84 protein-coding genes, 1 tRNA gene and 9 pseudogenes (1 of these 94 running past the window's edge) are annotated in these 115,343 nt (G+C 58.3%); 46 read left to right on the top strand and 48 right to left on the bottom strand.

The features are described from left to right. Window positions 1–146: the 3' end of an ABC transporter permease gene (locus tag C441_RS16035; protein WP_007276036.1), read on the top strand. The gene continues 910 nt to the left of window position 1, outside the view; 146 of the gene's 1,056 nt are visible here — the last part of the coding sequence; the start codon falls outside the window, past its left edge; its stop codon occupies window positions 144–146. Between the two features lie 116 nt (window positions 147–262). Further along, on the top strand, window positions 263–1,381 hold the full coding sequence (locus C441_RS16030) for a TrmB family transcriptional regulator (RefSeq protein WP_007276035.1): 1,119 nt from the start codon (window positions 263–265) through the stop codon (window positions 1,379–1,381). 444 nt (window positions 1,382–1,825) lie between these two features. Here C441_RS16030 and C441_RS16025 read toward each other — a convergent pair whose 3' ends face one another. Then, the gene (locus tag C441_RS16025; RefSeq protein ID WP_239640847.1) at window positions 1,826–2,104 is read right to left on the bottom strand and encodes an SHOCT domain-containing protein; all 279 of its coding nucleotides are present in this window, start codon (window positions 2,102–2,104) and stop codon (window positions 1,826–1,828) included. Between the two features lie 1,884 nt (window positions 2,105–3,988). Between C441_RS16025 and C441_RS19240 the strand changes: the two genes are divergently transcribed. Continuing rightward, window positions 3,989–5,239, top strand: a complete 1,251-nt coding sequence (locus C441_RS19240) for a phage NrS-1 polymerase family protein (protein WP_007276033.1) — start codon at window positions 3,989–3,991, stop codon at window positions 5,237–5,239. Window positions 5,240–5,276: 37 nt separating this feature from the next. Here the strand turns inward: C441_RS19240 and C441_RS19615 are convergent, their stop codons facing one another. Then, a complete protein-coding gene (locus tag C441_RS19615; RefSeq protein ID WP_239640846.1) occupies window positions 5,277–8,897 on the bottom strand; it encodes a type IV secretory system conjugative DNA transfer family protein in 3,621 nt (1,206 codons plus the stop codon). A gap of 214 nt (window positions 8,898–9,111) precedes the next feature. Further along, on the bottom strand, window positions 9,112–10,443 hold the full coding sequence (locus tag C441_RS16005) for an IS200/IS605 family transposon protein TnpB (RefSeq protein WP_007276029.1): 1,332 nt from the start codon (window positions 10,441–10,443) through the stop codon (window positions 9,112–9,114). A gap of 53 nt (window positions 10,444–10,496) precedes the next feature. Here C441_RS16005 and C441_RS20540 point away from each other — a divergent pair, with 53 nt between their 5' ends. The 3 genes from C441_RS20540 (at window position 10,497) to C441_RS15995 (ending at window position 14,092) form a co-directional block, all read left to right on the top strand. Next, window positions 10,497–10,631 (top strand): hypothetical protein, encoded by a 135-nt coding sequence (locus C441_RS20540; protein ID WP_007276028.1) that lies wholly within the window; start codon window positions 10,497–10,499, stop codon window positions 10,629–10,631. 472 nt (window positions 10,632–11,103) lie between these two features. Next, on the top strand, window positions 11,104–12,477 hold the full coding sequence (locus C441_RS16000) for an ATP-binding protein (RefSeq protein WP_049920647.1): 1,374 nt from the start codon (window positions 11,104–11,106) through the stop codon (window positions 12,475–12,477). A gap of 223 nt (window positions 12,478–12,700) precedes the next feature. Next, window positions 12,701–14,092, top strand: a complete 1,392-nt coding sequence (locus C441_RS15995) for an ATP-binding protein (RefSeq protein ID WP_007276026.1) — start codon at window positions 12,701–12,703, stop codon at window positions 14,090–14,092. A 53-nt stretch (window positions 14,093–14,145) separates the two neighbouring features. On the opposite strand, the pseudogene C441_RS19610 reads toward C441_RS15995, so the two are convergent. After that, window positions 14,146–15,217: pseudogene (locus tag C441_RS19610) on the bottom strand (RNA-guided endonuclease InsQ/TnpB family protein); the annotation flags it as partial. Window positions 15,218–15,485: 268 nt separating this feature from the next. Next, window positions 15,486–16,268, bottom strand: coding sequence for an FkbM family methyltransferase (locus C441_RS15990; RefSeq protein WP_049920646.1), 783 nt, complete (start codon window positions 16,266–16,268; stop codon window positions 15,486–15,488). 477 nt (window positions 16,269–16,745) lie between these two features. On the opposite strand from C441_RS15990, the gene C441_RS20710 reads away from it, so the two are divergent. Next, complete coding sequence (locus tag C441_RS20710) at window positions 16,746–17,156, top strand: hypothetical protein (RefSeq protein WP_394295374.1); 411 nt, start codon at window positions 16,746–16,748, stop codon at window positions 17,154–17,156. Next, entirely contained in the window at window positions 17,153–17,482 is a 330-nt protein-coding gene (locus C441_RS20705; protein WP_394295373.1) for a hypothetical protein, read from the top strand. The genes C441_RS20710 and C441_RS20705 overlap by 4 nt, the downstream gene beginning before the upstream one ends. A 193-nt stretch (window positions 17,483–17,675) precedes the next feature. Here the strand turns inward: C441_RS20705 and C441_RS15980 are convergent. Next, a tRNA-Met gene (locus C441_RS15980) sits at window positions 17,676–17,750 on the bottom strand. Between the two features lie 43 nt (window positions 17,751–17,793). On the opposite strand from C441_RS15980, the pseudogene C441_RS20350 reads away from it, so the two are divergent. The 3 genes and pseudogenes from C441_RS20350 to C441_RS15975 form a co-directional block, all read left to right on the top strand. Continuing rightward, window positions 17,794–17,952 (top strand): annotated as a pseudogene (locus C441_RS20350) (IS200/IS605 family transposon protein TnpB); the annotation flags it as partial. A 100-nt stretch (window positions 17,953–18,052) separates the two neighbouring features. Continuing rightward, entirely contained in the window at window positions 18,053–18,247 is a 195-nt protein-coding gene (locus tag C441_RS19215; protein WP_083874942.1) for a DUF7557 family protein, read from the top strand. Next, window positions 18,240–18,539, top strand: a complete 300-nt coding sequence (locus tag C441_RS15975; protein ID WP_007276023.1) for a hypothetical protein — start codon at window positions 18,240–18,242, stop codon at window positions 18,537–18,539. Before C441_RS19215 ends, C441_RS15975 begins: the two co-directional genes overlap by 8 nt. A gap of 44 nt (window positions 18,540–18,583) precedes the next feature. Here C441_RS15975 and C441_RS15970 read toward each other — a convergent pair whose 3' ends face one another. Continuing rightward, window positions 18,584–18,985, bottom strand: coding sequence for an HVO_A0114 family putative DNA-binding protein (locus C441_RS15970; RefSeq protein WP_007276022.1), 402 nt, complete (start codon window positions 18,983–18,985; stop codon window positions 18,584–18,586). A gap of 634 nt (window positions 18,986–19,619) precedes the next feature. Here C441_RS15970 and C441_RS19210 point away from each other — a divergent pair. Beyond that, entirely contained in the window at window positions 19,620–20,804 is a 1,185-nt protein-coding gene (locus C441_RS19210) for a glycosyltransferase (protein ID WP_083874941.1), read from the top strand. Between the two features lie 187 nt (window positions 20,805–20,991). On the opposite strand, the gene C441_RS15965 is transcribed toward C441_RS19210, so the two are convergent. The 8 genes from C441_RS15965 to C441_RS15930 all read right to left on the bottom strand — a co-directional run bounded on the left by C441_RS15965 (window position 20,992) and on the right by C441_RS15930 (window position 31,230). Next, window positions 20,992–23,091 carry a VirB4 family type IV secretion system protein gene (locus tag C441_RS15965; protein ID WP_007276021.1) on the bottom strand — a complete coding sequence of 700 codons (2,100 nt, stop codon included), beginning with the start codon at window positions 23,089–23,091 and terminating at the stop codon, window positions 20,992–20,994. Further along, a complete protein-coding gene (locus C441_RS15960; RefSeq protein WP_007276020.1) occupies window positions 23,084–24,208 on the bottom strand; it encodes a hypothetical protein in 1,125 nt (374 codons plus the stop codon). Before C441_RS15960 ends, C441_RS15965 begins: the two co-directional genes overlap by 8 nt. 6 nt (window positions 24,209–24,214) lie before the next feature. Continuing rightward, complete coding sequence (locus tag C441_RS15955; RefSeq protein WP_049920645.1) at window positions 24,215–25,279, bottom strand: hypothetical protein; 1,065 nt, start codon at window positions 25,277–25,279, stop codon at window positions 24,215–24,217. Window positions 25,280–25,282: 3 nt separating this feature from the next. After that, window positions 25,283–26,122: a hypothetical protein gene (locus C441_RS15950; RefSeq protein WP_049920644.1), complete on the bottom strand. Its 840-nt coding sequence runs from the start codon at window positions 26,120–26,122 to the stop codon at window positions 25,283–25,285. Further along, window positions 26,119–27,864 (bottom strand): hypothetical protein, encoded by a 1,746-nt coding sequence (locus C441_RS19205; protein WP_083874940.1) that lies wholly within the window; start codon window positions 27,862–27,864, stop codon window positions 26,119–26,121. Before C441_RS19205 ends, C441_RS15950 begins: the two co-directional genes overlap by 4 nt. 26 nt (window positions 27,865–27,890) lie before the next feature. Then, entirely contained in the window at window positions 27,891–28,223 is a 333-nt protein-coding gene (locus tag C441_RS15940; RefSeq protein WP_007276016.1) for a hypothetical protein, read from the bottom strand. Window positions 28,224–28,725: 502 nt separating this feature from the next. Then, window positions 28,726–30,129 carry an ATP-binding protein gene (locus C441_RS15935; protein WP_007276015.1) on the bottom strand — a complete coding sequence of 468 codons (1,404 nt, stop codon included), beginning with the start codon at window positions 30,127–30,129 and terminating at the stop codon, window positions 28,726–28,728. Between the two features lie 786 nt (window positions 30,130–30,915). Beyond that, window positions 30,916–31,230: a hypothetical protein gene (locus C441_RS15930; protein ID WP_049920643.1), complete on the bottom strand. Its 315-nt coding sequence runs from the start codon at window positions 31,228–31,230 to the stop codon at window positions 30,916–30,918. Window positions 31,231–31,323: 93 nt separating this feature from the next. On the opposite strand from C441_RS15930, the gene C441_RS15925 reads away from it, so the two are divergent. Next, window positions 31,324–31,665 (top strand): hypothetical protein, encoded by a 342-nt coding sequence (locus tag C441_RS15925; protein WP_004062843.1) that lies wholly within the window; start codon window positions 31,324–31,326, stop codon window positions 31,663–31,665. Window positions 31,666–32,398: 733 nt separating this feature from the next. Further along, entirely contained in the window at window positions 32,399–33,757 is a 1,359-nt protein-coding gene (locus C441_RS15920; RefSeq protein ID WP_007276014.1) for a Cdc6/Cdc18 family protein, read from the top strand. A gap of 56 nt (window positions 33,758–33,813) precedes the next feature. Here the strand turns inward: C441_RS15920 and C441_RS15915 are convergent, their stop codons facing one another. The 4 genes and pseudogenes from C441_RS15915 to C441_RS15900 form a co-directional block, all read right to left on the bottom strand. Continuing rightward, window positions 33,814–34,968: a Fic family protein gene (locus tag C441_RS15915; protein WP_049920642.1), complete on the bottom strand. Its 1,155-nt coding sequence runs from the start codon at window positions 34,966–34,968 to the stop codon at window positions 33,814–33,816. A 287-nt stretch (window positions 34,969–35,255) separates the two neighbouring features. Continuing rightward, window positions 35,256–35,663: pseudogene (locus tag C441_RS20635) on the bottom strand (BCCT family transporter); the annotation flags it as partial. A 131-nt stretch (window positions 35,664–35,794) separates the two neighbouring features. Beyond that, window positions 35,795–37,063 (bottom strand): RNA-guided endonuclease InsQ/TnpB family protein, encoded by a 1,269-nt coding sequence (locus C441_RS15905; RefSeq protein WP_007276009.1) that lies wholly within the window; start codon window positions 37,061–37,063, stop codon window positions 35,795–35,797. Between the two features lie 897 nt (window positions 37,064–37,960). Continuing rightward, entirely contained in the window at window positions 37,961–38,605 is a 645-nt protein-coding gene (locus C441_RS15900) for a hypothetical protein (protein WP_007276008.1), read from the bottom strand. A 291-nt stretch (window positions 38,606–38,896) separates the two neighbouring features. On the opposite strand from C441_RS15900, the gene C441_RS15895 reads away from it, so the two are divergent. The 4 genes and pseudogenes from C441_RS15895 to C441_RS19180 all read left to right on the top strand — a co-directional run. Further along, complete coding sequence (locus C441_RS15895) at window positions 38,897–39,124, top strand: hypothetical protein (RefSeq protein WP_007276007.1); 228 nt, start codon at window positions 38,897–38,899, stop codon at window positions 39,122–39,124. Between the two features lie 440 nt (window positions 39,125–39,564). Then, window positions 39,565–39,873, top strand: a complete 309-nt coding sequence (locus C441_RS15890; RefSeq protein ID WP_007276006.1) for a hypothetical protein — start codon at window positions 39,565–39,567, stop codon at window positions 39,871–39,873. A gap of 964 nt (window positions 39,874–40,837) precedes the next feature. Further along, window positions 40,838–41,755, top strand: a complete 918-nt coding sequence (locus C441_RS15885; RefSeq protein WP_007276005.1) for an NAD-dependent epimerase/dehydratase family protein — start codon at window positions 40,838–40,840, stop codon at window positions 41,753–41,755. 564 nt (window positions 41,756–42,319) lie between these two features. Beyond that, a pseudogene (locus C441_RS19180) lies at window positions 42,320–42,996 on the top strand (IS5 family transposase); the annotation flags it as partial. Window positions 42,997–43,401: 405 nt separating this feature from the next. Here C441_RS19180 and C441_RS15870 read toward each other — a convergent pair. Then, on the bottom strand, window positions 43,402–44,421 hold the full coding sequence (locus C441_RS15870; RefSeq protein WP_049920639.1) for an NAD-dependent epimerase/dehydratase family protein: 1,020 nt from the start codon (window positions 44,419–44,421) through the stop codon (window positions 43,402–43,404). 77 nt (window positions 44,422–44,498) lie between these two features. Further along, a complete protein-coding gene (locus C441_RS19175) occupies window positions 44,499–45,647 on the bottom strand; it encodes a glycosyltransferase family 4 protein (protein WP_083874938.1) in 1,149 nt (382 codons plus the stop codon). Between the two features lie 96 nt (window positions 45,648–45,743). On the opposite strand from C441_RS19175, the gene C441_RS19170 reads away from it, so the two are divergent. The 7 genes and pseudogenes from C441_RS19170 to C441_RS20340 all read left to right on the top strand — a co-directional run. Further along, on the top strand, window positions 45,744–47,144 hold the full coding sequence (locus C441_RS19170) for a sulfatase-like hydrolase/transferase (RefSeq protein WP_007276000.1): 1,401 nt from the start codon (window positions 45,744–45,746) through the stop codon (window positions 47,142–47,144). Continuing rightward, a complete protein-coding gene (locus tag C441_RS19165) occupies window positions 47,141–48,574 on the top strand; it encodes a flippase (RefSeq protein ID WP_007275999.1) in 1,434 nt (477 codons plus the stop codon). Before C441_RS19170 ends, C441_RS19165 begins: the two co-directional genes overlap by 4 nt. 243 nt (window positions 48,575–48,817) lie before the next feature. Further along, a pseudogene (locus C441_RS20345) lies at window positions 48,818–48,949 on the top strand (IS5/IS1182 family transposase); the annotation flags it as partial. Between the two features lie 583 nt (window positions 48,950–49,532). Next, window positions 49,533–50,699, top strand: a complete 1,167-nt coding sequence (locus C441_RS19160) for a glycosyltransferase family 4 protein (protein ID WP_239640844.1) — start codon at window positions 49,533–49,535, stop codon at window positions 50,697–50,699. Window positions 50,700–50,797: 98 nt separating this feature from the next. Beyond that, a complete protein-coding gene (locus C441_RS19155) occupies window positions 50,798–52,165 on the top strand; it encodes a sulfatase-like hydrolase/transferase (protein ID WP_083874936.1) in 1,368 nt (455 codons plus the stop codon). A gap of 361 nt (window positions 52,166–52,526) precedes the next feature. Next, window positions 52,527–54,080: a hypothetical protein gene (locus C441_RS19590; RefSeq protein WP_152420740.1), complete on the top strand. Its 1,554-nt coding sequence runs from the start codon at window positions 52,527–52,529 to the stop codon at window positions 54,078–54,080. 71 nt (window positions 54,081–54,151) lie between these two features. Further along, a pseudogene (locus C441_RS20340) lies at window positions 54,152–54,483 on the top strand (hypothetical protein); the annotation flags it as partial. A gap of 847 nt (window positions 54,484–55,330) precedes the next feature. Here the strand turns inward: C441_RS20340 and agl6 are convergent. From agl6 to C441_RS15845, 4 genes and pseudogenes are all read right to left on the bottom strand, one after another. Then, the gene (gene agl6 / locus C441_RS15855) at window positions 55,331–56,575 is read right to left on the bottom strand and encodes a low-salt glycan biosynthesis hexosyltransferase Agl6 (protein ID WP_007275996.1); all 1,245 of its coding nucleotides are present in this window, start codon (window positions 56,573–56,575) and stop codon (window positions 55,331–55,333) included. A 311-nt stretch (window positions 56,576–56,886) separates the two neighbouring features. Then, window positions 56,887–57,351 (bottom strand): annotated as a pseudogene (locus C441_RS15850) (type IV pilin); the annotation flags it as partial. 807 nt (window positions 57,352–58,158) lie between these two features. After that, complete coding sequence (locus tag C441_RS20050) at window positions 58,159–58,320, bottom strand: hypothetical protein (RefSeq protein ID WP_007275994.1); 162 nt, start codon at window positions 58,318–58,320, stop codon at window positions 58,159–58,161. 277 nt (window positions 58,321–58,597) lie between these two features. After that, window positions 58,598–59,014, bottom strand: a complete 417-nt coding sequence (locus tag C441_RS15845) for a hypothetical protein (protein WP_007275993.1) — start codon at window positions 59,012–59,014, stop codon at window positions 58,598–58,600. Between the two features lie 205 nt (window positions 59,015–59,219). Here C441_RS15845 and C441_RS15840 point away from each other — a divergent pair, with 205 nt between their 5' ends. After that, on the top strand, window positions 59,220–59,504 hold the full coding sequence (locus C441_RS15840) for a hypothetical protein (protein WP_049920637.1): 285 nt from the start codon (window positions 59,220–59,222) through the stop codon (window positions 59,502–59,504). Window positions 59,505–59,901: 397 nt separating this feature from the next. Continuing rightward, the gene (locus C441_RS15835) at window positions 59,902–60,873 is read left to right on the top strand and encodes a hypothetical protein (RefSeq protein ID WP_007275991.1); all 972 of its coding nucleotides are present in this window, start codon (window positions 59,902–59,904) and stop codon (window positions 60,871–60,873) included. A 100-nt stretch (window positions 60,874–60,973) separates the two neighbouring features. Here C441_RS15835 and C441_RS15830 read toward each other — a convergent pair whose 3' ends face one another. The 4 genes from C441_RS15830 to C441_RS15815 all read right to left on the bottom strand — a co-directional run bounded on the left by C441_RS15830 (window position 60,974) and on the right by C441_RS15815 (window position 67,042). Continuing rightward, complete coding sequence (locus C441_RS15830) at window positions 60,974–61,594, bottom strand: TetR/AcrR family transcriptional regulator (RefSeq protein WP_007275990.1); 621 nt, start codon at window positions 61,592–61,594, stop codon at window positions 60,974–60,976. Window positions 61,595–61,660: 66 nt separating this feature from the next. Further along, complete coding sequence (locus C441_RS15825; RefSeq protein WP_007275989.1) at window positions 61,661–62,761, bottom strand: tubulin/FtsZ family protein; 1,101 nt, start codon at window positions 62,759–62,761, stop codon at window positions 61,661–61,663. Window positions 62,762–62,941: 180 nt separating this feature from the next. Next, a complete protein-coding gene (locus C441_RS15820; RefSeq protein ID WP_007275988.1) occupies window positions 62,942–65,470 on the bottom strand; it encodes an efflux RND transporter permease subunit in 2,529 nt (842 codons plus the stop codon). A 3-nt stretch (window positions 65,471–65,473) separates the two neighbouring features. After that, window positions 65,474–67,042: a COG1361 S-layer family protein gene (locus C441_RS15815; protein ID WP_007275987.1), complete on the bottom strand. Its 1,569-nt coding sequence runs from the start codon at window positions 67,040–67,042 to the stop codon at window positions 65,474–65,476. A 426-nt stretch (window positions 67,043–67,468) separates the two neighbouring features. On the opposite strand from C441_RS15815, the gene C441_RS15810 reads away from it, so the two are divergent. Both C441_RS15810 and csg read left to right on the top strand, forming a co-directional pair. Continuing rightward, window positions 67,469–68,998, top strand: coding sequence for a DUF7827 domain-containing protein (locus tag C441_RS15810; protein ID WP_049920636.1), 1,530 nt, complete (start codon window positions 67,469–67,471; stop codon window positions 68,996–68,998). Window positions 68,999–69,449: 451 nt separating this feature from the next. Then, a complete protein-coding gene (gene csg, locus C441_RS15805) occupies window positions 69,450–71,912 on the top strand; it encodes an HVO_2072 family ArtA-dependent S-layer glycoprotein (protein ID WP_083874934.1) in 2,463 nt (820 codons plus the stop codon). A gap of 277 nt (window positions 71,913–72,189) precedes the next feature. Here the strand turns inward: csg and C441_RS15800 are convergent, their stop codons facing one another. Beyond that, window positions 72,190–72,945 (bottom strand): TrmB family transcriptional regulator, encoded by a 756-nt coding sequence (locus C441_RS15800; protein ID WP_007275984.1) that lies wholly within the window; start codon window positions 72,943–72,945, stop codon window positions 72,190–72,192. A gap of 509 nt (window positions 72,946–73,454) precedes the next feature. Between C441_RS15800 and C441_RS15795 the strand changes: the two genes are divergently transcribed. Then, a complete protein-coding gene (locus C441_RS15795) occupies window positions 73,455–75,032 on the top strand; it encodes a hypothetical protein (RefSeq protein WP_049920665.1) in 1,578 nt (525 codons plus the stop codon). 147 nt (window positions 75,033–75,179) lie between these two features. Here C441_RS15795 and C441_RS15790 read toward each other — a convergent pair whose 3' ends face one another. Both C441_RS15790 and C441_RS15785 read right to left on the bottom strand, forming a co-directional pair. Beyond that, complete coding sequence (locus C441_RS15790; RefSeq protein ID WP_049920635.1) at window positions 75,180–77,438, bottom strand: efflux RND transporter permease subunit; 2,259 nt, start codon at window positions 77,436–77,438, stop codon at window positions 75,180–75,182. A 28-nt stretch (window positions 77,439–77,466) separates the two neighbouring features. After that, window positions 77,467–79,023, bottom strand: a complete 1,557-nt coding sequence (locus tag C441_RS15785) for a COG1361 S-layer family protein (RefSeq protein WP_007275981.1) — start codon at window positions 79,021–79,023, stop codon at window positions 77,467–77,469. A gap of 394 nt (window positions 79,024–79,417) precedes the next feature. Between C441_RS15785 and C441_RS15780 the strand changes: the two genes are divergently transcribed. The 4 genes from C441_RS15780 to C441_RS15765 all read left to right on the top strand — a co-directional run bounded on the left by C441_RS15780 (window position 79,418) and on the right by C441_RS15765 (window position 85,808). Then, entirely contained in the window at window positions 79,418–82,489 is a 3,072-nt protein-coding gene (locus C441_RS15780) for a right-handed parallel beta-helix repeat-containing protein (protein WP_007275980.1), read from the top strand. A gap of 307 nt (window positions 82,490–82,796) precedes the next feature. Continuing rightward, window positions 82,797–83,990: a hypothetical protein gene (locus tag C441_RS15775; RefSeq protein WP_049920634.1), complete on the top strand. Its 1,194-nt coding sequence runs from the start codon at window positions 82,797–82,799 to the stop codon at window positions 83,988–83,990. A gap of 1 nt (window position 83,991) precedes the next feature. Next, on the top strand, window positions 83,992–84,669 hold the full coding sequence (locus C441_RS15770; RefSeq protein WP_007275978.1) for an ABC transporter ATP-binding protein: 678 nt from the start codon (window positions 83,992–83,994) through the stop codon (window positions 84,667–84,669). Next, window positions 84,666–85,808, top strand: coding sequence for an ABC transporter permease (locus C441_RS15765; RefSeq protein ID WP_007275977.1), 1,143 nt, complete (start codon window positions 84,666–84,668; stop codon window positions 85,806–85,808). The genes C441_RS15770 and C441_RS15765 overlap by 4 nt, the downstream gene beginning before the upstream one ends. A 100-nt stretch (window positions 85,809–85,908) precedes the next feature. On the opposite strand, the gene C441_RS15760 is transcribed toward C441_RS15765, so the two are convergent. After that, a complete protein-coding gene (locus tag C441_RS15760) occupies window positions 85,909–86,709 on the bottom strand; it encodes a UbiA family prenyltransferase (RefSeq protein WP_007275976.1) in 801 nt (266 codons plus the stop codon). 312 nt (window positions 86,710–87,021) lie between these two features. Here C441_RS15760 and C441_RS19150 point away from each other — a divergent pair, with 312 nt between their 5' ends. The 3 genes and pseudogenes from C441_RS19150 (at window position 87,022) to C441_RS15745 (ending at window position 91,742) form a co-directional block, all read left to right on the top strand. Beyond that, window positions 87,022–87,930, top strand: a complete 909-nt coding sequence (locus C441_RS19150) for a cation diffusion facilitator family transporter (protein ID WP_007275975.1) — start codon at window positions 87,022–87,024, stop codon at window positions 87,928–87,930. Window positions 87,931–88,011: 81 nt separating this feature from the next. Beyond that, window positions 88,012–89,684, top strand: a pseudogene (locus C441_RS20335) (transposase). 423 nt (window positions 89,685–90,107) lie between these two features. Further along, window positions 90,108–91,742, top strand: coding sequence for a histidine kinase N-terminal 7TM domain-containing protein (locus tag C441_RS15745; protein WP_083874933.1), 1,635 nt, complete (start codon window positions 90,108–90,110; stop codon window positions 91,740–91,742). A 221-nt stretch (window positions 91,743–91,963) separates the two neighbouring features. Here the strand turns inward: C441_RS15745 and C441_RS15740 are convergent, their stop codons facing one another. Further along, window positions 91,964–93,205: an ABC transporter substrate-binding protein gene (locus C441_RS15740; protein WP_007275973.1), complete on the bottom strand. Its 1,242-nt coding sequence runs from the start codon at window positions 93,203–93,205 to the stop codon at window positions 91,964–91,966. A gap of 121 nt (window positions 93,206–93,326) precedes the next feature. Beyond that, complete coding sequence (locus tag C441_RS15735; RefSeq protein ID WP_007275972.1) at window positions 93,327–94,340, bottom strand: NADP-dependent oxidoreductase; 1,014 nt, start codon at window positions 94,338–94,340, stop codon at window positions 93,327–93,329. 166 nt (window positions 94,341–94,506) lie between these two features. Here C441_RS15735 and C441_RS15730 point away from each other — a divergent pair, with 166 nt between their 5' ends. From C441_RS15730 to C441_RS15720, 4 genes are all read left to right on the top strand, one after another. After that, on the top strand, window positions 94,507–95,151 hold the full coding sequence (locus C441_RS15730) for an SDR family oxidoreductase (RefSeq protein WP_007275971.1): 645 nt from the start codon (window positions 94,507–94,509) through the stop codon (window positions 95,149–95,151). 86 nt (window positions 95,152–95,237) lie between these two features. Then, window positions 95,238–96,446 carry an MFS transporter gene (locus tag C441_RS15725; RefSeq protein WP_007275970.1) on the top strand — a complete coding sequence of 403 codons (1,209 nt, stop codon included), beginning with the start codon at window positions 95,238–95,240 and terminating at the stop codon, window positions 96,444–96,446. A 106-nt stretch (window positions 96,447–96,552) separates the two neighbouring features. Further along, on the top strand, window positions 96,553–96,702 hold the full coding sequence (locus C441_RS20045; protein WP_007275969.1) for a DUF7535 family protein: 150 nt from the start codon (window positions 96,553–96,555) through the stop codon (window positions 96,700–96,702). 168 nt (window positions 96,703–96,870) lie between these two features. Next, window positions 96,871–97,068 (top strand): hypothetical protein, encoded by a 198-nt coding sequence (locus C441_RS15720; protein WP_007275968.1) that lies wholly within the window; start codon window positions 96,871–96,873, stop codon window positions 97,066–97,068. Window positions 97,069–97,499: 431 nt separating this feature from the next. Here C441_RS15720 and C441_RS15715 read toward each other — a convergent pair whose 3' ends face one another. Continuing rightward, window positions 97,500–97,781, bottom strand: a complete 282-nt coding sequence (locus C441_RS15715) for an HPr family phosphocarrier protein (protein ID WP_083874932.1) — start codon at window positions 97,779–97,781, stop codon at window positions 97,500–97,502. Window positions 97,782–97,909: 128 nt separating this feature from the next. On the opposite strand from C441_RS15715, the gene ptsP reads away from it, so the two are divergent. Beyond that, window positions 97,910–99,592 (top strand): phosphoenolpyruvate--protein phosphotransferase, encoded by a 1,683-nt coding sequence (gene ptsP, locus C441_RS15710; RefSeq protein WP_007275966.1) that lies wholly within the window; start codon window positions 97,910–97,912, stop codon window positions 99,590–99,592. A 13-nt stretch (window positions 99,593–99,605) separates the two neighbouring features. Here the strand turns inward: ptsP and C441_RS15705 are convergent, their stop codons facing one another. The 6 genes from C441_RS15705 to C441_RS15680 all read right to left on the bottom strand — a co-directional run bounded on the left by C441_RS15705 (window position 99,606) and on the right by C441_RS15680 (window position 104,145). After that, window positions 99,606–100,067 carry a PTS sugar transporter subunit IIA gene (locus tag C441_RS15705; protein WP_004967190.1) on the bottom strand — a complete coding sequence of 154 codons (462 nt, stop codon included), beginning with the start codon at window positions 100,065–100,067 and terminating at the stop codon, window positions 99,606–99,608. Window positions 100,068–100,206: 139 nt separating this feature from the next. Continuing rightward, window positions 100,207–101,649 (bottom strand): PTS galactitol transporter subunit IIC, encoded by a 1,443-nt coding sequence (locus C441_RS15700; protein WP_007275965.1) that lies wholly within the window; start codon window positions 101,647–101,649, stop codon window positions 100,207–100,209. A gap of 172 nt (window positions 101,650–101,821) precedes the next feature. After that, window positions 101,822–102,118 carry a PTS sugar transporter subunit IIB gene (locus C441_RS15695; RefSeq protein ID WP_007275964.1) on the bottom strand — a complete coding sequence of 99 codons (297 nt, stop codon included), beginning with the start codon at window positions 102,116–102,118 and terminating at the stop codon, window positions 101,822–101,824. Between the two features lie 116 nt (window positions 102,119–102,234). Next, window positions 102,235–102,912 carry a triose-phosphate isomerase gene (locus tag C441_RS15690; protein ID WP_004967186.1) on the bottom strand — a complete coding sequence of 226 codons (678 nt, stop codon included), beginning with the start codon at window positions 102,910–102,912 and terminating at the stop codon, window positions 102,235–102,237. Between the two features lie 28 nt (window positions 102,913–102,940). After that, window positions 102,941–103,717 (bottom strand): class I fructose-bisphosphate aldolase, encoded by a 777-nt coding sequence (locus tag C441_RS15685; RefSeq protein ID WP_007275963.1) that lies wholly within the window; start codon window positions 103,715–103,717, stop codon window positions 102,941–102,943. Window positions 103,718–103,719: 2 nt separating this feature from the next. Continuing rightward, entirely contained in the window at window positions 103,720–104,145 is a 426-nt protein-coding gene (locus C441_RS15680) for a secondary thiamine-phosphate synthase enzyme YjbQ (RefSeq protein ID WP_007275962.1), read from the bottom strand. A 212-nt stretch (window positions 104,146–104,357) separates the two neighbouring features. Here C441_RS15680 and C441_RS15675 point away from each other — a divergent pair, with 212 nt between their 5' ends. Both C441_RS15675 and C441_RS15670 read left to right on the top strand, forming a co-directional pair. After that, window positions 104,358–105,119, top strand: a complete 762-nt coding sequence (locus tag C441_RS15675) for an IclR family transcriptional regulator (protein WP_007275961.1) — start codon at window positions 104,358–104,360, stop codon at window positions 105,117–105,119. A 346-nt stretch (window positions 105,120–105,465) separates the two neighbouring features. Further along, window positions 105,466–106,926: an FGGY family carbohydrate kinase gene (locus tag C441_RS15670; RefSeq protein WP_007275960.1), complete on the top strand. Its 1,461-nt coding sequence runs from the start codon at window positions 105,466–105,468 to the stop codon at window positions 106,924–106,926. Window positions 106,927–107,383: 457 nt separating this feature from the next. On the opposite strand, the gene C441_RS15665 is transcribed toward C441_RS15670, so the two are convergent. The 6 genes from C441_RS15665 to C441_RS15640 all read right to left on the bottom strand — a co-directional run bounded on the left by C441_RS15665 (window position 107,384) and on the right by C441_RS15640 (window position 113,561). After that, window positions 107,384–107,596 carry a hypothetical protein gene (locus tag C441_RS15665; RefSeq protein WP_007275959.1) on the bottom strand — a complete coding sequence of 71 codons (213 nt, stop codon included), beginning with the start codon at window positions 107,594–107,596 and terminating at the stop codon, window positions 107,384–107,386. Then, window positions 107,593–108,699, bottom strand: a complete 1,107-nt coding sequence (locus C441_RS15660; RefSeq protein ID WP_004967168.1) for an ABC transporter ATP-binding protein — start codon at window positions 108,697–108,699, stop codon at window positions 107,593–107,595. Before C441_RS15660 ends, C441_RS15665 begins: the two co-directional genes overlap by 4 nt. Further along, the gene (locus tag C441_RS15655) at window positions 108,696–109,772 is read right to left on the bottom strand and encodes an ABC transporter ATP-binding protein (RefSeq protein WP_007275958.1); all 1,077 of its coding nucleotides are present in this window, start codon (window positions 109,770–109,772) and stop codon (window positions 108,696–108,698) included. Before C441_RS15655 ends, C441_RS15660 begins: the two co-directional genes overlap by 4 nt. Beyond that, window positions 109,769–110,773, bottom strand: a complete 1,005-nt coding sequence (locus tag C441_RS15650; protein WP_007275957.1) for an ABC transporter permease — start codon at window positions 110,771–110,773, stop codon at window positions 109,769–109,771. The genes C441_RS15655 and C441_RS15650 overlap by 4 nt, the downstream gene beginning before the upstream one ends. Before the next feature lies 1 nt (window position 110,774). Beyond that, entirely contained in the window at window positions 110,775–111,734 is a 960-nt protein-coding gene (locus C441_RS15645) for an ABC transporter permease (protein WP_007275956.1), read from the bottom strand. Window positions 111,735–111,809: 75 nt separating this feature from the next. Beyond that, a complete protein-coding gene (locus tag C441_RS15640) occupies window positions 111,810–113,561 on the bottom strand; it encodes an ABC transporter substrate-binding protein (protein ID WP_007275955.1) in 1,752 nt (583 codons plus the stop codon). A gap of 185 nt (window positions 113,562–113,746) precedes the next feature. Here C441_RS15640 and C441_RS15635 point away from each other — a divergent pair, with 185 nt between their 5' ends. Together C441_RS15635 and C441_RS15630 are read left to right on the top strand one after the other, a co-directional pair. After that, window positions 113,747–115,009 carry an amidohydrolase gene (locus tag C441_RS15635; protein WP_007275954.1) on the top strand — a complete coding sequence of 421 codons (1,263 nt, stop codon included), beginning with the start codon at window positions 113,747–113,749 and terminating at the stop codon, window positions 115,007–115,009. Between the two features lie 129 nt (window positions 115,010–115,138). Further along, window positions 115,139–115,343, top strand: a pseudogene (locus tag C441_RS15630) (Zn-dependent hydrolase); the annotation flags it as partial.

Here is a 115,343-nt window from a genome sequence, read left to right as displayed (position 1 = left end):
AGATTCAACTGCAGACCATCGGCATCTCGCTTCCGGGGAGCATCACCGGGCTGTTCCCCTACGTCGCCGTCCTCGTCGTCCTCGTCGGCGTCGGCTACACGCGCGTGCCGTCGGCGGTCGGCGAGTCCTACGACACCGAAGAGTAGCCCCCCTCGCGGGGCCGTTCGAACCGCCCCCGTCGAACCATCGCCGCCGGCCGCGTCGCTCGTAGTCCTGTCACCAACGAACAGTTCAATTATCGCTCGTCCCGAAAGGCGGGGTAGTGACCATCGATGAACCAAGCGTTCGCGAACGGCTGAAGGCGTTCGGCTTCTCCGACAAGGAGGTCGACACGTACGTCGCGCTCTTGGAACAGGGCGAGGCGAAAGCGAGCGACCTCGCCCAGCGCGCCGGCGTGTCCAAGCGCTACGTCTACAACGTCCTCGGGGAGTTCGAGGACCGCGGACTCGTCGAGGTCAACGACCACGAGACGCCGACGACGATTCGCGCCGTCGACCCGGCGGTCGTCGTCAGACAGCTCTCGAACCAGTTGTCCTCACTCGAAACGCAACTCGAAGCCATTCACAACCCCGACCCCGGCGAGGACCGTCGCTACGAGGTCATCAAATCCAAGTCCACCGTCAAAAAGCGCATCGCATCGCTGGTACAGCAGGCCGAAAACGAGGTCAACGTGTCGGTGCCGGCGTCGTTGCTTCCGGACCTCGCGTCCGAGCTGGCGGCCGCCGTCGACCGCGGGGTGCTCACGCTCGTCCTCGCCAACGGCCACGGGGACGACGCCGTCTCCGAGTCGGCGTTGCAGGGACTCGGCAGTGTCGTCCGCTACTGGGCCGACGGCGGTCCGATGCTCGTCTGCGTCGACCGGACTCACGGGCTGTTTTCCCCGCCGGAGTTCGTCATGGGTCGGGGGTCGAACCACCAGGCGATCAGCTTCACCGAAGACCGCCTGTCGCCCGCGCTCGTGGGGTCGTTCCTCGGCAACTACTGGCCGCTCGCCGAGGAGATTTACCTCCACGAACCCGACGAGCTTCCGGCGACGTACGACCGCTTCCGACACGCCATCTTCGCGGCGACCCGGTATCAGAAACGCGGCTACACGCTCGTCGCGGAGCTCGAACTCAGACCGGCGGACTCGAACGAGGCGTTCGAAACGCGCACCGGGACGATTACCGACATCACACAGGGGCTCGTGAAACCGACGACGAACTCGATTCCCATCGAGAACTCGTTCACCGTCGACGACGGCACCGAACGGCTGACCGTCGGCGGCCCCGGCGCGATCGTCGAACCGTACGAGGCCAGACGCGTGACGCTCGACGTCGTCGAATCCGCCGGACGGTCGGTCTCGGAGCTCCTCGACCGCTCGGACGCGTTCGATCGGTGACGGCGTCGTCCGCCGTTTTGTGGGTCTCTCCGCCGAGCGGACTCGGCCGTCGCGGTCGTGTCTGAAACTAACTGGGTGCTGATGAAAACACCGCCCAAGACAGATACGACTACGAACATATTGGAAATGAATAATTGATGAGAGAGTTGTACTTCTTCGGATTAGTAGTGGAAACCGTTCTGTTACGGGACTACAAAGTCTACTCTGAAGTGCTGGATTACTTTCTGTTTCTGTGAGTGATTCTGTTTCTGAGCAGAAGGTATTGTCCTCTTAAGCGACTACGGATGTGATATCTGAACCAGTTGTTTTTCTCATATCGACACTGCGAAAACAGATAGAAGAGTAGACACAATCTCAGAATGTCGGATCTCTGATATCAGTTTTTCGACTTCACAAAGTATCTGATTTTGATACGTTCGACGGGTTCTCTGCGTGAACCCCCGTCTATCCCCACTCCAGATTCAACGTGGCCGCTCGGTTCGTAAACTCCTCGTCGTCGATTTCGCCGCGCGCGTACTGCGTTCGGAGGTCCTGCATGGCGCTGTCGGCTTTTTTCGGAGGATTCGTCTCGGTACTCCCCGCTCGTGCGCGACTGACGTACGCGAGACCCACCCCTGCGAGTACGACCAGGAGGAGGAGACCGACCGCGAGCCACCACAGTCCCATGCCGCCGGTGGCCGTCGCGCCCCCCGCGGCGACCCCGTGGCCGCCGTGGGGACCCATCGGACCGTGTCCACCCCACTGGAGTACGACGGTCGCCGTTTCGATCATCTTTCTCACCTCTACGTAGTGGTACGCCCACGGGCCGTATCAACTCACTTCGTGATTGTCGCTCGCTGGGAACGCCTCGGCTCGGTTTTCCGAATCCGTGTCGAACGGGCCTCTCGAAGGCACCGGACTGGTTCGGCTCCGCCGTTTCGCCGGGACGCGGCCGCGCGCGATGCGGAACGTCCGCCGACCGTTCGGCGTCGACATTGCCGCTGTCGGGTGGTCGCACTCTGTGGGCGTTGACGCAGTGGGTCGTCTCCAGTGGCGTGGCCACGAGGGCGGAGCTACGCGATACCGGTGGTGACGACCCGCGCCCGGCGTCTCGACCGCTGGTCAGCAACTCTCTCGGCCGTCTGTGCGGGTCTGATCGTGTTCGCCACGTCCCTCGGTGTCGGAGCGTTGCTCGGTGACGCTTCTTTCGTCGAAGCAACGACGACGGGGTCACCCCCGGTTTCTGACTCTACTTCGTCGGCCCTCGTGACCGAGCGGTCAGTTATCGTTGTGGACGCCGCTCGACCGCGCCCGGCCTGGTGTGGCAACTGAATGGCTGTGATACCTCGTCAGTTATCACTACGCTCGGCGAGTGGGGCAGTATGCGCGCGGACGAAGACGGGACACCGGTATCGACTCGGCGTCGATGTGGCGTCGGTTGCAGTTGGGACCGGCGGGTTCGTCGTTGCACTCGTCCTCGTGACGGACTATCCCGCGTTCGGGACTGGAATCAGCGTTGACGGCGTTGTCGGCGGTCGACCGGCCGCACCCAGCCCACGGCGACGAGCATACGTCCTCTCTACTTGCGGTCGGTCTCCTTCCTCGCGGAGTCGCTTTGCCGGTCGGAACGGATGGCGCAAGTTGCGCGGTGAGTCAGTTTCGTTTGAAGAGGGTGTCGAGCGGGTCTGCCAGCCGTGTCTGTGAGTCAACAACTCGATGAGGCTGAGAAAGTACATCTAGTGAGCAAGTGAACTACCCCACCCAACTTGCTCATGGTTGGGCTGTTTGATCCTCGAGGAACGAAACTCACGCTTGAATATAATTAAACGGCAGTGCCGAAATAAGATTTCTCGTAAGACGGTTCAGTAGTCACCAGCAGCAAGATCCCTTTTCAGTGCCATGGTCTCGTGAGAGTGTGGCCGTGCTACCTGCGGCTTTGTGACTCACTACACCTCTGCTTCGATTGGAGTACACCCCACCGTCTGTCCCGCAACAATAGACCTCACATTGGCAACTGCTGACCCCTCTCGGCTTCGTCACGTACTCTAGTTAGCTCACCGGCGTCAGAACCTCCTCTTCGAGTCGAGACGAACACAAGAAAAGCCGGTCGAAGCAGTCGAAAGACGGGGGTTCGGTGCGTTCGGCTCTCGGCTTGAGACGCGACGATGACCAGCGATGAGCAGGCATCAACTCCGGTCAATCGACGCCAATCGAGGATTAGAAAATCGGTGATACACCACCTGTTCGGTGTGGTGTGCTGGTGAATAGACGTCTCGCGTATACTCGAATACCAGAGGATGAGAAGCGACCTTCGACAAGGGGGGTGATCCGATTCTCACTGTGATGCTCATGTTTGAGCGGCTCAGACGCCGAAATCGAAGAATCGATGCGTACGATTCTCACATCGAGGTAGTAGCCTCCCACTGCGTGTCTACACCCAATCAAGTCACAGCTGACTACATCCCTTACGGAAAATCGTCGTGGATGTACACCCCTGTAATATGGGGCTGTAGTGGGTGTCTTGACGAATTTCTATTTCTACACAGGTGTAGGAACGCAGGCGAATCGACCCAGCGGTGTAGCAGCACGAAATAGCTATCTACGTGTCCCCGAGACCATTGCATACCGATGACGCCGCCCCTTCCTGCACGCGACACACTTCCCGACGAACTCCTCAAACGAGAGCAATGGGTCGGATGGCGAAAACAGACACGTGGTGGAGCTGAAACGAAGGTTCCAGTATCGGTGAACGGCGGCTACGCTTCTGCAACCGATGCGGCGACGTGGACGACGTTCAACAAAGCGCTCGCGTATGCAACAGACGACGCGGCAGACGGTGTTGGCTTCGTGTTCAGCGACGACGACTCGTATGTCGGTGTTGACCTCGACAAATGCCGCAGTCGCGAAACGGGCGAGACAGACGAATGGGCCACAGAGATCATCAACCAGCTCACGTCGTATACAGAGGTCAGTCCGTCAGGAACGGGCTATCACATCATCGTCCGTAGATCGCTCCCCCCTGGTGGCAATCGAACCGGAAACCTCGAACTCTACGAAGACGCGCGATTCTTCACGGTGACTGGCGACCACGTTGACGAGACGCCCACGACAGTTGCCGACCGAACGGACGAACTCACCGCAATCCACAGTGCGTACTTCGAGACACAACACACCCAGCGCGGCACACAACCACTGAACACAGACAGCGCGACTCAGAAATCGAGTGCTGCCGACACGCCAGGAAACGCCCTCACCGACGAAGATGTGGTCGAACGGGCATCGAACGCAGCAAACGGCCCGAAATTCAGTCGACTGTGGAAAGGAGACACCAGCGCGTACGACAGCCACTCAGAAGCAGACATGGCACTGTGTTCGATCCTGGCGTTTTGGACAGGTGGCGACGCAGCACAGATCGACCGACTCTTCTGTGACTCAGGATTGTATCGCAAGAAATGGGATGACGTTCATTTCGCCGATGGGTCGACGTACGGAGAAAAGACCATTGAGCGGTCGGTCTCAGGTACGTCGGATTTCTATAAGCCTTCACAGAGATCGACTGCAGCACCTCGTTCAACATCGCGCACAGACACCACCCAAGATGGAACTGGACGTGCGGACCACCAGACGCCACACGACCCACCATCGGCCACGCCAACCGACGGTGCAAAGACAGCCGCAGCTCGCGACGCCGACCACATTGAACGGCTCAAAGACCTGCGGAGTCATCTCGAAGTGACTCTCGAAGAGAACGAACGATTACAGGCGGAGTTGGAAGCCGAGCGTGAACGGCGACGTGAACTGGAAGCGGCGGTCGATACGAGAGACGAGACAGAAGAGAGTGGTCGTGGGTGGTCGCTGTTTGGGTGGCTCAGACGATAGCTCTGTTTCGTTGGTGTTCTCGTTTGTGAGATCGACCCTACTGCAACTCCTGTAGCGTGCGCATCTCGGTGAATCCGGGTTGGTGAATCTTGAACGACGATGGCGGCGAATTCGAACTGTAGGTCTTTTCGACGCGTGGGTGGCCCTCGTTTGGCTCGTTAAGTGCACGAAGGACCTCATGTGCATCACTTCGATTCTTCACCACCCACACCGCTGCTTCGGGATCGCACGCAGCCATCTTATCGTAGTCGTCTGGAACAGCAGTCAAAATATCGTGATTCGCTCGCTCAGCTTCGAGTGTGACGGCGATGTCGCCATCCTCATCGAGACAGACCGCATCGAGACGCGAGCCTTCGTGTTCGTAGTATGCGACAGCTTCGACAGCTGCTGAGTCATTGTCGTCAACGAACTGTGCTTCGAGATACCGCCGGCCAAGTTCGACCATGACGACGTGGAGACTCGACTCACTCAGGTCACCTCGACCGTGGCCGTGGGCAATACCTTCGCGATGGCGAACTGCAATCGCACGCCGACCTTTTGGTGTAACTGTGTAGAGCTTGTGTGGATATGTGCAATCGACCGAAAGAGACCCGCCATCGATGAGTTCTTGGACTTCCTGATATCTGATGCCGGTGTATTCTTGCAGACGAACCATGCTGTCATACAAGAGGTCGTACTCGAACTCGGGGTCGAATCGACGCTGATGTGCAGAGTAGACCGCTTGGAGGAACCGCAGTTGTGCGTCGGTAAAGGCACTACTGCCGCGTTCGACTGCCGAAAGTTTGAGTGGGAGCTGTGAGATTGGGATGTCATCACGGTCAACGTCGTCGAGGCTGTGACAACACTCGACGGCGTTTTTGATGCCTGTGAGTGTTGGGTCGTATCGAGTTGAACACTCCTCACAGACGACGACGTGAACTTCAGGGTCATACACAACCATCGGTGGGAGACGCGACGTATAGGGCAGCGCAGAGTTGATACGGGCATCGGGCGTTGGTGCGTTCCGATCTGGGTATGGTTCCGTTGGAGCGTCTGCGGCGGGCGATGGGGGTGTTTGTGCGGACGTAGTCGTCGTATGGTGTGGTGACGCTGCGGACTCATCAAGTGGTGCTGCTTCGCGGTGGCCCAGTGACGTGTGTGTTCGCTCTGTGTGGGTGGTTCGACTGCCAATTCCCGAGACATCGATCCCAGACGCGTGGGAAGATCGAGCAGTACACAACTCGAGTGCTGTTGTGTATGCTGTCTCACGAGCGGGTGAAAACGGGGCCTCGCTTTCTGGATGGCCAGCAGGGAGCGGTGGGCTCTGGAGGACGAACGGCTGTGGTTCTGGGTCTCCAAATCCCGCAGGGAGCGTTGCGAGCCACTGTCCACGACGAAGCGCACGGAGTCGGGTTTGCACCTCCGTTGCGGGACGCTCGGCTGTTGCAAATCGCCGACTGAACTGTGGGTCGACTGCGACGTTCCCTGTAATAATCGTCGAGACGTTATTGAGAACTTCGCGATAGGCCTCTGGATTGGCTTCTCTGAGTTGTGCCGGAAACTGCATCGCCAGGGTAACCGAGAGGCCGAATGAACGAGACTGGGCAAGGAGAGCTGACAAGAGCGATGACGTCGATAACTGCGCGGCTTCTTCGAGATACAGATTCACGAGTGGGTGGTCTGTCTCGTCGTCACCTTGTTGGGTCCGCCGGCGAAGGGCAGTCCACAATGCCGAGAGAATGACGAGCGTGATGACCCGTTGTGAGGCCGGCCTGAGCCCGCCCGTCTCGATAATGATGACTGCATCTTCGTCGATGAGTCTCCGAAGATCGAAGCTCGGATCGTCGCTCTCGTCGGCTGGGATATGATTGAAGACCTGTGCAAGCCGAGCATCGAGTGGGATTTTCTCGACACGGTTTGCAACCCCTTGCATGAGCTCGTCGAACGAGCGCTTCGAGTTGGCGGCGACACCGGCGAGCATGGCCTGGAGATCTTCATCCACCACCGGTGGTGGGTCGCGCGTTTCGTGCAATCTGGCGACTGCTGTCTGGAACTCACGATGGCTAAAGGCATTCGACCCATGAATCGGATCGAACATCGCTTTGAGAACATAGCGAATGATGTCGGGTGACCGAACCGCCTGTTCGAATCGGCCGCGACCCATGATGCCGATCAGGATATCGATGTAGTGGTCGACGACGTCTTCGACAGCAGTCGTCCGGTCGATACCTGCATCGAGTTGGTCGCGAATATCGAAAAACGACAGCGCGGGGAGCGTCTCTGTGCAATCGAAGTAGTAGACATCATCGAGTGAGCCGTATTTCGCATAGTGTGCTCGGAGATAGTCGTCGGCCATTCCGTCGCCTTTGGGGTCGATGAGGATATCGGCGCCATCTGTTGCTGCGTGATTCTCGAGAAGCGCCGCAACCAGACTCGATGATTTGCCAGATCCGGTCCGGCCGAACATACCAACATGGAGGGGTTGGAGTGCTGGCGGCAGTGAGATGGAGACGGCTTCGGCATCACCGTCGGCCGTCTGTGCATGGCCGAGGGTGAATCCCGCTGTTCGATATCGCTCGAGTCGATCACGTGGCGGGCGTGGCAGACCATGTTCGTCAGTCGGTGTGGGCGCAAGGGCACGGTGGGCTGTTGTCGGGAGGGTGGCTGCATCTACGAGACACACCAACGGGAGTTCTCGCCCATCCATGACGAGTCCACGACTGGCATTTTCGGTCCACGGAAGTCTCGCAGTAAACTTCGAGTGTTCTGGGTCGATCGTGACGCGATTGCGTAGTGAGTCGTAGATTGAGTTCGCGTCTTCGCCGTGGTGTGTCCGACCTTCAATTCGGTAGTGGTCACCATTGAGATGCGAAAATGCCGTGGTGACTGGGGTGAAGTCGGGTAATTGTGCACGTTGGTCGGTCGTCACCGCGACTGCCCGAGCAGTGACTGTAAAGCTGTGTTGTGCGTCTTTTTCTTCGAGTGCAGCCACGCGTGAGCGAACCTCTGGGTCAGAGACGTTGGTCTCGGGGTCTGTCGAGACAAGCCAGTCTTCGACGAATCGCTGGAAGACCGTATCTCGGCCGCGTTTGAGTCGTTGTTTTCTGTCGAGGGCGTGGTGTCGCCAGTCTGGATACGGTGTGATGAGTATCTGGACCGCCATCGGAACCGATGAGCTGGCGAGCGCACTCACCACCGTTGCGAGTGGTAGCTGACTGTGTTCGTCGGTGAACTCGTCGTATGCGGTGAGTGTAGTTTGCCAGTCTTCGCGTCGGTCTGTGACGCCTACGAACTCGACTGCTCGGTATCGTGGTGGTGAATACGATTTGAGGTCCCCATCGTCTGGATCGGCGTCAGCGTCAGCGGGCGAGAGACAACGTAGTGGGTCTGTCGTTGTAGTCGAAATATCGAACGAGTTCGGAACGAGTTCTCGACACCACGCTTCGATCGCTGGGGCGAGTGCGGTGTCGACGCTCAGGACGTACTCGATCGTGTCTGCGTTCGATCCATCAGTGACGAGTAACCATTCGAGAGTGGCTGGCTTGTGATTCGTTTCTAACAGGTAGTACAGTCGGGTAAACTGTGCTGTAACCGTCGAAGGGGTGAACGTATTCGCAGTTGGCGAGAGGCGGATGAAGGCTCGGTCGGTTGTAGACGAAATAACGAGTTTCAATCCCACACAGTGGACATAATATCTTCTATACCTGTGGTTTCAGAAATAAAACTAGATGGCATTACATTATTGTTTGATAATTGGGGTCGGGATTGACTTCTAACTGACACAGAGCACAGAGTCGATTCGTGACGTTCGCCTTGACGTCCGATGGTTCGAGGACAGCGCATGACATCCTCCCCGGCGCGAACGCCGGGTTTCCTCTCGCTGGGGGTATCGCTTACCGACCCACGGAGGCAACTTGCGGGTTCGTGCGCTCCTCGTTGGAACAAGAGCGTGGTGACTCTGACCAGTCGTGGTCGTTCCACTTGAGGCGCACGGGCCGTGCCATCGGCCGTGCTACGTCGGTCTGCCGTTGACGAGACACAGCGTGTCTCGTTCGCCAATCAGAACGTTCTGAGTTCTGATGACGTCTCAGGAACGTTTCGGACGCTGTGAGGTCTGCGTGGCCCTCGAAACCGCACGGGCACGTCAGCGTGTCGCGGTGGCGTGTTGTCCGATCTGTTGAACCGCAGTTCGGACACTCTTGAGAGGTCCATGCTTCCGAACGAACCTCCACCAAGATACCATACTCCTCGGCGGTACCGGCGAGTCGGTCGATGAACTGCCGGAACGCCCAAAAGTTGTGCGTCTTCGCGTTCGCTTCGACCGACCAATGCGTGTCGAGTACGTCTGTGAGTGCCCCAACGTACACCGTGGAGACGCCTTCGTCGTGCAACCGTTCTATGAGGTCACGTGCGAGTGCGTCTTGGGCGTGGTCGCGTCGGCGCGTCCGACGGCGGTACAACGAGCGTATCCGGTGACTGCTGTACCTGCCGTCGTCCAAGAGCGATTGGAGACGAGCGATTTCTCGCGTCGTCTCGCGGAACCGCTCGAACAGGTCGCACCCCTCGTACAGCAGTTGCGTGCCGGTCGTGGTCGTGCAGGCGACGAGGTTGTTCGAACCAATATCCAGAGCGGCGGTTTCGTCCGCCAGTGGGTGTGCCAGCCGAGAATTGTCTACGGTGACTGGCTGAAAGGCCCTGAACGTCTGTGCAGTCTCGTCCCAGAACAACTCCAACCGGCCTTGCTTGTCGTACTCTTTCCAGTTTGGTTCGCCCCGGACTTCGAGCCGAAGCCTCTCGCGGTATCCAAGACCGTACTCCTCTTTCAGGTCTTGGCCGACGAGGATTTCGAGCCGGGAGTATTCGCCCCACTCGACAGAGTACGACGTGTTCCGAATGTACGTTCGGAGTTCGCGGCCGTCCTCGGCGTTGCCCCAGTATCCGGGCTTGCCGTTTGCTTCGCCCTTCTTTTGGAGCGCGAAGAACGACCGCCACGCTTCGCGGTTCTTCCGTTCGATTTGCTGAACGGTCGAAGCCCCGAGCGTGCCGCCGTAGCGCCCGCGATACTCGCTGATGTCCCATACGTCCGCGTCGGAGTCGGCGTAGTGTTCGCGGCGCTCGTAGTTGATCTCGTTCCAGAGAGCGGCAGAAGCGTCCAATAGGCGTCGAAGCAACACCTCGTCCGCGTCGGACAGAGGAACCACCTCGAAGGTGTTGGTCCGCTTCATCAACTACTGGTTCGTGCACCACATTGATAAACCAATGGTTAATCAATGGTGACATGGCAACGACGGTCCAAATCGAGATAGAGGATGACGAACAGTACGAGCGGTTACGGGCGATTAAGCGGCACAACGGGCTGACGTGGAAGGGGATGTTGCTCCACGCGGCGGAGAACTTGGATACCCCGGACTGAGCATTGTCGGCGGTTGTGTCCTTGTTGTCGGATTCACGCCCGCCGTGAACGGCGGGACTCTCTCCTTGATTCAGGTAGACAAGGCTCCCAACTTAGTTCTCGTCGTTTTTTGATCGGAATGCGGGTGTCGTGCCACGTTATGAGTGCTGTCTTTGGACCCAGATATCGATGGCACCGTCAGTTGAATGATCCACGAAAGCCCCCGGACGCTCGACGGCCACGACTCGCTGCGCGCCTCGTTCCTGCGGTGCTTGCGTCGTCAGGGCATGCCGTCCGGCCCTTTCAATCCCGCCCGTCGTCTGTTGTGGAGCTGACGGCGTCTACCGGTAGTCTGGTGTAGTACGAACGACACGCCTCGCTCGCCTTCTGCGCCCCGCGAGCGCTTTTCGGATACCGCCCAGTCCGGGATGAAATCACGGTATTCAAACTCCACCACAAATCTTATGCACAAGATAATATAATCTACTGCATAATGATCAATCGAGAGCAGGAATTGGAATGGCTGACCTCACACCTCAGGCGAAATGACCGGCAGTTTCTCGTCATATATGGCCGCCGTCGAGTAGGAAAAACGACGCTCGTCACGACCGCACTCGATTCGCTAGCCCAGGATACCCACTACTACCTTTGTGACCAACGAGGTCCGGAACACAACGCAACGCAATTTGCACGTCAGTGTGCGGACCACTTTGACGATGTTCCACCCGATGTGGACACATTTCTAGACGCATTTCGGTATCTTAAGGGTCGAGTTGACGGCCCGTTTGTCGTCGCATTAGACGAATTCTCCTATCTCGTAGCGGAAGACGAAACCATCCCATCGGTGTTCCAGACCATCGTTGACGAGGTACTCGCTGACACAGACATCTCAATCGTTCTCCTAGGCTCGTCGATCTCGATGATGGAAGAAGGTGTGTTGAGTTACGAGAGTCCCCTCTATGGGCGCCGAACTGGACAGTGGCGACTTGAACCACTCACTATCGGTGACGTATCGAAATTCTTCCCTCAGTATGATGCTGACACAACAATCCAGACCTACAGTGTACTCGGTGGGGTTCCAGCCTATCTCGAGCAATTTGACGGAACTCAAGACCTCTTTTCGAACATCGAACAGCACATCCTCTCGAAGGGTGAGTTCCTCTACGAAGAGCCTGAATTTCTGCTCCGACAGGAACTCCGAGAACCGACCACCTACATGGCAATTCTTGAAGCGATTGCCAACGGTGCAACTCGTGTGACCGATATCGCGAATCGTATCGAGAAGAAGGCAAGCGGTATCTCACGGTATCTCCAAAACCTGACTCAGTTAGCGCTCGTCGAGCGCGAAACACCAGTCACAGATCCTGACGGACGCGGTGTCTACACGCTGACTGACCAATTCGTCCGGTTTTGGTTCCGCTACGTCTCGCCGAACCGAGGAACCCTCGAACAAGGCCGAACCGACCCCGTTCGAGAATCGATTGCTGAGACATTACCAACGCACACAAGCTTCGCATTTGAAGAAGTCTGTCGACAAGCTGCCCGAACGCCGTCATTCCCCGTTTCCAGTTCCCGAGTCGGCCGCTGGTGGTACAACGAGCAAGAAATTGACGTAGTTGGGTTGAACCCTCACACCAAGACGCTCTTCCTTGGGGAATGCAAGTGGACTACTAGTTCTGTTGGTCAGTCACTCCTAGACGACCTCGAAGGGACTGAACCGGACGTGCGTTGGCAAGGTTCTGATCGAGATATTGAGTACGGACTCTTTTCGCGGTCTGGCTTCACGGACGATCTTGTGGAAGATACAGCACAGCGCGATGATGTCCATCTATTCACCCCGTCTGATGTGTTGGCGCTGTTCGACTGACATCCTCCCGCGCCTGAAGGCGTCCCCAGGACGCAGAGCGTTCTGGTGTGCGAACGAGACGCAGAGCGTCTCGTCAACGCGGGTATCTCACGGCACCGCGCCGCTGAGTTGGGATGTCAAGGACCTCTTCAACGAGTCACCTCTGAATTAGTAAAATCACGATTAGTAAAATCACGATTAAGATAATCAGAACGACTATCACCTCCCAAGCCAAACACGGACTATGTCTCGGCCCTCCTTCGTCAACCGCGACGACAAACTCTCGTTTCTTCGATCCCGGTTCGATCGTGATACGGCGGAGTTGCTCGTTATCTATGGCCGCCGGCGGCTTGGAAAGAGTGCGCTCGTCCGTGAAGCAATTCGTGACCGAGACGATGCGGTGTACTGGCAGGCAACCGAGGAGACTCCGGACGTACAGCTCGCAAGCTTCGTCGAGACCGCTCGCGAGACGTGCCCGGTCGTTGACGATATCAAGCGTGACTGGGAGACGATTCTCAAGACGCTTGGGCGGCAGGACGCAGTCGTTGTTATCGACGAGTTTCCGTACTTGATCGAATCCGACGAGGCAGTTCCCTCGAAGATACAGCGGGTCTGGGACCTCCATCTCGAACAGACGGCGGCGTCGTTGGTACTCGTCGGGTCGTCGATCAGCGTGATGGAAGAGAAAGTACTCGGAGGCGGGAGCCCGCTGTACGGACGCCGGACCGGAGCTATCGACCTCCCACCACTTGCGTTGGCCGACGCACGACAGCTGTACCCCACGGACGACCCAGAGACAACGATTGAGACGTGGAGCGTCTTCGGTGGGACGCCGTACTATCTTCAGGCGCTCACCCCAACGGCATCGCTCGCGGAGAACATCCAGACACACGTCCTCTCCGAACACGGTATTCTCCACAACGAGCCAGAGTTCCTCCTCCGGACAGAGTTTGGGATTCGAGAGCCACAGACCTACTACACAGTCCTCCGCGCGATTGCGACAGGAAAGCGCGAGGCGAATGAGATTGCTAACTTCGTCGGTATCGATTCGAACGCACTCGGATCGTATCTCGCGAAGCTCCGTCGACTTCGGTTGGTCACGCGGAATATCCCGGTGACAGCAAATCCCAACGTGACCCGAAAGAGCCGGTATCGACTGAATGAACCGCTGTTTCGGTTCTGGTTCCGTTATGTGTACGGTCAAGAAGGGAAACTCGCCCAGCTCGGTGACAATGCTTTCGAGGAGTTGATCGCACCTTCGTTCTCCGGTTACATGGGCTCGATGTTCGAACTCGTCTGTCAGAATGCGCTCCCGTCGTTAGTTCCCAAGACCTACCACGGGATTGGCTATTGGTGGCACAAGCATCACGAACTGGACGTTGTCGGCCTTGCGAGTGACGGCACACTCGTCGCTGGGGAATGCAAGTACACGCAGCGAGAAATGAACGAAGGCGACCTTGCGGACCTAGAGCGGAGCGCTGCGCAGGTCGACTGGACACCACCTGAGGGTGGTACTCTGAGTTACCACTACTGTTGCTTCGCTCGTTCAGGATTCTCTGACGGCCTGCGAGCGGTTGCTGACGAGCGCTCGGATGTGTCTCTGTTCACGCCCAACGATATCGTGGAGAGCCATTGATATCCCCCCGCGCTACAGCGCAAGGATTCCCGACTGCGTTGGAATATTGTGGATTACGACGTTACCTGTTTTTGAGGTGCGAACGCACCAGTTCCCTTGTCAAACAACAACGTCGATAGCTGTGCCAACCAGCCGTTACTCCTATTCACCGACAAACCCGGTAAACTCGGAGTACTTTCTGCCGAATGTTCTCAGCACCGTTCACATCTGCGTTCGCCCCCGTACCGCACTCATCGCAGACGTATAACCCGCGCTCAACGCGGTTCGATTTCCGTTTGCGAGCACAGCACGAACACGACTTCGACGTCTCACGCTCAGACACCTGTTCAACCGTGATGCCCTTCATCTCTGCTTTGTACTCAAGCATCGAGGTGAAACAGTCGACGCCCATGAGCAAAGGTCAAGGTTGCCGTGTTTGCCCCAGTTCTTCGACTTGCTGTTCTCCTCTCCTCACGGATGCCTGAGAGGTCGCCCACCACGATGATTCTAACTCCTTCGTCCACGCACCGCTGGACGATGTGTTTCGAGAGGGTGTGGAAGTAATGGGTGCGACGAGCCGACTTCTTCTGGCTCAACCGTGTAGCCTGTTCAGAGCCGGAGTCGTCACAGCGAGCAATTTCATTGCTGAAGTAGTAGTCATCCTGCTTCAAGCAGTTCAACGGGTCAGTTCGCTGTGATCGTCTTCGTAGACGAGAGCGGTGAAGCTGTTGATACCGAGGTCAACACCCACGTTTTTCTCACTGGGTGCGTCAGAAACCTCGAGTTCGACTTTGCACACGAAGTGTATTCCCACTCGTCACCAGTCCAGACCGCCCGAACCTGTTGAACGTTCTCCACGGTGGAGAGGTCAACGTCAGGGCGAGTCTGGTACTCGCAGAGGATGAAGTCCGACCGGTGTTCTTTGAGATTTGAGCCTTTGAGAGTCGGACTCTCTCTCACTTGGTGTCCAGTTTGAGTCCTGCGGCTTTGAACGTGACCGTGCTTCATGGGCTGGTCGTCTCTTTGTTTGCGGTACCTCGGTGGGTTGGCTCTCGTGTCTCCGTTGCGTCGCTTGCCGTACCAGCCGTTGAACGCTTCAGCGAGTTCTTGCAGGACTCGCGGACTTGATTGCGAATGTGGGTCACCCACAAGTTCGGAGGATGATTTTGATTCGTGGCTTATTTACGGAATAGTGGCTCTGTTGAAACCCTCTTGCCGTCTTGCGATTTGTTGAGAGACTAGTTTTCACTGTGATCCACGGAAACTAGCCAGAAGGAGCACTCTCTCCAATGTCAACACTGAAGGATTTCAACAGAGCCGGAATAGTTGGAACTGAATCAGCTGATTGTTAACGCGTGCGCGTGCCAGTGGAGGCTCCCACGGTTATTCCACTATCGCCTAAGCTCTGATGCCATCATTGTGATTGTTTCTCGGCCCGGACAAACAACTCCTCGCCGCGTTCGTCCAGTATCTCAAAGGCCGTAAAGCCATAATCGGTGAGGAGAGCTTCAATATCGTCATATTTTATCCCCTTACCTTCGTGAACCTCGATATAGAGCCGCTGGCAGGCATCGCCGGAAAACGTCTCCTTACCGCCTTGAAGGACGGACAATTCCGCCCCCTCAACATCGATCTTCGCCACGGACGGCGCAGGAAGATCCAAATCGTCTAGTGCCATTCCTGCAAGCGCGACTCCTTCGTTGACTTCGCCAGGGGCTGCTGTCGGTGAACCGTTGCGAATATCCGCCATATTCATCCACAATAGATTGGTCGTATCGGAAAGGGCAGTGCCGATAAGCTGCCCATGTCCCGATCGGAGGTTCTGAGTCAACGCTATAATATTGGCGGGAACAGGCTCGAAGGCGTATGTCTTCCCCTGTACTGCCGCAGCGAAGACGCCGACGTTTGCTCCGATGTCGTAAAACACATCATCCTCTCCGGTGAACTGAACCACGTCCCGAATCAGTGGCTTTTCGGTCGCAAGGATGTGCAGTCCTGCCTCAGCAGCGGATCTGGTTGGGAAGCGATACGAGACTGATTGCTCACCTATTGATGTGCGTACCGTAGCAGGGAGACACGCGATGAGGCGATAGAGAAGTCCAAGCACGAGAAAATCGAACGGGAGCTCGTTGCCCTGTTTACGCCGATAGTTAAGCGATAGGGCCAAGGACACGAGGGGGTCGATAATACGTTGCATTGAAACATCTGGGACCTGCAATTGAGATAAATCCCCCAGTTCATTATTTTTGGTTATGAGTTGTAGAACGGGATTTGCCTCGTTGACCCATTAACCTCGATTTCAATATATCCGTCCTCTGACGCGCTTTCAGGGTCCGCAGTCATACTATCGGCTGTCGTTGAATTTCGCGGGTCCTTTATCACACCAATACTGAGTAAATCCAGATCCCCACCTCGAGCTGCCAGTCTCGTCCCCCCGTCAACACGGGCAAGATTATTCCCTTCGTCGAAGTAGATGGGACGCCCCGCGGTGCCAGCGTAGATGACGGGTGACCCGTGTTTACTGATTCGTCGTAGAACATCCCCGTTAGACTCCCTTCAGCGTCTCCAATTTCACTGTAGATACCACTCAGCCACGTGTCCAGAATATCGACGAGATGAATCAGGACACGGCCAAGACTATCTGTCTCGCGGTGGAAGGTGGCCGTATCTATTCATGCAACCGTATCCATCGACGCCTCAACTCGCAGATGCCCCCGAAGGGTTGCTGTCGAGCGGGCACCTGTGGATCCGTGAGTACGTCGCTGGACTTCGATTGCGGTTTCAGATGAAACCGTCGGGGCTTCTGGTCTTCGGAGACCGACAACGAGTCTTCGACGACGTGCCACCGCCGTATGAACATGCTGTTCGGCACGTCCGAGAGCAGTTCGACCGTGACGCGTTCTACGACGCTGTCGACGACCCGTCAGCGTACGTCTTTTTCGGTGTGGCTCCGTGTAACGTCGGTATCGACTATGACTGGGATCGAATTCCATCATTTCTTGGCTGTGCTGTCTGGAACGAAGCCAAAGAACAACTCCACCCCATCGACAAAGCCGAACGAGTGTTCGAGCGTCTGCGCCAGTGAACACCTTCCAGAAGGAGGTGAGCGTCCGAGACTTCCATCCTGATTGCTTCGAGATTCCCGAGTCTGCATGGTACGACGGACCCGCAGCGGGTGTCGTAATCGAGAACCGAGGTGGTGGACGCGCACTCATCCAAGAAACCCGAGTCAACGAAAGCGCCGGTCACGAGCCACTCAACGGTGAGCCAACAGGAGTCTCTCACAGCCTTGTAACCAAGCCACGAGTCAACCGGGCTATCAAAGCCATCGAAACGCACGGAAAGACAGCCACGACTACCGAAATTCACGAACGTGTATTCGAGATGATTGTTCGAGAGGAGTACACCTGACTTGAGCACGGCAACATCGATTGGAAGACGTTACGGTCTGCAGTCGGGTCGGTTGTCGCCGAGAGTTTCGGTGAGTTGGCCGATAATTGAACCGTCAGTCACCACCTTCCGACGCCGAAACTGGAGTTCGCCTTTTCAGCATTCCATTCGAGAGACGTACTCCACAATTTCGGAGTGGAGCTTTCAAGAGCAATAGCGGGAGGTAGATTTGAACTACCGATCTCCGGGTTATGAGCCCGGCGGAATCTCCTGGCTATCCCATCCCGCTGCGACATCATACCTGATTGCTAGGGGTAAGACTTGTGTTTGGATCGGTGTATGTCTGGGCGTTGACAGACGTGTTGGAAACACACTGGTCGGTCGAGACGAACGCGAAAACGCACAATTTCTGGGTGTTCCGAGCGTTCGTGAATCGACTGGTGTGTACCGCTGAGGAATACAGTATCTCGGTGCGCTTGGGGACTGACTCATCAAGCAAGAAGGTGCGACGCGGGGGATCCGGTCTCGGCTCATCGAGCCGCGGGGTGACAAAACGGTTAATACTATCAGGACGATACGTCCTTACAACGCATGTCCGCTGACAAACGAATCCCGGTGACCGAAGAGACTCGGGAGGAACTTCACGAACTGAAAAAGCCGGGACAGACCTACGACGATCTCCTCAAGGAACTTGCCCAAAGTCGTCGTCGTGAGGACCTCGAAAAGCGTTTCCAAAAGTTGGAGGACGCAGATAGTGATGATCTAACCTCGCTTGAGGATGTCTGAGGACGACTACGCTGTTCTTCTTGCTGATCAACCACGCGAGTTCTTGAGTGTCGCCGATGAGAAGACGACACGGATTTGCAAGGAGAAGCTGGGGTACCTGAGTGAGAACCCATATCCGGGACGCGGACGCGGGGATAAAGAGAAGTTGCCCGTCGACGGACGACGCGATAGGTTCCGAATGCACGTCTCGCGGACCTACACAGCGATTTACACCGTCTTGGAAGCGGAAAGAGAGGTTCGCATCCTCGAAATATTACCAATCGACGATGCCCACAAGCGATACGGTTTCTGACAATCTATTAAAGAACCCAATCCCGCGGTAGGAATCCTCGCGCCTCAGCGCGGGGTAGCACCGAGGTTGTTCGAGTTGTTGAACGAAAGGTCGATTTCGAGACCGTCGTAGGCGAGTACGGGTTTCTTCGGGAGTCCAGGGCCACCGCCTTCAAAGTCGATGACACCGAGATCGGTCAGTTCAGTCAGGTTTCGGTGGACCTGCTTGTAATCACGGTCAACCAACTCTGCGGCTTCGCGGATGCTGTCCGGTTCGGCCGCAGCGATCGCCTCTAACAGTTCGAGGTTCTTCGGGCTGAGCAGTCGACTGAGCTCTGCGAACGAGTCGAAGTTCAGCACTGGCTGCGCGTCTTCGAATTCTTCGCCTGCCTGTGCCGCCTTGAGCCGCTTTTTCGTGGTTTCGTCGAGGTCGTTCCCCTCACAAACTGTTACTTTGAGCTTCGTCATGTCGTGGTCACCTTTCCGTGATTTCTCACGTTTCCCAGTCCCAAGAGACGGATGACATATCCTCAGCCTCTTGTTTGAATCAGTTGGAGAGCGTCAGCATCTCGGGGAAGTCGATTCTCGATCGAGTTGTAAGCTCTTCTGACATCGCGTCGGCTGCCGTACTCAAATCACTTCCAAACGCATATTCTCTCCAAGCGTCGCGACATCTGGCGACGGATAGAAATGCTCGCCGTCGTTGTGACTGTTCGGATGTCGATCCCACCGACACGACACTCGAGAACAAGCGACAGGGTAAGCGACTGGCGGCACTAAATCCCGGCGTATGCACCGTGATTGAAGACTATACCGAGGTAAATTGGCACGACGTTACCGACAAGTACGGACGTGACTCTCTGTTATGACCGAGAACAGATGCCCGAGCAAGAACACCGTTCGAGATACCATCTACAAGTGGATGCGTTCATGTCAGTCTTTCGGTGAGTGTCCGCACGGGCGGGATATCAACGACTGCGAAGCGCTCTCCGTTCGTTGGGGTGCGGGTAAGTGTCCGTCGTCAATATCGCCCCACGTACTCGGTGATGTTTGAACACAGGACATCCAAAGTTATCTAACGAACTACCATCTCTTTAAGTATATGAGAGCGTGTATCGCTATTCCTTCCCTCTCGACACACGGTGGTGCTGAACGAGTAGTCTGTGAACAAATTCAGTATCTATCTTCTGAAGGTTGGGGAGTTACTCTCCTTGTCGCCGATTATGACCAAGCAATTTTAGACGATTATGGCGTGCCTCATAGCGTTAATATAGTTGTCACAAGTGGGGGATTGATAGACGATACACTCACAGTTAGAAAAATCCTTAATGAAGAAGATATTGACATCATTCTCACACATTCATTTACCAAACGAGTTTACTTAGCGACAAGGCCTTTTGGCGATGACACCCCCTATATCCCCCACGTTCACGGTACAGTTCTATGGTTTGTTGATGAACCAAATCGTCTTCCTCATGCAAATTCACGGAGCTATCAAGAACTAATCTCTTCCGTGCCAGGTCATGGGGAATTCTATGATGAACTCTCTCCCTCATCTCAGAATACATTACATTCATACGTAAATGAATGGCTGGAAAAGCGCGCACTTCAGTCCAGTTCGACAGTTATCACTGGCTCCCATCAAGTTCAAAGAGAGTTAGAAACCCTTTACACAGTTGATTCATTAATAGCGCGCCCTGGTGTATCCAAGGCTTGGATTTCACAATACGAGGAGACTGAACATCTTAGTCTCACGAATCATGACTATACAATACTAAGTGTTAGTCGACTTGATAAACGCAAAAGAGTTTCTTTATTAATCAAGGCCGTTGGTTCTCTTCGACAGGACGGATATGACGTGGGATTAGTTGTTGCGGGGACTGGCGAACGTCGTGAACATCTTGAGAATCTCTCTGAAAAATTGGGAATTCGGGACTCGGTTATATTCGCCGGGTTTGTTCCAGAGACTGAATTACCATCATATTATAAATCTGCGGATGTTTTTGCTTGTCCGGGCTGGATGTCTTATGGCATCACGCCGTTGGAGGCGTATGCAATGCGTACCCCGGTTGGAGTTTCATCTGACGCATTTGTTAACGAGGTTTTAACAGGGAAACCAGGCGTAGAGGTTGTTCAACCAAATATAGATGAATGGGTGGAAATGATACCCAAATTATTGAAAATAGATCCAACTTCAATTGACCCATCTATTGTGCCGACATGGGAACAGTATGGATTAGAATTACACAAGATAATTAACAGGCTTGTGGTGGACAAATCCCGATAAGGGACGTAGTATCTACGGCGACCAGCTATCGGAGATTACTGACATCCCGGCAGTCCCCAGATAGCACCACCCGTTCCCTTTCAATTTGAATAAATCTGGTTCAGAGGTTGACTGGCCCGACGTTCTCGCAGTCGGATCGGCGGAGACGATGTTTTCTCTCGGTGGGGTATCATGCCGTCCGTGCCAACTATGAACGCCTGTGCGCTCGACGAGTGCTCTCACCACCGGGTAACGACCCAGCAGACGACTCCGTTGGGTCGAAGTCGATGACTTGCTTTTCTTTGGGCATCGCCTCAACTCTGATGCCACGCCACTCACCGTCGACGCCAACGAGCGCTTCGGAGTACCCCGCATCCTCATTCCCCGGAATCGCATCTTGGACGAACCGCATCTGGGCGTAGTTCAGCCCGAACTCTTTGGCCCACGTTTCGTCCATGCCATCGAGATGATGGAATTGCTTGACTGCACACTGATCGAGGATCGCTTCGGACTCAGTATGTTGGAAGAACTCGTCGACAGTCTGTGTGACCAGTCGAATCGAGAGGTCGTGATGGCGGTGATGACGGAACACCGTCTCTAAGAACGCCAGACTTGCGGCGTCCTGCATGATGTACCGTGCTTCGTCGATGACGAACACGACTTCCTTGTCTGTTTCTTTGGCTCGTTCGTACACCAAAGAGATGAGCAGTTGCATCGTCAGTGCCGTACTACTGCTGACGCTGCCTTCTTGCTGCGCGAGGTCGAGGTAGATGACCTTCTCGTCGCGGATGTTGAACTCAGATTGTCGGCCTAAGTTTGCATATCGGCCACCGTCTTCGAACAGGCGAAGTTGTCCGAGAAGCCATGTCGCATCTGCTCGGAGTTTGTGCGCCTCGGCGTCCGCCCGAACGACAAACTCGCTGGGTGATGCAACCATCTCCTCAAAGATGTCCATCATATCGCGGATGGTCGGACTCTGATTGCCGTGCGTGTCGATCTCGTCGGTGATCCCCTGTCGTTCGTACGCCTGTTGGAGTCCGAGTTCGAGTGTGGTTCGGCGGTCGCCAAGCGAGATTCCACGTAGTGCGAAGTAGTTCGTGAGAAAGCTCATTGCGTCATCGAGTTTCTCGTTGAACGGACTCGCATCCTCACCCATCGCCCGCTGGACGTGCTCGGGAGTCTGGCGAATCTCTAAGGGATTCAATCCGAGTGTCCCACCAACAGTGATGCGCTTGGCATCCAAGGCTTCGGCGACGCCAGCCCAATTGTTGAGTGGTTCGAGGATGATGCCAATCCGGTCTGTGCTTTGTTCGATCGACCGGATGAAGTTCTGTTTCGAGCCAAACGACTTCCCAGAGCCGGTATCGCCGACGGTGAACATCGCATAGCCGTTATCGCGAGCGAATGGGTCGATCACCACCGGGCTGTGGGTATCTTTGTGAATCCCGAATTCGACGCCGCCTTCTTCGAGGATGGTCGCGTTGTGTGGTGACGCAAGGAGCGCGCCAACGGCCCCACCAAGCGCGATTGAGTTGCGACCAACGATGTTCTTTCCAATCGGTGCGGCAGATTGGAGTGCGAGGTCTTGTTTGCAAATCGCAGTCTTCGGTGTGAGACTGGCCGGCTCATCTCGAAGGGCGCTTTTGACGCGTTGGACGGCATCATGGAGTTTCTCGCGTGTGTCGGCACGCACAGTGACGAACACCGACTGGTCGAAGACACGAGTCCCACTCTCGACCGCATTGTACGTCGCCGCAGCTTGGTGTGCTCGCTGTTGGAGATACCCACTTCGAACGCTCTGTTCGAGGTCGGCATCAACTTGGAGATCATCAGCAATCTCTTGGAGTTCGCTTCGGGCACGCAGCTGGTTTTTTGGCCGAATGTGGGCTGTGAGATCGAACTCAACGTCTGTTAGCTGGAACAGATCACTGAGGTAGCCATCATTTGGGTAATCAGGGTAGTCCGTAATCATGAGTGTCGAGGTCCACTGTTCGCCCACACGAGCAGTTCGCGTCTCCCATTCGATGGCTGTGGGTGCAATCGTGGTTTTGTGTGACTCTGCGATATCATCGAGGAGTTGCCCCTCCGTGTGTCCTGTGTGAATCGTGTCTTCGTCGAGAACGTCCGAGAACTCGACTTCGGATACGTCGTCGGGAGATCGGTATCTCCACACACTGATGGCCCCGAGCGCAATACCGAGCGCTCCGATAGCGTACACGGCAGCACCTTCGGGTGACGTTGGTTGTTGTAACCACTCGAAAAGCTGGTGTCCGAGGTCGCTCACTGTTTGGAGGGTGAGGTTACGCATCAAATGAATCCTCTCGACGAGACCGTCCGATAATCGGGTGGTCACGGATCACTCGTTGTGGATTGTCGTAGTCGTGTTCATGGCCGTTCCAAAACTCCATTGTCAGTATGAACAACTCGGCTGTACTCACGCGACGAGCCGACCACCCCGACGCCTGTTGGATGAATCCAGAATCGATGTTCGTGATTCGGGTTGTTAATCGCTCAAACATCCGGGCACGCTCTTCGGGTTTCGAGAGGTCTTCTCGGCGCGTGACGAATGGCGTGAATAGGAAGCCAATCCCAGGGAGTTCAGTCAACTTCTCTGCAGGCGTTCGCTCATCGTGGAAGCGGTCATAGACTTCCAGTGGCGAGACCTCGACGCCGATGAAAAAGCGAATCTGTTGTGTCCCGCGGTTTCGCATCGCCCGTGGGCGTCTCTCGCGGTACTCTTCGAGGAGTTCACGGAAGACAGGGTTTTGGGTGACGTCTTCATCCGACAGACGCCGTTCGATGTTTTCTGTGAGTTGTTCGACTGGGAACGACCGCGTCGTCGCGTGGAACGTCAGCTTCGAATCGAGTTCCGTGTTTGCAAACGCAGTGCCTGCTGCTTGGAGGCTCGCCCAGTCATCGGACATGGCGAAGTCCATGTTCCCTGGGTTCACTTCGATGAATGCCTCCATTACCCCGTCAGAACGCTGGATTGCACCCACACCGGGCCACGCCCGCTCGATGTTGGTGAGCTCCTGTGTTCGTTCATCCGGTTTGAACGGTGTGTAGTTCGCAAGGCCACCCGCATTGCGGACGGACTCTGCGGTGGTGTCTGTATCTGTTTCGATGGGCGCACTAAACGTCTGCCGCGGTCGCATTGCGAATCGAGACACATCTGTGGCCCATGCCCACGCAGTGAGGTGGTCCGGGGTGACATAGACGACGGCGGCACCGAGTCCGATGCCCCCTGCGATGAGTGGGACTGCAAGTGAGTCGATTCCAGTGAGTCCGGCAATGAACAATCCGAGCAGTGGGAACACAATGAGGACGCCAACGTCCCCTTCTTCGATATTGAGCCCTGGGATGCGGCTTTCTTCTCCGAATTCGTCCATGAGACGGCGTTCTGCAGCGTCTGAGTCTGTCGACATGATGAATTAGCGATTGGTGTTGTGTGGGTCGTTTTCGGTCCGGCGATACGCAGCAGTGGTGGGTGTGGTGGTACTTTCAGCTCGGGTGGCAGCTTTCTGTGCGAGTACCTGCCCAGCAGCGGCTTTTGGCCCCCAACGGGCGGCGGTCGTTGCGACGCTCGACCCGCCGATGGCCGCGCCTGTGGCGACGCTTCCGGCGATGACTGCGCCTCTGCTTGCGGTTCCAATGGCTTTCGCAGTAAGTGGGGTGGCGTAGGCGAAGGTCTTCCACGTCAGATAGAGTGCGATGACGGGCAGTGAGACGGCAACGAGATACTGGAGAAAGGCAGTTGCAGGATTGAATGTCCCACTGGCGAATAGGAGGTCATAGCCTTTGAACACGACCGCTGCAGGGAGTGGGAGGACGACTAACGGAACGAATCGTTTTGCGAAGCCAGTCGCGATGTCAGAGAGGATGGGGATGTTTCCATATCCGAGTGCGATGGCGATGGGCATCCCATAGACGTAGACGTACAGCAAGATCTCGCGGATGAAAAAGAGGGCTTGAAGCGCCCACATTGAGATGCCGCCAATTGCGGCGAGGAGGAAAGCGAGTACTGGGTTCATCACCGTTGCGCTCAGGAACCCAATCATAACACCGCGAAGTGTGGTCAACCCTGGGAGCAGGGCAATTGTGAATCCATCAGTCAGATACAGTGCTAACACACTGACCCAGTACCACAGGATTATCATGAAAACACCAGTCAAAGCGGTTTTCTTGGTCTTGCTGGCCTCATATGCACTTCCGAAATTGAACATTCGAATTGCATGTCGACCCTGGACACTAACCACAAGGAGCAACAAGGCGAGGAGCATTACGTCACCACCAATTAGAGCGTCTCTAATCGACGTCCATGGTGCATTTGAGGGAGTACCAAACATGAATACACCATTAGTTTGAGGAGTGGGTGTTCCAAACATAGCCTCACTAAGGTCTTGATAGCCGCTTGAGAGGCCTTCGCTGAAAACATCAGTAACCCAGCCGATGACGTCTTTGAAACCCTCCAGAACGACGTCAATGAGATCCACCATCGATTACTCCTCCGCCATTTCGATTCGGCAATCATGCATTACGTCAGAGCCCGAATACTGTACGTTGAACTTGCTCTCAATATCTTTCGACGTGGTACGAACCTCAAGTGTGATTCTGAACTGACCATGGTTGTTGGTGACAGAACACCCCATGGCTTGCTCTCCAATCTCTGCCCCGAATGGGAATGAACTACTGAACAGATCGAGTTTGTCACTAGGTGGAATGACTACGGCATCGCGGTCATGAATGCCACTCCCACGAGGATTCTCTGAAGGATTTGGTACATCGCCCTCAAACCGAAGTTCGACGACAGCTTCTGGTCCGCTTCCAGAATTCGCTACAGTAACGAACGCTTCTCCGTTCTTTTTTGTATCAGTCTCACTCTCTCCGTAGATCTCATCCCACGGCTTGTCTGGGTTGTTCCTGAAGAGACCGACGTCAACGATTTCGAGTTGCGGTCGGATCTCCAAACTCGTCTCGGCGACGGTCTCGTCGCCGTGAACGGCGAGCACTCGATAGTCACCGGGATCGTACGCAGTCCCAATCTCGAATGAGACCCGCTGAACGCCGGTTGCGACCTCGCGCGTCCCGAATAGCTCACCATTCGGCTGGATGAGGTTGAGCTGTTCGACAGCACTCCCAGAGCCGAGTTTGATGACAAGCGTGGTTGCCTCCACAGCGACCTGACGCAAGATTCCTTGGTCGTCTGAATCGCTATTCGTGCTGGTCATCTCGTCACTGGAGCCACTACCGTTGAGACAGCCAGCAATGCCAGCGAGCGAGATTCCTGCTGTTGTTCGGAGAACGGTACGTCGATCGAACTGTGATTGATCGTGTGTCATGGATATCGTTCAGAATCATCGCGTGGCCCGAAAAATCGGAGAACCTGCTTGCCGGCATAGAACGTCACAACGAAGGGGATGAACTGCCAGCCGACCTCAATGAGTAACCCGACCCACCCATTGAGCGTTCCGAGTGGATGCCACCGTACCGTCGCCGTCTCTGAAACATAGGCTGGGTTTGCGACAAGCCACGACCCCGGATGATAGCGTACGGTATAGACTCCTGGTTGGTCGATGGTCACGACTGCGAGACCGGACTCATTCGTCCGAACACGCTGGTCAGCAATGGTGATGTAGCCCCCACCAGACTCACCGTTGAGCGAGACTTGGCGTTCGTCAGCCGTGAGGTCGATCGGTGCGCCAGTCTCGTTGTCTCGAAGTTCAATGTGGATGGTCGCCTGATCGTTCGTCTGCGTGACGACGTCGGCGGTGAGTCGACTCTCGCGAAGTTCGCGATCCGGACCACTGCTTACCGTTGACGTGATGGGCGTTGCGTTGCTGCCGCGGACGATACCGCTTACACGGAGTGCATCGCGGTCAAGCTCAGCTGTGCGGACTGCAAGTCCGTAGGTGGGCGTATACGCCCGGTCGACGACTTCGACAGCCACCGTGTCTGCGAGTGTCGAGTGTGGCGACGTTCGTTCTCTGCCCCACGAGTCGAGTATCGTCGGCCCATCACGAATGGGGTCAGCTCGTGGTCCGATGCGTGATGGGTAGGCATGAACATATACCGGGTGTGCTTCGGAATGGATCTCAGTCTCGTCTGTAGCCGTCGCCTGCGTGAGCCGATCCCATCGGTTGTCACGAGCCGTGTAGAACCGCCAGACACCGCGAACGCGTGCGTCGCCATCCTCGGTGAGTGTGTAGCCCTGCCACGGCCTCGACTGGAAGATTGCAATGCCGGTGTCACCGTCTGGATAGTCGGCGTCGTAGGCGTATGCATGAAGATTGTATACCTCGACATCGAGTGAATCAGCGACGGTGATCGTCTCAGTCCGATAGGCGACCTCTGTCTGGGTTCGGTTCCCAACAGAGACTGTCGTCGTCTTCTCCAGTCGGACGTCGATATCGGCTTCGAGCGTGAGCGTTGTACTCCATGTCTCGTCGAGGTGATACGCAAGGACTGGTGTATGAGTCCCTCTTGTGCGGACGATAACGTCACTATCCGACTTCAGGCGGACTTCCGAGATTTCGTCGTCGACGAGAGACCACGTTACAGACGACCGATTGGAGTGGTAGCCATCCGGAATCCGAACACGGTAATCCACAAATCCGCGAACGCTTCCGTTGGGTGCGACGTACAGCGGTGTCTCCCCTACCTCGAGGTGGCCTCGTGTCGATGGATGGACGGCGAAGAACGTCGCATGTGCATCGTCGATGAAGCGTCCCCCCTCGAGAGACGCATGGTCCGGATACACCGACGTCTGTGTACTGCCTGCGCGTAGGTCACCGAAGTCATTGCGCGTCCACGTCGCTGCGGTTGCCGGTGGGCGTGTGAACGTGATGTCTGTCCCATTCGCGAGTTGCTGGATGGGGCTTCGGCTTTCGCCGTAGCGGTGGCGATACACCGTTTCGTTCACGTACGCATCTGCGTCACGAGACCACAGTGTTGCCGTCTCGTTTTCGGTCAAGCCATTGGATTCTGTCTTCGGGTGTGGCGTTGCTGTGACGAGGCCGGTGAGACCGAGACCACTCGTGACGACGAGCCACACGATGACGACAGCCCACGCTTTCGTGCGCATGCGGGAAGGCAATGTGAGGCCCGTGCTCACCAGGGCGCGAGATCAACACACTGCGCAAGTGGGAGTCCCATCAACGACCCTGCAACGGTGTATAAGGGACCGAGTACGAGGAGGGTGATTGCGGATTTCAACGTCGCCCGCATATGCTCTTTCAGCTTGGCTTTCTGCTCGTGGTTCGTCGTGAACATCTGGAAGAGGGAATCACCTTGCCAGACAACGACGAGACCGATCAGCCCGAGACCTGTGGTTAATTGGAAAAAGCCCTCCAGCATCTGCGGCAGTTTGCTTGCACTGCAGATGACCCCATCTTGGGCTGCAACTGGCTGTGTGAGAACAACGAGTCCACCGAGGGCAATCATCACGGCGATACGGCCGGACGAAACGAATCGAGTTGAATCGTGAGCTGAAGTGACTACTGTATTGGGTGCGTTGTCTTTTTCGTTCGACATATGGGTTGCTTGTGAATTGCGTCTCGCTGGCCACAATTCCTATATCTTCAACATTCAGGCGATAATTAAGTTCTTTTGATTGTGAAATATGTGGGGTCGGTGCTAATATCTGTGAAATATCTAGATTTCAATGGTAGTTCATTATCTCATGACTGTCTTGTCTTCGAGGAGTTTACTGCAGATTTCAACTCAAGATCGCACCGCGAACGAACCTGCTGTTTGTGTCGTGCGTGGCCGAACGTGCGTTCACTGCTACTCAGTGTGGTCGGTCCCCTGCCAGTACTGTCTCTGCATTGCTCACTCGGTGTGAGGTGTGTCTTCTTTCGAGAACGAAAGGCGAACACACAACACACGCGACCACTACCACGTACCACCCCTCCTCAATCCCGTTCCCAGGGGCAGGCATGACTGTTCAACTCTCGAGAACAGCAACGATATCAGAGAGATCGAAGAGGCGGAGATCATCACGCTCGGCTGCGGCTTCCTCGACGGAGCGTTTGAACCCAGAGCGGCTGAACAAGGCGAATTCATACGTCGGCTTACCACCCCCCGTGGGTGTCCAATCGATGTGCTCCACGTCGTCTTCGAGATCCCCGAGCACGTCATAACCGAGGGGAGCGTTGGTGAATTTCGCTTCGCCAGCGATCAGCGTTGATTCGTCAGTTGGTGCGACGACATCTATCTCTTGGCCCTTGTACCACCACTGGCTTGGCACCCGTGTGAGCTGGTAGTCTGCATAGAGCGCCGGTACTGCCTGGTGACAGAGCGATTCGAACGTTTCACTGACGAAGTCGGGCAATCCCGGTTCGATGAGATCCGCGTAGGCGTTCTCGCCGTAGAGTTCGTACTGTCCCCCGCGGCCGTAGAGATACCGGAAATAAAACCGAAATACGGGGTCTCGAATCTTGTACCGAGTCCGCTTGCTGCGCGCCGGATCGGCGAGTGCCGGATGCTGTTTCTCGATGATCTGGAGGGTTTCTAGCCGGTCGAAGTAGTACGACGTATTGGTGCTCTCGATGCCGGCTCCCTGCGCAATCTCGTTTCGACTGCGGTTCCCGCTGGCCATCGACTCGAGAACCGAAAAATACGTGTTCACCTCGTTGAGCTCCATCTGGAGGACGGTCTCGGGCTCGTCGTGGAGTGGGCCATCCGGGTCGCACAGTAGCCGCGTGACGTTCTCTCCGAGGCTCTGTGATGGATCAAGTGGGCTGAGATATCGGGGTGTGCCACCGAAGACGCCATAGACGAACACCCGTTGTTCGGGATCGTACGTCGGCACGAACTCTTGGATGGATCGAAACGGCAGCTGCGTGAGTTCGAGGCGACCATTCGGTGTCTGGGATACCCGGCCGTAGAGCGGCGCACCCCCATCGAGGACGTGGGTGTGAATCATGCCGATTGCAGAGCCTGTGAGTACGAGTGTTGCCTGACTCTCACCGACAGCTGTATCCCACAGGTGTTGAATGACCGAGGGAAGTCCCTCGTTCGATTCGATGAGGTACGGGAATTCGTCGATGATGATGACTGCGTCTCTGTCGGTGAGGTACGTTACGAGCGGTTCCCATTCCTCTTTGACGGCCGTGATATCTGGATAGGTCGACGCTGCTGCCTCGACGAATCGCCTGAGCTGTGTCGTCGCTGTTCCTTGGACTGCCTGATAGTACACAGCATCGTCGCGGTCGGCAATCGATTGGCGGACGAGTTCGCTCTTGCCGATCTGGCGGCGGCCATAAATGATCGCGAGTTCTGCAGTACCACTCTCGTAGAGGGCCTGTAACCGATCGAGTTCCTCGATACGATTGACGAACTGGTCCATACCTCCATGTCGTGGTGGGAGCTACATATGTGCTCCGAAGTTAGGAATCAAACTATAATAGTTTGAGCTATAATAGTTCAAACTCTAACTCTACGAGTCAACCACGAAGGCAGAACCCCACGACGGGAGGGTTCTTCGCACACCGTGTTCGAATTGAATTCACTCCGTGAAACCCGGTCTGACGGTCGTCTGCATCGATATTGGGTAGGTTACGCTTCCAGTCGGATTTCATTTCGACGATGGTGTTGGGCTTTCCAGTCAGCCGTTCGGCTTTCACAGTCCACCGATACAACGAATACTCGAGTCAACAGTCGGTCGCGGACTCGGCGTCTCGGTTGTGGTCACGGGGATACCGTATGCAACCGTGGGAGGCCCACACCCCTCGCACCGAGTGACAGACTGGCGAATGGCGCGTTGTGACGCCCCAGTCCCAAAACGGCATCACACAACTCGGGCCAACGAGGACCGTATCGCTGGCCATGCAAGAACGACTGTGACTGCAGTCCCTGACGAGGGAGAAACGACCACCCTCCAATGTGTTCCGAGTGTTCTGGTTTGTTATATGGCCCCAAACACCAATTTGCAAGTGTTTTCGTCACGTCGTGGGAAGTCGAAGGCGTTCCACTACGAAGGTGCCACAGCGAGGGGGACCCACACCGTTATCGAAATGAAATCTCCACAATCCGAGACCGATTGTTGGCACCCTCACACACCGTGTTCGAACGGAGGCAGCTCAGGTTACCACTACGAATTCGACGCTCTCCCGTTCCATCTTCTACGGTCGGCTCACCCCCAGTCGTGATCTTTGATCCCTTCGTAGTGTTTCAGACGACTCTCAATCTCCCACGCTTCCCAGCGACATTCATGGTAAAGGACATCAGCAAGCTTGTCGAAATTACTTTTGTCGAGTTCGATACCACGATTTCCACGGTGAGTGATATAGGGCTCGCTCCGAAGATCGGCGTAGACCTCACGTGCGACTGGGTAGTCATTGCCGATAGCCGAGAGGCTGAGGAGGTCTTCTTCGGTAATCGGTGCCCCCCACTTGTGTTTCGCGATCATTGTTGCTAAGAGGGCGCATTTCACCGACGGCTTCTCCATGATCGAAGAATCAAGTCGACCGCATATAAATGATGTTAATGACCGTTAACACTAGCGGAAACGTTTATACACGCAGGATGGGTGAATCTCTGTATGAGCAGTATAGAGCACGCGGCTGACCGAGGAGACAAAAAGGAACTCCGGAAAGAGCACCCGAGTGGATGGCTCTATCTCACGCAACACGATGCCATCCCGATTCTCGTAGACGCGTTGCTTGATCTTCCGCCAAATCGTGAGTTCAACAAAACAGAGTTCGCAGACCACGCCGGCGTCACACGCCAGACTGTCGGCAATTACACGGACCTCTTGATTGAGGTTGAACTCATCGAAGAAGTTCCGGACACGTCCCCGCGACGGTACCGGGTCACAGACAGCACCGTTGTCCGAGAACTCTTTGAACTGAACAGCGCGCTCAATAGCGTCGGTCGCGAGTGAACAGTCGGTCGTGGACTCGGCGTCTCGGTTGTGGTCACGGGGATACCGTATTCAAATGTGGGAACCCACACCCTCGTACCGAGTGACAAACAGGCGAGCGGCGGCGTTGTGACGTCCGCAGTCCCAAAACGGCATCACACAACGCGGGCCAACGAGGACCGTATCGCTGGCCATGCAAGAACGACTGTGACTGCAGAGCCTGACGGGGGAGAAACGACCACCCTCCAATGTGTTCCGAGTGTTCTGATTTGTTATATGACCCCACACACCAAGTTGCAAGTGTTCTTCAGCACGTCGCGGGGTCGATAGTCATCCATGAGAAGGTGTCACGGTGGGGTGAACCCACACCGTAATCGAAATGAAATCTCCCCAATCCGAGACCGATTGTTGGCACCCTCACACACCGTGTTCGAAATGAATTATCCACTCAAGTCCCGGAATAGGGGCGTTTGACGTCTGTTTCAACTGATTCACCCATCGTCTCTCAATTTCATTTCGATTATGGTGTGCTGTCGCTCAGTAATCGCTGCTTGAGTCCTCACCATGCCAATCTCAGCTGTGTCAGCGCAGACCCTCTGTACATTTCATCTCGAACACGGTGTGGGGGTGGCGTTCTAACCAACCAGTACTCAGCTTTCTCAGAATTCATTTCGACACCGGTGTCTTCATTTCGAACACACCCCATTCATTTCGAAAAGGGTTATTACGCCCTAGTCTAGATATCTAGTAACGAATGAAAACGGACGACGACGATACGACCGGGGGCGGGGGTGATGGGGACCAAGGTCAAGACTCCGAGACGTCGATTGTCGACGATATTCTTGACGGCGAGAGCACGACGGTCTTTCGGAACAAGCAGTTGGTCGACCCGAATACTATCGTCGACCACGACCGCATCTACGGCCGTGACGAACAGTTAGCGGCCGAGGCCCGTGCGTTCCGCGACACCCTCGATGGTGAGCGCCCACCGGACCTACTTCTGTATGGGCCAAGTGGGACCGGAAAGAGCCTGACAGTGAAGGCTGTCGCGGAGAAGGTCAAAGACAGAGCAAAACAGAACAGTATCGACTTCGACTTCGTCTCGGTGAATTTCAAAACGATGGAGTCACACACCCTTGACCGCGCGGTCTGGAAACTTGGCCACCAGACCGCAACGAAAGCGGGTGTTGCGTGGGAAATACCGCGTAAGGGTGTTTCGACGGATGCGAAATACGTGCGCCTCTACGAAATCGTCGACGAACACTTCGATTCACTCGTGTTCATTCTCGATGAAATCGACGCACTCACCGGACGTTCTACTGAGCCGGAACCGGCGTACTCTCGACTCCTGTATAGCCTGAGTCGTGTCATGGCCGAACAGCACGTTGAGACGCTTATCTCGACGGTCGTCATCACGAATCATCCGAAGTTCCGCGAAAACGTCGACAGCCGAACGGACAGTTCGTACAACCCGAACGGGATCCATTTCTCTGATTACGACGCAGACGAACTCATCGAAATCCTCAACCGGCGACGTGACGCCTTCAAAGAAAACGCACTCGACGAGGGCGTGATCGAACTCGTTGCTGCCTATGGTGCGAAAAACGAGGGTGACGCACGTTGTTCAATCGACCTGCTTCGAGACGCAGGTGAGCTTGCGAATCAAAACGGCGATTCGGTCGTCACCGCCGAGCACGTCCACCGTGCTAACGACTCTGTGTTGAAGAATCGCGTCCTCGAGATCGTCGATGGGATGACCGTCCAAAAGAAGCTGTCTCTGTACGCCGCAGCGATTGTCGCGGACGTCAACGGCGGCGTTGCACCGAGTCCAGCAGTCTACAGCATTTACCAGGTGCTCTGTAACCGCTCGTCGCGAGATATCTACACCCAAGAGACCGTCAACAGCCACCTCAACAAAGCAGGCACGTATGGCGTCCTCGAAAGCAATCGCACGAGTGGTGGGTTCAAACGTGGCGTCTATCTGCAATTTGCGTTCTCCGAGCCTGTTGACGCAGTCCTCGATACCTTAGAGGAAGACACTCCATTTGCCGGACTTGACTCCTCGAAACTCCGGTCGGCAGCCAAGCGGTTTCTCGCGAACTCGTCTCGGTGAGTGGGGGGAACGGCGATTCGAGGAGAACGCCCATGACTGCAGTCGTGTGGAGGCCCTCACACCGTCGAGCGTTCGAGGATATCGAAGACATCGACTGCTTTGTACTCCTGGTTGCGCTGTTTTCCGGTTGCTTCAACGATGAGACCGTCTGCTTCCAGCTCCTCGATTGCATTGTACGCCGTCTGTCGGCTGACGTCAAAGCGTGATTCGACCTCGTTCGCGGTGAAGTACGGGAGGTCGAACAGACTCCGGGCGAGTTTGTGGCTCGTTTTCGAGTGCGGATAACGCGTCTCGTAGTCCCGTCGAAGTTCGATGAGTTCGAACGTCCGCTCGTAGGAGTCTCTCGCCTGGGCTTCGATTCCGTCGAGGAAGAACAGAATCCAGTCACGCCAGTTTCCCTCCTCGCTAACTGCGCGCATCTTCTCGACGTACGCCTGTTTGTTCCGATTGAAGTAGGCACTCGGGTAGAGATAGGGGTCCGAGAGATACCCCGCGTTGTGCAGTTGGAGGACGATGAGGATCCGTCCGAGTCTTCCGTTCCCATCAGAATAGGGGTGAATCGTCTCGAACTGGTAGTGTGCGATAGCGAGGTCGATAAGGGGGTGGTGCTGGCCTCCCATCTGGATGTAGGCTTCGAGCGAGTCCATCAGCTCAGGCACGTTGCCGTGCGGCGGTGGAACAAACGGTGGCTGGCTGCCACGTGGTGACGGGATGTGGACGTCGCTTTCCCGCCAGTTACCGACGACGTCTCCTTCGTTCCGAACGCCTTCGAGGAGCGTCTCGTGGAGCGACTGCAGCAGACTGAGTGTAATCGATTCACCATCTCTCATCGCGTCGAATCCCTTGTTGAGTGCTCGTTCGGCGTTGAGTACCTCTTGGAGGTCGCGACTGACGTCGACTGTCTCTTGGGACCGACTGCGCGTGTGATACGCGTACACCTCGTCGACATCGACATCTGCGCCCTCGATTTCGGCTGTTTCGACTGCCTCGAGTCGGAGCAGTGAGGTGTACAGAACCGGGGAGAAGTCGACGGTGGGGCTGATACCATCGATACGTCCGAGTTGGAACATCGCATCTCCAATGGACGATGCAAGCTCGTCGTCCATCTCGATTTTCGACGACAGCGGTAACTTGTCCGGAATGTAGTAGGGGTTTGGATGGGACTCGAGATAGCGACCGGGTGCGTCTGGTGGAAGGTTTCGCGTCCCCATTTTGAGTAAGACAGAGTCTGTGGTACCTTAATCATATTTGTATTAATGTGGTTTGGATAGTGAGCCGAGTATGTCTCTTCAGTCAAAATTGAGTCGTCGTTCTGGAGTATGTGGGTGCGTCGGAATTGTTGCTCACGTGTGAGCCATCAGTTTCGACAGACGAGATGTGTCTGTCTCAGCAAAACACGTGCAAACCGGTGTGTGGGTGTGGGATAAAAAATTAGAACACGGTTATGACATCCTCCCCGGCGTAAACGCCGGGGCTTCCCACGCATGGGAAATGCCAGTTAGTCGTCGTCGATGCTCAACCCTGCCCGGTTCGGCGAACTCGCTGGCTCGGCACCCGTCGAGTCGCTCGTGCCGGAGAGGAGTGGCTCAATCTGATGGAATTCCCGGAGCGTGCCAGCGATGACAGAAATAAGTGCAAATGGGAATCTGGTGATGATTGCCGACGAGCGGAGCGCGTCGATACCGCCACCGACGATGAGGAGCGACGCGAGCCCTCCCATGAGGGCACCCTAGATGACGCGGTTGACAGTCGAGGGGTGCTGCTTCCCACCTGTCGTGAGCATCCCGAGGACGAGTGTCGAGGAGTCTGCAGAAGTGATGAAGAAGTTGACAACGAGGAACAAAAACACGGCCGAAAGCACGCCACCAAATGGCAACGAGCCGAACAACGGGAAGCCGGAGACGGCTTGGAATCGTAATCTGTCCGTTCGACGTTACCGTGGTCACCGCGGGGTCGTCTGTGTTTATGTGGGATCTATCAGCTACGGGTTGACATCCTCCCCGCCCTGAAGGGCGAGGATTCCCGAGCGTTGGGATATTAGGGTTCGCAACCTACCTGTTCCCTCGGGTGGAACGACCCGGAGGTTTGGTTGAACAGGTAGGCTACTGGCCGTGCCAAACGACCGTTACTCATATCCCTAGTTGGGGGATTCTGAGTTATCTTTCTGCGAATATTCACTGCACCGTTCACGTCTGCGTTCATCGTCGTCCCGCACGACTCGCAGACGTACAGGCCACGCTCCACGCGATTCGCATCACGCTTCCGACCACAGCACGAACACGTCTTCGACGTGTCTCGTTCGCTCGTTCGGTCAACGAGGATGCCGTGTTCCTCTGCCTTGTATTCGAGCAAGGTCGTGAAGCGGTCGAACTCCCATCCGTGGAGTTTCTTGTTTCCACGCTTGCCCCAGTTCCGAGACTCACCATTTTCGTCTTCTCGAATCTCGCTCAAGTCACCGATGGCGATGTGGCCTACCTCATGGTCGATGCACCGTTCAACGATGTGTTTGGCGAGGGCGTGCAGGAAGTGGTCTTTCCGCCGAGACAACTTCTGTCGGGCACGGAGGGCACGTCGTGACGGGCCGTTTTCGCCTTCCGTGTCGTACTCGTCGAGGGTGAAGTAGTGCTTGTCTTGCTTCAGGACGTTCCCCGGATACAACTCCGCATCACCATCGTCATAGGCGATAGCGAGGTAGTTCTTGATGCCGAGGTCGATTCCAGCGGTGTTGTCGCCGGGTGCGTCCTCTACGGGGATTTCGACTTTGCAGACGAGGTGGAGTTCCCAGTGGTCGCCGTTCCACACGGCCCGCACTTGCTGGATGTTCTCCACGGTCACGTCGGGGCGTGTTTCGTACTCGCAGAGGATGAAGTCCGAACGGTGAGTCTTCAGGTTGAACCCCTTGCTCAGACGGAGTTGATTGTGCTTGGCGTCGTGCCTGATGCCCTTTTGCTTCCACGTCACGGTGGAGCGCGGGTGTTCGTCGCCGTGTTTGCGATAGCCGGGTGGGTTGGCGTCCTCGTCTCCTCGTTGGCGTGCTTTGTACCAACTTGTGAACGACTCAGCAAGTTCTTCAAGAACTCGCTGACTTGACTGAGAATGTAGGTCACTGTATCGTTCGTGTTCCTTGAGTTCGGATTTGAGTTCGCCGTCGTCGGGGATTTCCCCGTCTTCATCCCATCGGCCTTGCGTGTAGTATCGGGCGACATTCCACAGTTTCGACGCGGAGAACCCGCACTGGTCGAGGTCGTCGCTCACCTGTTGGTGGTTGACGATTTTCGCTCGATAAGTGCGGGTTGTCTCCAGCATCGGACTGAGTTCATAACCAGTTATGGAAATTTAGGTATTAAAAGTGACGACTGAACGTGGAATATTCAACAGGACCATCGAGCGTGATTAGTGGAGGAATTGTCGGCTGTATCCCCGCCCTGAAGGGCGGGGTTTTAGCCTTGTAACTTCCATAACACCGCCTCGACTCGGTCTTGCTCAACGCGCTTTTTCTTCGTCATCACTGACCGAATCTCCATGAGATTTAGAATAGAGGTTCAGAACTCGTGGTCTTCGTTGAGTAACTGTGTCGCAATCTCACCGCGACCAGGTTCATCAGTCAAACTAGCGATGAAGACGTTTGTATCGACGAAGACCTTCATTCTCGCTTTCGTTCATCACGTACTGCTTCGACCGAGTCAACGTCTACGTCCGCAAGTCGGCCCGAAAGCAGATCTCCGAGTCGTGGCCGAGGTTGGTCGTCGTCCGACGACTCATCAGTCCAATTCGGTGGTATTGCGTAGCTACCCATTATCGGTAATTGCAGATGTGCGTGTAAATCGCTTTCTCTGTCTGAGAACTCGTTCCACCAGTCACATCAAGACTGACATCTGTCTGCTGAACTCACCCTCTGTCTGCGTCACACAGGTTCTGTCGGGTTCTACGGCATTCAACAGAGCCTAGTGAACTACCCTACCCTACTCGCTCCCTTCGGCCGCTCGTTGAGGAAGGAGGCTTAGCGCCTCAATTCAGCTAATCACACCTGTTGTGATTTGTCTCGATGGACTCTCCACCACAAACTCGTTTTACTCACCCACACTACCGTTGTTCACAGAGGAGCTTTCTCCAGTGCCGCTGCTAGAACGAGCGTCTGTACCCGCGGTGGGTGTCGACGACCTGTGGCGTGCGTCCGATTATCGACCGTTGATCACACGGTCGCTAGCGCCACCCCATCACAACATCTGTGATCCCACTCCCACCCGCGGACGCAGGTGACGTCTCTGCGAGTTCTGAGACGGCATGTTCAGAGAAGATGACGCGTTTCGTCCCGCGGCGTTTTACGATTTTCACGCCTTCTTTGCCGAGGTCATCCAGAAAGTCCATCACGCGAGTGACGGTTTGGGTATGGGGTGTTCGGCCTTCCTTTGCGTGGAGGACGGTTCTGATGGTACTCGAATCGAGTGCGAAGCCTGCGGGGACGTTCGTGGCGTACTCTCTGATGTCCTTTGCGATGAAGCGAGCGCGTTCTTGGTTGGCGGTGAGTTTCGACAGCGCCTTCGAGGGGAGCTGGATGAGTTGTTGGAGTGGGGAGGTTGGGGTGGTGGATTCGTCGGTGGGGGTGTCCGATGATCCGACGGCGTAGAGGCGCTGTTGGAGATGCTTACGGTGGTCCGATGCCGCGTCGAGTTTGGCTTCGAGATCTTGAGTGTGAGTGTTGTATTGGGAGAGTTCCTCGCGTTGGGACGCGATTGTCTGTGCTTGGGCGTCGACCGTCTCTTCGAGTTGTTGGGTGTCGGTTTCGAGTTCGTCGACGCGATCTTCGAGTTCGTCGATCCGGGCGGCGAGGTCCTCGATGGAGGTCATTCGTGGCCCTCCGTACGGGGTGGCTGTGCGACGAGACCTTTTTGCGTGGGTAGTGTGTTCGGAGACATGCGGTTGGGATTAGACCGCACCGGATCCGTGCTCTAACACGGGTCCTTTCTGAGAGGACTTGGAAATCCGATGAGTCGTTAGATCACTCCACGAAATCTATCCACTTCAATCTGTTTACTAATAAGTAAACAAATAATGTCTATTAGTGTATATTGTGTTATACATCGGTTCGGTTAACACTATCGTGTTGATTGATTCCGTATGCGCAAACGGGGGGAATGGATGAAGCCGACTGACGACCAGATTCTTGAGATACTGGGCGACTCAAGTCTTGTACTCTCACCCAGCATCATCGCGTTTAATGCTGGATTCACTCGAACCCACGTGAATAATCGGTTGTCGGAGTTCGCAGAGAAGGGGCTTGTAGACAGGGTTGAAAGAGGGAAATACGAGATTAGCGAAATCGGACGTGGCTATCTATCTGGGGATGTCGACGCATCCGAGCTGTAGTAACTGATCTCTTCTCACTCTTCTCGCGGATCACTCACGAATTCGAAGAGTCGCGTAGGCTCATGAATGAGTTTCACATAGCCACGAGCTTCGAGCACTTCGAGGCGATTATACACACTATTTCGTGAGTACCCAGTCTCGTCGACGAGATAGCCTTTGGTCGCAATTCCCCACGGACTATCCCCATCGCGTCCTCGCTTGAGCACGTCGAGAATTGCTTTATCCGTCCCAGTGAGATCTGAGGCGCTCATAGTTGCTACTAGACCACTATATGCTATAAAGAATGGCATTACTAATATGCAATTTGACCGGGCATTATGCATAGTATTAAGTGATCGAAGAACGTAGTTAGAACTGAGAAGTACTGTATTCGCCTTTCGTAGAAAGGCCACGTGCTAGAACACGTGACCGGTGGCTTCTCGATTGGAGCAAGAAAGCCAATGTCAACTACGCACACCGCGACACAAGAGCGTACCGTATCGCTAGCCGACCACCTTATCAACGCCCTCGCACGCTCGTTTACCCTTGGTATCGACACTGAGGGCTGTACACATCACTACTACCGCCGGGCCGACGCCGTCGTCGTTTTTGACGGTCGAACTCTCGATCACTACCAGACGCTTGATGGCCGGCCCCTCACTGAGTGGAAGGCGTTCGTCTCCCAGAAACGTGGGTGGGCCTCGATGGGCCAGCTTGCACCCCTCGGGCTTCGAGTGGATTCTGAGCGGAAGGAGACCCCTCGCGTATGAGTGCCCACGAAGAGTTGCGAATGCACCTCGCTCAAGCACTGACGCGAACGACCGAACCCGACGTACAGGCACATCTGCACGCTGCGTTGGAGTCCTGCCAGGAGTTGCCGACGACGCTCGTGGCGTGTCCTGCGTGTGGCACGGTGGTTCTTCCAGAGCGGATTCAGATTCACGACTGTTACTGTAGAGTGTTGTAATAATACTAAAACACTATTTCAAAAATATATTCTATCATATAGCTACTGCTTTCTTGGATATTCTGCTTGGATGTGATTTCTGGGTATCTCTCGAAACGAGTGTGTCACTGATTGGTAGTGAGACATCAAGAACCGCTTATACTGCTTTTCCTGCCAGTATAGCCATTTTGGGCTAATAGAGATTACCTACAAAGACTAATGCGCGACACATTGGCTAGTGTATTTCTCATCGCCCGAATCAGGGGGTTTAAAACACTATATGGTACTGTTCTGTGTTACTACAACCTCTAGTCCAGATATTGCAGTCATCCACCTGTGGAAATACTATCGAACTAGTTGTTACTTTTTCAGACGGCTCTCTTTTATATCTTTAACGAAGAAGAAAACACATACTCTACAATACTTTCTCTCGAAGTTCCACAGGAGATACTAATCGGGAGTGGTTAATGTGGCAGTTGTACGGCTGTGATACCCACTCGTGAGTTCTCGGTGTTCTCTGATTTATCTTTTGAGACCGACATGACACCTTCTCGCTGTGAACGGCGAAGCTTCTGGATGGTGGTATGCTGGTACGACAGCGATTGTGGATACATCCGTGTTTGGTCTCTGCTGATGATGGGCGTTACAACGCTTCATACACCATTCTATCACTCGGTCTGAGAGGTGGGTAACCAGCCGAGTTCCTTTCTGAAGAGTACAAGAGAACCCGCCCCAACTTCACTCCACGTTGACGATAGGTTCTTGTCACTCGGTGAGAGCTTCGACACATGGACGGCAAACGAGTCCTCGTTACTGGCGGTGCCGGATTCATCGGCTCGAATCTCGCGAATCATCTTGCGGAAGATAACGACGTAATCGCACTCGACGACCTCTATCTCGGGACGCCCGACAACCTCGACGACGCGGTCGAGTTCCACGATATGAGTGTACTCGACGACGACCTCCCGACCGAGGGCGTCGACGTGGTGTTCCACCTCGCGGCGCTGTCGTCGTACAAGATGCACGAAGAGAACCCGACGAAGGGCGCGCGAGTCAACATCGAAGGCTTCGTCAACACGGTCGAACAGGCCCGCAAGGACGGCTGTGATACCGTCGTGTACGCGACGACGTCGTCGATTTACGGGTCGCGGACTGAGCCCTCGCCGGAAGACATGCCCGTCGAATCCCGGACGGGGTACGAGGCGTCGAAACTGGCGCGGGAGCGCTACGCGGAGTACTTCCACCACCACTACGATATGCAACTGGCTGGGATGCGTTTCTTCTCTGTGTATCAGGGCTTCGGCGGCGCGGAAGAACACAAAGGCGAGTTCGCGAATACAGTCGCGCAGTTCGCCGACAAGATCGCGAACGGCGAGTCGCCCGAACTGTTCGGCGATGGGTCCCAAACGCGTGACTTCACCCACGTCGACGATATCGTCCGCGGCATCGAACTCGCCGCCGACGAGCGGTTGCAGGGCATCTACAACCTCGGGACTGCCGAGAGCTACTCGTTCAACGAGATGGTCGAGATGATTAATGAGGTACTGGGGACGGACGTCGAGCCCGTCTACGTCGAGAATCCGTTCGAGGTGTACGTCCACGACACGAAAGCCGACTACTCGAAGATGCACGAGGCGACCGGCTGGGAGCCCGAGGTTTCGTTCGAAGAGGGTGTCGAGCGGGTTTGTCAGCCGTATCTCGACTGACGGAAGCGTTCGTGTTTCGGCCGGGGGTTTCGAATTTACTTGAGCGATTCAGACGGTCAGAAGCTGGGCGTCCCGATCGTTCGATTCGCTGTGGTGTCTTGGCCCGTGGCTTCAGCTGCTCACCTCACCCCACGGTCCGTGGAGTACGCGTACAAATAGGTACACACGAAAATCGCCGCGCCAAGGCAGACCATATTCTGTAGGAGATCTGTAACCGTCACGACGAACATAAGCGAGCATACGCCGTAACACCCGAGGCCGCCAAAGAGACACATCGTGAATCGCTTTCGAACCCAGTACAGTTCGTGTTCGCGTTTCTGTGGGAGGCCATCGACCACCGGCCAGTACGACCCTGCGACGAAGCCGACGGCGATTGCACACACGAACAGCAACAATAGGGTTTGGCCACCCCACCGCAGTAGCTCACCCGGCGTCCAGTGGGTGACGGCACTCACGGCGAGGATTGACGCGCTCCCGACTGTTGGACACGCGATGGAGGCAATACCAGCACCCTGGCAGGCGGCCATGAACCGAGTGAGTGGGTCCGGACGAGTGGGACCGTACGATGAGTCGTACCGCAACGCCCTCGATCTGCTGAGCGAAATGCCGCATATTTGTGGGGAGATCGCCCTCTCTGAGGGCGATCTCCCAGATCACTCAACGCTCGTTAAGGCATTTGATAGGTTTCAGATGAAGGTCTGGCGAGTGCTGCTCCGACTCTCGTCGGAGCTGCACGACTTTCGGGTCACGCCGCCATTGATGCCACCTTTCTCGACCGCGAAAACGCTAGCAAGCATTACTGCCGCCGCACGAACTACCGCGTTCAGACACTCAAAGCCACGGCTCTCGTCGATACTCAAACGCAAGCTGTTCTCGACGTTCATTGTACGACCGAGAAAACCCACGACACACAACTCGGCTGGCAGGTCGCCTGCCACAACGCAGGCGACCTGCACAGCCTCGCCGCCGACAAAGGTTACGACTGGATGCGGTTACGCGAAAAACTACGGGAAAAAGGCGTGAGACCGCTGATTAAACATCGGGTCTTCCGGCCCATCGACCACGCGCATAACGCGCGGATCGATAGGCCTCGATACCGCCAAAGATCGATGTGTGAGACCGTCTTCTCGTCAATCAAGCGTACGCACGGCGACGCCGTGCGTGCTCGAACGTGGTACCGAGAACTTCGTGAACTCGTCTTGAAGTGTGTCGTTCATAACATCAAGCGTGCCGCAACATAGCCAAATCAACCGCTGTATGGCGATTCATCAGAGCCCTAAAGTGTTCTCGAAGGCGTCACGGGCGTTTTGTACCCGCTATTCTACCAGCCTAGTTACATCGATTCGTCCAGATAGAGGTCGTACGCAATGACCGTGTACTTAATCTCTGCGAGTACAAACGGCCCACATAGCGACCAGCAGGGCCGACGGACACGTGATGGAGATGGACCCCCCGTTCTTTTCGCTTCGACTGACAAGGAACTGCAGGGAGATCCAGCGCATGAAGCTCAGTCAATTCATCAAACGATGTGGTATCAACGACTGGCGGAGTTGAGAAGCGCGGATACGCTTTACCAAAACGTCATTAAAGAAATCTCCCACGACTAGCGTTCATTGTCACCCCGTTAAAAGTGGAGGTATCCTGGGTTAGCGTTCGTGGAGTAACATCTCGAGGTTTTCTTTCACGTACTCCTTGTCGCGGGCTTCGACGTACCAGTCAAGCGTGTTTTTTATTCCTTCTTCGACAGTATACTCTGGTTCCCACCCGAGAAGTTCCTCAGCCCGTGAGGTGTCGGCGGCGCGGTGACGGACGCCCTGGGGCTTATCAGTAAGATAGTCGATCTCGTCAGGTTCCCAGCCGAGATAGTCGAAGATGATTTCGACCGCCTCATTCATCGTCACGTAGCGGCTGATACCGGCGTTGACCGCAGTACCGTCCGTAATATTCTCCGAAGCAAGACGGAGTGCCTTGGTGATGTCCTTAACGTACGTGAAGTTTCGTGTCTGTTCGCCGTCACCCCAGATGGGGAACGGATCCTGTTCGGCGTAAGCCTTGGCCATGAACGCAACAATCGCGTGTGTCTCGTTTTCACGGGGGCCGTATGCCGTGAAGATTCGGACTGAACTCGCGTCGATGTCGTACTGTTCGTGGTAGGCCTGAAGCGATCGCTCGCCCATCAGTTTGGCCCAACCATATACCTCGTCGGCGTACGCACCGCCGCGCTCCTCGAAGCTAACCATATCTTCACTAAGGCGTTGGCGCTCTTGCTGGATGTCGGTCGGATAGGTACATGCACTGGACGCGAACGTGATCCGCTCGACACCATTCTTAGCCGCGGCTTCATAGACGATATTGTCAAGTGCCATATTACTGGCACAGTTCGCTGGATAGTTCGAAATGTAACCCCGACCGCCGTGGTCCGCAGCGAGGTGGAATACTGTATCGATATTCTTTGTCACTTTGTCAGCGAACCCATAGTGTTTGAGGTTGCCTTCGACCAGTTCGATATCGTCCTGGACGGCTTCAAGATTGACCGGTTCACCACTGGAGAGGTCGTCTGCAACACGAACGTCTGCACCGTGTTCAACTAAATCTTCGACGAGATGGCTTCCAATAAACGATGCGCCGCCAGTAACGAGGACACGCTCGCCTGACCATTCACTCATTGTCTACTAATGATAATTGTGTAACTGTTTAATCTCTTCGGATTTGTCCCAATCCGTGGTACAAATTCGACGTATAATTAATTACAGATCGACTCGTATACCTGAATATGCTTTTTTGCCACATTTGCCCACGATAGATCGTCCGTCACGTTGTTGGTTTTTTTTGCCATCCCTTCGCGCATCTCATCATCTCTCAGAACATTCCTGATCGCATCTGCCATTGCAATAGGGTCGTTCGCAGGAACCGTAATTCCACATCCACGTTCATCAACAAGCTCTGGGAAATCACCTACATTAGAAGCAACTACTGGTACATTAAACGAATAGGCTATTGTTAGTGTACCACTATGCCCTCCCTGCTTGCGGTGAGGTATAAGCGCGACTTGGGACCGCGTATAATATTCCCCAACTTTTTTATTAGGAATGAACTCATTGTTCACCTCGTAGTTCTCAGGGTGCTCCTCAATTATTTTCATCGTATCGTTCGAAATTCTCCCATCTCCTGCAATAATTAATTTGATATCAGTAATCTCTTCGGTTAATGACTCAACAGCTTTGACTGCAACATCTAATCCTTTCGCAGGAACAATGTTCCCAAAGAAGAGAACTGTATTTTTTTCTTCTGACACGTTCGAGTGATCGTATTCATTGAACGATTCAAAGCTACCATGAGGTATCACTTGGATAGTAGATTGTGAATCTCCTTTCTCCATTAAGACTTCTTTATTTTCTTCGGAATGGACTATCTTCTTTTCAAATTGTGGTTTGGGTGCAAAACGGTTGAATAGCTCTGTCGCGATCTCTGCTTTGTGGGTTCCCTGCTTCAAGTCATCCAGTTTGTCGACATCATGGTAGGTTATTGCAGTGGGGTATTTATCATCTATGTTATGAACCCAATAAAACAACTGTACCTGTGGAAAGAGATTAGACGTGATGTGTACGATATCTGGATCTACGTCTTCAACCCTTTTTAAACGCCAGTATGATAGAACTCCAGACATGTTTTTAATTGGTGCAAAATTTCCTTTGGTAAACTCAGCATATGATAACTTTGTTGTTTTAAAACAATTGATAATACTGACTTGGTCGGAGAATATGTCTTCAGCAGTAGTTTCCGGCGGCTTCATAACCGTCACGCGAGTCTCTTTTGCGAGGGCGTTAGCCAATTCTGCAGTATAGTGCGGGAGGCCGCCCGAGTTTTGTGAAAGGATCAATAACACATGCATTGTTAATTTGCTTTCTGACTCAGTTCATAAATAATCTTATGTTGATTTCAACTATATACTTTTATATGGTGAGTGACGTGTTTCTCATGCACTCCTATGCGAACGAACCACCCCCATATCGTTCTTATGTGTCTTGACTCTGTTCGGAAAGACTTCTTTGATAAATATGCGAAGAATTTGAAAGAAGCAAACGGCATCACATATTCTCAATGTCGTGCAGCCTCCTCGTGGAGTGTCCCCAGCCATGCAAGCATGTTCTCGGGGAAACTACCACATCAGCATGGCCTCCACTACAATAACAGGAATATGGAGTCGTTCGACCCTGTCCTATTGCAAAATCTACCTTCTAAATACAGAACTACCGGGCTGTCGGCAAATCTGTTTGCTGGTCCCGCTTTTGGGTTTGATACACATTTTGATTATTTCATTGACATTCCTAGATATCAATACTTTGTTGACGGCCTGAATGCAACTGAGTTCTTCCACACTACAGAGTATGAAAGCCCTCAAATTTATTTTCAGTTCCTGAAAGAGGCAATTAATAACGGTGAAACATTTAAGAGTTTGGCTAATGGTTTCTTTTCACAATTGAAGCGGACGTCTATGGGCACGGGTATACCAGACCTCATGGATGATGGTGCTTCGATTATTCGCCGAAATCTCATACAAGAGTTTACTGACAACGAAGGCCCACTATTTGCTTTTGTAAACTTTATGGAAGCCCACGAACCATTTAGTATTTTTCGGGGACTTGATAATAGCCTCCACTCTGTTTCGAAAAGGTGGAGCTCAGACGAACTTCCATTCTGGGAAGTCGTCAATGAGATCGACCAACATGACCAGTATCTGCAAAAGATGCGTGATATCTATGGAGCTAATATAGATTATCTGGACCGTATTATTATAGATACTATCAGAGAGCTCAACAAGAGATGTGAACGTGATGTCATTTTTATCATCACAGCCGATCATGGGGAAAATCTTGGGTACCAACATGAGGATGGGTTAATTGGACATAAAAGTAGTCTCTCAGAGGGATTACTACATGTTCCATTTAAAATTATTGGAAATAGTTTGGATAATCGTGAAATTGACAAACGCGTGTCTCACCTCCGACTACCAGATGTCGTACGAGCGTTGTCTGTGAGAGATCCGTTGCCAGATATTCAGAGTCCTCATGCCCCGGCAGAAATACTAGGAATGAGTGCTGGTCCTACCCCTGAAGAGAATCTCGAATATTGGAACCGCGCTCAGCGAGCGATATACTGTGGTAATGACAAATATATTTGGGATTCTTGTGGGGGAAATTATCAATTCCGAATCAGTCCGGACCACCCATGTGTCCAAAGTTCCATAGAAAATGCTGAGCAGATACCAAGATCAGACCTTTTCACACAAGGAATTTCAATTGCGAAAAAATATGCAGAATCAAAAACGACAAATATTCAAGTAAGTGGGGGTACTAAGGATCGCTTGTCTGACCTAGGTTATCTATGAAAGACACACTTACTGGTCTGGCTTCAATTTCTTTTGTTGGTAAGATAATAGGGCGACTATGCGAGTACGGGTTAACAGCTCTACTGGCATATTTCTTAGGTGCCAGTTCATTGGGCTCATTTACTGTAGCGTTAGTAATATTGAGAATTTCAGGAATGGTGAGCAGAGTTGGACTTGATGTGGCGGCGCAGAAGTATGTCCCCATATATAGACACGACCCAGATTCACTTCAGGATCTTATCTCATTTTGTATCGCATTACCAGTAATTTTTGGAGGAATATTGTCGGTGATTTTGTTTGTCCTGTTATCCGGGCCCTTGGGTTCTGTATTGTCCAGTAGCACGACGAAATACCTCGTTCTGGCAACACCCTTGCTCGGTCTTTCTTATGTACTGGAGGGAATATTTAGAGGCTTCAAAGATATCGAGAATGCTGTATTAATACGAGAGATAGGAATTTCGGGTATCCCTGTAATAGTAGTCAGCATTGTTCTAGCTTTGGGGGGTGAGATTTTTATAACCACAATAGTTTATGTACTGTCACTAATAGTACCTGTGCTAATTGGGATAGTCCGACTCGAGAGTTTAAATTTAAATATATCAACCGATTTGGATCTGGATGTTATTGGACTGTTGAAATTTTCACTACAAGCAAGCATTGAGGGGTCCATGTCCATGGTAACATCTTGGATTGATATACTTGTCCTCGGTATGTTCGTTTCCAGTGCGAAAATTGGTGTGTACCAGGTCGCATTTCAGACGGCGTTTCTACTTGCATTTGCACTAGTGTCTGTGAATTCTGTTTTTCCCGCTGTTGCCTCAGAATTATATAGCGAAAATAGATTATCTGAGCTGAATAACATCTATTCAGTAATTACAAAATGGGTAGGTTCTGTCACCCTACTTGGTGGTGCATTTTTGATTCTGTTTGCAGATGAAATTCTTTCTATATTCGGTACAGAATTCAATTCAGCGCTCACACCATTTATCTTGTTAGTCCTATCTCAGCTTGTGGCAGGATTAGCGGGCCCAGTCGGGTACCTTCTTATTATGACTGGCAATGAGCGTATACAAATGATCAATTCAATAATTACTGCGGTTCTAAATTTGATATTGAATTTCGCATTGATACCACGGTTCGGGATTATAGGTGCTGCGATAAGTACTGGGTTTTCGATAGCACTAGTCAATGTTTTAAGAGTAATCGAGGTTAGATATTATCAGGGTCTCTGGCCATATGGAAGAGACCTACTTCGAATTCTGCCCGCAATAATTGGAGGAGTCGTCATTCTATATGTTGGACGCAGAATAGGTCCACCAACAGTAATCTCAATGCTCCTCTCTGGATTGGTTAGTGGTATCTTGTTTTTGATACTTTCAGTACTTTCTATGAATGAAAAAGATCAGAAATTGTTATCGAGTATTAGATGAGTGGAATCAATTAGCACTCTATAGTAGCGTTTGCGAGTCAATGCACACTCAATCGCACGCTGTCGTGCGATTGGATGTGTAACCAGTTGCAAACGCTACTATAATTAGACCACTTCGAGGAGCGAGCAGACTGTTGAGTTAATTTGGGGTGAAGCTCGCAGACCTGTTCAGTTAGTGATTTGCGGCGGATTTGGCTCTGTGAAATCCTCAGAGAGTTACGGGATCAACTGATAGTTTGGCTGAATGCAGGCTCTTCCGGAGTCCCAGTTGCACCAGTTCGTTGAATAAGCGATGTACTTGGCCCGGCGAGCCGTCGGTTATTACTCCTCAAAGCTCTCGAGAAGACGATGTACGCTTCACCACCACATCGTTCTACGCGCGTATGGAGAGCAAACGCTACACGCTGGCGTCGTCCCCGCGAGTTCACCACCAGATGACCGGAGCCGGCGACTCCCACCGGGGTCACCAGCTGTGTGAGTAGTGACGCTGTCGCGTTAGCGGCTGACACTGCCGACAGCAACAGCTCTCCGTTGATTCGTCCACGATTCTCTCGCCGAGACCCTTAGTGCAACTGGTCCGACACAGAACTCAGGCTTCAGAAACCGCTAGCCGAAGATGCTTTGTGAGGAATTGGTTCTAAGAAACCAAAGCCGTAAATCAGACATGAGATATAAGCAATTCCTCTGCTATCTATATCAGTAACTATGGAAAATATAAAGTTGCAATAGTAGAGACTCCATACGAAATCTAATGAAATATTGGAAAGATGAGTTACGCCAGTCGTCTCTAGAAAACCTAGCGTTCAATAGTGAAGATATAATAGTATCCTTCCGCGGTTCAGTTGGACGATTGCTAGAACCGACAATGTCTAAAAATAAATCTAAAATACATGACCAATAAAGAATACTTATTGGTGACTGAATATTTTCACCCAGACACAGCATCAACTGGGCAACTAATGACTGACCTCGCAACTGGCCTCCAAGAACGGGGGCTAGACATGTCAGTTTATACTAGCCAACCGAATTACCATAGCGGTGAAAACCAGAAACAGCCCTATTCTGAAGACTACAATGGTGTATCAGTACGCAGAATTCGCGCTCCACAAGTGCGCCAAAAATCACTATTGCGGAGGCTATTAAACTGGACTGTCTTCATTATCTGGATGACGGTTGTTTTACTTTTAGAGACACCTGATAAAGAACGTGAATTGATTTTTGTATCGATTACACCACTATTACCTATAATCCTCACAGCAACCTGCAAAATTAAAGGCTGGGAATATACGTACATCGCATATGATCTATATCCTGACCAAGCAGTAGAACTGGGATATGTGTCGAGAAGAGGAATAATTGATCGCATCTGGACATGGTTGACAGTTTGGTCATATAGAGGGGCAAAAAATATTGTCTCGAATGGACCGATAATGACCGAGCGAATTATGGCAAAATCACACCACAGCCTTAATGCAGAAAAAATATCATTGATCCATAACTGGGCTGATGAAGATTTTATTAAGCCTATAGAAAAAGAAGATAATTGGTTTAGCAGAGAACATGGACTTGTGGATCCGTTCACAGTAATTTACTCAGGGAATATTGGTGAATTCCATGACTTAGAAACTGTTGTTCGAGTAGCAACCAGATTTAAGGATAAAAAAGTGAAATTCCTGATCATTGGAGAGGGAGATGATAAACAAAACATTATAGAACTTGCTCGGGATTTAGACTTAGGGCAGGACACAATTCAATTTCTACCATATCAACCATGGGATGATATTCCATACAGCCTGACTGCCGGGGACGTGTCAATTGTCACTGTTAGAAAAGGATTTGAAGGTGTGTGTGTGTCCAGTAAACTGTATACCTCAATGGCAGTTGGCGAACCTGTTCTCACTATTGCTCAACCACACGACGATGAATCAATTCTCACAGACATGTTTAATGCAGGATTTCATGTTAAACAAGGAGACTTGGATTCTATAGAACAGGCAATCAATAGTTGGCGGAGAGATCCTGAATTCCATAATGAGCAAGGGAGAAATGCTCGGGTGGGCTTTGAAGAAAACTTTACTAAAAGACATTCGGTAGATAATTATTATCAGATGCTTTCTGACAGCTAAATAATCCACTATGAATCAATTATTGGGTCTGGTCTGTATGATCACTAAAACTAACCAATAGGCCAAGCATTTATTAGACTATAAGCAAACCCAGACGTATGATTGACAGTAGTACTAACATCGCATTTTTAATAGTTGACTCATTACGCAAAGACCGGGTTAATCAAGAAACGACGCCATATCTTTACCAACTTTCTCAGGAGGGGGTTGGATTCTCCAATATGTATGCTGCTGGTCCTTCTACCTCAGAAGCTTGTTTTTCGCTACATTTAAGTAGGTATTTTTCGGATGTGAGCGGCATTGGGGTCCCTGAGTCAGAATTTACTACATTCGCAGAATCTCTCCCCAGTCGGTATTCAACAATTGGGTACTCGACAAATCCACTAACTTCCAAACACTACAGTTATCATAGGGGGTTCGACCAATATGATTCTACGGACTTAAGCCAGACAGACAACCTAGCACAGGTAGCTCGAGAGTACCTAAGCGAGGACGGAATGGCTTTTGAAATACTGAAAAACACATATTATAAATTCAGAAAGCTAAGGCACTCAACCATATATCATCAGAGGTATGAATCTATAGAACAGGTTCACAATACTACTACTGAAAAAATAAATAACGCAGTAGACAACGATAACCCATTCTTTTTACACCATCATTACATGGACGTTCATCACCCATATGTGCCACCAAAGACTGACCTTCCGGACGACATTTCTCCACATGACGCACAGAGATTAACCCTGGAAATCGACGGATCAACAAAAGAAGGGATTACCCAACGTGGTGAAAAGATGGGTATTGGAGACCCAATAGGTGCAGTTAAAGATCTCTACGATCTTTCCTGCACACACTTGGATTCTAAAATCAAGGAATTTCATACTGAACTTCCAGAGGACACGTTGACAATTATCGTTGGAGATCATGGAGAAATGTTTGGTGAACAAGGGTTGTTCGGCCATCCTCATGAGATGTGGAATGAAGTTATTCATGTACCCTGTATTTTCCATCATCCAAGTCTCGAAACCACTACGATCACTAAGCAACAAACGGCTCTTAACATAGCTCCAACTGCAATTGACTTGATTGGTGGGAAGGTACCGAATATGATGAGAGGAGATCCAATTGACATGACCGACCCACACTCAGAAGAATATACATTTTCAATGGCAGGTGACCCTGTTACTGTGGGTATGGTCCGCTCGAAGGATTACAAATGGGCAATACACCGTGCCACACAATTAAAGGGGCTTACAGGGAGGAACCACGGGGAGCTACTGCTGCCAACGGACCAAAGCGAGAGTATTAAGAATGGTAGAATGTGCTTAGATACCAACAAAGATACTGCTAAGGAGCTGTCATCCTTATTCGATAGCGTGACTAGTGAAAAAACGTCCGCTGCTGGTGTTGATTTGGATGATGAAGAACTAAGAGACCACCTAGAACACTTGGGTTATATGTAAATAAAATGATAGGATTGTCAAAAAATTCAGCTATCAAGATAGCCACGAGAACTTAGTGAATATGCTAAACAAGATATCTCGCGTTAGAATATTAATATACGTCTTCTCCGTCTGTGGCGTACTTATCTATCCGATATTAGTATTCATCGATCAGACCCAGTATGCTATCTTGGGCTTGTATATGGCGCCTGTATTTGTTTTCATGCCTATTTGGTATCACTTCTCAACTAATAATTCGTCTAGTTCATCTATCCGTGATTCAAAGTTAGTTTCACGAAAATTACTAATAGCCACATCGATTTTTGCTCTTGCAGCGGCAGTTCCTTCAGCATTTCAACCTGTCCGTCCCAGATATCATTTCGTGCTTCTTGCGGTTTCATTTACTGCCAATGCACTTTATGCACTGGATTATGATGACACCGTCTTCCCATTGATACTCTCGTCAGCAGGGTTATTAACCTTCCATTTTTCTACCACACTAACCAGCGCATTATATATTGGAAGTGGAGATACTGCTCTGATGGTCCAAAGTGCTGAGATCGTTACTGAATACCATCGACTGATTCCTGGAGAAGGATACGGTCAATTCCCTGCATTTTTCTCCGCGGTTGCTGTTACTTCAACGTTCTTGGGGATTGATGCCAGAGAAGGAATATTTGTACTTTGTGGGGGTCTCCTATCCGTTACACCATGGCTGATGACATATTTGTCTAAGAACGTTCGGATGGTTAGTAAAAATAATAGAGCGGTCCCAGGTGTACTGATTTGTTTTTCTTTTTGGGCGCTTTATATTGGGTCATACTCAATCCCTCGGACATCACTGTTGTTCATTACTCTCACACCACTTGGCCTGTTCGCCGCCTGGGTCGGAGATGTTGACAATACGTCCTGGAATATGTTGGTCCTATTTGCGGTACTACTTCTTCCAGTCACATATTGGCATAAAATCGGACAAATATGGTTCTTGATAGTTTTAGTTTGGTTGGTGATAATCATAAATTCCGGTGATCAAAAGGATAAGGGTGTTCTGAGTAGTCTAAGACAAGTGCCCATTTATTTCGTTACTGCATTATTGGCAATACCATATATTATTTTATTCATCAACGCCCGCCTTGTTCCATATGTTCTAAGCACTCTATCAAAGCTGACAGACTTTAGTCCCAGTTCGTACGGCGGCAATTTAGTACTTCAAACACCCATATCACTTTCTATAAATTTATTTGACAACACTTTGATTGCGATCGCTTTTGCCGTTGCGGTTATTATCGCGCTGGAAAATACAGAATCAAAGAATAGAACTTGGTATATCATAGGCACTCTCCCTCTTGGCCTTTTCTATTTTCCAGGACCTATAAGGCTATTAAAAAGTGTATTCGCTGCGTTGGAGTTATACAGATTCACCAAAATGACGATCCCTTTTGTGATTATTACAGCATCGTTTGGATTAGTGAGAATATGGAGAACCGTATCACACCAAAGACTTGGCAAAATTTTTGTAGCCCTGCTGATCGTTTCTAGCGGAGTGTTAGTATTATCTAATGACACATATACAAGGGACAACCCAATAGCAAGTACTGGTACGTTTACCAACTATTTCACAGAAAGTAAACACCATAGTCTGCAATGGGCAAGATTTCACACACAAAGAGTAGTTGTGGATGATGGGAGCTACGACTACTTGAGATCAGGATACGCAGCAAGGATGTTATATAATGATGAGACAACGAGTCCAATTTTAATACATGATGAAAAAGAAATCTGCTCCGAACCCATTCTCTGGGATCAACAAGAACTAAACAAGCGCGGAAGCATCATTTATCCTCGTGGTGTGATATTTTCATCGTTCACAGTAGGAGAGGACTTCAGTTCTAAAATATATACAACTGGTCATCAAAGGATAGTACAATGTAGGTAGTGTTGTTTCTTCTGACGGACGAGTCCGAACACGCCGCTATTGACGCCACATTTTACGAACGATGCCCGGACGATCTGTGGTCACTAGCTTCTGACAAAAGCTACGACAAGCGTGGGATGAGTATTTGATCACTGATCAAACATAAGATTTTCGCATCGTACGACCACTTCCACAGCGCCAGAATCGATGAACTGCGCTACTGTCAGCGATCAATGACTGAAACTGTGAACTTGGCAGGCAAGCGCTTGTTCGACTTCGCCGTGCGAGCGCGTTCCTAGTCTATGGGTTCAGTGAAATCGTCCTGGTGTGTATCGTTTATGACATTCAAGCACTTCGTCAAATAGCAAATTCCGACGCAGTATTGCGCTTCAACACGGCCCGTTTGATCGTATCGCATCGTTGAGTTGGGTCTCGATGACGTAGTTGGATCTGTGCACTGCGAACACGAATGACGGAATATTCCAGCTATGGGCTCACACCCAGCCATCCTCAGTGGTTTGAGATTTCGGTATCCCGACCCGTTGGCCAAGCAAGCTCGCCAGCGTCACGTTCTTGCCTATAGACGTTCTGCCTTGATGGGACACTCTCGTATTCCAGCGCACCCGAGTCTTCTGTCGCACCTCACGAGTGAGATAATCGCGTGGCGTCTTCGATTGGTTCGGCTGGGCGAACGAGAATTCGGATTCCCGTTGCTCACCGCCGCGCTGGTGGCGCGCCATTGTAGAGCATCTGCACTGCCTTGCGACACGTATCATTGTTAACGTGTGATCTCGGCTGGCGAGCGAGGTAGACCATGTAGTCACCGACGTGTAGCCCTCCTCTTAGTCAATCCCCAACGATAGAATTTGTCCATGCGGTACTCCCAGTTCTTGACCGTGGTGACGACATACCCCTCGGGTTTCTCGGGAGCCTTGCTGAAATGGAGGGGCCAGTCCAGACGCTATTCTCGCTCTGCTCGGAAGTCGATGAGCTGGCGTTCGTTGGGCGTTCTTCGACAGGTTTGGCGACAAGTCTGACCTCAAGGGGTTAGTTCTTGGTCAGTGTTTTCATTGTCTTCGCTCGGATCCAAGAACCAGATTATTGCTCGTCAATTCTTCTAATCGATGACGGTGTCAACTTTTTGCTGTCTGTAGAATCGTATTATCTACGAGCATGGTATTCTCTCTCACTACACGGCCGAAAAGTGACGGACTGCATCGGTGTGAATTGAACCGAGGTCCGATTCAGTTGACTCGGGAGCCTCGAGCAGACTATTCACGGATAACTGACCCCAACAGGAACGACCCAAACACCATCTGCAATCCACCAACCACAGCCACGGTCGCAACGACGTCGGCAACCGCAATCGGCAGCGCACTAAAGCCACTCGTCACCCACGTGAAGGCCAGGAACCCACCGTAGGCCAACCCGGCAAGGAACACGACAGACCCAATCGTCGCCCCTCTCTCAAGCGAAATCCGTTTCGTGAACCAGGTCGTAAACGGGTCGCTCGCACCGCGAACCGGATCGGAGGACACCGTCGCAAACGCACCGAACAGCATCAACTGGAAGCCAGCGAGGGTCAACAGCCCGCCACCAATTCCGGTGTGGATGCCGAACTGCGCCCCACCGATTTCCAAGCCACTCCAGGCCAGCACGAGCGCCAACACCCCGACCACAGACAACCCGAAGCCGGGAGCCGAAAACAGGTAGCCGGGCGCATTCACGAGCATGAACCGCACGTGTCGCCAGCCGTCGGGGAAGCTCTCTAAGTTCGCCTCGCCCTCGCGGGGATGGTACGTAATCGGCTTCTCGGCAATCTCCAGATCTTTCGCGCCGGCCTCCATGATCATCTCCGAAGCGAACTCCATGCCCGTCGACGAACACTCCATGGTCTCCCAGGCCTCGCGACTGAACACGCGCATCCCACTGTGTGCGTCACTCACGCCAGCGCCGTAGAACACGTTCAAGAACTTCGTCAACAGTGGATTCCCGACGTGTTCGTGCAGGGGCGGCATCGACCCCGGCAGAATCTCACCCTCGAGCCGCGAGCCCATGGCCATGTCGGCCTCGCCCGACCGAACGAGATTCAACAGCTTGGGAAGCTCTTCGAAGTCGTAGGTGCAGTCGGCGTCGCCCATGGCGATGTAGTCACCGCGGACGCGCTCGAAGGCGTACAGGTAGGCGTAGCCGTAGCCCTTGCCGTCGGGTTCGATGACGATGGCACCATTCTCTGCCGCAATCTCGGGCGTGCGGTCGGTCGAGCTATCGGCGACGACGACCTCGCCGTAGAGTTGCAGTTCTTCGAGGGCGGCTTTGACCCACTCGATACACTGGGCGATGCCGCCTTCTTCGTTGAGGGTAGGCATCACGACCGAGAGGGTGGGCGTAATGTCGCTGTCTGCGGACAGGAGTAGCTCGTCACCGCTCAGGCGGATGTCCGAGGCGGACTGCCCGTTCGTCGCTCCCTGTTGTGGAGCGTCTACGGGGGATTCTGATTGGGGTTTCGTACTCATTTACTGGATTCCTCCGTCTCGCTATCGGGTGTGACTGCGAAAGGCGGCAAGCCTACACACTCCGAGCTGACGCGTACTATCAGATAGACGACTCCCATAAAGCGTTTTGCCTCTTACCTGTCAGAGGATGTGTTAGGTCTTGCAGGCTCTCTAGAGTGTTCTGGTGGGATACATGTGTGGTGGTCCCACACTGGACGGCGGCCGCCACCCGAAAAAGGTGTAACGATCATATTTGTGTTAGAACAACGCTGTGAACTGTCTTGTATCCTGAGACGCGCGTTCGATTCGATAAAAAGAGTGACGGCGCGTGGTTACTGCGGTGCGGTCTGTGAGTGCAGGGTGGCCGAGCTCGAACCGGATTCCGAGGTCCAGACGACGCGGATGGACTCGCCTTCCCAGACGTCGTCTCCGGTCGTGCCCTTCACGACGGTCGCAGAACTACCGGCCTCGACGTCGTCCGGGAACTCGCTACTGAACGAGTAATCATCGGTATCATCGGCGGCGACGCCGGTTCCGTCGATGGTCACGTTGAGGCGGTCCGCCGAGATGCTGGTCCCGGATTCGTGCGTGATGACGAGTTGGGCGTCATCGTCGCTGTCAGACACGTCGTTTGCGAAGTCGAAACTGAAATTCGCTTGTGGGGCGGTTTCGCTGACTTGGTCGCCGAGACCGAGGACGAACGTGCCGATGACGGCCGCGAGGATGACGGTAATCGCGACCATCAGAATCACACCGATAACCGGTGAGACGGCGGAATCGTCGTTGAAGAGGGTTGTTGCATTGGAATCTCCTGCGCCCGGACAGGTGGGTGGTAATCAGTGGATGATGACGAGCCGAAACGCGGCATCGGGTTCGACACCCGTCGACTGTATGTGAGCCGCCTGCGGGAGCTTACCTACTCGTTCGAGGCACACGCTATTAAAGATAGATTGAGGGACTGTCACATAGAACGGACAGTCTCTTTCAGTGGTCGTGTGGGACGGCCACGGTGCCACGACCGATCGTGATTCGCTACCGAACTGTCGAGATAGCCGGACCTGGACGGCACGCACCGACTTTCGAACCATTCGTGACGGAGTCGCCTGTCGCGCGGCCTGCTGTGACGCCGGCCGAAGGCCCGTGGAGACGACCTCGGGGGAGATGGACGACGACATCTCCGACGCGGATACGAGGGTGACCGGCGAACCAGCGGACGATCATTCCTGTGGGTGAAAACACATGAAGCACGAACAATCAGCCAAGCATATATCCTTCTCAGCTGGCAAAATTGAAATCTCAAGCTAAACGCTCTTGGCCACATAACTAACAACTCTGGAAGTATGTGTGTGATATAGGAAAAAGTATCGGCGTATCTGATTTACTATTGTAAAAAATACAATCACATATATGAATTAGACGACCCCGACCGAGACATAACTCGTATCGGAAAAAATACTATATTCAAAACATACAATATTCGAATACTATACTCTGATCTATCGAGTCCACTGGTTCCGCGACGCGAGACGAATCGACGGTGGCTCGGCTCCCCGTCTCCACGCGCGTCCTTGAGCATGCGGAACCGATAGTCGGCGAGAAGAACGTCAGTCGGCGTCGTTCTGTTCGGCTCGGTCGGTCAGGTCGTCCCACGCACAGAGCTGAAGCGCATTCCGGAGGTGGAAGTTCTTCTCGTCGGGGTCGTCCGTTTCGAGCGCTTTGTGGAGGTGGACTTTGGTCTGTTCGACGAACGTCGACGGCTCACTCATCGGTGTGGGGACAGCTCACGTCAGTCGTTCGCACCGCAGGCACCGTTCGGGTACCGCGACGGGGAGAATCGTTCAAGCCAGTCATCATGTTTCCTATCTAATCTGATGCTGAAAAGTGTTTCTAGGCGGGCTACCGCTCGTGTGCTGTCGTCTCGGCGGCTTCAGCTCGGGAGCGGTTGTTGACAGACTTCGCACATGGGGCTGGGTTTCGGTCGCGCGAGTGCACCCCGTCGCCAGACGCTTCGGTTCGCGGCTCGAAGCGCCCTGAGCGGCGGGACTAGTCGCGAGCGAACCCGACTTGGTAGTAGTCGGGCGTTTCGGGGCAGTCTTTTTCCTTCCGCGTCCAGCGGTAGGTGCTGTCCGTGTCGATGCTGTTGTCTCGCGTGTAGAGTCGGAGGAGTTCTCCTTCAAGCGGGCCGCTCTCGTATTTGAAGTTCCACCACGGGAACGGGAGCGCGCCGCCTTTGCCCGGGGGGAACCGCCCGCCTTGGCCCTCACACCGGAACGGGAGCGAGTCATCGCGACAGGAACCGTACTGCGTCTGGTTATCGCACGATTCGGCCTCGAGGATGACGAACGACTCGTCCGGATAGTACTCGTCTTCCTTGACGATCGCTTGGCCGCCCTTGCCGTTGGCGGCGGCTGTCCCGGAGGCGAGCAAGAGCGCGCCCGTTCCGGCCGACGCTTGCAACACCCGTCGGCGTGTGACCCCGCCGCGAGAGTCAGACTTTGCCCGGTCGGCTGGCGATTCGTCCGGAGAATTTGACAGTGGCATTGTGCTGTCCACTCTGACGACGTTAATCAAGATTTCGTCAGACAACTGTTCGTCGACTGTCGTGTCGTCCCCGACGCTAAGTTTATAATTATTGTTGATGTATTATAACGGAGGGAACGGACAGATGTACAACCGACACGGGCCGGTACCTGACGACGACCAACCGACACAGGGAGTGATCCAACCCGCAGAGATCGACGCGACTGAGCGGTACGTCTGTAGTCTGATCGGCCTCGGCGCCATGGCTGGGGTCCTGCTTCTGTTTTATCCGCTCTTACTCGCGGTCACGCGGCCCTTCCAGCAACTGTCGGTCACCGCCCTCGTCTTCGTCCTCGTAACAGTCTGGTTGCTCGTCTGGCTGGGGTCGGAGCTGGTCTGGGAGTGGCAGACTGGTCGACTCTTCTCCTGAGACGCTTTTCGGACGTATCCTCATCCGGACGGTGGGACAGCGCGGAAATGTCAATCAATAGTGACTTCTATACTCCCGACCGCCGAACGCCACGCTCCAGGTATTAGGCTGACCTAAAAATCGGTGCATTTTTATTTATTTAGGCAAGCCTAAAGATTGCATGACATCGAAATTCGGCCCGAAACGCGGTGCATTAGTTGGATTAGTAATGGTTGTCTGTTTACTCACGGTTGGAAGCGCCGTGGGTGGTGCGGCGTCGTCGCCCGCGCACACGGCGGTAACCGGGGTGAGCGTGTCCGACGACGACCCGGAAACCGGCGACCGTATTATAATCACTCCGACAATTAGTCATTCCAGCTCGGGAAGCGGCAGTTTCGAAGTCACGGAGGTAACGGTCGTGGACCGCTCCGGAACGAAACACAGCGAGGCGAACCAGATCGGTGTGCTCGGTGCTGGTGATACCGCCGAAGTGCCAGTCAGTGCGCGCTTCGACACCGCCGGCGACAAGCGACTGACCGTACACGTCCGCGGCCGCTACTACGACTCCGACGGTGCGACGTCGGAGATCGTCCACCTCAAGCATCCGGTGTTCGTCACGGTCTCGGAGCCGAGCACGTCGACGACGGTTCCGCCGCGGGTCCAAATCGAGACTCACAACGCGGTCGCCGATGCCGACACCACCGTCACCGTCACGGTGTCGAACGGTGACGACGCGGCGCTGACGGACCTGTCGCTTCGACTCGATTCGGTTACCGGCGAGATGCAGGCCCAGACCGCACTCACGCCGGTTCTCGCCGCAGAGAACTCGACGACCTACGAGTTCACGGTCGAACCGTCGGAGGCGGGCGAGACTGCACTCAAGGCGACGCTCCGTTACAACGACGGCGAAACCGTCGAAGCGTTCGACACCATGCAGGTCGAGCCGCTCCGAGACGACGTGTCGGTCTACGCGACCGCCTTCGAGGAAAACGACTCGGTCGCCGTTCGGTATCGCGTCACCAACCACGGGAACGCACCCATCGACAACGTCGTGATATCGGGCGCGTCGAACCAGTCGGAGTTGCCGACGACCTCGCTTCAGTCGGTCGACGCCGCGACCTCGGAGACGGTCGTCGTCGACGTCAATAGCTGGCCGTCGGACACCGCGACGGTCGCCGCGACGTACGACGTCGGCGAGACGACCGGCCGGGCGACGCAGTCGGTCCAGTTCGACTCGGCGGCGACGACGACGGGAACTAACGGACTCACCGTAGCCCTCGGCAGTGTGGACCCCTCGAACTCGTCGACGTTCCTGCTCAGCGGCTTCTTCGGTGGTCTCGTGGTGACTGCGCTCCTGTTCACCGGTCGTCGGTGGGTCAGAGACGACTGAGTGACTACGGCCCGCGCCTGACGGGCGCCTTCGCTCGCCCCGTGTCGTATCGATACCCAAGACCGTCGTTCGGCGGAAGTCGCCGCCTCGCCGAACGGCCTCAGACGTAAATCCGGTCGGCGAGCTGTTCTTGAATCTCGCTGTTCAGCTGTTCACTGTCGACCGAGTCGGTCGTCGCTTGCCGAAACAGCACCCCAGCGACGAACGTGATGATGTGTTCGCTCGTTCGCTCGGGGTTTACGGGCTTGAACTCGCCCCGCTCGATTCCCTCTTCGATCGTCTCCGTGAGCCGCCGTTTAACCCTGTTTTCCGACTCGGTGAAAATCGAGCGGTAGTCCGGGTTCGAAATCGACTGCGTTCGCAGTTCGACGTACGTCTTCGCGAGCTGTGTCAGCTCGGTCTCCGGCTGGCAACTCACCGACGGCGCGGCGACGAACAATGTCAGAAACCGTTCGAGCTCTTCGCGCGGTGTCGTGTCCTCCTGTTCGAATATCTTCGCGAGGAACCGTCGATGCACGACGTCTAAGAGTTCCGCCAGTAACGACTCCTTGTTGTCGTAGTAATGGTAGATGACCGACTTGCTAATGCCGACTCGGTCGGCGATTCGCGAGATAGATATCTCACTGTAACCGGACTCGAGTAATATCTGATGCGTCGCTTCGAGAATGGCCTGTTGTGTCTGATGTCGATCTGCGTCTGCTGAATCCGAGAAGTAAGTCATGAATTCTGGGGTCGTCAGCGCGAGGGTTATAGCGTAGATAGTGTCGAACCGTACTTAACGATGTCTTTAGCTGGGGTCGTCCGCATCCGCGACTGCCTGGAGCGCGGTCAGTCGCTCGGGCGGGGCGACCCCGCCGAGGACGACTAACACGCTGAGGGCGTCCGCATCCGGCCGCGGGTCGTCGCCGTTGCGAACCTCCAGACTCCCGGTCTGGTCTTCGAGCCAGCCCTGGTTCTGGCTTATCGCGTCGCGGTTGAGCCACGCCGGCCGTCCGGTAATCACGAGCAACCCCCTCGATGCCGTCTCGATATCGCAGGGGAGCGTCAGCTGTCCGCGGACGGCCTCTCGCGTCTGCGTCGTGATTCGGTTCAGCGAGTCGATCTGGTCGACCGACTCGGCGTCGTCGCCGATGAGTCGCTTGAGACGCCCGCGAACGCTCGTGTCGCGGGGCGGGAGCGGGCGTTCGGAATAGCCGAGCGTCGCGAGCCCACCGCCGCGGAGCGTGTTCATGATCTCGGAGGCGTCGACGACGCTTGCACCGACGTCGTCGGCGGTCGTGACCTCGCCCGCCGCGAACAGCGTGCCGAGGCGGCGCGCGAGTTCCGCGTCGAGCGTGTCGTACTGCTCTTCGGATACCGGCTCCTCTTTGACCCACGAGGCGGTGTCGAACCCGAAGACGTGGTCCGTGGCCGACACGAGTTGCCGGAGCGACCGCAGGGTGTTCGAAGCGCACTGCGGGTCAGTTGTCGACGTCGAGAAGCTGGCGACGCCGTACACCGGCTGGTCGTACAGCTCGGAGAGTTGTTCGGCGATGACTGCGGCAGTCGGCCCGCCGGTCCCGCCACCGAGGCCGGCGCAGACGACGAAGGCGTCGCTCGCCGCAATCGGTGCACTGTCGGTCGGTTCGAGGAGCTGTCGGTGTGCGTCCTTGGCGGCCGCGACGCCACCGGCGGCGTCGCCGTCGAAGCCGTGTCCCCCGGTTTCGGCCGTGCCGAACAGCACGCGCGCGTCCTCGGGAATCAGCGCCAGGTCGTCGAGGTCTGCCGCGGTCGTATCACACGCCGCCGCGCCGACGATGAAATCCGCCTTTCGCTGGCGCTCGTAGCGAAGAAGTTGCTCGACGACGTTCCCCCCTGCCTTCCCTGCTCCGAAGCAGAACACGTTCATTGATAGTCTGGTCTGTTACGCACCGAGCGAAAAAAATCCCGGTCTCCCGCGGCTGAGCGCACGGACGTTGTTGGGGGGAGTCGGTGCGTCCCGGCCGGCGTTTTGCCCGCCGTGGCCGCGCGTCTCGACCGTGCGGGGTGAACCCCCGCCCCGCGTTTCACCGAGGGATGGCCGGCACACTCACGCCGCACCGCCCGCACCGCCCGCGCCGTCCGGGCCACTCGCGGCTTCGGCAGTCTCCGCGTTCTCGCCGTGGACGAGGCGCGCCCAGACGACGAGCGCCGGCGGCAAGACGACGAGCGAGGCCACGTACGAGTACAGAATCGAGACCCCGGTCAGGAGTCCGAACTGGCCGAGAATCGGCGTAATCGCGATGACGAGAACGCCGATTCCGGTCACCGTCGTCAGCATACTGCCGGTGAGCGCGCCACCGGTCCCGCGCACCGAGTCGGTCAGAGCGACGAAGACGTCCGTGCCCTCGTCGTACTCCTCGGCGAACCGGTGGACGAGGTGCGCCGAGTAGTCGATTCCGAGGCCGATACCGATAGACAGGATCGTCCCGGTCATCACGTTAAACGGGATGTCGAGATACCGCATCGTCGCGGCGATAGCGGCGACAGTCACGACGATCGGGATCAGATTCACGACGCCGAGCGAGGGCCGGCCTTCGAGCAGGGTATAGATGATGATGAGGAAGACCGCGGAGCCGCCGAGCGCGAGCACGAGGCTGATGAACGCCGACTGCGCGATGACGTCCGAGACGGCCTTCAGAATGACGACGTTGCCGGTGGCCGTCGCCTCGACGCGGTAGCGGTCCGCGACCGCGCGCGTGTCTTCGGTCACGTCGGCCTGACTGGCGTCGGATTCGACCGCGTACTCGACGCGCGCGGAGGTGTAATCGTCGGTGATGTAGTTGAGCGCCTGACCGCGCGCAGGCGAGTCGAGGAGCGCGTCGTAGATCTGCTTGAGGTTGTCGTCGGGGATGCCGTTCGCGTCGCGGTCGTTCCGAGCGACGAGCGCCGCGAACTCGGGGTCCCGCTCCGCGTAGCTCTGGATGACGGTGATGATACTCGTCTCCCGCGCGTGGCCGTCGTCGATGACGAAGCTGTCGGGGGGGCTGTTCCCGGCCCGCCAGATGGACTCTAAGGTACCACCGTCCGTGAGCGAGCCCTCCACGTACACCGTCGTGACATCTTCTTCACCCGTCTGGAAGTTGTCCTCCAGGAAGTTCGTGGTCTCCGTCACCGTGTAGTCACGTGGTTGCAGTTGTTGGGGGAACAGTTCGAGATACTCCGGGTTGTCCTCCGGCGGGAGGAACGAATCCTGCGTGAAGCGACTATCGACGCCCGACCCGTAGTACCCCATCCACGCGGTACTCACGACCAGCATGACCAGGAACGCCTTCGGGGCGATACGAGCGATGTGAATCCCGACGGGGAGGACCTTCCCGAGGACCGTGTCTTCTGCACCGAGTGGCTCGGACCCGAATTCGGGGAAGCCAACCCGCTCTCGGAGGCTGTCCAGATACACCTTCGCCGCCGGCAGGAAGATGCCGAAGATGAGGAAGGTGAACACGATGCCGACGGCCGCGACGATACCGAAGTCCCGAATCGGTCCGAGGTCGCTCGACGCGTTGGCCGCGAAGCCGATTACGGTCGTTCCCGTCACGATAGTGAACGCGACGAGAAGCTGGTCAGTCGCCGTCCGCATCGACTCGTGGATGCCGAAGCCCTCGGTCCGCTCTTCGCGGTAGCGGTTGATGGCGTGGATACCGAAGTCGATACCGACCGCGAGGAGGAGCGGCGGCACCGCGATCAGCATCTGCGAGAACGCGATTCCCGCGAGGCCCATAAACCCGAACGTCCAGAGGACGGCCATCGCGAGGGAGACGACCCCGATCAGGAGGTCGATCGGGTCGCGGTAGGCGAACACCAAGAAGAACAGAATCAGAACGACCGCCGCGGGAACGACGAGCGCGAGGGAGTCGCCGATCACCGAGTTGAACTCTTCGGAGAGGATTCCGCTCCCGAAGACCCGGATATCGCCGCCGACGGAGCCGACGATGAACTCGGCGTGACGTTGGATCTCCGTCAGCGGGCTGTCACCGCCCGTCCCCGCCGAGTCGGACACTTCTCCGCTAAGCGAGTGAGTGACGATACCGATCGTCGCGGACGCGGACGCGGAACGTACGTTGAAGTCCTCGCTCAGACTCGCCCGAATCGCGGGGTTCTGTTCGACGGCGACTTGGACTGCGCGGTCGATCTCCGTCGGCGTCGCCTGTTCGACGGCGTCGATCTCTTCAGCGAGCGTCGTGGCCGATGGGTCTATGACTCTGGCGACGGCCCGGGCGACGCTCGTCGTCTGTACGACCGACAGCTCGGGATTCGCTTGCAACCGCTGTTGCGCCCTGAGCATCCGAAGTAGCTCGGGCTTCGACAGGACGTTCGTCCCCGATTGGATGAGCTGTGTCGTGCCGGTGTCTTCTTCGAACGTCACCCGCTCGAAGTTGTCGTTGACCTCTTCGAACGCCTGATACGCGGGGACGTCTTCAGTAAACTGACTGGTTCCAGACGAGGTTCCAGACTGTCCGAGCCCGGCGGAAAACCCCGCCGAAAGCAGTAGGAACGCGAGGAGTACTGTCTTCGGCTGGTCGACTATCCAACCGTCGACAACGTCGATGTAGTGCTGGTAATCGATCTGGAAGTCCATTAGTTACTCGTCCGTGTTGAAGCGCCGCCAGCCGAACACACCGAGCACGCCGATAACGACGACCGCGCCGACGATCAGCCCGATCGGGAGGCCGCCGCCCTGTGACTCGATTACTTCGATGGGCACGGTGTACGTTTGCGACACTTCCGTGTCTCCGTCCGGCATCTCGTACTGGAAGTCGAAGGAGACTGGATAGCGCTTCGGCAACGCGCCGGCCCCGGCGCTCAGCGCAATGGTGAACTCTTCGGATTCGCCCGGTTGGAGTTCGCCGATGATGCCCTCGTCGTTGTCACTACTGAGGGGATCGCGGACGAACGCTTTCGCTTCGATGTTTCTGAGTGGCTCCTCACCGTTGTTGGTGACCCGCACGCGGAGTGCGGTGTCACTGCCTGCTTCGATCGTGTCGTTGACCACCTCGACGACGAAGCGGTCCCGGTGCGGCGCGATTTCGGCGTTGGTCGTGAGCCCGTCGCTGACTCGGATGTTCCCACGGCTGTTGCGGTACTCCACCGTGAGGTTGAGCTGTTGGACGTTCGCGCTCGCGGCGTCGCTAACGCCGACCTCGTACTCGAACGTGGCACTGTCGCCCGGTTCGAGGTCCGGGAGCGCGTATTCGGACGTCTCGACGTTGATGTTCGGGTTGCTCGACCTGAGCCGGAGCACGGGGTCGTCGACGCGTTTCGGCCCGTTGTTGACGACCGTCCCCGAGACCGTTCCGTCCGCGCCGACACGGAGGTTCGTAGAGACGTTTTCGAGGGCGAAGCTCTGTTCTTCAGCGGGGGTGACGCCGATGTTCATCGTTCGCGACGTTCGAGCGATGCCGTCCGTATCGGTGTAGTCGACGTCGAGATTAACGGTGTAGCCGCGAACCGTTGCGTCTTCGGCGAGCGAAACGGTGTAATTGACCGTCCGACGCTCACCGACGGCCCAGCGGCCGACCTGCGCGGTCGAACTCGCCGAGGCCGTCCCGAACACGAGTTCGTCGCTCCGCGAGGTCGCCGTGACGCTCGCTTCGGTCGCGGCGCGGGTGCCGGTGTTTTCGATCGTCACGGAGAGGTCGCCAGTGTTCCCGACCTGCGCGGTCGACGACGTCTCGACGACTTCGAACCGTGGCTGATCGCGGACGCGAACCGTCACGTAGTGGGTTCTCGTTCGCGTGTTGTCCGTGTACTCGGCACCCGACGGGTCGTAATCGACGAGTCGGGTGTACGTGTACGACACCTCGATCGGAATCCGATACGTTCCGGGGGTCGCATTCTCGGAGACCGTGATATCGATCGGCGCAAGGTCGACAGTGCCCGTCGGGACGTTTCCGGCCCCGATAGTGCCGGTGTTAATCTCGATTGGCGCGCTTCCAGACATCGCTTCGACCGTGACGCCGCGGGCGGTCGTCACGCGGCTCTCGTAGCGCTCCGGACCCGATTGGTCGATCTGGCCGTTGTTTCGGAGTGTGAGCCTGAGCTCCGACTGCGTTCCGGGCTCGAACTCACTCGTCGAGGTGAAGACGTCGATATCGGGCGACCCGTACACTTGCCCCGAACTCGCGGTCTGGGCGACGACTGGAGCGACCATCGAGGTAGTCAGCAGGGAGACGAGACAGAGAGCGAGTAGCGTAGAACGAACTGTGTCCCTGTACATCAGTACGTTTCAGACGTGTGATGGAGGGAAGTGATTTGACAAGACGCTCGGAGTAAAACCTGTGTATACATCTCTACTAACAGTAGCGACACACAACTAATATCTTTTGTGGACACCGGTCGGTGAATCAACAAGAAACCCCTCGTTTGACGGGGTCAATCACGTCAAACGGGCGGTTATCGGGGACCCGTACTGACCGATGACAGAACCCAAACGAAAAACTGGACTCTCAACTGACCTGTGGGCCGCCTGCAGGCGTTTGAGGATGGTGACTGTGACAGAAAGTACTTACTGCCGGACCAGATAGTCAGGGGTATGTGTCCACGGACCCGCTCGATACGAACATTATCTGTTATTTTCTTGTTGATTCTCGGCCTCACGGCGATTCCCGGCGGTGCAATCGCGGTGTCTGCGTCGGAATCGACAGACGAGTCGGTGCGGTTCGCGGACGCCCAACGGATCGAACAGCAAGGCGACTTCGTAAAGCGCACGCTCGTCCTCAACAACACCGACGAAGCCAGACTCCAGATCGCATCTGCGGAAGGTGACTTCTCGGCGACCGTCTCGGCGACCGACGGCTCCGGCGACGGCGCTGTCACCGTGGTGTTCGACACGCGAAACGCAAACGACCCCGACGCCGCCTTCCGCGCGGCGGACGCAAACGACACTGTCTCGGTCCTCACTCGGCCGAGCGCGACCGCCCCGGAGACGCTCCCGACCGGACGGTACAACGTCATCGCCTCCGCCGGCCAGACCCGGATTGCGGACCGTCTCTGGATTGAGCCCCCATCGGTCCGGGGGAGCGCGGCGTGTTCGGTACCGGCCACTCAGCAACCCGATACCATCGACTGTACCGATAGATCACGCGAGGGTGGGTCCCCCGTCGTTGCCGTCGGCGACGACGCGGTCGTGCAGTACCGTGTGAGTGGGCTCGAAAGCTCCGTTCAACGGCCTGCTCCCGGCACGCGGTCGGTGTTCGCGCGTAACGCGTCCACGGGCGCGCACACGACACACGTTGTACAGTGGTCGCCACAGGCGGACGTTCGGACGAGTCAAACGCTCCGAGTCAACTACCGAGAGGGGAGGTCGCCGTCCCTGCACAGCTCACGGCTGATCGACCACATCGGGATTGATACGGACGCCGACGGCGAGATCGACCGGTCGCTCAGGACCGCCGTCAATCGGTATCAGGTCACGTCTAGCGGCGGGCTGACGGTGGCGTTCGACGAGCCGGTCTCGGTCGCGGATAACGAAACGTTGCTGTTCGAATACCACGTTGTCAACCCTCGTACCGAGGGAACCAGCGAGGTTTCGGTGACGTTCGGAGGGGAGACCGCACGCAGTAGTATCGAGTACGCACCGAACGCTCTCGGTAACGTGGGCCCCGGTGTCGATCTCCGAGTCGAGAGCTCCGAGATGAATTTCATCTCCCCGCAGACGGTGTTCGACGTCGCATACGACGCGGAGACCGACACGCTCAACGTCGTCGCCGACTCCACGCGCTTGGAAACCGGGACGTACAACGTGACAGTCGTCATCGACAGCGACATCCACGCCGACGGGGAGCGGGTCGTACTGACCGAGGCGTTCACGGTCGCCGAACCGTCGGTGGACAACCTCTCGGCCACCATGGCCGGCACGAAACTCAACGTCTCGGCGCAGACCAACCTCGCTCCGCAGACGAGGATGGACATCGATCTCACGATCTCACAGGAGGGCACCACGTATTTCTCACGGTGTCTGACGACGGTCGGTCAGAACGGTGTCGTCGCCTGTGACTTCGCACCGCCGAGAACCGGGGCCGCGAACGTCTCGATTAGCTACAACGACACGGTCGTCGCGGGACCGAAAGAGATCGAGATCGAATCGAACGTGACCACTCGCGGGTAACGCCTACGACCTGGCACTGCCGCCCACTCGCGACTGAAGTCGTGACTTGCCCGCAGACTCTCGGTCTGACTCGTCTCGGCGGTCGTGATCTCCGTTCTTGCGTCTCGTCGACCTGTCGAGGATGAGGCGGCTCTCGCCGTGGCCGTTCTTGTCGTGTCGTTGTCGGTGGTTTGAGGTCGATACCCCGCTGGAGCTCGTTTTCCGGTCGCCTTTCTCCGAGAGTTGACGGGCATCGTTCGCCTAGCTTCCAACCTGTTACGTGCGCGCGAGGGATTGCGTCCCGGACGCCAACTGCGAGACGGCAACGGGGACAGAACCGAACATGCAACAGAAACAGAAAGCATTTACCAAGGCCGCTTATATGGTTCTACCGTACCCCTGCCCATCCCCCGCTAGTAGGGATCCGCGTCACAGCGAACTGCGCGGAAAATACTGGCGCTACAAGTACACTATGACAACGATCAAAAATCAAACGCGTGCGATACTTCTCGCCGCGCTGATGGTAACCTCCGTCTTCGCGGGGGCCATCGCGTTTACGGGAAGTGCCGCCGCGGAGCGTGGAGATCTCGACGCTGACAACGAAACGTTCAACAAGACAATTGCATCCGGAGACCGCGTCTTCCTCGGTGAGGAAATCGACACTGACGCCGGTCTCGGCGCTTCGAACCCGCTTCTGACGGGTGTCTCGGGCAACGCGGAAGGTATCTCGCTCGACCTTACCTCGCCCATCCCGCAGAGTTCGGACGACCAGCCGCTTGGTACGTACTCCGCTGACGGCAACAGTGGTTCGGCCAACGTCACGCTGCTGGCACCGCGCATCACTGACAGCGAAATCCTGACGGCGTCCGGTGGCGACGTCACCGGCTCCGCTATCAGCTCCGATGACGCTGACGAACTCTACGTCAACGCTAACTACAACTACGAGTCGGCCGAGAAGGTCACGGTGACCGTCGAAGACCCGAGCGGAACGGACATCACCAACGAGGTCCTGACCAGCTCCAGCGACGTCATCAACGACAGCACGGTCGACACGCAGAACGGTGCTCAGCTCGACATGTCCGATCAGGACGCTGGCGAGTACACGATCACCCTCGAAGGCGCTGAGGACCTCGACTTCGGTGAGGCCTCCGAGACGATGACCCTCACGATCTCGTCGCAGGACGAAGTCGGCATCGAACTCGACAGCGAGTCCGTGACCCAGGGTACTGACGTTCAGTACACGGTCACGAACGGCATCGACGGCAACGAGCACGTTGTTGCCATTGACCTTTCGGACGCTCAGTCCGACATCACGACGCAGCAGGCCAAGGCAATCTTCCGTAACATCGGTGATACCTCGGAAGTCGGCATTGCGAACAGCAGCGCTGTGAACAACTCCTCCGCATCCACGACCCTGGATGTCAGTGACGCTGACATCGCGTACGCAATCGTCGAAATCGACGGTGCGAGCGCCGTTGGCGGCATCGAAACGCAGTACCTCGACGACAGCGACGTCGACATCGAAGTGTACGACGTTGGTGTGAACGCGACCGAAGCGGTCGACGCGGACCCGACGAACGACATCACGCTCACCGTCGAAGAAGGCGGTACGACACTTTCGAGCCCGACCGGTCAGTACGTCGTTGGCTCGGAAGTCGACATTAACGGTACGGCTACCAGCTCCGACAGCGTCGCAATCTACGTCCGCGACGATGGCGACTGGCAGCTCCTCGAAATCGGCGGCGACAACGAAATCAACGTCGACTCTGACGACACGTTCGAAGAAGAAGACGTTGCGCTCTCGAACCTCCCCGGCGACGGTAGCAGCATCCTGTCGCTGACGGGTACCTACCGCATCGGTGTCATCGACGCGTCCGACGCTGACGTCGGCGGCGACGGTACCGTCGACGACTCGCTTACGACGTCCGAATTCACCAGCGGTGTGAGCAGCAGTAATTCGCTCCGCGTGGTCGACCAGGCCCTTACGGGTCAGTTCACGACGATCAACGGTCAGGTCGCACCTGTCCAATCCGGAACGGTTGACGTTAACGGTACCGCCAGCGGTGCCGACTCCGTCCTCGTCATCTTCGTCGACGAGCGCGGTAACGTCGAATACCAGTCCGTGAGCGTTGACAGCGACGGTACCTTCGAAGAGGACGACATCACCGTCGGCCTCACGCAGGGCCAGGTCACCGCCCACATCCTCTCGGTCGGTCGCGACGGCGCCGTCGGTGACGGCTCCCTCCCGGGTGGCCCGAGCTCCGGCGCAGACCTCGACGACCTGCAGACCTACCTCGACACGCTCGACAGCAACAACAACAACGGTGAGCAGGTCAACGAGCTCATCGCCTCCGAAACGGTTGACGAGACGGCGAGCGACGACCTGATCGTCACCGAGACGTTCCGTCTGGCCGAGTCCTCGACGTCCATCGACTCGATCTACCCGGACGCCGCTGAAGCGGCTGGCATCAACCCGGTCGCGACCGGTGAAACGATGGTCATCGCTGGCTCGACGAACCTCAAGCCGGACGACAACACCATCAGCATCGAAGTGACGAATGAAGACGGTACGTCCGTCGCACTCGAAGACACTGACGAGTGGAACAACGACGGCCAGTGGATGGTCGAAATTGACACCACCGACTTCGAGACGGGTACGTACACCGTGGAAGCCGACGACGGCGACAACACGGACACCGTGAACGTCGAAGTCGTCTCCGAGCGTGAGGACACCACGACGTCCGAACCCACGGAAACGACCACGACGACGTCCGAACCCACGGAAACGACCACGACCGCTGAGCCGACTGAGACCACCGAAGAGCCGACTGAGGAGACGACCACCACGTCCTCCAACACGCCCGGCTTCGGTATCGCAGTCGCTCTCGTCGCACTCGTCGGCGCGGCCCTTCTCGCACTCCGCCGCGAGAACTAACGCCGCCACCACTCCTCGTCACTCCGACGAGGATGTGACGACAGCAGACGAGTAACCAACCGGATTCGTTCCGGTCTTTTTATTTTACCCTACCAACCCGAAGAGACGCTTCTGACGAGCGGGAGTCGCCACCGAGCGAACTGCGGTGGAGACCGAGACCGCAACTGGGTCGTCTCCACGAGCGTCTGGAACGGCGTCAGAACTCGGAGAGCGCTGGCACCGTCTCACACAGGAACGGCGTCGGTCGTAAGCGAGTCGCAGGATAGACTGTGAGTTTTCACTCGGTAACGGGCAGGCTACTCGTGAGGAGCTGTGAGAACGCCTCGGCAAACGTCGTGTTTGCGCTCCAAATCGCGATTTCGGGTGCCGTTCGGTTGCTACGGACACTCAGCAGGAAGCTATCCGAATCGACGAGTAACAGCCGAACCGCGTGGTCACCTTTGGCCTGTTGCGGTGGAATCGACACGACAGACACACACTCGTTCTCTCGCCACTGGTCTGAAATCTCCTGGTCGCTATCCTGAAGCAGGTGGACGGAGACGTCGCGCGAACAGCACGAGCGGACTGTACTCAGGAGTTCGGCATCCGGTTGCTCGAGGCTCTTAGCACCGTAGATCACACGCGTTTCGGCTTCGTCGATGAGTTGACTGGCCCGGCCGATAATCGCCGGCGTGCCCGTAATCGTCCACACGTCTTCGCTCTGTTCGGCCGCCGGAGCGGTCTGCCGTTCGAGCGTCTTGAGCCGGTCGAACGCCGTGTCACGCTTGGATGCGAATTCGCGACTGAGTTGCGACTCGACTTCGGACAGCGATATCGGCTGGAACACCTGTGGATTCGCCTGTTGGACGCTAATGAAGCCTCGTGACTGCAGTTCTTTGGTCGTCGTATACACCTGCGATCGGGGGACGTCAGACGTCTTCGCAACTTCGCGCGCCGTCCCCTCTCCGAGTTCGATAAGCGCAGTAAACACCCGAGCTTCATACGTAGACAGACCGAGCTCGATGAGCGCATCGATCGCTTCGCTGTTATCCATGGGTAGAGTTCCTCTCGGAGAGAGGTAGCGGTTTGGGTACTTGTCTCCCTTGGTCTCGGCCGTTCGCCGGGTGGATGCGCCACAGAGGTACGAACGGTGTCGATTCTGGAACGGCGGGGCTGGTCGGCTCCGCCGGGACCGAGTCGTATCGCAACGAAGCGGAGACTGCGTGGGACGCGATTGGGACCGAAATAGATTAGTATCGATAGCTCTGAGAAAAACAAAGGTTGGCGTCGGGCCAGCCTCTGTATGGGCAGTCATCGGATCGATCCAACTAGGCGTGTCATTGGCCGGCTGTTTGACGGCCGTAACGCGGGTAATCGTACACCGATTTGCTTACTCGCAACGACAAACCAGTAACACTCCATCTTGGGTTGGTGGCTCCCGATCTCGGGACCGTATTGGCCCGTATCCTTGGAGCCACCTTGTTGGTCCCCTCTGAATTTCAACGATGATAGCTGGGTCTGTAGATTTATCTTCGAAACGCCCACTGGCTAGTGTATTCGAACATGGACTCCAAGCACGTGGGTTGGGTGGCCGCAGTTCTGCTGATACTCTCTTTTACTGCAGGGATAAGCGCCGCGGCGGAGCCATCAACGACGACCGGAGACGGGGCTATCGGCGTCCCGGACACACACCAGCAGGTCGAACGGAACAACTCGACCGAGCGCTCAGAGCCGAACCTGACGCTGGTACTCGAAAACCGGACTGTTGCCGACGGTGACACGGTCACGACGGGCGACAACCCCGAACTCACGGTTCGAGCGAACGGGTCGGCAGTGATCGAGTTGCTCGTCGTCCGCGTGGATGGTGACAGCAGGCGGGTCTATACCCCGAACAGCACCGCGGTTCAGGAAACGGCAACGCTCGAGATGACCGCTGGTGAGCACGCGCTGGAGGTCCTCGTAAAGCAAAACGGGAGCACTACGACCCGACGGATAACGGTAATCGAAGATTCGATCGCCCCGGCGATAGTGTTCACGTCGCCGTTCCGGACGGGCAACACCAGTATCTACGACCGTCCCGAGACCAACTATACGATAAACCGGTCTCGAATTAGCCTCGACGGGACGATCTACGACCACTCGGACGTCGAGCAGGTGTCGATCGAACTGCGCTATCACGGTCAGGGCGTCGAGGCGCCCTGGGGCTTTCGAAAACGCGTCGTGATCGACGATCCGAACGGGTCGATTTCCAGACCGCTTCGGCTGGGGCCGTTCGACGAGCGCGTGGATGCTGGCCAAAACAGTCTCAGGGTATCGGTGCTCGATTCGCGCGGCCACCGCCGCCACTACGACGTCGACCTCTACGTTATGGACGAGGCACCGCCGTCGATTGAGATACTCAACCAGAGCCTCATCAAAACGCGCTCCGCGGTTCGGCTGACAATCCGGGTGACGGACGCGGTCGGCATCCGTTCGGTCGGCGTTCGTCGAGGGTCGGCGGACGGCTCGGGGTTGAACTACGAGATTCAGCCGAAGCCAATCGGTTCACGGCCGATCGAACACACGTTCACGAAGACGATCCCACTCGCGGGGGACAGTCGAAACATTACCATCGTTGCGGACGACGGCACCGAGAACGCGACGACACGCGAACTCGAGGTGAACGTTACCCAACTCGTGCGCCCGACTATCGAACTCCGGCCGGACACGATTCGGGTCAGCGATGACCGCGTCCACGTCGAAGGCCGCGTGTACGACGGCCGCGTTACCAGCGTGTACGCCGAGACGGTCGGACCGACCGGCAACACCGTCGATTTAGCGCAGATTTACGGTGGGGGCGTGACCAGCGACGTTCGCATCAACGAAACGCTCCAACTGGACGGCTATCCGACACGTATCCGGGTCCGCGCGACCGATTCGACCGGGAGGGAACACATCGAGACGATTCAGGTCGCACCGCCGAACGCAACGGCCGACGAACCGACCGCGTCGACAACGACCCCAGCCGGGTCGGTGCGAACGAACACGCCGTTACCCAGCGTCCCCTCGGAGTCCTCGTCGGACGGACTCATCGGCACATTCGTCGAGATGGTCAGGGACCTGATTTCGACGGTTTCGTGGGGCGCGTCTCTCGGGGCGTGACCGAGAGCGTATCGCAGACCCCCGGTGGGTCTGACGTTGTCCATCCCGTGCGTTGCCTCCGCCTCCGGAGGTCGGTCATCGACGAGAGCGGCGGCCCCCTCGCGCGTTAGCGCGGGGGACGGAAAGAAAAGCGGGGCGGAGTCACACTCACGACGAGCGCATGGCGGTCACGCGCTCGGCGATCGAGTCCAAGAGGACGAGCGTCGGGGGGAGGGTCACCAGCGACGCGATGAGCGTCAGGAACACGACGCCGACGGTCAGGAACCCGAACCCGCTGAGAATTGGGAACGGCGACAACACCAGCGCCGAGAAGCCGAACACGGTCGTCATTCCCGACACGCTGATTGCCTTCCCGACCCGCGTGGCCGCCGTCTGGACGGCGTCGAGTCGACTGACGCCCGCCTGCTGTTTCTCTTCGTAATACCGGTCCATCACGATGATGGTGTACTCTGCGCCGATTCCGACGGTCATCGCGCCGAGACTCGCGCCGAGCGGCGAGACCGGGATGTTCAGCAGATACATGTAGATGTTCTGCCAGCCGATGACGAACACCATCGGAATGAGCGGGGCGACGGCCTTCACCAGGTCGCGATAGTACAGGAGGAGCAGGATAAACACGAACAGGACTCCCAGTCCGGTCGTCACGTTTCGTGAGTTGATCTGCTCTACGATGGAGGGCGTCGAAATCGCGGCGGTACCCGTGACCTCCGCCGTCACGCCGGGGGGCGGGCTACTGTACGCGATTGACTCACGCGTGTTCTGGAGGAACGACAGTGCCTGCTGGGTGCTCATGTCCTGTGCGGAGTAGACCGTGATATGTGCGCGTCCGTCGTTGTAGTACTGTAGCCTCTGTGCCTCCGGCACGGTTTCGAGCACGCGCTTGACGCCGCTTTCGGTACGCGGGAGTTGCCCCCCGTTGTACTGCATGATCAGCGTCGCCGGCGAATCGACGCCTTGGACGAGCGGGGCCTGTGTCGCGACGTGCTGGAAGTCGAGCATCCACTGCAACGTCGTCGGGTGTTTGAGGTGCGTGCCGGTCACGAGGACGTCGTAACTCGTGCTCGAGCCGCCGCCGGTAACGGAGCGGAACTGTTGGAGGTCGATATACGCCGGGAGGTCCTGCGGGATGAACCCTTCCGTATCCGCGAGCGTGTCGAGCGACCCGCTGGCCTGGAAGCCCACGACGGCGATCAACAGCGCGATGCCGAGGACGAGCACTGGGTGACTTGCGAGTAGCCGGGCCGAACGGCCGAGCAGTTGTCCAACGAGGCCGACCCGGTCCGAGTCGTGTTGGGACTGCGTGGCCGTGGCCGTCGTCGGGGCGTCATCTTCGCCTCGGTCCGGCGTTTGCGTTTCCTCCGTCGAGTCGTCCTTCCGGCGAACCCAGAGGGTGAGAAGCGGGAGGAGGACGATGATCCCCGCGGCGAACGTGAGGAGCACGCCGAAGATCGATGTCTGCGCGAACCAGATGATAGACGGGGACGACGTCGAGACCCACGTCGCTCCGAACCCTAAGGCGGCGGCGAGCATGGCGACGAAGACGGGTGGGCCGATTCCGCTCAGCGCTTCCGGAAGCGCCTCACGCGGCGGATGGCTTTCGAGTTCCTCCTCGTACCGCTCGTGGAACTGGACGGAGTAGTCGATGCCCAGTCCGATCAAGATGGGGAAGACCGCGCTGGTCATCGTCGAGTTGGGGACTCCCGCGTACCCGATCGCCCCGAAGGTGTAGATAACGCCCACGAAGACGGCGACGATCGGGAGGAGGCGGAGGCGGACGCCGCGGAACAGGAAGAACAGCGCCACGACCATGAGCCCGATGGCGAGCCCGAGCAACTGCTGTGTACTCTGCTGAATGAGCGTCGAGAGCTGTGCAGAGAACGCGGCACTGCCGGTAACGGTCACCGTCGTTCCGGCGGGGAACTGCGCCCAGTCAGTCGCCTCCACGGCTTGCGTGTAGATGGGACGCTCGTCTTGCTGAGTGAGTCCCGTATCGAAGACGATCTGGACCACGGTGTAGTCCGGTGACCCGATCACGTCCCGAATCTTCGCCTCCGAGTCGGGGATTCGCCCGTACTCTTGTCGGACCTGATCGGCCGGGCTCGTTACTGCATGGACGTTCGCCTTCGTCGACATCTCCCGGTCGACGCGGTCTATCGCGTGGATCGTCCGCGGCTCCGTGATATCTCCCCGCACGAGGATGGCGACGCTCCCCCGGTCGAACGACTCCGAAAAGGCGTTGTACGTCGGGTTGTCCGCGACGAACGCGGCGTCGCCAGTGACGCTCGTGATCTGTGCGGCACCGCCGAACGCACTGAATATCAGCAGGACTGCGAGGATGAGCACCGCGACTGGTCGCTGTTGGACCTGCTGGCCGACCGACCTGAATACCTCGCGTAGCTTATCCATGGTTACTCCTTGTTCCGTCCATAATCCGTCATCGGCGGCGGTAGACGACGGCTATCGCGCCGATTCCGAGTAGTGCGAGGACCCCGATGACCGACATCGGAATCGGGAGTCCGCCGCTCGACGGGGACAGGGCGATGCCGACCGGCAGTCCGTCAGTGTATTTCGTGTCGCCGTCGGCCTCGTCGTACCGGACCTCGACCGAGGCGTCGTAGGCTTTGACGATCGCTCCCGAGGCGGCGCTGACGGTGAACGTCGCCGTCTTCGTTTCTCCCGGTTGCATCTCGCCGAGATACGCGCCGTCGTCGGACGTCGAAATCGGGTCGCTCACGAAGAGCTTGGCGTTGGCCGCCGAGACCGGCTCTTCACCGTTGTACTGGACCTCGACGTCCACTGTCTTCGTCGTCCCCGGCGAGACGCTCGTGTTGACGTTCACGACCGAAAACGGGTCCTGTTCCGCTCCGATCGATATCGACTTGCGAATCGGTGAGGACGTCCTCACGTCGCCGTCTTGGTTCTCGTATTCGACGATGAACGGGAACGTGTTCGTCCCCGGCTCGGCGCTCGCCGGAATCGAGACGGTAAAGGAGACCGGTTGGGACTCGCCCGGTTCGAGGTCACCGATCGCGGACTCGCCGTTCGTCGGCGTCACAACCGCCGTGTTGCCGATACGGACGGCGACGTTGCTCACGGACCCACTGCCCGTGTTCACGACCTGTGCGTCGATCTTCGCCTCGCCTTCGTCGACTCTGAAGCGTTTCGTTTCGATGTCTCTGATCTCGAACGTCCGCTCGGGTTTGACCGTGACTCCGGTCGTCAGCGTATCCGAGGTCTCGGTAACACCGTTTTGGTTCTCGTACGACACGGCGAGGTCGATGGGGTACGACCCGGCTTGGGTTTCTGCCGCCGCACCGACTTGGACAGAGAGGTTCGTCCGCTCACCCGGCTGAAGCGACGGAACGTACAGGCTCGTCGACGACTGCGGGTTCTGCGTCGTTCCGAAGAAAACCGTCGGCGACTGCGTCGTGACCTGGACCGAAGACGACGTGGCGGTTCGCGTCCCCGTGTTTTCGAGCGTGAACGAGAGCCGGCCGGTGTCACCGGCGAACACCGCGTTATTCTCGTCGTTCACGACCTCGAACTGCGGACGGTCTTCGACCTCGACCGTCACCGACTTCTTTTTCGTGACCGTCCGCCACACGTATTCCGGGCCATCGACGTCGCCGTACGTGACCATCCGGACGTACTTGTACTGTACTTCGACGGGAATCTCGTAGGTCCCCGGCTCGGCGGCACCGATTTCGACGTTGAAATCGAATCGAGCGGTTCCCGAATCCGGGATTGCGCCCGCCGTCACGGTCCCCGTTTTCACGTCGATCGGCGCGTCGATCTGGTCTTCGAGAACCTCCATCTGGACGCTCTGTGCGGTCTGAACCTCCTGTTCGTACTGCGCTGGCCCACCCTGTTCGAGCCGTCCGTTGTTACTTGCGACAATCGACAGCGTCGCGGACTCACTCGACCGGTAGGTGTTGTCCGACACGCTCAGCGAGAGCTCCGGATTGCCGTACACTGAACTCTCGGCCGACACGGGAACTGCCGCGATTGACGTTACTACTAGCACACAAAGGAGTATCGCTGATTTGTTCCGTACCATCTTAGTGATCTGTGTTAGTTATCTAACTGCCGGCTTGTCAGTCGACCGACCGAGTCCTCACTGTCTCCGACGTTCGATTTCACACCTGAGACGTGATTCGTTGAGGCCTAAAACTCTATCGAACGGTCGTTCTATAAGATTTATTTTGTATATTATTAGATATTAGTCGTCGAGGTAGCGGTCTCGACCTCGGGCCGGCGACGGACACTCGGGGAAGGGAAAACTAAATCCGTATCCTGACCTATCAGGGTGTAAGACAAACGTGGTGACTAACAAACTGATCCCGTGGGCTGTGGCGCTCGCTGTCGTCTGTACGCTTTTCGCCCCCATGTTGAGCGCGTCGGCCATGGCGGCACCCTCTGGGGTCACGTTCGTCGAATCACCGATCCAGTCCGACACGACGTGGACCGAAGACGGCGGTCCCTATCGCCTCATCCGGAGTGTCGCTGTCGAACCCGGCGCGACGCTGACTATCCGCCCCGGAACGGAGGTCCAACTCGCGGAGGGCGTCTCGCTCACGGTCCGGGGGTCGTTGCGCGCGACCGGCACCGAAACGCGGCCCGTGCTGATTACGCAGAGTGCGGCCTCCGGGCGGGACCTCAGATGGGAGACGATTCGCTACAACGGCTCCGAGTCGTCGACGCTCTCGTTGCGAAATACGACGTTACGAGGCGGTCGAAGCGGGATTACGACCACGAGCGGGGAGGGAGCAGTCACCATCACCGACTCGCGTCTGCAAAACTTTTCTGTGGCCGGGCTCTCCGCGAACGGCACGACGACGCCCCCGGTGACGATAACGCGGTCGACGCTTACCGAAATCGGCGGCCACGCGATTCGCGCGAGCCCGTCGATCGGGGCCGTCGAAGAGGTCGAACTCGACTCGACGGACCGACGCCGGAACCGGACCGCACGGCACACGCTCAGGCTCGCCCCCGGCGTCGGCGTCTCGATGGAGACGATTCGCTTGCGGTATCCGGCCGAGCGGTCGGTAGCCGACATCGAGACTGGGTCGCTTCGTCGCATCGGCCTCGATACCGACAACGACGGAGACATCGACCAGTCGCTCGACGATGCCGTCTCGGACGTGTCGGTCAGCGGGCGTCACGTGGAAATCTCGCTATCGCACTCGACGTACGTATCGAGTCGGGACCGGCTCATCGTCGAGTTCGATGGGGTCGTGAACCCGCGGACGCGCGGGGTGTACCCGGTCGGGGTCAGCCTGCTCGAACGCCGGATTCCGCAGTTATCCGACGGGGTCCACGCGATGTACGTCGTCGGAGCGGAGACGACGCCGTACGCGTACGCGCCGCCGACCGACCTCACGCGCGTCCGGGGGATTACCGTCAGCGACTCCGAGTTCGAGGAGATCGACGGCGCGGGGCTGTTCGCCGACGCGGATATCGCGACCGGCATCCGGGTCAGCGACAGTCGGTTCATCGACGTGCGGGGAGACGGCGTGGCGATACGGGCCGCCCAGAGCGAAGGCAGTTTCCGAGGTAACAGCTTGCACGCCGGCGACGCGGGAATCCACGTCGAGACGCGGACGCAGACGACGCTGGTCGCAAACGAAAACCGGATTTCGGAGTCGGAGACCGGGATTCGCGTTCGGCAGTCCGAGCGGCGTGACCGTGGCGTCACGCGAGTGACGCTTCGCGGGAACGAGTTGGTCGACAACGACCGCAACGGGCTCGAAATCCAGTCCGAAACGAGCGAGGGCGAACTGTGGCTCACGGACAACGTCATCAGCGAAAACGGAGAACACGGGGTCGCGCTCTCCAACTGGGCGATCAGGAACGGTCGGGTGACCGGGAACCGAGTTCTCAACAACGGTGAGGACGGAGTCGCGGTCAACAGCCACGTGGTCCGAAACGTCACGCTGTCACGAAACCGAATCGCCGAGAACGGCGGCGACGGTCTCGACGTGTTCGTGCGCGCATTGGCCCGTGACTTCGTCGCGACCAACAACACGATTGTCGACAACCGCGGCCACGCGCTGACGGTGCGCTCGGACCTCCTCGTGCACCGCGTTACCGTCGCGGGGAACCGCCTCGCGAACAACGGCGGTGCCGGGGTCCTCGTCTCCAGTCCGCTCACCCACAGCGGCCAACTCACCGTGTCGGACAACGTCATCGCCGCGAACGGCTACGGGCTCGTGTCCCGCGGCACCCTGAACGCGACGGTTCGGAACAACGACATCGTGTTCAACACGAATACGCACGTCCGACCGCCAGCACTCGACGGCGTCGCCCCCGGAACCGGACTCTACGTCGCCGAGGGGTCCCGCGGTGCGATTCTCGACCAGAGCGACGTCGACGCCCCGTTCGAGGAGCTCGTTGCGAACCCGCAACTCCGGCAACAGATCGAAATCGCGACGCTCTGGGACGATACGGTCGCCGTCCTTCGCACCGACGGCGTGAGCCACACCCGGTCGACGGCCGAGGGCGCAGTCGATATCCGCCGTGTCGACGACTCACTGCCGACGGGTATCGAGCTCTCGTACGGCGAGGCGGACGCCGACCGCTACCGAATCGCTAACAACGACGTCTACGGCCACGACACCGGGATGGAGATCAACATCTCCCGGCTCGTCACGGCGAACGCGACGGCGCGAATCGTCACCGACTCGATACGGACCGTCGACGCGGAGTCGAACTATTGGGGGGCCGCGAGCGGGCCGTATCACTCCTCTATCCTGCCGGAAGGCGACGGCGACGAAATCACGATTACCAACGGCTGGGTCGACTTCATCCCGGTCGCGGACGCCCCGATTGGCCAACGGTACCGACGGCCGACCCCGCGGCTCAGTACGCCGTCGACGGCGGCCGCGGGGAGTCAAATCCAGCTCTCGGGGGCCGAAAGCGCGGTGGAGACCGGTTCGGTCTTGGCGTACCATTTCGTCGTCAACGGGACGAGCCACACGACGCGGGAGCGCGCCGGACTCAGCCTCCGCATGCCGAACGAGACGCTCACGGTCGCACTCAGCGTCGAAGACGGCCTCGGAATCGACAGCAACGAATCCGCGACGGCACGGATTCGCCCGGTACCGGCGACTGCCACGGAGTCGGAACGCTCCACCGAGGTCCTCGAAGCCCCGGCCGACCGTGAGGGAGAGCGGGGGGCGGCCTCCGGGACCGGCCTGCTCTCCGCGTGGGGCCTCCTCGGCGGTGGCTGTTTCCTGTCCGCGCTCTTCTTCGGCGGGTACGGAATGGTTCGGACGGTTCGGAGCCAGCCCGTTCCCCTGCGCGGATTGTTCGTCCAGCTACTCGCCGGGGCCGGGATTCTGGTCTGGCTCGTCGCCGGAGTCGTCGGGTCGACGCGGCTCGTGTTCGTTGCCGGCGTCGCCGGGGCGCTTTGGGTCGGACTCACCGCCATCGCGTATCTCGTCGCGACTCGGGCCTGACGTCTCGTCGGGGCGTCTGTTCGAGCGTCTGTCTTTTTCCCGAGACGTCGGCGGCGTGTCGAAGCCGACAAACGGGTATCAGATTCACCGACTGCGGCGGTATGTCTGGGTGATTTGGGTCTAAGTAGTGAAAAGACTCATCTATTCTTGGCTCGCTGATTTGTTCTGTAGAAATGGAGCGACGCAACCAGATGGTCCCACTGATCGATCGGCTCTCCAAGAAGCAGACACCGCTGACGCGGTCGGTTCGGCTCGGCGGGCGAACCGACGGCGGTCGTCAAACGACTGTGACGTCCGGGTCGTGCGCATGACGCGGAGTCGTGGTGTTCGGCCCGCTGTCGCGGGGGCAGTCGCGCTGTTGGCCGTCACGAGCATCCTCGTCGGCGGTCCCTCGGCAGTGAGCGCCCAGTCGGGGCAAATCGTGGTCAACTCGACGACAGTCGAACCGAGTGAGCCGTACGTCGGCGAGTCGGTCACGGTTCGCGCGACCGTCTCGAACTTCGAGAGCAGTTCCGGCGGCGTGGACCTCAAAGAGGTCACGCTCCGTTCGGGCGGTCGCATCGTCGCCGAAGCGAACAACCTCGGAACGCTCGGGCCGGGTGGCTCCGTCGACGTGCCGCTGTCGACCACGTTCACGAGCGCCGGAGAGAAACAGCTCAGAGTCCACGTCTCCGGCCGCCACGAAAACGGGAACGTCATCAACGTCGAGTACCCGGTCATCGTGGAGGTCGAAGAACGGGACGTGCGAGCCGGGCTCTCCGTGACCGAGCAGACGAACGACACCGTCAACGTGGAGTTGACCAACTACGGGAACACGAACCTCTCGAACGTCGAAATCACCGCGTCGGTAAACGACTCTCAGGTCGCCCAGCGGTACACTGCGAACCTCGGCCCGGACACGAACCGCTCTGTCGTGTTCGACACCGACGATATGAGCGACCAGGTCGTGCTGTTCACCGCGACGTACACCGTCGACGGAGAGACGTACACGACCTCGCTGTCGAAGGAGATAGACGACGAGTCGGTCCCCGGCGAGATTCGACTGACGAGCATCGAGACCACGCGAACCACCGGCTCCGTGACGATACAGGGCGACGCCGCGAACGTCGGGAACACGGACGCGAGCTCGGTCTTGCTGACTGTCAAGGAGACGGAAAACGTGTCCCACGGCTCGCCGTCCGGCGGCTACTTCGTCGGGCGCGTAGAGGGGAGCGAGTTCGCCACGTTCGACCTGACCGCACAGCTCAGCGGCGAGCCGACCACCGTCCCCATCGAGGTGTCCTACATCGTGGACGGCGACCGCGTGACGACGACACAGGAGGTGCCGATCGATTCGAGCGGCGCCGGCGCCACGCCCGCCGCCGGCGGTCCCCAGTCCAATCGGGGTCAGGGTTCGGGCGGGTCGTCGGGTGGTCTCCCGCTTTCGTTGCCCGTTATCGGGGGCGTGCTGGTGGTCGTCGTACTCGGCGGAGTTGGCATCTATCGCTGGCGCCACCACTAGCATGAGTGTCATCGAACTCACTGACGTCGTGAAACGCTACCAGAACGGCGAGGAGGTCATCGCCGCGCTCGACCACGTCGACTTCCAAGCCGACCGCGGTGAGATGGTGACGATCATCGGCCCGTCGGGCTCCGGGAAGAGTACCATGCTGAACATGATCGGGTTGCTCGACACGCCGACAGAGGGGACGGTCCACCTCGACGGTCGCAACGTGACCGACTTCACCGAGGACGAGCTGACCGAAGAGCGTCGGTCGGGTATCGGGTTCGTGTTTCAGGACTTCCACCTGTTGCCGATGCTGACCGCGACCGAAAACGTCGAGCTTCCCTCGATGTGGGACACCTCGGTCGACCGGCACGACCGCGCGCAGGACCTCCTACAGCGAGTGGGGCTCGGCGACCGACTCGACCACACACCCGATCAGCTGTCGGGCGGCCAGCGACAGCGCGTCGCCATCGCGCGGGCGCTGATCAACGAGCCGGACATTCTCCTCGCCGACGAGCCGACGGGGAACCTCGACCAAGCCACCGGAGAGACGATTCTGAGCGAGCTGACTCGGTTAAAAGAGGACGAGAACGTCGCGATTGTCGCGGTCACCCACGACGAACAGATGCTGGAGTACACCGACAGCACCGTCCGACTCGTCGACGGCGTCATCACGGAGGTCTCCGGACGATGAGCGTCGTCGATTTCCTCTGGCGGTTCCCCAGCGTCCAGATGGCGTGGCGGAACCTCGGCCGGAACAAACTGCGGACGGTGTTAGCCGCGCTCGGCATCATCATCGGCGTGGTCTCCATCTGCTCGCTCGGGATGGCGACGGCCGCAATCCAGCAACAAGCGACGTCGCAACTGGGAAGCATCGGCAACGAGGTGTCGATAACGTCCGGTCAGGACAGCGACACGGACGGGGTGACCGACGACCAGGTCGATACGATGCGAAATCTGGTGACCGACGCGGAGGTGGTCCCCCAGAAGACGAACTCGACGACGGTCTCGTCGCGAAACGGACGGGAGGTGCGGGTGAGCGTCACCGGGGTGACGAACGCGGCGGCGCTGTACAACCTCACCTCGGGTGAAGCGCCCACCCGGCTGTTGAGCGGCGCACTCCTCAGCAACAGCACCGCGACCACCCTCGGCATCGAGGAGGGAGACCCCGTCGAGTACGACGGCCAACTGTACCGCGTACAGGGCTTAATCGAGGAAGAAAACGCGTTCGGCTTCGGCGGCGGCGAACTCGTGTTGCCCGAGTCCGCCCTCTCCGACCAGAACCACTACGACGTCGTGACGATTGTCGCCGCGGATAGCTCGACCGCGACCGAAATCGGCGGGGAGTTAGACGAGTACTTCAACACCGACGACGAAGAGGAACTCAGCATCAACACGTTCGGCAACGCCGGCCAAGTCGGCGGGTTCTTGGAGACGCTTTCGCTCGCCCTGCTGGCAATCGGCGGCATCTCGCTCGTCGTCGCGAGCGTCGCCATCCTCAACGTGATGCTGATGAGCACGGTCGAACGCCGCGGCGAAATCGGCGTCCTCCGTGCGGTCGGGATTCGGCGTTCCGAAGTGCTTCGGATGATTCTGACGGAGGCCGCCCTGATGGGCGCGCTCGGAGGGCTCATCGGCGTGCTCCTCTCGCTTGCGGCGGGGCTCGTCATCTTCCAGATGATTACAGGAGACCCGCTCGGGGCGTTGCAGTGGAGCGGTTTCCAGTATCTGGTGTACGGGTTCGGCTTCGCCGTCGTCGCGAGCATCCTCAGCGGGGTCTACCCCGCGTGGAAAGCGGCGAACGACCGGCCGGTCGACGCGTTGAGAGGCTGAGACCCCCGCCGCAAAGCGGGGTCCGCGGCGTCACGTCGCATCACGTGGCGTCGCACCACGTCGCGCAACGTCGTGTCGCATCGCGTCGCATCGCGTCACGTCACCCGCGGGCGGAGCTCTGACTCGTCTCAGACGACGGGCCCCGCCTGTGTAGCCGCGTGAGATGGCGGAACACCGAGAGCGAAAGCAAGTAGCAGACGACGAGGCCGGCGACGAGCGGCCCGGAAACGGCCCAGAACACGGCCACGCCGCCCGCTTTCAGGAGTCGAACTAACACCGACGCCGTTCGGGGTCCTAAGTAGCCCGCGAGCGTGGTCTTATTCGCGTGTGTGTCTCCGGAGATGTCCTGGATGTTGCGGGACTCGACTCCGGCGGCGGTAATCAGAAACCACCCGAAGAAGACAGCCGCGCCGTCGAGCGAATACTGCAGGGGTGTCGCCGCGACGACCGAAAAGACGGCCACGAACGCCCAAGTGAACCCGACGCCGATGGAATCGAGCGTCGGATAGCGCTTCAGCCACCCGTAGCTTCCGAGTACGACGAGGGGAATCTGGGCGAACAGTAGGTCGCTGGCAGTCGCGGTTCCCGCCTGAAACACCAGCAGGCAGACCACCAGTTCGTAGCCGACTAACGCGAGCAGTTCCGTCGCGAACAGCCCCCGCTGGTACCGCCGGACGAGCTTCGTCCGGTGCGGTTGGTTTATCTCGTCTTCGGCCGTCCCCCCGCGTCGGTCTTCGACGTATATGAAATAAAACAGGAGTGGCGCGAGCAGGAGCCCGCTCCCGATTGAGCGAGGGTCGACACCCATCGCTAGCCCCGAGACCCCGACCATCGCGGCCGAGAGCAAACACAGCCAGATGTTCAACTGAAAAAACAGGAACCGTGCGTCGGCTACCCTCATCTCAGTAATGCTCCTCCCCGAGAGCGGAGGTGACAGATCGGAGACTGCCGTCGTGGGAACCAGTCCGTACCGTTCATCTCTCGGAGCAATCTCGCCGCTCGTACTATACTTGTTTGGTCACCGGTCTACAGGAGTCCTCAGGGCAGTAGTTGAGACCGCCTGTCTCAATGCATATGTAGGCACAGTCGTCTGAGGGGCCTCTTGATTACTTGATGATTCTCAGTGCCCCGAGCAAAGTTTAGATTGAATCAAAAACTCGATTATACGCGACTAATGAGGTCTCTTATGCGGAAGTAGCAGTATTATCATTCTATGGCAGACTCACGCGTGGCCTTTCTCAAAGTCTCTTGGGCCAATGTTCTATTAAATGCCCTCAAAATCGGTGTCGAGGGCGCACTCGGATTGCTCACTGGAAGCCTCGCACTCACCGCTGACGCAGCGCACTCCGTCGCTGACCTTCTCGCAAGCGGTGTTGTCTTGATCTGGGGCCGATCCGCCTTCGACGATGCTGATGACTCACATCCACATGGACACAATCGATTCGAACCGCTCTCTGCGCTCTTCGTTGGCGGCGTCCTCGTTCTTCTCGGACTCAAACTGTTGTACGATGCAGGTCACTCGATTTTTACTGGAGTCTCTGCCGAGTACAGTATTTGGCTCGTACTCGGACTCCTGTTCGCACTCGGTGATATGTATCTCTGTTACTGGTATACGCAATACAAGAATCAAGAACTCCAGTTGCCAAGTCTTCGAGCGCTTGCCGCTGACAGCCTCAATGATCTCTATACCACAGGCGCAGCCCTTGTGGGCGTCCTGGGTATGGCTGTCGGTTACCCAATTTTTGACCCGATTGCGGGCGGCATTGTGAGTCTGCTCGTCATCCACCAAGGTGTAGACATCTCTCGTGAGAATATTCAGTACCTTGCTGATCGTGCACCACCCGAATCAGAACAGGAAAAAATCAAACAGCAGATTCGAGAACACTCCGCCGTTCACGGGATTCACGATTTCGTTGCGTACTACTCCGGGCACATGGTTGAGGTCGAGTTCCATGCTGAAGTAGCCAAAGATCTAACTGTGGTCGAGGCACACGATCTCGAATCAGATCTTCGCCAATGTGTCCGTGAGGTCGAATCAGTTTCAGACGTCCACGTCCATCTTGATCCCGCTGGACTCGACGAATGGAAAGACGCTGATGATTCGGCAACTTCGCCCGCATGAGCTGTTCTCGATACTGCAAACTACAGTCCTTCTGTTGGGCGGTTAGATTGGCTCTTCCCATATCGCAGCCACGATCTCGTAGTGACTGGGACAAGTGAATCCCAGCGTAGTGTTTTTGGCCGGATCGCACGCCGGCAGCACATTGAGTGGCCCATATATAACTCGACGCCGCTATATGATCGTACCTCGCTTGGCGGATTAGAATCGGACGTTCGAGTCGTCTCGAATGTCTGGTTTACGCACCCAGACCACGACTCGATTGAAGAATTCGTCTGCGAACTTCCGCTGGCCTACTTTCGCTTCGAGGCCCACGATTGCTACGAAAACTCGACACGCTACGAGATGGATACCCTCTTTCGCATGTTCGTGCTGAAAGAACTCCACGGGTGGGAGCACGAAACAGAACTCCTGGAGTACCTTGAGAGCCGGACCACACTCTGCGAACGTCTAGAGTTGGGAACGGTTCCCGATCAATCGACGCTCTGGCGGACCTGGAACAAACGCTTCACGCGAGATCTCCGGGAAACGGTCCGGACAGCGGCTCGCACGATCCTCATCAAAGCGGAAAACGCGGATATCGCTGTGCCACGCGAACCAGACCGAAACCTCCCGACTCGAGGCCACGACGCCGCTGAACCGGACCCGGACGACCAGGCCATCCTCGACAAGACAGGGACGATTACCAAGCACGTCAGTCACGTCGTGTTCCCCGCGTTCTCGCTCAACCGTGGCGAGGGCTGTGAGATTCCCGAGAACGCCTACTGGGGCTTACAGACCTACTTAGGACTCCGTGAGAACTTGGCCGCCAACGAGGGGGCTCGCAGCTTCATCCACGAGTCGACGCGTGATCGAACACCACTCGGGCACGGTCATCGCGACCAGATTCGTAATCTCTCTATCGAGCAGATTCGCGAGATGTACCGACAGGCGGTCCGACAGCTCATCAACCAGCTCGCAGAGACAGAGGAGTTCTTCCGCGCAGGGATCGTCGCTATCGACATTACCGAGGCCGACCCCTTTACCGGCGACCGCACAGGCCATGAGGACGAGATCATCGGAACGAAAGAGAACACTGACGAGTACGCCTATCAGTGGGCGACAGTCCAGCTGGTCGGGAACGCTGTCCCACTCGTCCTCGATGCCCGCCCGGTACGAAAAGGCGAGTCACGCAAGGAGATCGTCGAGGACTTGCTCGATTCGGCTGAAGAGCTCGTCCACGTCGATAACGTCCTGATGGATCGGGAATTCGATAGTCAGCACGTTCTGGAGATGATCAGCCAGCGTGGGCTCTCCTACGTCGTCCCCAAGCGGATGCAGACCAGCGAGAGCAGGCGAAGCGGTTGCTCCAGCGCGATCAAGACCGGTATGAGACCGATCGTAAACTCCATCTTGGGAAGAGTGAGTGGCACGAGACGACGCTGATCTACCGCCGCAAAGAGAACGCTGAGCACGACGACCATCGACAGTACTCGGTGTTCATGACGAATAGAGGGACTGGGCACCTCACGGAGTACGGCTACCGGTGGGAAATCGAGAGTGGCTACAAGTCGATCAAGCGATTCATGGCCACGACGACGTCGAAGGATTTCGGGCTGCGGTTCTTCTACTTCGCATTCGCGTGTCTCTTGTACTCGATTTGGCGAGCGGTCGATTTGCTCGTGCAGGTTGAGTTGACCGGTGAGTACGAGCATTCGCCGATCGTAACAGCCGACAATACACTGACGTTGTTGAAGAAGGAAACGGGAATCGGGTAGTGGGGGGTTCTACCTGTGTTAGCGCGGTGTCTGAGTGGCGACACTATCCAGAGTCTCGGAAATCCTCCGAATTAGTTTCCAGTTCAACAAGAACACGCGTTTCGAGGATAATCCGAAGCAGATTCCCCTCGTCAATTCGGTCGAAACCACGCATCACAGCCCCGCTAAACCCGGTGTAGTCTCAACTACCACCTCAGGGAGACCGGGCGAGTGCTTCGAGACGTGAGCGCGGATGCCGGCGTTCCCCGTAGCGAGAAGGGGTAGAATCGCCGTTCCTGTCGCCACACTGGCGTCACTGGATGGGCGCTCCAGCATGAATTGTGGATTATATTACAGGTCTCCCAAAAGAATAATTAGCTCGATAATGCTGGTATAGAATACGTGCTTGACCGATGGCTCACCCCTGAAATCGCTGTCGTCCTGATGTACCTTGGGGTGATTCCATCGGTCGTGAACTGCCATCTCCTCTGGCAAGAACGCGATAAACCGGGCGTCATCTGGTTTATCCTCTCGATGGCCACCGGCGGTCTCTGGTCGTTGCTGTTCGCGACGTTCACACTTATCCCGGACCCACAGCTCACGTTAGCGGTTGCAAACTTCTTCTGGGTGATGATTCCGACCGCCGCAGTGACGCTTTTCTTACTCGCCTACGAGTTCGTCTTCAAACAGACCGTCTCCCGGACCGTCGTTTACGTCCTGTTCAGCCCGATACTGCTTCTGTTTGTCATCTCGTGGGTTAATCCGTACGAACTGGTGTTTACGAGTGCATACTACGCGACCGCGGACGGTATCTTACACTTTCCAATCTTCGATGGCCCGCTCAAGTTCCTCGTGACGAAGGTCTACGGCTACCTGCTCGTGTTTCTGGCGGCCGGTATGTTCGTCGGAGAACTGCTCCGGACGAGCGGCACGCAACGCCGACAGACCGTCTATCTCTTAGTCGTGTTTTCGATGCTCGTCGGTTCGACGGTAGTGAAAGTCGTGGGACTCGTCCCGATTTATTTCGACCCCACGTCAGTTCTGTACTCGTGTTCCGGGCTCTTTTTCGCGTATTCGATTCGGGAACACGGGTTACTGAAGTTCGTTCCCGTCGCTCGGGAGCAGACGTTCGAAGAGATCACCGACCCCATCTTCGTGGTCAACTCTGCGGGCTACATCGTTGATGCGAACCAATCGGGACACCAACTGTCAGGACGGCGCCTCATCGGTACCAAACTCGAGGAGTTCATCTGCGACGCTTCGGTGCTTTCGGACGAGGAGACCACCGACGTCATCAAGTTAGCGGTAAACGGTGGAACGCGAACGTTCTCGATTGAGACGTCGGCGATTTCCTATGGCCGGGGAGTGACCGGAAAAATCGTCGTGTTGAGCGACATTACGGCCCTCAAAGAGCGCGAGGAAGAATTGGACCTCCTCAAACAAGTCCTGTCGCGTATCTTCCGTCATAACATTCGAAACGACCTCAACGTGATTGCGGGCTTTGCGGCCATCATCCGAGACTCGACGGGTGGTGAGACCGCTCAGTCGGCGGGTCGCATACATACGCGTGCGATGAAAGTCGTCGAACAAGCGGCCAAAGCGAGGAAAATCGAGACCGTGCTGTCGTATTCTGAGACGGACCGCCGTTCGCTCAACGAGTATCTACTCAAGCTGAGACAAAACGTTCCGGCCGAATTTCTGAAATCCGTCTCGTTCGACGTCGATGACGTCGTCGTTGACGCACATCCACGATTCGACCTCGCACTCGCCGAGTTAATCGAGAACGCCGTGTCTCACCATTCCGGCGACGAACCGATCGCCGTGCGCGTCACGACCGATGTGTCCCCGTCGGAAGTGACGATTATCGTCGAGGACAACGGACCGGGCCTCCCGCCGTCTGAGTTCGCCGTCTTGGAAGCCGGCGAAGAGACGGACCTCGAACACGGCTCCGGCATCGGCCTGTGGCTGGTGTACTGGATCGTCTCTCGCTCGGACGGGACACTGAGCGTGGAAGCGTCCGACTCCGGCACGCAAGTCCGAATCCGACTGAGCCGACCGGACGCCGCCGCTGACCGTTGAGACACCACCCAAGACGGATGCGTCGTCTATTCGTTTGTCGGATTCGGTTCGTCTGGAACGAATGTCGTCCCTGTCAAACCACAGAATAGCTGGTCGGTCGGGTTCACGCGGGCAGAGTCTGAAAACTCCACAGGCATCGAACTCAGCTCCCGCCATCAACTCTCAACATACCTCTTTTCGGACGTTACCGCTGATTGACGGGAACGACAGGCTGTGACGGGCTAGCCGTCTGTGACGATCTCCTCGACCCGCTCGTGGTCGAACAACCGCTCGTCGGTCCCGAAGTCGGGGTAGTCGTCGCCGTCCTCGTAGGTCGGCCACGCGCCGAACCGCTCGGGATAGAGCTGTTTGGCCGTCATCTCCAGTTGGAACAGGTTCATCAGCGGCCCCTGCCACCGCGTCCCCTGCGGGTAGACGCGGTCGTTCTGGACGGCCGCCAGTTCGCGGCCGACGGGGTCGTCTCGGAGGTTCTGTTTCAGCCCGTCGAAGTCGAACGTCTCCGTGACGGTCCATAACGCGAGAATCACGTCGGGGTCGGCCTCTAACAGCGCCTCCATATCGACCTCTTGGAACGGTCCCGTGAACTCCGCGTCGCCGAAGGCGTCGACCGCGCCGAGCGGCCGGGTGTGAGAGTTCCAGTAGCCGGGCGCGTTCAGGCGGAGCAGGTAGATGCTCGACAGGTCCGTCGAGATGGAGAGGTACGCGGCGGTTGGACGCTCGGACTCCGGTGGCAGTCCGCCCTCGACGGTGCCGAGCAGGTCGTCGTGGACGGACTGGAGCGCCTCGTAGCGGTCGCGCTCGCCGTACAGCGACGCGACGCGGTCGAACAGCTCCCAGAGGTCGCAGTACTCGTAGCCGTCGGCCCACTCCCCCGGGGGCGCGGCGTTGAAGTTGCTGTAGTAGTTGCCGAACCACGGGCCGACGTTGTCCGCGACCTCGTCGATGTCGGCTCGGCTCCAGTTGTCCTGCGTGGACACCCACGCGGGGTCGACGAGGTGGAGGTCGCTGTCGAGTTCGTACAGCCGCTCTTTCGTGAAGCCGTACTCGCCCGCCGCGTCCGCCCACTCGATTTCGAAGCCGTCGAAGTCGGCAGTGAAGTAGTCGAGGCCCGCGACGGTGCCGTCCCACCAGAGGTCGTTGACGGTGTCGCCCCGCCCGAGCGCGCTCGCCATGTCCGGGAACCACGGGAAGTGGGTGAACACGTTCGTCGGCGGCTCGTCCAGCGTGACCGTCCCGACCGGCGACAGCTCGGCCGCGTAGCTCGATTCAGCTGTCTCGGCCGCCGTCTCGGTGGCCCCTGTCTCGGTTTCGGTCGCCGCGTCGGCCGCGGTCGTCGTCGCCGTCGCGTCGTCGCCCGACTGGCCGGCGCATCCCGCGAGCACCCCGCCGCCGAGAAGCGCCCCACCGTACGTCAGGTAGTCTCTCCGGGTCGGCCTCGCGTTCTCGCCGTCGTCGTCCAACATACGGATTAGGCTCGCCTAAAGCGATATAGGTGCTTCGAAGTTTAGGACGGGCTAAAACGAAGTCGCACGACCGGTCGCGTTCGTGGGGCGACCTGCCACTGACGGCCGAAGCACCGCCGAGCTAGGGCTCGGACACGCCGACGACCTGCTTGCCGATGTTGTCGCCGGAGAACAGTCCGAGGAACGCGTCGGGCGCGTTCTCCAGTCCGTCGACGACGGTCTCGCGGTGTTCGAGGTCGCCGGAGGCGACCCACGACCCGAGCCGTTCGCTGGCCTGTCCGAACCGGGTGGCGTAGTCGCCGATGAGGAGTCCCTGCACTTTCGCGCGCGGCGCGATGAGTTGCGGGAGCTTTCGCGGCCCGGTCGGGACGCTCTCGTCGTTGTAGTGAGCGATCTGCCCGCAGACGGCGACGCGGGCGTCGAGGTTCAGCTTGGTGAACACCGCGTCGGTGATGGGGCCGCCGACGTTGTCGAAGTAGACGTCGACGCCGTCGGGCGCGGCGTCGTCGAGCGCCGCCAGGTAGTCGTCGACCTGCTTGTAGTTGATTGCGGCGTCGAAACCGAGGTCGTCGGTGAGCCACGACACCTTCTCGTCGGAGCCGGCGAAGCCGACGACGCGACAGCCGTTGAGCTTCGCAATCTGGCCGACGACGGAGCCGACCGCGCCGGCCGCCCCGGACACCACGACCGTCTCGCCGGGCGAGGGGTCGCCCACGTCGAGCAGGCCGAAGTACGCCGTCCGGCCGGGCATCCCGAGCACGCCGAGGTAGGCGGGGAGGTCCGCGACCGACGGGTCGACCGGCGCGACCTCGTCGGCGTCGAGAACGCTGTAGTCGGCCCACGCCCCGTTGCCGGTCACGAGGTCGCCCGCGTCGTAGGCGTCGCTTTTGCTTTCGACGACTTCGCCGACGACGGCTCCCCGCATCGGGTCGCCGACCGACCACGGCTCGGCGTACGACTCCGCGTCTCGCATCCGACCGCGCATGTACGGGTCGACGGAGAGGTACCGCACGCGCACGAGGAGTTCGCCGTGTCGCGGCTCCGGGCGGTCGCCCTCGCGGAGTTCGAAGCTGTCCGTGTCCGGCTCTCCCTCGGGTCGCTCGGCGAGAATCCACTCGCGGTTCGAATCGCGCATACTCGAACGCGGACCCGCGGACCAAGGACGGTGACGATTCCAGCAGTACCGTCCGGTTCGACGGGACTCGGTGTCGGTCGTCGGCGCTCCCGTCGCGCGGGCCCCCTCGCCATCTTCGCCGAACCAAGCCCCCTATTGCGCCGGCCCGACTACACGCCGCCGAATCATGCAGGTCGCAGTCATCGGCGCGAACGGCGGTATCGGACGCGAGCTTCTCCCGCGACTCGCGGACGCGGGCCACGACCCCGTCGGCGTCGTGCGAGACGAGTCGCAGTTCGAGGCGGTCCGCGACCGCGGCGGCGAGCCGCGACTGGGCGACCTCGAAGGCGACTTCGACGCGGCGCTTGACGGGGCCGACGCGGTCGTCTTCACCGCAGGGTCCGGTGGGTCGACGGGCGCGGACAAGACGCTCATGGTCGACCTCTGGGGCGCTCGGCGAGTGGTCGATGCCTGTGTCGACCGGGGAATCGACCGCTTCGTGATGATTAGCTCCGTCGGCGCGGGCGACCCGCTCGCGGGGCCGGAGCCGTTGCGGCCGTATCTGGTCGCCAAGCGGTGCGCCGCCGACCACCTCGAACAGTCGTCGCTCGACTCGACGATTCTCCGCCCCACGGCGCTCACCGACGCAGAGGGCACCGGCTCCGTCTCGCTGGCCGCCGACGGCCTCGGCGGCGACACGGCCGAGATTCCGCGGGCCGACGTCGCACAGACGGCCGTCGCCTGTCTCGACACCGACCGGACGGTCGGCGAGACGATACGCCTCACGGGCGGCGAGACGCCCATCGAGCGGGCGCTTCGAGGCGGCGACTGAGTCGGTGCCGCTCGCGGTCACCACGAGACGAAACCGGACCGACATCAGGCGGTTTCATACTCCTCCGCCGAGCAGGTAGCGAAACCGTGAGTACGACTGACGACACGACGGGCACGCGACGCGAGACACTGGGAATCGTCGTCGGCTTCTTCCTGCTTTCGACGGCGGCCGCGGCCTACGAAATCGCCCCGGCGAGCGTCTTTCCGGCCATTCAGGACTCGCTCGGGCTGAGTTCGAGCGCGGCGGGCTGGCTCGTGAGCGTCATGTACGCGACGGCGGTCGTCACGAGCGTCCCCATCGGCGTCGTCCTCGACCGGTTTTCCGTGCGCCGCGTGGTCGGACTGGCGACCGTCGCGCTCGTCGTCGCCGGCGGCTGGGGCTGGTACGCGGCCACCGCCGGCGCGTACGGCTGGCTCCTCGCCTCGCGGGTGCTCGGCGGCCTCGCGTACGTCACGTTCTGGAACGCGGGCGCGAACGTCGTCGGCAGCGCGGTCCCCCCGAAACAGCGCGCGACCGCGGTCGGCGTGTTCACCGCGAGCGCGCCCGTCGGGTTCGCCATCGGACAGTTCGGGAGCCCGCTCATCGCAAACGCGGCGGGCTGGCCCGCGATTCTCCCGCTGTACGCCGGGGTCGCGGTCGTCGGCGTCGCGTTCTTCGCGGCCGCGACGCGCCGACGCGTCCCCGGTGTCGACGCGCCGTCCCCCGACGGGGCGGCGCTCCGCGAACTGTTCGGGAGTCGGGCGGTCTGGACCGTCTGCGGGCTCTGCTTTCTCGCCTACTCGCTGTACCTGTTCGTCAACACGTGGCTCCCGAGCTTCCTCGCCAGCGAGTTCGAAATCTCGCTGGCGGCGAGCGGCCTCCTGACCGCGCTCTTTCCCGCCATCGGCGCGGTGGCGCGGTCGACAAGCGGCGTGATTACCGACCGCGCGTTCGGCGGTCGCCGCCGCCGCGTCATCGTCTCGTCGTTCGCCGTCGCCACGCCGGCGGTCGTCGCGTTCGCGTTCGTCTCGCGGCTCGGCCTCGTCGTCGGTGCGGTCGTCGTCGTCGGCTTCGCTATCCAACTCGTCACCGGTCTCATCTTCTCGTACATCGCCGAGCTCGTCGCCCCCTCGGTGCGGGCGACGGCCGTCTCGCTCCTGACGAGCGTCGGACTCCTCGGGGCGTTCGCCGCCCCCATCGCCGCCGGCGCGATTATCGACTACGCGGGCTACGCACCCGCGTTCTTCGCCGCGGGCGGCGTCGCCGTCGTCGGCGTGCTCTTGGCGCTTCGAGCGCCGGAGCCGAGTCGGGCGTAACCCCCGTCACGTCCTGTGTTCGCCCACAACTGCCGCTCCGCTCTCGCGGCTATTTATATATTAACTATCCAGTCACGTTATGTATGAGGGGAACTGACGACTACGTATGGCCCGCGCAGTCAACCCCGTTCGAACCGACTACTCGAACACCCAGATGGGGCTCATGGGGACGCTCATCGTCGCTTTGATTGCAGTGCTCATGATACCGTTCGCGCCGTTCATCCTCCTCGGACTGGTGTGGAGAGCAATCCACTAACCGCGACGGTCACCACCGACAGCCCCGTCATCGGCACGCGTTTTTTGACCGCCTGACCGCCGGGTGCGCCGCGACGTCCCCGACGGCCCTCGAATTTGTGGACCACTGGGGTCTCAGTTCCGCCCCAGTTCGGCCAACGGTTATCGGCCCGACGGCGAACAGACGACTATGGACAACGACGACGAACCGGTCGGTCGGTTGCTGACGCGGCGGCAGGCGCTCGCGGTCGGCGGGACGGCCGCGGCGGCGTGGCTCGCCGGCTGTACGACCGGTGGCGACGCCGACGCCGCGGACACGAGCAACGCGACGAGCACCGAGACGACCGCGTCGCCCGCGATGTCGACCAACTCCCCGGTTCGACGCTAGACACCCTGGTCAAAGACACATATCAGTAATCAAGATAAGCTGATGTCGTGGGTGTAGAGACATATATCCGGAAACACCGATATACACGTTCGAAAGCAACGATAAGCTCGTTTTTTCTTTACCGAACGCCAAACTTCGATTTCTGAACGCCTGAAATCTCAATCGGCGGTTGAATCCACTCTCAGCGCGCGTGTCCGGGATATCTCGCGTACTCTCGGACTGCCCGCCGGAATTCTCAAATATCTGAGTAATACCAGAAACCGTCAGATGTCTGTCTCAGATTCGGCCGGGAGGAGGAACCCCGACCGATTCCGCGAGGCCGTTCCCCTCCGCGGTCGAACTCGCCGTCGTGGTTGCAGGCGGCTTTGTAGTCACTCGTCGTGCCCACCACGTCGACGGGCGTCGGGTCGACGACGTGTCCGAGCGGTCGTCTACGAATCGAGGTCGAAGTCGTTCCGGACGAGTTCGACGAGTCGCTCGACGGCCTGCTCGCCGTCACTGCCGTCGGCGGTGATGACGATTTCCTCGTCCGGGCCGACACCGAGCGAGAGAACGGCGATACTGCTTTTGGCGTCTACTTCCGTCTCCCCGCCGGCTTTCCGCACGGAGATGTCCGTCTCGAACTTCGACGCCGTCTGGACGAACATCGACGCGGGGCGCGCGTGGAGACCGGTCTCGTGCTCTACGACTACTGTCGCTGATTTCGCTGGCATCCGTGCGACAACATCCCACGCCGGCACTAAGGCTTTACCGTTTGGCGAGTGTTTTTACCGGCGGATGCGGACTAGACGCCTGCCATGTTCGCAAGCGAAGCGTATTCAGCGATAGCTACGGGGGACCGATGAGCGACCGCCGAATCTCGGGCGTCGGGGTGACGCCGCTACTCGGTGTCGGCACGGTCGTCCAGTACGATTCCGCGGTCGACCTCGACGACGACGAGCGGTCGGCGGTCGACCCCGAGACCGAACGTCAGCGGTTCGAGGCGGCACGAGAGACGGCGGCGGACGAACTCGCCCGCGAGCGGTCTCGGACGGCCGAGCGTGTCGGCGCGGAAGAGGCGGAGATATTCGACGCGCATCTGCAGTTCCTCGACGACCCACAGATCACCGACGGCGTCGAAACCGCGGTCAGCGAAGACGGCGTCACCGCCGAGCGAGCCGTCTCCCGGGCGTTCGAGGACCCCATCGCCACGTTCGAGGGGGCGGATGGGATGTTCGCCGAGCGCGCGGACGACCTCCGAGACGTCCGCGACCGACTGCTCCGTATTCTGCTCGACCGCGACCGGGTCGACCTCTCGACGCTCCCCGAGGGAACAGTGCTCGTCGCGGAGCGGCTCACGCCGAGCGACACCGCGCAGTTAGACCCCGACGCGGTCGCCGGGTTCGTCACGGTCGAGGGGGGCCGCACGTCGCACGCCGCCATCATGGCTCGGTCGCTGGCGATTCCGGCGGTGGTCGGCGTCGACCCCGACGCGGTCGACCTCGACGACGGCACGCGTCTCGTCGTCGACGGCACCACGGGCGACGTGACCGTCGACCCGGACGCCGACGCCGTCGCCGCGGCGCGGGAATCGAGCGGCGCGACGGTTCGGCACGACCCCGTCACGACGGTCGATGGCCGGCACGTCGAAGTCGCCGCGAACGTCGGAACGCCGCGGGAAGCGGTGGCGGCCGCCGAACGCGGCGCGGACGGCGTCGGGCTCTTTCGAACGGAGTTCCTCTTTCTCGACCGGGAGGCGCCGCCGGACGAAGACGAGCAGTACGAGGCGCTCTGTGAGGTGTGCGAGACGTTCGCCGGGTCGCGCGTGGTCGTCCGAACGCTCGATATCGGGGGCGACAAGCCGATTCCGTACGTCGACTCCGACCCCGGCGATAACCCGTTTCTCGGCGTCCGTGGCGTCCGGTTCGCACCGGGCGAGCGGCCCGAACTGTTCGAAGAACACGTCCGCGCGATTCTGCGCGCGGCCGCCGGCCCGGCGCAACTCGCCGTGATGTTCCCGCTGGTGTCGACGGTCGCGGAACTCGACGCGCTCCTCGACGAAGTGAGCGCAATCGCCGCGGAACTCGACGACGCGGGCATCGACTACGCGGTCCCCGAACTCGGCGCGATGGTCGAGACGCCGGCGTCGGTCTTCCTCGCCCGCGAGTTCGCCGAACGCCTCGACTTCCTCAGTATCGGGACGAACGACCTCACGCAGTACGTGATGGCCGCGGCCCGCGACGACGACCGCGTCGCCTCGTTACACGACCCGCTTCACCCGCCGGTTCTCCGCGCCATCGCGCGGACGGTCGAGGCCGTCCACGAGGGCGACGCCTGGGTCGGTATGTGCGGCGAGATGGCCGGCGACCCGGACTTCACCGAACTGCTCGTCGGGCTCGGTCTCGACGAACTGAGCATGAGCGCCGTGACGATTCCCGACGTGAAAGCGGGCGTCCGGGACGTCGACGACGAGTCGGCGGCGACGCTCGCCGAGGCGGCCCTCAACGCCGAGACCCGCGAGGACGTGCGAGCGCTCATCGACTGAGAACTGGACCTTCTCAGCCGTCGAAATCGACACAGCGCTCGACGACGAGGTCGAGCAGGCCGTCGGCGTCGCGGCGCTTCGTCAGCTCGGCGAACTCCTCGGCCTGGAAGAGTTTCGCGAGGTTCGAGAGGAACGAGGAGTAGCCGTCGGTGTCTGTCACGAGAAGCAACACGACGACTTCGGCCTCGACGCGCTCGTCGGGGTTGTCCATGCTCCGGAAGGCTATCGACTCGCCCGCGGGCGGCAGTCCGAGGAGCACGGCCTGTTCGGAGACGTGGTCGGGGTCGGCGTGGGGGATGGCGATGCCGAACCCCATCGTCGGGATGTCGAGTCCCGTCGGGTAGTCGGCTTCGCGTTCCAGAAGGGCGTCCGCGTAGGTCTTGTCGGCCCAGCCTTGGTCGTAGGCGTACGCGCCGAGTTCCGTGAGGACCGCTTCGTCCGTCTCGCCAGTCAGTTCGAGGCTTTCGGTTCGCATCGATGAGTCGTACGCGGGTCTCCGAGAAAAGTGTTGGTACCGGTTCGCCGGCGGTGCCGGGAAACGCGGCGACTCGTCGCGGTCGAGTCGCGGGCACCGACGGGTGACTGTAACTGTAACTGTAACTGTAACTGCGCGGTCAGTCGTCGGAGCGACCCTCTGCGCTCGTCGCGTCGACGGTCGAACCGAGTTTGTTGGGCAGGAGCCCGCCGCCCTTGCCGGTGTGACGACGTTCGACGGTCTCCCGCGCTTTCTCTTCGGACGCGCCGGCGACCATGTACATCCGCTGGGGCCACATCCGGAGTGCGACCCAGATACCGAGGACGATGACGAGTCCGACCGCGAGGGCGACCGGCGCCGGGATGAGTGTCAGGATGCCCGTCGCGGGCGACCCCGCGTCAGCGACGGGCGACGTGATGAGCCCGCGGCCACCGAGGTCGAAGCCCGCGCTCCCCGCCGCCTGCGTCAGGAGGGGAGCCACCGCGGAGGCGATGTAGTGAAGCGGAACGAGCAGGATGGTTCCCGTGACGACCATCTTCACGATGTTGCCGTTCATGATGGGAACCATCAGCGCGAAGAAGAACGGGAACGTCGCCAGGTCGATTCCCCACAGGACGTCGTTGCCGGGGAGGATGATCGACATCACGATGGCGATGGGAACGATGAGCAGGCTGGACGCGATGACCGACTCGTGGCCGATGAGGATAGCCGAGTCGAGGCCGATCGCCATGTCGCGGTCTTCGAACCGCGAGGTCATGTAGTTCCGAATCGACTCCGAAAGCGGCGTCAGCCCCTCCATGAGGATACCGACCATCATCGGGAGGATGTGCATCACCGCGGCGAACGAGATGCCGGCGGTGAGGATGGCGTACCAGCTCTCGGCGACGAAGAGCGCGTTACTGTAGGCGGCGATACCGATGACGAGCCCGATGGCGAGGCCGACAAAGATTGGTTCACCGAGGATGCCGAACCGGTCTTGAATCGCGTCGGGGTCGGCTTCGATGTTCCCGAGCGGCGTCTTATCCACCGCCCAGTGAATCGGAATCGCGGCGACGGCGTAGGGTGCCGAGGTCCCGTGCGGAATGGAGATACCGGGCGTGTCGAACGTCTCTTCGACGGCCGGTTGCGTCCAGTCCGCGGCCACGAGGACGAACAGCCCCAGCGTCAGCCCGACCGCCACCGAGTACAGCCAGTTGTTCGTGCTCATGTAGACCAGCCCGCCGATGAAGGCGAAGTGCCAGTAGTTCCAGATGTCCACGTTGAGCGTGTAGGTAAAGCCGATAGCGAAGAGGACGAGGTTCATCACCACGAACAGCGGAATCATCCAGACGCCGAGTTCCGCGATACCGAAGGCGATGGCGGCGGCGGCGGGCCAGCCGACGTCGACCGCCGGAAGCGTGATGCCGGTCACCTCGACCATCTGTTGGGCCAGCGGGCTGATGTTCTCGCTGAACAGCCCGATGACGAGATTGATGCCGATGAAGCCGATGCCGATGAGGATGGACGAGCGCGCCGCCTTCAACACGTCCACCCGGAACGCGAGCGCGATGAGGAAGATGATTATCGGAAGGAGGACGCTCACGCCCAGCGATTGGATTACGCTGTTGATCGAATTCAACAGGGAACTCACACCACTCTGTAAGAGTACTTCTGGTACTGCCATGCTATTAACTCACAACCCTGTCTCAGGATGAGAGTGAGCCCACATAAACATTGCTATCGTTCGTGAAAAATCCGCGTCGCAGACGCGTCAATCAGTCTTCGAGCGCCGCGGCGATGTCGTCGAGGACTTCGTCTTGACCGATGCCGGTCATGAACGCCGTCGTGTGGATGACCGGGATGTCGAACTTGTCCTGGTTGAGTTGCGTCGTGGTGACGATGAGGTCGAAGTTCCCCGACGAGACCTTGCCGGGGGCTTCCGTCGCCTTCGCCTTGGCGATGGTCCCGATGTCGAGGCCCCGCGCTGGGAGCTTCTCTTTCAGCGCTTCCTTGACGACCGTCGACGTCGCGACCGATGTGCCACACACTACGAGGATGTTTTTCGCTGTCATTGTCGTGTATTGCACATCATCGATGACCATTAAAAAAGATTGCGCCGGTCTGACGCGCCGCAGTCACCGCGCGGCGCGAGACGGGGCGGTCCGCCGTCGGCGACCGTCTGACCGTCTCAGGGGAAACTCGCGGCGATGTCGCGGAGGAGCGGCTCCGGGTCCGACGCGAGCGACACGGCCGATGCGGCACCGGTCGCGTGGCCTCCCTGTTCGAACGCGAGGCGGACGTCTTCGGCGGTCGAGATGCCGCCGCCGACGAGGACGCGAGTGCGCGGGTTCTCCGCTTCGACCATCGACATGAAGTCGCGCACGCGGTCGGGGTGGGTCTGCGTGATCGCGCGGTCCGACGAGATGTCTTCGGGCATCTCGTATATCATCGAGTCGGGGTCGAACTCCGCGACTGCGCGACCCATCTCGATGCTGTCGACGCAGACGACCGAGTCGAGGTCGAGGTCGCGACAGCGCTCGATTTTCCACACGAGGTCGGACAGCGTGTCGCGGTTCTCCGCGTGGTTGATGACGACGCCGTCGGCCCCCGCGTCCGCGACGGTCTCGGGGAGGATTTTCCCCATCCCGCGACCGGGCTCGACGGCGTCCATCGCGGGCGCGGTGACGGCGAGGTCGGTGCGTTCGGTTATCAGCCGGATGTCCGGCAGTTGCGGCGTCAACACGAAGCGCGCGTCGGTCTCCGCCTCTATCGTTTCGAGCATCCGCGCGAACGCGAGCGCGTCCTCGCCGCTCGTGTCCGGATACACCTTGAAGTTGACCTGAAAGTGGGGGTACGGGAGATTCATGGGTGGGTTTGGGGGCTCCCTCGGGGAGTCACAACAGCGTCTCCGCCTCCTCGATAGTCGCGCCCTCGTGGACGATGGCCGAGAGCGCGTCGATGATGGCCGCGGGGTCGTCCCGTTGCCAGACGTTCCGGCCGAACATCACGCCCTGCGAACCGGCCTCGACGGCACCGTGGACCATCTCCAGTACCTCTCGGTCCGTCTCGACGGTGGGGCCGCCGGCGATGTACGTCGGCACCGGCGCGTTGTCCACGATGCGCTCGAAGCCCGTGGGTGGGTACGGCGTCTTCAGGATGTCCGCGCCGAGTTCGAAGCCCAGGCGGTTGGCGTTGACGAGGTAGTCGGTGTCGAACTCGTCGTCGGCGCGCTGGCCCCAGAGGGTCGGCTCGACGATGAGCGGAATCCCCGCGTCGTCGCAGTCCTCGGCCGCGGCCGCGACGAACTCGGCGTTCTCCTTCAGCACGTCGGGGTCCTCCCGGCCGAAGACGAGCGCGACCTTCGCGGCGTCGGCCACCTCGGCGCAGTCCTCGACGCTGAACACCTGTGAGTGGATTTCCGCGTTCTCGATGTCGCCCGGCATCGTCGAGTCGTACAGGAGGTCGAGCGTGCCGATGGTGTGGACGTCGGCGGCGTCGATTCGGTCCTCGAAGCGCTTCAGGAACGGCACGCTCGCCAGGATACCGTCGGGGCCGGCGTCCAACACCGTGTCGAGGAGCGCCGCGGGGTCCTCGAACCCTTCGAGGGAACCCCAATGGAGGCCGTGGTCGATAGCGACAGTCACCGATCGTCCGAGTCGTTGGTCCGTCATGGCTATTGTAGAATCGTCGTGGTAATCGTTCGTTCGCGCGGGCCGCACAGTTCGAAGAACATGACCTCCTCCCAGGTCCCGAGGTCGAGGTCCCCGTCGCGGAGGACGAGCAGGACCGGTCGCTTGATCATCGCGGAGATGAGGTGCGCGTGAGCGTTCGGTTGCTCGCCCGCGGTGATGTGGTCGAGGTCGTGGTAGTAGCCCTCGTCCGGGGGGGCTATCTCCTTGAACTTGTCAATCATGTCGTCGAGGAGCTTCTCTTCGTACTCGTTGGTCGAGAGCGCCGCGGACGTGTGCGGCGTCGACACGTACACGAGTCCATCGGTCACGCCGAGGTCCTCGATGGTCGCTTCCACCTCGGGGGTGACGCTCAGAATCTCGAACCTGCTGTGGCTCTCGATGGAGAAGCTCTCTGTCTGTATCTCCATACACCGTAGCTCAGAGAGTGAGCGTAAATAGTTTTTGCCGAGGCTCCACCGAACACCGCACAGCGACCGTTAGGCGGCAGATATCTCGGGTTCCCCCTTCTACAGCCACCGCTCGACCGGTGTCGACGACTCGCTCCGCTGTCTCGCTGAATCGAACAGCTGTTCTACTCGATGGAACAAACTATTTAGGGTTGCCTCGACGACACGCTGTTATGACAGAAAACGCGCCCAACCGGGTCGAAACGAGTCGGAAGACGATTCGGGTGCTCGACGCGCTTCGAGAACACGGGTCGAGCAGTGTGACGTTCCTCGCACGGGAACTCGGGATGAACAAGAGCACGGTTCACAACCACCTCAGCACGCTCGAAGCCGAGAAGTTCGTCGTCCGCGACGGGACCGATTACGAACTGAGTCTCCGCCTGCTCGGATTCGGGGGATACGTACAGCACCGCCACCCGCTGTATCAGGTGGCGAAGCGCGAGGTCCACCGGTTGGCGTCCCAGACCGGCGAACTCGCGAACCTGATGGTCGAGGAGTACGGACAGGGCGTCTACCTCGCCTCCGAACAGGGTGAGCGGGCGGTCGATTTAGACATCTACCCCGGCCTCAGACGGCCGCTCCACGCCATCGGACTCGGAAAGGCGATACTGGCGCACCTCCCGTCCGAGCGCGTCGACGACATCATCGAGGAACACGGCCTTCCCGCGGAGACCGACCAGACCATCACCGACAGAGCGGAACTCGACGCACAGTTGGCGACGGTCCGTGACCGGGGCTACGCCGTGGACAACGAGGAACTCATCAGAGGGCTCCGATGCGTTGGCGCACCCATCATCGCGAAAGACGGGACCGTCCTCGGTGCAATCAGCGTCTCGCAACCCGTCAGCCGCATGAATAACGAGCGGTTCACCGACGAGGTTCCCGACATCGTCCAGAGCGCCGCCAACGTCATCGAACTCCACACGAACCACTAACATTACGCACATAGATTTGTAATTCCCGTCTCGACTACTCTTGCAAGCCGCCGCTGGCCCTGACGGGTCTGTTCAGCTCGAGTGTACTTCTGTTCTCAGATACAGGATCCTGGTCTCTCAGGCTACAATTAGACTTTATCCGGGTATGTCCCCTATCTCCACGGTTATCTAACTGTATTCTCTCACTTCGGGGATGCTTGTCAACCGAATGTGCGCTCTCCCAGAGCATATGCTAACTCTTCTCAAATGAACCCCGCTGTTGTCAGTCGGCCGGACTGCGCCCTCACGCGCTCGCTGGGGTACCATCCTCGGAAGGATTTAATGGCGTCCTGTGTGACGGCGTGGTATGGAGAGCCCGCAACTGGTCGGCGTTCATCTCGGTACCGCGAGCGTGCATGTCGACGTGTACAGCACCGACGGTGAACGACTCGCCGGCGGTGAGGCACCCGTCGCCGAGCAGACGACGCTCGCGTGGGAGCGAGCGCTCCACGAAGCGGCACCAGCACTCCCGCAGACCGGTATCGGCTCGGTCGCGAGTACGTCGGGGACCGCCGTGCTCGTCGATAAGTACGGTGAGCCGGTGTTCTCCCCGCAGATGTACTTCGATTCCGCGCCCGAACAGGCGTCGAAGCTCCGCGACCTCGGTCTGTCTGACCTCTCGATTAACCAGAATATCGCGTTTTCTCCGACCAGCCCCCTTCCGAAGATTCTGAAGCTTCGCGAGGAGCACCCCGAAAAGTTCCAGCGGGTGGAGTGGATTCTCAGCCCGACGACGTGGCTGTTGTACCGGCTCCGGTTCGACGCGTCGACGCCGTGGCGCGATATCGAGACCGACTGGACGAACGCGCTGAAGTTCGGTGCCGACGTGACGACGCCCCTGCCCACGTGGTTCGAGTCGCTGTTCGAGACGCTCGACCTGCCTCGGTCGCTCTTTCCGGCGATTCGACCACCCGGCTCGTTCATCGGCGTCGCCGACGGCCAGTTGGCCGAGCGGACCGGCTTCGACGGCATCAAACTCTTTCAGGGGCTCACTGACGGCAATGCCTCGGTGCTGGCGAACGGCGGCGTCAAACCCGGGGACTTCAGCATCACCTTCGGCGCCTCGAGCGTCGTCAAGTACGTCTCGGAGTCCGTCTCGCCGCACCCGGCGCTGTACTACCACCGTCACCCTATCGACGGCTACCTGCCCGGCGCGTCGTTCGACACCGGCAACCTCCTTCGGTGGTTCTTCGACCGCGTCCTCAACTGCACGCCGGAGCGCGGGCTCGAACTCGCCCGGCAAGTCCCGAGTGGCCACGGCTACGAGGTGTTCCTCAAGGGCAACCGAAGCCCGTTTTTCGACGCCGACGTCGCGGGGTCGCTCCTCGGCCTCAACTACGACAACTCCCTGTCGACCGAGGAGGTCCACGGCCGACTGGCGCGCGGGCTCATTACCGGCATCATCCTGACCGAGTGGACGTACATCTCGCTGGTCGAAGAGCACTTCGACACCGATATCGACCGCGTGCTCGTCATCAACGACGGGACGCCGACGCTCGACGGCAACTACGACTGGTGGAACACGCTCCGCGCGTCGATATGGGACCGCCCGGTCGTCGAGATGGAGCCGCGAACGACCGCTGGTGCCATCATGGCCCCCGCACTTATCACGTCGATTTACAGCGACGTCGAGACGGCGGCGGAAAACCTCCTCCGAGAGCGTGACGTTATCGATCCGGACCCGTCGGTGGGCGCGGACTTCGATACGCAAAAAGAGGCGTACTTCGACCGATGGCGGGACATCGCGGCGTTCTATCAACGGGACTGACGCCGAGGGCGGTCGTTCGCTGGCCCGGTGGCCTCGTCTCTGTCACCTCGGCTCGTACTCGACTCACAACGGTACTTCGGGTTCCAAGTAGCGGGCGACTCCGACCACAGAGTATGACGATACCGCACTCGAACGACACACCTACCAGAATCAATTATATATCAGAACTTATATCTCTTTCAATCCGGAGAAATATTAGACAATTCTCGGATATAGGTTATCAGTGCATCTATTGCGGATATACCGCCGAAAAGATGTGTTTCCTCCTTTAACCGCGATGTCTAACAGACATTGAGTCGAATTGCTGAAATATGGCTACATAGCTCTTGTAGTATCCACAATCAGATGTCTATGAATACCCATCCGATACTAACGATTTGGTTAGATAATTGCGTATATGTCAGTATTCTTATTAATAGTGTTGCGGGCAGGGCACGAGCGGCGCGCCCGTCGACTGCTACCCGCCGCGGTCGAACTCGTCGTCTATCACCGCCAGCGCCCCGCCGGAGTTGAAAAGCAGGCGGCTCACGACCACCCACGTCGGCACCGCGAGGACGACCAGCGCGACGGTGCTCGCCACGGGCGACAGCGGCGGCAACAGCCCGCGGTAGAACCACACGATGGCGAACGTCAGGACGATGCGGAGCATCGGCTTGACGGCGATGCTCATCTGTCGTCGTCACCCCGGCCGTCGGTGACGAGCGTCGGTTCGGCGTCGAAGTTCTCGATGCTGAACCGCTCGTCGACGTCCTGTGCGGCGCTCGGAACGCCTGCGCCTGTTTCGAACTCGTCGACGTGGATGCAGGCGGCCTTGTGGCCGCCGGTCGCGCCCGCCACGTCGTCGAGCGTCGGGTCGACCGACGTGCACTCTTCTGTCGCTTCGGGACACCGCGGGTTGAACGAACAGCCCGACGGCGGGTCGAGCGGCGAGGGAACTTCGCCTTCGAGCACCTGGCGTTGCCGCGCCAGCTCCGGCACCGGCTGGGGAATCGCGCCCAACAGCGCCCGCGTGTAGGGGTGCTGAGGGTTCGAAAACAGCTCGTCGGCGTCGGCGAGTTCGACGATTTCGCCGAGGTACATCACGGCGACGCGGTCGCAGACGTGGCGAATCACGCTGAGGTCGTGAGCGATGAACAGAAGCGTCAGGTCGAACTCCTCCTGCAAATCGTCGAGCAGGTTGAGAATCTGCGCCTGAATCGACACGTCGAGCGCGGAGACGGGCTCGTCGGCGACGATGAAGTCCGGGTCGACAGCGAGCGCGCGGGCGATGCCGACGCGCTGGCGCTGGCCGCCGGAGAACTCGTGGGGGTAGCGGTTGGAGTACTGCGGAGGCAGGCCGACCGTCTCCATGAGTTCGTCCACGCGGGCGTCGCGTTCGCCCTTGTAGAGGCCGTGAATCTCCATCGGCTGTTTGATGATTTGGCCGACGGTCTTCCGGCGGTTGAGACTCGACGCGGGGTCCTGGAAGACGATTTGGATGCGCTTGCGCATCTCCGTCATCTCCCGGTCCGACAGCGCCGTCAGGTCGGTCCCGTCGTAACTGACCGTCCCTTTCGTGGGCTCGTCCAGCCGGAGGACCGACCGCGCGGTCGTCGACTTGCCGGAGCCGGACTCGCCGACGAGGCCGAGCGTCTCGCCGCGCTCGATGTCGAAGGAGACGCCGTTGACGGCTTTCACCGTCTCGTCGGCTCCGAGCAGGCGGTCGATGAAGCCGTCGTTCTGGGTGAAGTACTTGTGGAGCCCCGAGACGGACAACAGCGGGTCGTCGCTCATCGCGGCTCACCTCCGTCGGTCGCGGGGGCCGTGGGACCGCCGCCGTCCGCCTCCGCGCGCTTCGTCTCGATGGCCGACGGCGAGAGGTCGTAGCCGCGGGCGTGGAGACACGCCGCCTCCCGACCGGGTTCGACCTCCCGGAGTTCGGGGTCGTACGACTCGCACTCGGCGGTCGCGTGGGGACACCGCGGGTGGAACGAACAGCCCGACGGCAGGTCGGTGAGGTTCGGCACGTCGCCCTCGACGGGCGTCAGCCGGTCGGTGTCGTCGGTGAGTCGCGGAATCGACCGCATGAGGCCGCGGGTGTAGGGGTGCCGCGGATTCTCGAAGAGGGCGTCCACGCCGGCGCGCTCGACGACGCGGCCGCCGTAGGCGACGGCGACGCGGTCGCAGGTCCCGGCGACGACGCCGAGGTCGTGCGTGATGAGGATGATGCTCATCCCGTACTTCTCCTGGAGTTTGTCGAGGACGTTGAATATCTGCGTCTCGATGGTCACGTCGAGCGCCGTCGTCGGCTCGTCGGCGATGAGCACGTCCGGCTCGCAGGAGATGGCCATCGCCAGCAACGCGCGCTGACGCATCCCGCCGGAGAACTGGTGGGGGTAGTTGTCCACGCGCGAGGTCGGTTCGGGGATGCCCACGTCGGCCATGAGTTCGATGGTCCGCTCGCGGGCCGCCGCGTCCGACACGTCCTGGTGGGTCTTGATGACCCGGCTGATCTGGTTGCCGACGGTGAAGACGGGGTTGAGGCTCGTCATCGGGTCCTGGAACATCATCGCGATGTCGTTGCCCCGAATCGTCCGCATCTCGGCCTCGCTTTTTTCGAGCAGGTCGTCGCCGCGGTAGCGGACGCTCCCTCGCTCGATGCGACCGGGGCTGTCGACGAGTTGGAGCATCGACAGCGCGGTCACGGACTTGCCGGAGCCCGATTCGCCGACGATACCGAGCGTCTCGCCCTCGTAGAGGTCGAACGACGAGCCGTCGACGGCCTTGACGGTTCCCTCGTCGGTGTAGAACCGCGTGACGAGGTCGCGGATTTCGAGCACGGGCTGTTCGTCCGGTTCGGCGCTCATCGCTCGCCTCCGTCGTTGCGGGGGTCGAGCGCGTCGCGCAGGCCGTCACCGAGCAGGTTGAACCCGAGGATGGTGACGACGATGACGAGCCCGGGGAACACCGAGTACCACCACTCGCCGCTGTAGAGGTAGCCGCGGGCGTTCGACAGCATCAGCCCGAGGCTCGCGTTCGGCGGCTGGATGCCGAGTCCGAGGAACGACAGCGCGGCGCTGGCGAGGACGGCCGTCCCCATGTAGAGCGTCCCCTGGACCACGACGGTCGGCAGGGTGTTGACGGCGATGTCCTTCACGAGGATGTGTCGGTCGCTCGCGCCGAGGGACTTCGCGGCGTCGATGTAGTCCTCTTCCATCTCCTTGAGGACTGAGCCGCGCATGACGCGCGCGAAACTCGGGATGTAGACGACGCCGATGACGGCGATGACTTTCACGATGTTCGGGAGGGTGAACGAGCCGTACTCCGTGCTTCCCACCCCGAGGACGCCGAGCACCGCGATGGCGAGGATGAGACTCGGGAAGGAAAACAGGATGTCCATGAAGCGCATGATGATCTCGTCGACCCACGTGTTGCGGTAGTAGCCGGCGATTGCGCCGGCGGTCACGCCGAGCGCCATCGCGAAGCCGACGACGCCGAGCGAGACGGTCATCAGCGTCCGCAACCCGTAGATGATGCGCGAGAGGATGTCCCGGCCGTGGTGGTCGGTGCCGAGGTAGGCCGTCGTCGTGCCGACGACCTCGCCGGCGTCGTTCTCGACGAGCATCTCGGTGCCCATCGGCATCGGGTTGTGTTCGCCGTCCGGTGCCTCGAACTGCGTCGTCGGGTCGTGGGGGGCGAGAAACGGCGCGAACAGCGCGGTCAGGAGCATCGTGAGGATGATCGCGCTCCCCACGAGCGAGAGGGTGTTCCGGCGGAACTCCTTCCAGAACATCTCGAACTGACTGTGGTGCGTGCTGGGGGCTTGCGCGGCCGGCACCGCCTCGTCCGTCTGGTCTGTCGTTGCCATGTTAGTTTCCATCGTGTCTGATGCGGGGGTCGAGGTAGGCGTACAGCACGTCCACCGCGAGGTTCGCGAAGACGAACACGCTCGCGATGAACAGGATGAGCGCCTGGATGATGCGGTAGTCGCGACGGTCGATGGCCAGTATCAGGAGCTTCCCGATACCGGGGAGGTTGAACACCGTCTCGGTCAGAATCGCGCCGTTCATGAGTTGGCCGAGTCCGACGCCGATGACCGTCACGACGGGGATGAGCGCGTTCTTCGAGGCGTCCTTGAGGACGATTTCGCGCGCGCCGATGCCCATCGCGCGGGCGGTCTTGACGTAGTCCTGACTGAGCGTGTCCAGCATCTCCGAGCGCATCATCCGGGCGATGAGCGCGGAGTAGGCCGTCCCGAGCGTGATGACCGGGAGGAACAACTGCTGGAGGTTCGCCACCGGGTCGACCCACGGCGGCGTCCAGCCGCCGGTCGCCCACGGGAACGAAAACTGCACCGCGAAGATCATGATGAGGATGATGCCCAGCCAGAAGTCGGGAATCGAGATGCCCGACAGCGCGGCGATGCGCGCGGCGTGGTCAGCGGGCTTGTCCTTGCGGACGGCGCTGATGATGCCCGCCGGGATGGCGATGAGCACGGCCGTAATCATGCTGAGAATCGACAGCTCGACCGTCAGCGGGATGCGCTCGACGATGATGTCGGTCACGGGCGTCCCCTGTTGGACCGTCCACGACACGCCGAAGTCGCCCTGCAGTGCGTCCAGCACCCACATACCGTACTGGACGTACAGCGGGCGGTTGAGCCCCATCTCCAGGCGAATCTGTCTGACGAGCTCTTCGTTGCTGAGCGGGCCGAGCATCACCCGGACCGGCCCGCCCGGCGCGAGGTGAACGAGTGCGAAGACGACGACGCTCACCCCGAGGAGGACGGGAATGCTCAACAGCAGGCGCTTGAGGACGAACCGGGACATGCTCACGGCTGAGTCACCTCCTCGGTCGCCGCCGGCGGTCGACGAGTCCGACGCGAACGCGTGTGCATCGGCTCCTCACTCACCCTTCGAGACGAAGCGGTAGTTGTCCTGGAACGTGCCCACCTCGTAGTCGTTGATGGCGTTGCGCCACGCTTCGAGCTTGTTCACGTAGGCGATGTCGATCTGAATGCCGTGTTCGACGAGGTACTCCTCCAGTTCCCAGACGATTTCCTTCTGTTCTTGTTCGTCCGTCGACGCCTGCGCCTCGCGGAGCTTCGAGACGTACCACTCGTGGCCGTTCGAGAAGTCGCCCTCGGCGTCTTCGGGCGCGGCGGGGCCGCTCGGCGCGTAGATGTCTTCGAGGTCGTCCGACGGGTGGTGCCAGTTGTTGTGGTTGTGGTTGTTGTCGGCGTAGCCGGCGTCGAGCCACGACGTGGCGACCGGAATCGACTGCGCCCAGTCTTCCATCGCGGCGTGCCACGTGTCCGTGCTGTACACCTGGTTGAGGAGCGTGGACTTGTCGACGGCGGTGACGGTGGCTTCGATGCCGATTTTCGACAGCTGGTTCTGGATGACGACGGCCTCGTCTTTGAACCACGACCCCTTCGTGGCGATGATGTCCATCTCGAAGCCGTCGGGGTTGCCCGCGAGTTCGAGTTCCTTTTTCGCCTTCTCGGGGTCGTACATCTGCATCTCCTTGAGCTTCGGCGAGGTCCAGTCGCTGTCTGGGTACCACGGTCCCTTCTGGACCGCGCCCTGTCCGTAGAACACCTCGTCGAGAATCTCCTCGCGGTCGATGCCGAACAGGACCGCGCGGCGGTTGTGCCGGTTGCTCATCGGGTTGCCCTCGGACTCCATCAGGTTCACGTACAGCACCTGCGTGAAGTTGCCGGGGACGGACTCGGTCGTGATGTCCGGCTGACTGCTGAGGCCGTCGAAGTCCTTCGGGGGGACCTTGTCGGTCAGGTCGAGTTGGCCCGAACGGAGGTTCGCGAGGCGCGTGGAGTCCTCGCCGATGAAGTCGAATCTGAACTCGTCGACGGCGGGCGCGCCCTCCTTCCAGTAGTCCTCGTTCTTCTCGAGGAGGACGTGACTGCCGCTTTTCCACTCGACGAATTTGAACGCGCCGGTGCCCGCGCCGGAGGGGTCCTGCGTGAGGTCGGTCGCGAGGCCGCTCGGTCCTTTGCCCTCCGAGGTGTCGCCGCGGGAGCCCTCGGGGACGATGCCCTCCAGTCCGCGCGTGAGCCACCAGTTGAGCGTCCCGAACGGCTGGGAGAGGTTGAGCCGGAGCGTCCGGTCGCCGACGATTTCGGTGTCCTCGACGAACGGGAGGCGGCTCTTGACCGGCGAGTTGTTGTCGGGGTTGAGAATCCAGTCGACGGAGTACTTGAAGTCCTCGACGGTCACCTCGTCGCCGTTGTGGAACGTGACGCCCTCGCGGAGCGTGTACTCGAACGCGGTCCCGCCGTCGACGGGGTCGGGAACCTCGGTCACGAGGCCGGGCTGGAGTTCGGAGTCGGGGGTCAGCTCGATGACCTCGTCGTAGATGAGGCCGCCGATGGTGCTGGTCGCGGTGTCCGTCCAGAGCGCGGGGTCGAAGTTCCACGGCTCCGCGGCGAGCGCGACGTTGACGCGGACGGTCTCTCCCGAGTTACCCGACGAACTGCTGTCGGTGCTTCCACCGCTCGTTTCGGTCCCGTCGGAGCCGCCGGAGCCACCGGAGTCACCGCCGGTACAGCCCGCGAAGCCAGCCGCGCCGACCGCACTCGCGGCCGCGATAAATTGCCGTCTGTCCATGTTTATCTCGGTAATGTTGTCGTCTGCCATTGTTTTGTTGAGCTACGTACACACCCTTGTAGCGGTACGCGTGATACCTTAGCTCATGAAACACCGTTATTTATAACTTTGCCAAACTCTCACAAACTTGGCACTAATCTACACTATAGACCGGTCGGGTTCGTTGTGCTACCGCTTCCCAAACAGTTTAAGCGGGTGGTTGCAATATCGGCTTCATGGCGTACGCCAGCACGCTCTCCCTGCGAGAGTTACGACAGGACCTTCACGCCCATCCGGAGTCCGGATGGAAGGAGTTCCGCACGACCGCACTCATCGCCGCCGCGCTCGACGACCGCGAGTTCACGCTCCACCTCGGTTCCGACGCCGTCGCCGAAGACGAGCGACTGGGCGTCCCCGACGACGACGCGGTCGCGGCCGCAATCGAACGCGCACGCGAGGAGGGCGCACCCGATGCCTACCTCGACCGGATGGACGGCGTCACGGGTCTCGTCGCCGAGAAGCGCTTCGGCGACGGGCCGACCGTCGGCGTCCGCGTCGACATGGACGCCCTCGAACGCACCGAGTCGAGCGACGAGGAACACCGCCCCGCGAAACTGGGCTTCGCGAGCACGCACCCCAACGAAATGCACGCGTGCGGCCACGACGGCCACACCGCTATCGGCCTCGGTATCGCCCGCGACATCGACGACGACGGCGGGTTCGACGGCACGCTCCGGCTGTTCTTCCAGCCCGCCGAGGAGGGCGGCCGCGGCGGCAAGCCGATGAGCGAGACCGACCTGCTCTCCGACATCGACTACTTCCTCGCGCTCCACCTCGGCCTCGGCAACCCCACGGGAACCGTCATCGGCGCCTACGAGAACCCGCTTTCGAACGCGAAACTCGACGTGACCTTCGAGGGCGCGCCCAGCCACGCGGGCAACGCGCCCAACGAGGGGCGCAACGCGCTCCACGCGGCGACCGCCGCGGTCCAGAACCTCTACGGGATTCCGCGCCACGCCGACGGCGCGACCCGCATCAACGTCGGGAAGTTCGAGTCGCCCAACCCGCAGAACATCATCGCGGAAGAGGCGAGCCTCCGCGTCGAGGTCCGCGGCGGGACCGCCGACCTCAACGAGTACATGCTCGACAAGGCCCGGCGCGTGCTCGACCACGCCGCGGGCATGCACGACGTGTCGGTCGAGACGGGCCTGTACGGGAAGACGGCGACGTTCACGGCCGACGACGAGATGATAGAGGCCGTCCTCGCGTCGGCGGCCGACCTCGACGACGTGACCGAGACGGTCCCGCGACTCGACATCGGCGGGAGCGAAGACGCCTCCTATCTCATCCGGCGGGTTCAGGAACACGGCGGGAAGGCGACCTACGTCGGCATCGGCGCGAGCAACGAGTTCGGCCACCACACCTCGCGGTTCGACATCGACGAGGACGCTCTCGACATCGGCGTCGACGTGGTGTGTCAGACGATTCGAACGCTCTAACGCGGCGGTTCGACCCGGCTGTTCGACCCCGACCAGCCGCGCGTCTCGCCCGTCGTCGCCGCCGTCGACCCGTAGAATCTGCCACGAACACACACAATTATTGCACATCGTTTGCGAGTTGAGCCGCATATGCAGGCCTCCCAGCAACGACTCCGCGAGGACATCGAAGCGAACGCCCGCTTCGGCGACATCGACGCGCCGGCGGGACGCGGCCGCACCGTCCTGACCGGGAGCGACGCCGACCGCCGCGCCCGTCAATATTTCGTCGAGCGACTGCGCGACGCCGGCCTCTCGGTCCGCGTCGACGCCGTGGGCAACGTCGCCGGCCGGTGGG

Origin of the sequence: Haloferax sulfurifontis ATCC BAA-897 (assembly GCF_000337835.1) — an archaeon.
In the GTDB taxonomy this organism is placed as follows: domain Archaea; phylum Halobacteriota; class Halobacteria; order Halobacteriales; family Haloferacaceae; genus Haloferax; species Haloferax denitrificans.
Note: the sequence above shows the minus strand (reverse complement) of the source record. Positions and strands in the feature narration are given on the sequence as shown.

Coding starts and splice junctions, on each gene's coding strand:
- C441_RS19175 (WP_083874938.1), bottom strand. CDS start 45,647: ATGCATGTGTTATTGATCCTTTCACAAAACTCGGGCGGCCTCCCGCAC.
- C441_RS15825 (WP_007275989.1), bottom strand. CDS start 62,761: ATGAACGTGTTCTGCTTCGGAGCAGGGAAGGCAGGGGGGAACGTCGTC.
- C441_RS15670 (WP_007275960.1), top strand. CDS start 105,466: ATGGAGAGCCCGCAACTGGTCGGCGTTCATCTCGGTACCGCGAGCGTG.
- C441_RS15970 (WP_007276022.1), bottom strand. CDS start 18,985: ATGACGAAGCTCAAAGTAACAGTTTGTGAGGGGAACGACCTCGACGAA.
- C441_RS15745 (WP_083874933.1), top strand. CDS start 90,108: ATGTACCTTGGGGTGATTCCATCGGTCGTGAACTGCCATCTCCTCTGG.
- C441_RS15955 (WP_049920645.1), bottom strand. CDS start 25,279: ATGGTGGATCTCATTGACGTCGTTCTGGAGGGTTTCAAAGACGTCATC.
- C441_RS15705 (WP_004967190.1), bottom strand. CDS start 100,067: ATGCGAACCGAAAGCCTCGAACTGACTGGCGAGACGGACGAAGCGGTC.
- C441_RS15775 (WP_049920634.1), top strand. CDS start 82,797: ATGACGCGGAGTCGTGGTGTTCGGCCCGCTGTCGCGGGGGCAGTCGCG.
- C441_RS15640 (WP_007275955.1), bottom strand. CDS start 113,561: ATGGCAGACGACAACATTACCGAGATAAACATGGACAGACGGCAATTT.
- C441_RS15870 (WP_049920639.1), bottom strand. CDS start 44,421: ATGAGTGAATGGTCAGGCGAGCGTGTCCTCGTTACTGGCGGCGCATCG.
- C441_RS15770 (WP_007275978.1), top strand. CDS start 83,992: ATGAGTGTCATCGAACTCACTGACGTCGTGAAACGCTACCAGAACGGC.
- C441_RS15795 (WP_049920665.1), top strand. CDS start 73,455: ATGGACTCCAAGCACGTGGGTTGGGTGGCCGCAGTTCTGCTGATACTC.
- C441_RS15790 (WP_049920635.1), bottom strand. CDS start 77,438: ATGGATAAGCTACGCGAGGTATTCAGGTCGGTCGGCCAGCAGGTCCAA.
- C441_RS15920 (WP_007276014.1), top strand. CDS start 32,399: ATGAAAACGGACGACGACGATACGACCGGGGGCGGGGGTGATGGGGAC.
- C441_RS15965 (WP_007276021.1), bottom strand. CDS start 23,091: ATGCGTAACCTCACCCTCCAAACAGTGAGCGACCTCGGACACCAGCTT.
- C441_RS15840 (WP_049920637.1), top strand. CDS start 59,220: ATGTACAACCGACACGGGCCGGTACCTGACGACGACCAACCGACACAG.
- C441_RS15685 (WP_007275963.1), bottom strand. CDS start 103,717: ATGACGGACCAACGACTCGGACGATCGGTGACTGTCGCTATCGACCAC.
- C441_RS15665 (WP_007275959.1), bottom strand. CDS start 107,596: ATGAGCATCGCCGTCAAGCCGATGCTCCGCATCGTCCTGACGTTCGCC.
- C441_RS15815 (WP_007275987.1), bottom strand. CDS start 67,042: ATGGTCGCTCCAGTCGTCGCCCAGACCGCGAGTTCGGGGCAAGTGTAC.
- C441_RS15735 (WP_007275972.1), bottom strand. CDS start 94,340: ATGCGCGATTCGAACCGCGAGTGGATTCTCGCCGAGCGACCCGAGGGA.
- C441_RS15660 (WP_004967168.1), bottom strand. CDS start 108,699: ATGAGCGACGACCCGCTGTTGTCCGTCTCGGGGCTCCACAAGTACTTC.
- C441_RS19155 (WP_083874936.1), top strand. CDS start 50,798: ATGATTGACAGTAGTACTAACATCGCATTTTTAATAGTTGACTCATTA.
- C441_RS15675 (WP_007275961.1), top strand. CDS start 104,358: ATGACAGAAAACGCGCCCAACCGGGTCGAAACGAGTCGGAAGACGATT.
- C441_RS15950 (WP_049920644.1), bottom strand. CDS start 26,122: ATGACACACGATCAATCACAGTTCGATCGACGTACCGTTCTCCGAACA.
- C441_RS15890 (WP_007276006.1), top strand. CDS start 39,565: ATGTCAACTACGCACACCGCGACACAAGAGCGTACCGTATCGCTAGCC.
- C441_RS15715 (WP_083874932.1), bottom strand. CDS start 97,781: ATGCCAGCGAAATCAGCGACAGTAGTCGTAGAGCACGAGACCGGTCTC.
- C441_RS15930 (WP_049920643.1), bottom strand. CDS start 31,230: ATGGAGAAGCCGTCGGTGAAATGCGCCCTCTTAGCAACAATGATCGCG.
- C441_RS15960 (WP_007276020.1), bottom strand. CDS start 24,208: ATGTCGACAGACTCAGACGCTGCAGAACGCCGTCTCATGGACGAATTC.
- C441_RS15925 (WP_004062843.1), top strand. CDS start 31,324: ATGAGCAGTATAGAGCACGCGGCTGACCGAGGAGACAAAAAGGAACTC.
- C441_RS15635 (WP_007275954.1), top strand. CDS start 113,747: ATGGCGTACGCCAGCACGCTCTCCCTGCGAGAGTTACGACAGGACCTT.
- C441_RS15730 (WP_007275971.1), top strand. CDS start 94,507: ATGCAGGTCGCAGTCATCGGCGCGAACGGCGGTATCGGACGCGAGCTT.
- ptsP (WP_007275966.1), top strand. CDS start 97,910: ATGAGCGACCGCCGAATCTCGGGCGTCGGGGTGACGCCGCTACTCGGT.
- C441_RS15720 (WP_007275968.1), top strand. CDS start 96,871: ATGGACAACGACGACGAACCGGTCGGTCGGTTGCTGACGCGGCGGCAG.
- C441_RS15780 (WP_007275980.1), top strand. CDS start 79,418: ATGTTGAGCGCGTCGGCCATGGCGGCACCCTCTGGGGTCACGTTCGTC.
- C441_RS15800 (WP_007275984.1), bottom strand. CDS start 72,945: ATGGATAACAGCGAAGCGATCGATGCGCTCATCGAGCTCGGTCTGTCT.
- C441_RS15650 (WP_007275957.1), bottom strand. CDS start 110,773: ATGGCAACGACAGACCAGACGGACGAGGCGGTGCCGGCCGCGCAAGCC.
- C441_RS15690 (WP_004967186.1), bottom strand. CDS start 102,912: ATGAATCTCCCGTACCCCCACTTTCAGGTCAACTTCAAGGTGTATCCG.
- C441_RS15820 (WP_007275988.1), bottom strand. CDS start 65,470: ATGGACTTCCAGATCGATTACCAGCACTACATCGACGTTGTCGACGGT.
- C441_RS19240 (WP_007276033.1), top strand. CDS start 3,989: ATGACGCCGCCCCTTCCTGCACGCGACACACTTCCCGACGAACTCCTC.
- C441_RS20540 (WP_007276028.1), top strand. CDS start 10,497: ATGGCAACGACGGTCCAAATCGAGATAGAGGATGACGAACAGTACGAG.
- C441_RS15760 (WP_007275976.1), bottom strand. CDS start 86,709: ATGAGGGTAGCCGACGCACGGTTCCTGTTTTTTCAGTTGAACATCTGG.
- C441_RS20710 (WP_394295374.1), top strand. CDS start 16,746: ATGCAACCGTATCCATCGACGCCTCAACTCGCAGATGCCCCCGAAGGG.
- C441_RS19160 (WP_239640844.1), top strand. CDS start 49,533: ATGACTGACCTCGCAACTGGCCTCCAAGAACGGGGGCTAGACATGTCA.
- C441_RS15940 (WP_007276016.1), bottom strand. CDS start 28,223: ATGATTGCCCTCGGTGGACTCGTTGTTCTCACACAGCCAGTTGCAGCC.
- C441_RS15680 (WP_007275962.1), bottom strand. CDS start 104,145: ATGGAGATACAGACAGAGAGCTTCTCCATCGAGAGCCACAGCAGGTTC.
- C441_RS16005 (WP_007276029.1), bottom strand. CDS start 10,443: ATGAAGCGGACCAACACCTTCGAGGTGGTTCCTCTGTCCGACGCGGAC.
- C441_RS19205 (WP_083874940.1), bottom strand. CDS start 27,864: ATGCGCACGAAAGCGTGGGCTGTCGTCATCGTGTGGCTCGTCGTCACG.
- C441_RS15900 (WP_007276008.1), bottom strand. CDS start 38,605: ATGACCTCCATCGAGGACCTCGCCGCCCGGATCGACGAACTCGAAGAT.
- C441_RS15935 (WP_007276015.1), bottom strand. CDS start 30,129: ATGGACCAGTTCGTCAATCGTATCGAGGAACTCGATCGGTTACAGGCC.
- C441_RS15740 (WP_007275973.1), bottom strand. CDS start 93,205: ATGTTGGACGACGACGGCGAGAACGCGAGGCCGACCCGGAGAGACTAC.
- C441_RS19150 (WP_007275975.1), top strand. CDS start 87,022: ATGGCAGACTCACGCGTGGCCTTTCTCAAAGTCTCTTGGGCCAATGTT.
- C441_RS16000 (WP_049920647.1), top strand. CDS start 11,104: ATGATCAATCGAGAGCAGGAATTGGAATGGCTGACCTCACACCTCAGG.
- agl6 (WP_007275996.1), bottom strand. CDS start 56,575: ATGAGTACGAAACCCCAATCAGAATCCCCCGTAGACGCTCCACAACAG.
- C441_RS15645 (WP_007275956.1), bottom strand. CDS start 111,734: ATGTCCCGGTTCGTCCTCAAGCGCCTGCTGTTGAGCATTCCCGTCCTC.
- C441_RS16025 (WP_239640847.1), bottom strand. CDS start 2,104: ATGGGTCCCCACGGCGGCCACGGGGTCGCCGCGGGGGGCGCGACGGCC.
- C441_RS15695 (WP_007275964.1), bottom strand. CDS start 102,118: ATGACAGCGAAAAACATCCTCGTAGTGTGTGGCACATCGGTCGCGACG.
- C441_RS19165 (WP_007275999.1), top strand. CDS start 47,141: ATGAAAGACACACTTACTGGTCTGGCTTCAATTTCTTTTGTTGGTAAG.
- C441_RS15765 (WP_007275977.1), top strand. CDS start 84,666: ATGAGCGTCGTCGATTTCCTCTGGCGGTTCCCCAGCGTCCAGATGGCG.
- C441_RS15915 (WP_049920642.1), bottom strand. CDS start 34,968: ATGGGGACGCGAAACCTTCCACCAGACGCACCCGGTCGCTATCTCGAG.
- C441_RS15895 (WP_007276007.1), top strand. CDS start 38,897: ATGAAGCCGACTGACGACCAGATTCTTGAGATACTGGGCGACTCAAGT.
- csg (WP_083874934.1), top strand. CDS start 69,450: ATGACAACGATCAAAAATCAAACGCGTGCGATACTTCTCGCCGCGCTG.
- C441_RS15655 (WP_007275958.1), bottom strand. CDS start 109,772: ATGAGCGCCGAACCGGACGAACAGCCCGTGCTCGAAATCCGCGACCTC.
- C441_RS19210 (WP_083874941.1), top strand. CDS start 19,620: ATGAGAGCGTGTATCGCTATTCCTTCCCTCTCGACACACGGTGGTGCT.
- C441_RS15995 (WP_007276026.1), top strand. CDS start 12,701: ATGTCTCGGCCCTCCTTCGTCAACCGCGACGACAAACTCTCGTTTCTT.
- C441_RS20050 (WP_007275994.1), bottom strand. CDS start 58,320: ATGAGTGAGCCGTCGACGTTCGTCGAACAGACCAAAGTCCACCTCCAC.
- C441_RS19170 (WP_007276000.1), top strand. CDS start 45,744: ATGCGAACGAACCACCCCCATATCGTTCTTATGTGTCTTGACTCTGTT.
- C441_RS15905 (WP_007276009.1), bottom strand. CDS start 37,063: ATGCTGGAGACAACCCGCACTTATCGAGCGAAAATCGTCAACCACCAA.
- C441_RS15885 (WP_007276005.1), top strand. CDS start 40,838: ATGGACGGCAAACGAGTCCTCGTTACTGGCGGTGCCGGATTCATCGGC.
- C441_RS15975 (WP_007276023.1), top strand. CDS start 18,240: ATGTCTGAGGACGACTACGCTGTTCTTCTTGCTGATCAACCACGCGAG.
- C441_RS19215 (WP_083874942.1), top strand. CDS start 18,053: ATGTCCGCTGACAAACGAATCCCGGTGACCGAAGAGACTCGGGAGGAA.
- C441_RS15830 (WP_007275990.1), bottom strand. CDS start 61,594: ATGACTTACTTCTCGGATTCAGCAGACGCAGATCGACATCAGACACAA.
- C441_RS20045 (WP_007275969.1), top strand. CDS start 96,553: ATGGCCCGCGCAGTCAACCCCGTTCGAACCGACTACTCGAACACCCAG.
- C441_RS15990 (WP_049920646.1), bottom strand. CDS start 16,268: ATGCAACGTATTATCGACCCCCTCGTGTCCTTGGCCCTATCGCTTAAC.